Below are 115,343 nucleotides of genomic sequence, written 5' to 3' on the forward strand. Positions count from 1 at the left end.
TAATCATAAAACATAAAAACAAATTAAAAATAGTTGAAAATGAGCAAAACAGTAGTAATAGTAGATGAGCATCTTTTTAATAAGCTGATGGGTAAAATTGATCACTTGAATGATAAGATAGAAAGTATTAGTGTGTCAAAGAATGATGGTTTTAAAGATCGTTGGTATGTTACCGAGGAGGTGTGTAAACTGTTAAATGTAAGTAGGCGTACTTTGCAAAATATGCCCGATAATAAAGTGATAGCGTATAAAAAAACCGGGCGTAAGATTTATTATAAAGCTTCGGATATAGAGACCTATCTCGAAAGTATTGATGCGTAAGTTTCTTCTTGTATTAGTATGTAAAAAGTAATTTTATGAATTCAAATAAAGAAGATAACACAGAGCTAGGGAAAGCACATCTTACTTATGGTAAACTCTCTATAGATCAGGCGAACATCCGATTAAAACAAGAAGGGGAATCAGAGTTTCCTTTGGGAGTTTTTTCTAAGTTTATTCAGGATACCATACTTGAATTGTATGATAATGGAAATTATAACATCGATTACACTTCGGTAAGTGTTTTAACAGCCCTGGCAGGTATAATCGGAAATTCATTTCATCTGCGTAAGCATATTGAATGGTGCGAGAATCCATCCATGTGGGTGGTATTGGTCGGTAAATCAGGACAAAATAAAAGTGCTCCTTTAAAAACAGCATTTAAAGCTGTGAAGAATCAGCAAAAGCAGTTTGATAAGGAATACGAATCAGCGATAGCTAATTTTGATCCGGATGCTGGGCAAAAAAAGCCCACAAAAAGAAAACTATATTCCACCGACCCCACATTTGAGGCGCTGATAAATATGCACAAACAAAATCCCAATGGATTAATTCTCATGCCCGATGAATTTAAGAGTTTCATTCTTAATTTAATTGGATATAGTGGAGGCTCAAAGCAAAGTCAGTTTTTATCTATTTGGGATGGCGCTCCAATATCCTTGGATAGAAAAGAGGCAGAGAGCTCTTCCATTAGTATGCCCTGTGTTTCAATTATAGGCAGCATTCAGGATGATGTTATTGCTTCCTTTAAGGCAAAGGATATTAAGGATGGTTTTTTCGAACGCATATTATTTGCTATTCCTTTAAAGATGGAAAAGAAATACATCAAAAGAACCAATCCAAACGATTATATAATTGAGCAATTCCATGCCCAAATGAAATCTTTCTTAGATACTGTATCCGATAATGAAAGTACCAAGGAGTTAATGCTTTCAGAGGGTGCAGAGAAATTGTTTATTACCGAAATAAATAAACATGTAAAGCCTTCCAATAAGGACTCTACTATCTCGGGTATCTTATCAAAGTTAGATCGCTATTTGTTACGATTTGCTTTGGTTTTGGAAGTGTCGAATTGTTTTTTCGCCAATAAAGCCATTGATAAAGTAAGTCGCGATTCCATGAAAAGTGCCATTATGCTTAAGGATTACTTTTATGCGAATGCCCTAAAGTTGAATCATATGGTTTTAAATGTTTATGAGGATAATTCGAAAGAAGGAAAGGTCCTTCGTGCCATTAAAAAGATTGGAAAAAAGGAATTCACCAATAAAGAATTTATTCAGGTGGCTGATCAAATGGGAATAGCAAAAGAATCATATGCTTATCAGTTATTGAGCAATACAAAGTTAGCACACAAAATACAAAAAGGCTTATACGAAACTGATATTCTTAATTAGTATTTTCTAATACAAAAACATCTTATCTGCTAGTTTACTTAAGGAAAATAAACATACAACTCTGTAGAGTTTGTGGAGTTGTGGAGTTTTGTTGATACACAGTACTTTAGCTGTGTAGTTTGAGTGTAGTATGTGTGTAGTAGCGGAGTAAGCGGTTTTTTTCTGTGTAGTGAGTGGAGTTGCGTGGAGTATTAAGTGTTTGATAAACAGTCGTTCTACACAACTCCACAAACTCCACAAAAACGACCTAACTATTTAATCTATCAACTTATGCGTTATTCATTAGAGAAGTATAAAGGTCGATCAACTCGCCATGATTGTCCAAGATGTCGACTAAGGGTATTTACCCGTTATGTGGATCATAAAACGAACAACTATTTATCTGATCATGTGGGGCGATGTAACCGGGTAGAGAAATGTGCCTACCATTTTACACCTAAAATGTACTTTGAGCAAAAGGGATATATGGTAGATGATTCCGATCTATTTGTGCCCGTAGTAAAACCAATTAGCAAACCACCATCATGTATCGACAGAAAGCTTTTATTTGCCTCGTTAAGTCAATATCATAAAAACAATTTTGCCGTTGGTCTGAGTCGATATTCTCCACAAGCTTTGGCTATAGAGGTGTTACAAAAATATTATGTGGGCACAGCCAAAGGGAATAAAACTATCTTCTGGCAAGTGAACCAACAGGGGCAAGTGGGCACAGGTAAAGTGATGCAGTATAATGCTGCAACTTTAAAGCGTGTGGGTTATATAAATTGGGCGCATCATATTGTGAAGCAAAAAGACTTTAATTTGAAACAGGTTTTCTTTGGGGCTCATTTATTGGCTGATGAATCAACACCCGTTGCCATAGCCGAGGGCGAAAAGAATGCCATTTTCGGAGCCTTATATTATCCGCAATACAATTGGATCGCAGTAGGATCGATTGAAATGCTGAACCTACAAAAGCTAAATGCGCTCAATGGTTACGAGGTCACTTTATTTCCTGATAAAGGCAAAGCATTTCAAAAGTGGAGCACTATTGCTCATAAGGCAAGTTTTGATGTAAGTGTTAATAGCATTTTAGAAGATACCGATTTAAGTGAAGGTGATGATATAGCAGATCTAGTTATCCATTTATTTACATAATGTTAAGTCTAATTGAGTATGAAATGTTGCTAATTGAAATTAGTGTCTTCGGTCGTTATATGGCTAGTCTGAGTTAATTGGAATGTAATGAAGTTTTTTTTATGAAAAATAATAATTATGTTTGCATGAAATTTTAAACTCTCACTTGAAATTTAGTGTGATTTAGTGAGTTCTTTTATATGATCGAACTATTGTTGAAAATTAATCAACTATGTCCTTTTTTATTAGGGAGTCTATTGTAATTCTATATTTAATGAAGCTTTTTAGAGACTTCTTTGTGTTCAATTATTAATATGCAGATGGTAATTTTAGTACTTCACTACTTTATGCTATATACTATAAAGTTATTGACTCATGAAAAAAACAAAATACTCTCAAATTAAAGCACGTACTGTGATTAATATTTCAGTACGTGCTTTATCTTTTACTACTGCAATTTCAACAAAACCTTATGTATTTACATCTTAATAAGTATGATAGAAGAGTATTCTATGTGCATGGATTTTAAGTCTTGTTAAACATATATAATAAGAGTGTAAAGAATGGAAAGGTATTTATTTTTAAGAAAGACATTTTATTTTCTAGAATTGTGTGATAAACAATCTACTGGTTCGAGAAGGGAGTTAGTAAGTAGGCTTGGTATGTCAGAAAGCTCTGTTAAGAGGATGATTAGTGATCTTCGAGATGCTGGCATTGAAATAGATTATTGTAATTCTAACAAATCGTATAGGTTGGTTAGTGAATCTATATTTTATAAGAAATATAAATAATGTATGGTAGGGTCATGAGGTGACCCATAGGTTGTAATATACTTGCATCGATAAATTATAATTTTATGAATAGATGCTAAAAATACACAATGTTATTTTTTTTGTTGCTTGTTTAGTTATTGCATTAGGGTGTGTTAGATTTGCCTCAGCTAATGAATATGAAAAATTTATTAGAAATAAGAATAATGGGCTTTGTAAGAGGTTTATATTGGAGGAAATCATTATTGAGGTATATTATGTGCCGACGGAATTGAGGCTTTTAAGGCAAGAGATTATAAATTCTCTAGATAAGCAGACGATATCTGATAAGATGGCTCTTTTAACAGAGTCAATGGAGTTCTTGTTATCGATAAAACCAACTAAAAGTTGTAGAGTTGCTGATTTAAATTATTTTGAAGTGGAGAATGAGAAAGAGTTTAAAGACCGTCAATCGTTTCTAAATTTTAATTTTGGTTCATGTATTAATCTTAAGTTAAATGAGAAAGAGTTTAATCCAAGTTTGTGTCATTGGGTTAGAAATAATGGACTAGGGAATAGATATGATTTTTCGATAATATTCACTCCAAATATCAAACAAGAAATCTCGGATTTTAAGATAGTTGATTCTGTTGAGTTTGTGTTTGATGATTGCGTTTTTGGTACAGGCATTACAACATTTTCTATAGATATAAGAGATATTAAAGACGTACCAAAACTGAAGTATTAAATTATTCGATGTTGCATTTATACAACTAGTGTAGGCAATAGTTTATATGTATTAAATAGAATATTACTTTCTGCGATTTTCTTTGTAGTGCAGTAAGTATGTAGTTAAAACCTAAACTTATGAAAAATATTGATTCGTCAACCTATAAGGTTGTTGCCTTATATGTGCTGATTAATTTCTTAGCCACAATTTTTGCTCCATCAATAGCTCTAGCACTTACTTCTGGTCCTAGTTCCCCAGAGTTTTCGAGTTTTAGCCCTGTATCTTCTAGTGATATGGTTAATGTATTTTCTGGAGATTTTAAGTATAACCTACCAGTTGTGGAAGTTCCAGGTCCGCATGGTAGTGGATATTCAATGTCTTTAAACTATAATCCAGGAGGAGGAATGGAGGATGAGGCTTCATGGGTTGGATTTGGGTGGAGTTTAAATCCTGGGAGTATTAATAGAACACTGAGGGGGTTTCCTGATGAATATGATGGGCAAGAGATAAATTATTATAATAAAACACGTCCTAACTGGACTGCGACTTCTTCTATATCAGCAGGAATGGAGCTGTTCTCTTCCGATTTATCTATTGGCCTAAATGCAGGTTCAATTCATCGTATGAATAATTATACCGGTTATCAGAAGGTAAGTACGTGGGGAATGAATGTGTGGGGTGCTGTGGGTGTTAATGCTACTAATTCTGTAAACGGAACGACTTATGATGGATTTATTTCTCCAATTGGCATTATACGAGCTATAACTAGTTTAAAAGAGCAGCAGAAAGATGATGGAGATTTTTTTAGGAAGAGTCCTGGTTTGGATGGAGAGAGAGAGTATACAGATGATCAACTTAAAGATAATGCAAAAGCAGCTAGAAAGAAACAACTAGGTGGAGCTGTTAAGGGAGGTATAGCAAGTAATTATGCCGTTAGGCCTCAAAATACGACTGCTGCACCATTTATCTCACAGAAGTACAATGGATTTACAAGTAATTGGTCAACTTCGATGCAGATGAATCCAGGGACTGTGCCAATTGGAGTGGAAAGAGGTAACGCGGGTACGTTTAGTTTTAAGGTAAATGAGCCATCACGCATAGTTAAGGCTTATGGTTACCCTAATACAAAACTGGATAAGAGTTATGATGGAAATTGGGCCGAGGATTATCACGTAGAAAAAGATAAAGCTTACCAAACAGTTGATAATTATACAGGGATTCCTTTTGGTAATTATGATGTTTTTAATGTGACAGGAGAGGGTGTTGTTGGTAGTTATAGAACTTATTTGCCTGAACTTGGTAATTTTTCTTTAAAAGAAACTAAGAGTGAGTTGAGTAATCTTAATGTAGGTTTTGAGGTAATGATTGGAACCAATATTGGGGTAGGGCTAGATTTCGGAATAGGTCAGCAAGAAACGACAGTTGGTGAGTGGCTTACAAATACAGAAAAAAGTAACCAAGAATTAAATATTCTACGATTCAATAATGATTTAGGTGGAGAAGTTGTTTATGATGAAGGAAATACATTAATAGATGAAATAGGGAGTACATTCTCAGGTTTCTATACAGCACCCTATTCTGAGTGTAAACATACGGGTAGCTCATCGTATATTGACGAAGCTAAATCAAGTGGAGTTTTAAATGGTGCATCAGTTATTAATAAGTCTGGAGTTAAGTTCAATTATAACGAACCCTTGTTAATTAGAAATGCATCCTCCATAATGGTAGATGTAAATGCTAATGATTATGAGATAAAAAATAAGTTTTTGGCGTTCGGACCCTTAAAACTTAATAAAAGTGGAAGTAAATACGGATTCGCAGAACAAGGTGGCGAATTATATGAACCTGAGCATATGAGTATATTAGGACAAATAAATACAAATGAATATAGCTCTAGTCTTTTGCTTACCGAGATATTGCAACCAGGTTATGTTGATTTTGATAATATAGAAGGGGCTTCTGATGGTGACTTAGGTGGTTGGACCAAATTCCACTATAGAGAGGTTTTTGGTAAAAGTAATTCTAATTGGTACCGATATAGAATGCCATTTAAAGGTATGTTATACAGCCAAAATTCCATCTCCGATCCCAAAGATGATATGGGAACAGTAGAGACAGGAGAAAAAGAGGTTAAATATTTGCAAAAGATTGAGACTAAAACTCATATTGCTTACTTTATAACAAATAAAACAAATTTAGATAACCCATATTTGAAAGGTAGTCAAATCGGAGAATCTAATAAAGGTCGTTATGATGGAATTGGTGCCGATGAGTTAACTAATTCAGAAGACCCTGCTGCTAAGTCGGGTGATATGACTGACTTTAGCGGGGCCTCAAGATTGGAGTATTTGGAGAAAATTGTTTTATTTGCGAAGAATCCAAATAATTCGAATCCAGGTCTCCATGGCGATCAAAAACCTATAAAAACTGTTAGATTTGAGTATGATTATAGCTTAGTTCCCAATGTAGCTAATAATGCCAATAGTAGTTATAGTTATTCTGATATATTAAATACCAATAGTTCTAATTCCGGTAAGTTAACGCTTAGAAAGGTGTGGTTTGAGTATGAAGGAATTGTTTCTGCTAGGATTAGTCCATATATTTTCAACTATAAATATCCAAACCCAAAACAAGGTTCTAAGTTAGCAACCTTGTTTCAAAGCCAGGAATATCAAAATATTCTAAATGGAGGTGATATTCAAAATGCTCCTTACGCCCCATATGCTTTAAATGGTTGGGGTACGGTAACTCCTAATAGTACAAAAAGAAGAGCAAGTAGTATTTCATGGATTGATCAATCAGTATTTTTAGATAAAGAAATAGAGTATGATCCAGCTGCTTATCATTTAAAGTCTATAAAACTTCCATCGGGAGGAACTATTCATATTCAATATGAGAAGAAGGACTATGCTTATGTGCAAGATCGAGAGGTTATGGCTATGGCAAAAGTTTCATTGTGCAAACAGATTAATTCTGGAGATAGTAACACGCTCCCAATATATGAAGTTAATAATGGAGCATCGCCTTCATACGGAGGAAATGATGAGTATTTAATTCATGTTGAGAGTTTAGGAGTTAGTTCTGATGATGAAGAAGGTATTGATTACTTGGTAAACAGAATTTATAAATATTTTAATCCTGAATCTGATATTGAAAACACAGAAGAGGACTCCGAGGAATTGAAAAAAGAAAGAAAGGTTTATTATAAGTTTCTTTTTGGTTTAACAGATAAGTCACCATCATTAGATAATTACCAATCAGAGTATATTACAGGATATGCAGGATTTCAATCAGTAGAAAAAGTACGTGTTAGTGAGGCTGATAAAAATCAATTTGGTATTAAACTTGTATTAAAGGGGAAATCGAAGTTTAAGAAAGATGAAGAAATTGAAATAACACCACGTAAAGCTTGTTGGGACTTTGTTGCTAATTATAGGCAAGGAAAAATTAATGGGTCAGATGGTATAGATCCTTCAATTGAAAAAAGGTTTGACGAGCAGATTATTAGAATTGCAAATGGAAAATATGTTGACTATAAAGGTCAACTCCTAACAGGTGTTGTAACTCCTGCAATTCTTTCTTTAGTAACTGGATTAACAGGTAATGGGTTAAATAATAAATTTGTTGGGAACATTAAAGAAAAAGATCCTCGTATTGCCACACAAATACATGCTGATCTTTCATTTATAAAGTTACCGATGTTACGTAATAAGGTTGCAGGAGGGGCTAGAGTAAAGAGGATTCTTTTACATGATAATGGAATAGAAGATGGGGATGAAGTACTAATTGGTACTGAATATCATTATGTGCTAGAAGATGGTGTAACAAGCAGCGGAGTAGCAACAAACGAACCTGCCTCGTTGAGAGAAGAAAACCCATTAGTAACATTCTTACCAAATAAAGGTCAAAGTACATGGGATAGATTAATTACAGGGCAGAATCTTACTCAAAATGAGGGACCTATAGGTGAAAGTTTATTGCCTGGTCCATCAATTGGTTATTCAAGGGTTGTTATGGAAAATATTCATAAAGGAGCAACCGGAAATGGCTTTTCTATAGACAAATATTTTACAGCAAAGGATTTCCCATTTGACAAGGTTTACCCTCGGGGTAATAATAATGAGTTTGATATTTCAGGTAAGGCAGCAGACCATACTAAATTGCAGAAGCACCATGATGAATTTGATATAAATGGAGGTCTATTTATGTATGCAACTGCGATGCAGAGAGTTTCCCAGGGGTATCGTTTTATCCAAACTAATATGCATGGTTTGCCACATAGTATGCTAACCTATGCAGGAAACTATAGTGATTATTTGTTTAGGTCACAACATGACTCATCAACAAAATATACAGGCAAAAACTATATTGTTACCGGTGAGGAGTTTGAGTATTATCAACCAGGGGAAAAGGTGAAGATGGTGAGTTACGAAGATAAAATAATAACTCAAGAGCTCACTCCAGGAAAAGAGATGGATATTGCACGTGAAAGCAAAAAGGTTTCGGATGTATCGGTTAATTTAAGTGTTGAAGTAGATGTGAGTTTTTCAATGCCAGGAATGCCCGCTATATTTGTTTCTGCAATGCCTTCTTTTACTTATACTGAAAACCATTTGTATTCTCATACAACGTCTAAAGTAATTAGTTACCCTACCATTTTAAAGTCCACAATAAAAACTATTGAAGGTATAAGCTCAAAATCAGAAAACTTGGCTTTTGATAAAAATACAGGAGACCCTATATTAGTTAGAACAAGTGACTCTTACGCAAATATTAATGTTGGAGATAATAAGGGTAATAATAACTATTATTCTTTCTCAATTCCAGCATGTTGGGTCAATGATGAGATGGGACAAAAAGCCCTAAGTGATAACAATGCAAGTTTATCTAAAACAAATCAGTTAGATGCTCAGATGGCACAATTTCTTGTGTTAGATGATAATCCATTGGATAACGAAGATTGGATGAATAAACCTGAAGAATTGATAGCAGCATCTATTTCAACATTTAAAAATGGATGGGGTACCAAAATAGAATCTAATGACAAAATATTAGCTGAGTATGGTATAAATAAAAGTGACATAACTTACGATAAAAAGCGAGCTCTTGATGCGATATGGTTGCCACATTGTTCCTACACATATAAAACTATTCAGGACGAAAAAAATGAAGCTTATTCCAAAGGAACATTTAAGATTAGTGAACCAATTAACTGGTTAGACATTGTAAGCGATAAGAATTGGATAAAAGCTTCAGAGATAACTAAGTACTCTCCTCACTTAGATGCTATAGAAGAAAGAAATGCGCTTGATATAAAAAGTGCGGTACTTTATGGTTCGGCTTATTTAAATAGTGTACCTACAATGGTATGTAATAATTCTGATTACGAATCTATATACTTTAATAGTTACGAGAACCATGAATACGGAATAATTGATTCGCATTCGGGTAAGTATTCTATTAAATTAAGAGATATGGACAATATGTTCGATGGTTTTAAGCTGAGTAACCAAGTCAAAACTGAGGGTAGTATTGTTAAGTTTTGGTTAAATAAGGCTATAGATGATTTAAGTTTGCAGTTAAATGGTTCATCAACAAATACAGTGAAAATGAACCTAGTGTCTTCTATTAATGGGTGGACACTGTATGAAGGGTTCATTAAAGCTGATGAAAATTTAAGTGCTATTAATATAGGTGCTAGTTTTAGTGGTGTACTGAATATAAGTGATGATACATTAATAGACGATGTTCGATTACAACCATCAAATTCATCATCTAATTGTTTTGTTTATGATTGTGAAAACCTTCGATTATTAGCCCAGTTCGATGATCAGCACTTTGGTACTTTCTATCAGTATAATCAAGAGGGGCAGCTCATAAGTAAATTGATTGAAACGGAATCAGGATTAATGACATTACAAGAAACCAATTATAATACAAGCTCTAAATTACGTTATTAATAAAATATGTGTAATAAAATTATAGTATTATTATTTATGAGCTGCATCTATTATGATGCAGATTCTCAAGTAGAATCAAATCCTAAGTCTATTCTATTAGGCGCTATAGAAGAACTTAATAGAAATTCGCAACCCAAAGGGGATTCATTGTACTATATGAATACAGAAATTAAGACAATAGTCGCCAATAATTTATCGGAGCCTACGATTATTAACATTGAAGCAGTATATAGTTCAAACTTAAAAGTGTATAAAACAGATTTAGTTAGCGTTTTTCAGGACACAACTGTTTGTTATGTTTTGAGTAAAAAAAATAGAACAATATATATTCATGATAATAAGGATGCGAACATGGCGACCCATAATAAACTTATAAATCAGCAGAAGGAGTTTATTAATCTATCTGAGTTCATAAGTGAGAAGCAATATGTAGAAAATGGAATAAAATATTCAGATTATAGCTTTAAGCCGAGCGAAGCTTTAAAGAATAATAAAGGATACGAGTTAATAATTTACAAGTTTAATCATAGTGAGAGGCGTATTTCGGGTTTAAGAGTTAGGTTTAAAAAGGATTATCGCATAGTATCTCAGTTTATTAATTATAAAAATATAGATTTTAATTATGATCGTAGTGTTTATACAGGTCCGGCACGTTATCTAATTTTTAATAGTAAGGGTAGATTAAAAAAACAATACGAGAACTATAAAGTGATAGATACACGAGTTTAAGTCTATTCATACATTAAACTGTTAATACAAATACCATATACAACTTTATACCTAAATAAATACTAATGAAAAATATAGGTAAATATATACTTGTGTTTATTATGTTGTTTATCAGCATAAATTCCAAGGGTCAATTAGTCGAAAAAACGAATCACTCAGGTTCACTTAATTTAGAAATAGGAGAACAAAAGGTTACGTTACCAGATTTGAACTTCACTATAAATCGAAGTTTTAAATCAGCAAACTTCTGGCTTTCCTTAGATTTTGATAAGGCAGTAGATGTTCAGTCTAATATGCCAACGAGCGGAAAAGTTATTGTAAAATTGAAGTTAAAGGCTAGTAAAGGATCAGCTGAGGTTCCCAATATTTTTACATCTGACGAAATTATCCTGACTTTAGATAATGCTAATATACAAGCTAGTTATATGCTAGATATTTTGAAGGATTTTTCACCTATCGGAGAATGTGTATACTCAGATATACTTGTAAATATTATGGATGTTCAATTTGTAGATATCCCAAGAGTATTAATAGAAAGTCTAGAATTAACTTATCATTTAGAGCAATCTTTTGCAGCAGACCCTACAAATATTGAAGCTAGCGAAATATTTGTAGATAACATTGAGTGGGGCGAAAGTAGTTATGAATTTAAGTGGTTAAATAGTAATAACTATCCTTACCAATATTATCAATTGCAGTTGCTTCGTTTATATAATGAAATAGACCAAGCGGAGTATTTAAAAACTACACAGAAGATTAAGGCCACAGTAGATTGGAATAAAGCTGGTACATATATTATAAAAGGACAGTCGGATGAGAATAATCAGATATCAGCTGAGCCTTTTACGATACCTCAAGGTACAGGATTCTATATTTGGAGGGTTCGACCGGTTAGTGGCTACCATAAGGGTGAACTGGCTAATATTGATAATTATGGAGTATGGAGTAATAAAAGCATCCAACAAGGTAAAGTTTTAGATTTAGATTTAAGTAAACCAGATTTAATACCATTAAGTTGTTTTTATTTTTCAGATCCCAATCAAGAGATTAACTACAATTATAGCCGAATATTTACTGAGAATGGTAAATCAAAAGAATTAGTTACCTATGCCAATGGTCTAAATCAGGTTAAGCAAACAAGTACCTACCTCAAATCAGAGAATGTATCTGTTACCACTCAAACTATATTGGATCATACAGGTCGTCCAGCATTGGTTACGATGCCCGTACCAGTAGATGGAAAAAATATTGATTATACAGAAGAACTTGTGAGAAGTGCAGTAACCGGTGAATTATATACGGCAGATAATTTTGATACGGAGCAGAATTTTCAGAATCCTGAAGCTATTAAAGAAGATAAAGAGTTTTTGTATTATAATAATAGTCATAATAATGTTGCTGCTGCAGAAGGGTATGCCTATACTCGTACAATTTTTAATAGCGATGGAACAGGACGAATTAAAGAGCAAAGTGGTGTTGGTAAAGCTCATAGTATTAATACTATTGACGAAGAGAAACATACTACTAGGTATTTTTACGAGAGTGCTACCAAAGATGAATTATTAGCTTTATTTGGGGATGAAGCTCCTAATTACGAATTTGTTTTTAAAACAATTACAGTTGATCCAAATCAAGTTGCCACAGTTACTTTTACAAATAAAGAAGGACAAACTATTGCTACAGGTCTTAATTTTAGAGATGATGATGGTTTAAATCAAATAAGAAGCGGAGCAAATAGTTATCAATACGAGGCTGAAATTAAACATAGGCTCAAACATAATATTAAAACAAAAGATGGTTTTATAAGTAGTAAACGTATCTATATACCTGATCTAGAAGATAAAGAGAGCTATCCTCTTACAATAAATTATAGTATAGATCAAAAAACCTTAGATAAAAATTGTGTTAGCGTAGAGTTTGATTGTGATTACGAATTAACAATAGAAGTGCTTAAGGTAAATGATGATAATACCTTAAGTGTTCCTGAATCTGATGATGCTAATAATACTTCACAAAATTTCGTAAGATCGTTTGATATAAATCAGGTTGAGTTGGTAAATGGTGAGTACCGTCAAATAGAACCCTACACACTTAACTTACCTGAAGGTGGAACATATATAATTAATAAAACTCTTATACCAAGAGGTTTAAAAGTAAATACTTCTAATAATGAAGGAAAAATCAGAGCTCAGGTTAAAGGTATTACTGAGCTTATATTATATAAGTTATCTGAGGTTGAGGAATATGCTGACCTCCCAAGCTTTACAAATGATTTATTAGATATTAGCCACCACTTTATTAATAAAACTTACGATCAGTTATTTATAGATTATGATGCTAATATATCAGACAAACAATTCTTTGCAGAGCAATGGGTAAATGAATATTATACAGATGATGAACAGAAGCTTGCTTACTCTTTAGAAGTAACCATTCCTGAAGGTTCTAATATTGCCACAAAATGTATATTAAATACGTCTTGTTGTTCAAATGTTAATATACCTATAGATTGGGTTCCTCCCTTTGATTGCGATAGAGCAGCTGAGGATGATGAAGGCGCCATTATAAACCCAATAGAGGTTACACCAGATGGTGATCGTAGCTTGGCAGGAAGACGTAACTTGGATAATGACCATAAGTTTAATATTAATGATGCGCCAGATTATGAAAAACAAATGGTAATGATGCTCTTTAACTGCATGGAGAAGGTTAAAAATGGCGATGTAGTTGACTGGAATACCACTGTAACTAATTTCTATCAAAGATATATGTATGGATGGGATTATAACTTATCAAACATTGATATTGATGTAGAAAATGGTTTACCTAAGATAAATAAGCTTCCGGGTGTTTTTAATGAGATGGTATACCATATGGCATACGATGAATATAAGGATTCGGAAGATGATGACCCTGAGTTACATTATACTTGCCAAGAAATGTATGATTGTTGGAAGGGTGTGGTATCTAAACTAAAAACAGAATTACCCAACTGCGAATATATAGCTTACTCAATGGATGGTAGAAATGTATCCAATGCTTATGATGATGAAAAGCCTGATGAAGATACGGATGATGGCACATATAAAGATCATAACCCTCATTTTGATGATGGTTTAAAGGGCTCTTTTTTTATTATTCGTTGGATTGCCAAACGGAAGATATCAAAACGAATGAGAGACCTTAATATAGGTGCTGAAAATACAGAACCAGACCTTTCGACCAAGCAACCCGAATCTAATTTAGTATTAGAATTCTTAGAATGCACAGGTTATAATTTTGCTAAAATACTAACGCCTTATGATGCATGTCCTCTAGAAGACGATAAGCCTATTAAAGATTATAAATATGCTGTTGAAGATTATTCATCAAAGCGTTGGCCTATACCTCTTAATTTTAATAAACAGAATTCCTCATTATATTTTGCTGATACAGATGATAATTTTAAAAAGCAAGATGGTAGTATGGCCTACATTCCATTAAATAATAATCTAGAAGAAGTTTGGTACCCTAAGGCTCCTGGTAAAGTATTGGAAGATGATACAATAGGAGAACCTATAGAAGATAAGCGTTTTAGGTATGTTTTTAATCCTTACTATGCTTTTAAGTATTTTCACTACGATGCCACAAATTTGTATGTTAGTGATGATAAGATAGACCATAGCATTGCCCACGATAAAGATTTTGATGCCTTAGAAACTGGTATCTGTTTTAGCGATCCAAATGATTGCTTTTTATCCTATGAGCGTATGGACGAAGATGGTGTATCTCGCACGTTTTATAGTTTAGATGATAATAAGCAACGTATAATAGGACCCTGCTGTGCCGAAAATTTTCAAAGCTACCATAGTATAGATATCGATGTAGTGGATAATAACTGTCCGTTTTGTTATAAAGCAGAAAATTATGGTAAAAATAATGAAACTAAACTATTAGTGCGCGACTTTGCTGGCTTAGGCCGTATTAATTGCCCTTATACTTATCAATCGTGGAATATGAGTCAACGATATTCTTTTTTACAACGCATCAAGAATTTTGTACCACCATCTAGCTTATCAAATATTGCTGGTGGTGATTGGTTAGATGGTTTTGAAAAATCAGAAGAGACACCAGCAGATAAATACGAAATGGGAACCGAGTTTGTAAAACATTATACAGAACCTCATAAATGGTATTATACTGCTAAAAGTGATGGATCAATCGATGTAATAGATGTGCCTTATGTAACGTATGAATTTTTAAATGCTAATGGTATTGACCCTGAAACAGAAGGTTATGATAAAATAGAACCGGACAGTGAACTAATATTAGATGAAACATTTGTTTTTGTTGAAAAAGATATGTTTGAGCTCACTAAAGAGTGTGAAACAAATTGCAGAAGAAGAGAGACGGAGTTTAGGACTGCATTTTATCAAATGCTGAACGATAGGTGTTATGTAATAGGCGATTGCCGCACCAACGATCCTGCCACACATAATATTATACCTTACGATGATGTGGAAATATTAATAACAGCACTAATAGACAATTGCAGCCAACAGTGCGAAATTACTACTTATGCCATTGACGAACTTATGACACGCAGGATTACTAAAAGCCGTACAGAAGGAGGTGCTGATGGTTCGGAGTATAAAATGCATTATGGAGTTGCAGGTATGAGCGCCAATCAGATAGCCATTGAAGGGGGTACCTACCAGGACAATAATGCAAGTTATTACGAAACACAAACCTATAATTTGGATAAAGAGTACCGCCGATACAACTTTGATATTGATGGCGATATGTACCCCGATGATTTAATTCTATCGTGGTTACAGTACACCTTGCAAACACAAGCACTCGATTGGGATTTTGACTTATCACTACCCGATAAGTGCAACGATACTAGTAACACCACCAACGATTATCTTGAATCTGATTATAAAGAAAATACCTTTATTGATAAAGGCACTTACGAGGTAAACCCAAATATAATTACCGATACCAATAAAGCAAATGAGCCAGTTAGCTCCGCACCTATATTAATTGAAAAGTGCTTGGGTAAAAATTGTGGTGAAGATTGTAAAACCATACAGTAAGAGAAATTTATATAGTAATTTTAATATTAATAAAATGAGAAAGAATTTTTTAATGTTGTTTATGTTTAGTTTATGTATTCACGCATCAATGAAAAGTCAAGTACTAGAGGTGAATTACTTCGGGGAGGGTTATATAGAAAAGCCTAATTATACTAATATTTATAATCGATGGGAGTATTATTATCATGCAGAAATTGTTATAACAGAGGGCATTGATAATTTGAGTGATTTTACAATTAATTTTAAAGAAGGCTCTGATAAGTTTGTTTGTGAAGTAAGTATTACGAATCAAGGAGGCGACTATTATTATAGTTTCAATGGACATGTTCAGAGAAGAGTTAAAATGGGTAAAATGTTACTTGATCTAGGGCCGTATGAGTCTTCCGGAAGAATAGTTAGCCCTTCCATGTCATATGATGGAGTTACAGGTCCCTCAAATGTGAATATGACTTATCTTAATTTCTGATTTAATATTATCTAAACATTCATATTTTTTTAAATTAAATGTATACTCATTCCTATCATCAAGTCTTTTTAGTTTTACTTATTGTTACTCTTAATGTGTTTAGTATAAAAGCTAATCCTGTGTTTAAAGAACAAGCAGAAACAAAAGTTGCTAATCATTCAGTGTATCAATATTATTTTTCTGCAAGTACTGAAAGTGACAACAATAATATAGAGTATTTAATATTCAACAAACCGTCATGGCTCAGTATAGAAGTATACAACGATGGTACAGGTTATTTATATGGTACACCTCAAGATGAGCACTGTGGTGATTATACTTTTTATTTAGATGCACGTGAAGGTGATACTTATACTAGGCAAACCATTCGCTTAGAGGTCACCAATGAAAACCCTGTTTTTGAAACAGAACATGAGGTAACAGCAATAAGTTATATTGATTACAGCTATGCATTTAGTGTTAGCGATGAAGATAAGGACGATATAATTTCATTTGTGGCTTTTAACCTACCACCTTGGCTTCAACTTGTAGATAATGGCGATGGTACTGGTGTACTCGTTGGCAAGCCAACAAGGGATGACTATGGTGATTATACATTTTATTTAGATGCTAGAGATGGCGTAGGTTATGCTCGCCAAGCTATACGCTTGGAAGTTGTAAATAACCTTAATCCAATATTTAATAATAGTGCACCAGCCCAAGTTGCTAATCACTCAATGTATCAATATGAATTCTCTGCACGTCTTGAAAGTGGCGACGATATTAATGAATATCTAATATTCAACAAGCCATCTTGGCTCAAATTAGATTTATATAGCGATGGTACAGGATATTTATATGGTACACCCCAAGATGGACACTATGGTGATTATATCTTTTATTTAGATGCAAGAGATGGTGATATTTATACCAGACAAACTATTCGCTTAGAGGTCACCAATGAAAACCCTGTTTTTGAAACAGAGCCTGATGTATCGGTAATGATTGATAATGAATATAGTTATACCTTTAGTGCTAGCGATGAAGATAAGGACGATATAATTTCAATTAAGTATTTTAACTTACCGGCTTGGCTTCAATTTATAGATAACCAGGATGGCACAGGTATGTTATATGGTAAACCCACTAAGGATGATCATGGTGATTATACATTCTATTTAGATGCAAGAGATGGTGTAGGTTATACTCGCCAAACTATACGTTTAGAAGTGGTTCTTAATTGCTCAATACCTAGCAAAGAAATAGATATTCTTCTAGAACTCCGCGATCAATGCGGTGGCACTCTAACTACAGAATGGTATTTAGAAACCAACCCAAATGTCTGCGACTGGCCCGGTATTACAACCAATGAAACTGGAACTCACGTAACCGGTATAGAACTCCCTAACGATGGTTTAACAGGTCAGATACCTGAATCAGTATGTGATTTACCTGAGCTTACTAGTATCGATTTCACTGGCAATGAGGTAACTCTACCTGCAGGGTTTTGTTATTGCCAACTCGATGGAACACCTTTACCTACAATAAACGTTAGTAAGGCTACTCCTGGCGCCCAATGCGTCGAAGATAAAATACGCTTAGAAGCAAATTTTGACGGTATAGCTGATGAAAGCTATACTTATATTTGGAGAAATAGTGGAGGAACGATATTGTATGAAGGACTTAATTCTTGGTTAGAATATAATAACATTGCCGATACCTACACCGTAGAAGTAGTAGGAGATATTTGCAATGGTAGTGGAGAATATATACTTACCTCTGATTTAATTTACCACGTACCTAGCACAAGCCTAGTAGGCGGGCAAGCATACACTACCTGTTTAAGTAGTAGCGATGCCTCACAAAGCTTCAAATTTGTTACCAACCAAGCTAATGATGATTTACTAAGGGAATACAAAATATATAAACTATCATCAGATGGTACTCGTAGTGGCGAAGCCATTGATGTACTTAGCAATCCTGCCTTAAATACTAATTATACCATTGATAATTTAGGAGTAGGGAGTTACGAAATAGAAGCCAGTACAGCTGCAGGTTGCCTCAGTAACCAAACTTTTACTGTAGAAAATGGAGTTCCTGAATTTAGTAATATTTGCGTTGATGCAATGCCATATAATGATTATGACCCTGGACCACTTAAAGTAGCAAGGGCTTACCCTCTTTATTTTACCGTTACAATGAAAGGAAAGAATAATGGAGTGTTTAATTATACTTTGTATGATTCTAAAGGTAATGTTATCAAAGCTAATTCTGGTGACTATGGTGTAGGAGTCGAAGTTCATCTTGATTATGAGGATAATCAATTCTCTTACCTTACTCTGGAAATTGAAGATTTATTGGGACAATGTACTATCGAAAAAAGAATCAGCCTACCAAAACCTCAAGTAAAGGTTAGTATGCCAGATTTTTATCGCCGTTGCTTTCCGAGTCAAAATTTAGAAATTGGTGGTTCAGTAGCTGTAAATATGTCATCCTGCAGTAGTAACGATTTTACCTATAGCGGTGTATTAGAGCATAACAAGGTAACTACTCCTATAACTATTGGAGGTGATGGTAGTTACGATATAAGTAGCCTATGCCAAGCAGCAGGTAACTATAAACTAAGTATTACTGCTTCATCAGCCCGTTATGGTAGTAAGAAAGTAACACAAAGTTTCACCGTCGAAGAATCAGAACTATTAGAAATAAGTGTAAGTACAACCGAGGAAGAGTGCCCAGGAGCAAATGACGGTTGGGCTATGGCCAAGGTAAAAGGTGGGCGTGCGCCATTTAATTACTATTGGTATTTTAATGGTACACAGTTTGCTACCGGCTCGCGCGTGTATAATTTATCCCCTGGCGATTACGAGTTAAGAGTAGTTGATAGCAACGGTTGCGACTCCGAAGAAGCCAAAACCAGGTTTAGCATTAAAGCATCAGAAAAAGCATGGGGCGATATAACATTGGACTTACCAAATAGTGAAGCTACAACATGTGGTGCTACAGCTACCTTAAGCAGTGCGCAAGCCGGTATGCGATATACCTTTAAGTGGATTGGTAGGCATACAGAGAAAACTGAACTTTTAGAACCTTATACAGTAACTCTTAGTGATGGTAGCGTGCAAACGCGTTATCGTTTTAGCTTTAATGGCACAAGAGAACGTGAGAAGACCGATTGGTTTGAAACCGTAGAAGTAGCAGAAGGATCAAACGAAGCCATATCGGTAAGTGGAGACCGTGTTTTAACTAAAAATGTGCCTTACTATATTGTAGTTACCGATGAAGATGGCTGCGAGTACAGTACCTTAAATCAGAGTACAGCCCTCACAGATATCCCACAGACTTATTATAAACACTTTGAAATACCCGAATTTGACGTATGCCGCAAGTACAATTTAAGCTTTGCATGGAAAACTAAAACTATCGAGGAAGAACCATCTAAGCCTCGTAACGATAATAGTAGAGATAACGGTTTTAACGGTGCCAACGATTCAAGTGATGAAGATATTTGGAAGTGTGCCGAAATAATAGGAGCTGAAATAGAAGGCGACTTTAAAAACCTATGTTTATCTACCGATAATTTAAACGATGAGTTAAGCGTATCGTTTCCCAATGCCAGTTACCACTACACTCTATATTATTACGATAGAGCAGGTAACCTAATATCAACGGTGCCGCCCGAGGGTGTCGTATTCTGCGAAGATTTAAGCACATGGAGTGGGCATAAAATGGTAACAAGCTACCAATATAATACCTTAGGTCAGTTAACCAGCCAACAAACACCCGATGCAGGAGTAAGTAATTTTATTTATAATAACGAGGGTCAGTTGCGCTTTTCGCAAAATGCCCAACAGGCCAATGATAAAACCTTCTCTTATACCAAGTACGATAAGCTTGGTCGTATACGCGAAGTAGGACAGGGCCAACTTAATAGCACCGGTATACCATATGCCAACTGGACAGAATTGGAAAGTGCAGCCGACGGTATTTTTAATACCGAAAAAAGCTTAAGTTACGAAGAGCGTTTTCCTGCCATTGCTGTGGCAGGGTCTTCATTATCGCAACGTACGCTCACTTATTATGGTAAACAGAGCGATGTGATGTTTAATGGCACAAGCCAGCGTTACCTATTAAACCGTGTAAGCCATACTGTACATACCAATCCCGATGGAACAGATGTGATTACCTATTATAGTTACGATCCGCATGGAAATGTGGAGTGGATGGTTCAAAACCTGCCATGGGTGGGGCAAAAAAGTATCTCGTATCAATACAATTTAATAAGCGGTAATGTAACACAAGTAGCCTATAACAAGGGAGAAAGCGATCAGTTTTACCACCGCTACCAGTACGATGAAGATAACCGAATTGCACAAGTAGAAACATCGAGTAACGGAATAATTTGGGAAACCGATGCCAGTTATAGTTACTATAAACATGGTCCATTAAAGCGTACAGTATTGGGAGCTAATAAAGTGCAAGGGCTCGATTACGTATATACCTTGCAAGGATGGTTAAAAGCCATTAACCACCCAACGCTTAATAGTACAAACGATCCAGGGCAAGATGGAGGCGCGGGTAATGCAGCTACCGATGTGTTTGGTATGATGCTCACCTATTTCTCGGGCGACTTTAAAAACAATACCTCGGTATTTGATCAAAGTGTGGCCCAAAGCACAGGCGTTATTGGCGAAATGTTACCCAAACAAAATACCGATTTATACAATGGTAACATTGCAGCATGGACCTATAACCAACCGGTAGTAGCCGAAAATGGTACCGATTTTACCACTACAAACCCAATGGCGAGCCAGTATACCTACGATAAATTAAACCGCATAAAGAGTAGCAACTTTATTACACATAATGGCACAGCATGGGGTACCGAAAGTGGCGATTACAACACCGAGTATAACTATTACGGTAACGGTAATTTGCAATCGCTCAAGCGTAATAGTAGCAATGGTGTGTTGATGGATAATTTAACTTATAACTACATAACCACCAACGCAGGCGAGCTTACCAATAAATTGAGCCATGTTAATGATGGTGTTGCTAGCAATTTATTTGCCGATGATGTTGATGATCAGTTGGCCGATAATTACACCTACGATGCCATAGGTAACTTGGTGGGCGATGTGGCCGAAGAGATAAAAGAAATTACTTGGACAGCTTACGGAAAAGTAGCCTCAATAGAAAAAGAGGATGGATCTAACACAAGTTTTATTTACGATGCCGCAGGTAACCGCGTAATAAAAACCACCACCAATGCAGCAGGCTTGGCAAGTAGTACTTATTATGTACGCGATGCACAAGGTAACGTAATGGCCACCTATAAAAGTACCGACCAAGCCGCCACCGAAGGCCGCAGTGGTACCGATAGAGCCATAAAACTATTTGAGCAGCCAGTATATGGTAGTAGCCGTATAGGGCTAAAACTAGGCGCAGGCCTTGAGGTAGCGCGCTACAATATACCAAGCCAAGGAGCCATACCACAACGCATACCATTAGAGAATACTGGCACTAGCAGTGGCTTAAGTAGCGATATGGAAAGCCTGGCAAGTGTTTACATAAACCAAGGTAGTGCCTATGTGCAGCAAATGCGTACATATCCGGGTATTGCCTTAAGCCTAAGGGCCGAAGACGCCACAACATATAGTTTAAATGTAACTGTTGATAAAAACCAATACGCAGGCGAGGTAGCCTATAGTTTGGTAAACGAAACCGAAGAGCTATGGCAAGGTTATGCAAACCAAGAAGGTATACACACCTACAGCTACCAAATAGTTGATGATGGCACAGCAAACCAAAAGCTCGATTTTGCCATGAGCCAGCAAAGCACTACCTTTAACCCGTATTATGCACGTGCCTTAAACCACAAGCAATACGAGTTAACAGACCACCTCGGAAACGTTCGGGTGGTGGTAAGCTCCGACTTAAACAAGCAAAGCACCAGCCCCGTGGCCAATATATTAGCCACCAACTACTACTACCCATTTGGTAGTAGCATCAGCCCACTATCGCATAACAGCGAAAAGTATAGGTACGGGTTTAATGGTAAGGAGAAAGATGACCAAGGCGAATGGGGCATGACCCATTACGATTATGGGTTTAGGATTTATAATCCTGGGATTGCGAAGTTTTTGAGTGTGGATCCGTTGACGAAATCCTATCCTTGGTATACGCCTTACCAGTTTGCGGGGAATAAGCCAATTTGGGCTGTTGATTTGGATGGGCTAGAAGAGTATAAGTTTCAGCTGATGGAAGCTGTTCGTGTAGCTCCAAAGTTAGGAGTAGCACCGGATGATTATTTGAGAAAAACGAATGAAGTAACAAATAGGTTAGTACATACAGGTGTTGTTGGTACGGGTAAGCTACTATATGGATCATTAGAAGGTATCGGACAGAATATTACTAATTCATCACCTGGTGGTTTATTTGGAGGAGTTGACCAATGGCTATCGTTTCCAAGTGATGTCTATAGTACCTATTCTAATACATATCATCAATATGAGAATTTCTCAAGCTATGACGGTCCCGAACAGGTTGCTATTCTAGAAGGAACCATACTAACTGTTGTGGGGCTTTATCAAGGTGGGAAGTTAAGCTTTAAGTTGGCTTCTGAAATTATGGATGACTTGCCTAGATTACAAGTTTCTAAGTCTAAAATGCCTGAAATTTCAAAAAATATTGAAGCAGCTTTAGAGAAAGGATATCCGAAAGTTTTAACAAAAGAAGGTAGTAAAAGTCAGATCAGAGCGAATAGAAGGGCTGCATTAAAAGATAAATCTAGTTTAAGGGAAGTAGGTAAATCTTTAGATGAATACCCTTTTGCTTCGACAAAAGAAGGGGGTAAAGGTTCTCATGTCATGGCAGTTCCTGTTAAGGAGCAAAATGTCCAAGGAGGTACTATGTCCTCATTTTTTAAGAAAAACGACATTAAAGATGGAGACATGTTCACCATAGAGATAACAGAATAAAGTATTGACGAATGATTGAATATTTAGATGGAATATATAGGTGGTTTTCTAAGAATAGAAGACCTGTTGCTAAATTGTTACAAGAAGGTGTTACGTCGGAATATTTTGAGAAAGTAACAGGAATATTAGAATTAAAATTGCCTATAGAATTAAAAGAATTATACATGTGGCGAAATGGTACAGCCAACCAAAAGGGATTTACGTTTGGGGATATTGAATTTATGCCAGGGTTCTTTTTTCTTCCTATAGAAGAGGCTGTTGATAATTACAATAGTTTTAAGAAAGATAAGAAATGGAATGAAAGTTGGTTTCCATTTATGGCTAATGGAGGAGGGGATTTTTTTGTAGTTAATTGCAAAGATGATAATATGGCAAGAGAGTCGTCTATTATTGGTTTTATGTTGAATGAAGAGAGTCATGATGTAGAGTATTTAAATCTGAAATCAATGATAAATACCATTTATGAATGTTATGAGAGAGGTATATACTTTCTTGATACAGATGGATATGTTGAAGTGAATTTAGTAAAAGAAGCCATTGTAGCTAATGTAATTAATCCAGGATTAGAAAGATGGGAGTCGGAAATTCAGTAGGGAATACAGTAGCCCTAAGCTGGCCCCAAGCTGGCGCGAGTTTTTAACTCGTGCTCTTAAAATCACACCTTAACGTAAGCTTGTATTTATTTTTTAGTCACGAGTTACAAACTCGCGCTAGCAGTTTAGCCTAGCGGCTTTATAGCTTGCCTTGAGGTTCCTTCGTACCCCAGCTCACCGTAGCAACTAAATAACGCAAAACGCTCGGCGTATGGCTCTGCCTACGTCGTATAACATAAGGCCTCTGGCCGTAAAAAGAATTAGCCTTGCAGCAATAATGTTGCAGGGCTTTTTTGTATAAGCAAATTATGTAATACCCCAAGCTAGCGCGAGTTTTCAACTCGTGCTCTTAAAATCACACCTTAACGTAAGCTTGTATTTATTTTTTAGTCACGAGTTACAAACTCGCGCTAGCAGTTTAGCCTAGCGGCTTTACAGCTTGCCTTAAGGTTTCTTCGCTCCTCCGAATAACACGGCACAAAGTGTATGCATTATTGCAATACGGTATTGCGTCATCGCGATAAAAGAAGCGATCTCAAGGCCCCGCTATCGCACGTGTCCTCACGTGTGATAAATAAAGTAAAACCACGGCAGCAGAGTGATTGGAGGCACTGAATTGTACACAGTGCAATAGGCAAGCATTAAACACAATAGCTGCTATTGTTATAACTTACTTTTATAAGGGTCGTTAAGCGACCCACTCTATCCTTAGGTTTGCAGAAACAAAAAACAATAAATATGAAAATGAATAAATTAAGTTATTTCGCATTGTTATGGGTGCTATGCCTAACAGTTAGTTGCGAAAAGGAGAATTCCGATTCGGAAAAGGAACAACAAGAGCAAGAATCAGAAAATGAAACAGAAAAAGCAGTGATTGATGAAAACGGTAATTATACCGACCCTAGAGATGGGCATGTATACAAAACTGTTAAAATTGGTAACCAAGTATGGTTAGCCGAAAACCTGGCCTATATACCAAGTCTTAACAAAGTAGATGATCACTCGTATACCGAACCAATGTATTACATTTATTACGATGAAACAGGCAATTTAGAACAAGCCAAACTAAGCGATAGTTTTACTACCTATGGAGTACATTACAACTATGATGCAGCCAAGGAGGCTTGCCCAGCCGGATGGCACTTACCTACAAAAGAAGAGTGGATTGAGTTGGCTAATTTTGTAAGTAAAGATAAAGGTCCGTATGCTCAAGGTGATAATAAATGGGAACACGTAGGCGGTCATTTAAAATCATATCCGCCAGAAGGCCAAGAAACCTTATGGAGGGGTTTTGAATGTGAAGCCGGAACCGATGATTATGGCTTTAGAGCATTACCTGCAGGCAGAGTTAAGTTAGATACCTACGAAACCACGGGATCAAAAGCATATTGGTGGACAGCTAACGTTGTAGATGAAAATTATGCTGATGCGGCATACATTGGTGGCGCTCTAGATTTTTATATATCTGATACGATGGCACGTTATTTTGCTTATAGCGTTAGGTGTGTATTAAATGACTAAGCCAGCACGCCGTAGCACTAATTAACGGAAAACGCTAGGCGTATGGCTCTGCCTACGTCGCATTTATAAGGCCTCTGGCCTTATAAAATATAAAACCCTTGCAAGGGTTTATTCATCAGACATATAAACTAATCATGTGAATCAAGGATTGAAAAGCTTTTAATTAGCAGCCTTGAATTATTGCTGTAAGCGAAAGCAGTATCAAGTTCACTTGAATAATGCTGAGTGTGGCAATAATCTTGAAAAAGTTTCTTTGCCTGCCTTTGCCGGCAGGTTACTTTCTTTGATCAAGCAAAGAAAAGTAAGTCAGGGTTTAAGGGATGAATTAATAATCTATGTTATACAAAAGAATAGAATAATTTAATAACAAAAAATCCCTTAGTGTTTACTAATATACTCAACTCTTGATTCGCATTAATCATTAAATCTTAATAAAAATGAAACTGGCATGGCCAGAGCAAATAATTGGGCACACATGAGCATGATTATAATTTGCACTGACTATTAAGGTTTTGATAAATTATAAACATGAAACGAACATGTAAATTATAATCTTAAAATTACACACAGGGTAAAGATTAAAATTTCTTGAGAGTTCCATATTGCAAATAAAAATAAATTATAATCATATGAAATATCTAATATGCACAACGCTTTTAAGCTTTATGGCTTTAGTGGGTTACTCGCAAATAATTAAAATACAAGGAAGCCATGGGCAGGGTGAATTATTGCAAGAGGATTATGTAGATAATCTCGAAATTCAATACAATATAGATACAACTAAGCCAGGTAACATAAATTTAAGCATAGACTATAATACTGAAGCCGATTATGATTTCATTAGAATATATGAGTGTGATGATAGTTTTGGTAACCTAATAGAAACAGCATTTTATCACGGAAAGGGATCGGCAGAATATGTTAGTTCAAATTTACACGGTAAATTGGTAATAAAATTCATTTCGGATGGAGGGTATAATGGAGCAGATGGTGTAACTGGTTATTCGTTTACTTATAATATTGGAGATGCAATAGTGAGTACTTTACCTACTAGCAATACCTTATCAGAAAATTCGGGTGTTATAGTGGGGCCGTATAGCGATACTCCTAATATCCATATTATGGATGAGCACGCTAAAACCCTTGGTACAAGTGTTGCTGGTGTTGCTGATTGGAATAAATCTATGTTATTGCTTGAGTCTGATTATGGCCATAAACTTGCTTTAAATAATAATCAAATTTTTTCGAGTACCTTTTTAAATGTTGGTGCACAATCTTTGGCTTTTGAATCTTTAAACGGACTAAAGTTTAAATCTAACACCGTTTCATATTCAGTTAATAAGCATGAGGATGTTTTTAAAATTAACCATTGGGGTAATGTAATACTTAGGGGGTCTAACGATTATGGGGCAGCTATTAGTAGTAGCATAAAGGGAACCCAATGGGAGAGTTTGATCAAGTTTGCAGATTTAGAGCATAAATATTATGTGGGCTTAGGCAATGGAGGCGGAAATGTTGGTAAAGGTTGGTTTCCTATTTTAAGTGGTAAAACCTCAGATAATACTTGTGCATTATATTTATTAGGTGACTTACATGGTGAAAATACTGGAGACAGAGGAGTTGTTATATTAGATGGTAGATGGAAAGGGAGTAAAGCACCTGCTGATGAAAAAGTTTTTTGTTTTCAAAGTGCATGGGGAAATCGCCTTGCTTATATTAAGGGTGATGGAAGTTTAACAACTAAAGGGGATATTGTATCAGAAACAAAAATAGAGGCAAAAGAAGTTGTGGTAACTAATTTGCAAGCTTCTAATGCTAAGCTAACAGGGGAGCTGGTAGCTGATCAGGTAACCGTGAGTATTAAGGGATATACTGCTGATTTTGTGTTTGAAGAGGATTATGAATTAAGAAACTTAGAAGATGTAGAAGAATTTATAAAAAGCAATAGGCATTTGCCCGATGTTCCTAGTGCTGATAGTATGGAAGCAGAAGGTGTTAACCTAGCAGAGATGAATAAGCTTTTGCTGCAAAAAATAGAAGAGCTTACTTTATACGCTATTGATAAAGAAAAACGTGTTTCTGAACTTGAATCAATTGTAACTAATCAGAATAAGCAGTTATCTGAACTTAAGCAAGTTAGTTCTCGGCTAAAAGATATAGAGCAATTGTTGCAAAAAAAGTAAGCAAAACAATATAAACTGCTTGCCATATAAAATACCGAGTACCTGCTTTCCTACTTCAGCTAGCAAATTTCCTATCTGAAGTAGCAATAATGCCTCTTTTTGCATCGGCTTTGTATAAAAACTACTCGGGCAAGCTTCTTTTATTGCGGAAGTCCTGTATTCAGTTATTACGCAGGTACTAAAAAGAGGCGATGTTGCTATGTTGGGTAAGCAATGTTGCTAGTTTAAACTTTGGTGTTGCTTAAAATAGAGTAGGCTTAGTATTAAAATTACTCAAGACCGAGTCTTTTAATAAGGATGCCGAAAGTAAAATGAAGCAGCTTGTGTTATGCATCATCAAATTAGAGTATTAAAACAGCAGAAAGGTCCTGTTGAAGATATTTTATCTAATTGTTTATAATCTTTAGTTATAATATAACTGCTAGCTGGCTAATAAAAAAGGGATTGCCAATAGCAATCCCCCTTATTTAAAATGCAGAACGTAGGTATTTAATTAATCTACACTTCTGCGGTTTTTTTGCTTTTACGGCCAGGGAACCTAACCTTTAAATCGTTATAAATTACCTCGGTTCCTGGTACACCTGCTTTTACAGCCCCCTTAATATAAGTGTAAAAAGCCAATGCAGCCGTGTATGCTTCGCTGCCGGCAATTATCATGCTATCATTAATCATAGCTGAAATTTGGTTGATAGGAGTCATAACTTTTCTTAAATCATTAACAGCATTTAAATCTAAGCGAGCTTCGTCCACATTTAAGTACTGAGGTGTTAACTCCGGATTTTCTTCCATATGTACAATGCACTTGCTTACAAAAGCTAGTGTTTTGTCGCCCATTTTAGGCATCATTAATTTTTGTTCTGGCGATAAATCAACCAGTTTAGGTAGTAGTATTGTGTTTAATACGCCCAAAGCATCGTTAATTTGCGTAGCTTCTTCGGCGCTTAACTGCATTTCAAAATCATTTTTCATATAATACAAATTATTAGTAATAATTAATAATAGTCTGCGTTCGATACCAAATTTTAGTATACAATTATTAATCGAACTCAGGTTAATACGTTCTGCTATTTTGTTTGTAGTATATGTGTTGTAGTTACCCTGGTTAATGGGCTTTTAAGCTTGTTGTTTTAAAATTTTGTATGGTTTTTAGAGCTATTTAGTAAAGCCTCTATTTTGGCTAATCGTTGCTCTAATTGATTTTGTTTATTATGTTCGTTATTTTCAATGTTTTTTAGGTGTTGTTTTAATTGGGTTATTTCGTTATCCTTATCAATAATATATAAGGTTAACTCTTCAACTTTTTGTAGCAAAATTTTATTCATTTCAGCAATATTAACACCCTCTTCTTCCATTTCTGATGCACTAGGAACATCGGGCAGATGTTTGTTTTGCTCAATAAATGCGTTTACCTCGTTTAGTGAGCGAAGGTTGTAGTCTTCTTCAAAAACAAAATCGGCAGTGTTTCCATTGGTATTTAAAGTTATTTTATTAGCAGCAATGTTACCAGAAAGATTCAAGTTTGAGCCAACAATATTTACAACTTTCAATTCATTTGTAAGTAGGGTACCAAAAATAGATGCATTCCCATTAACTTCTAATGCCTCAGTAGGCGTATCTGTTGAGCTTATAGCACCAATCTTTATCCCATTTGAGGCGATAATATGTTTATCCGTTCCTTCAAATCTGAAATTTATTGAGCCAATTCCTTTTTGCTCAATATTTGCATATGGATGGTCAGCTCTAGATGTAAACCATAAATAATTATTGGCAAATCGACCATTAAACCCGTAACTATCCACCTCTATATAACTGTTAGCAGTTAATCCTTGTTTGGCAATCACCCTATTATCAAAACTCCAATTCGCTCTTATGCTATGGTCTACATTCAATTTAGCTAAATCGCTACCTTCTATTCCGTCAATTTTATCTGCATTTAGCCCTGATAAATGACCATCATTTCCAGAATGCCATATAGTATCTCCTCTCCAAGTAAGTCCATTAGTGCCCGTACCAATTGATAATATTGACCCATCAGTGCGATTGACTAATCTAAAATCATTCTCTGTTTGGCTGTAACCAATATATGCAGCAGGTAATTCTCCATTCCAGAAATGGATATTTACAGTTTTTCCTATAACTCCTTTCCCAATATATAATTGGTCATGCCAGTTAGGGTTTGCAATATTTGGAGTTGCTGTAAATAACCATTGACCAGAAATAGACTCATTTTTTGTTTTCTCGGCATATTCTTGCCCATAGATAGAAGACATTACAAGTAAGCCAATAAGGCTTAATACTAATTTATTCATAATTACTTTTTATTAGGAGTTCTTTTATTTCTGAAACCTCTCTTTTTAAGAGGTTTAATTCTTTATTTTTAGATATACTTTCTTTGTTTTGTTGTATAATGTAAAGCGTTAACTCTTCAACCTTTTGCAGCAAAATTTTATTCATTTCAGCAATATTAACACCCTCTTCTTCCATTTTTGAGGCGCTAGGTACATCGGGTAGATGTTTGTTTTGCTCAATAAATGCGTTTACCTCGTTTAGTGAGCGAAGGTTGTAGTCTTCTTCAAAAACAAAATCGGCAGTTTGGGCCGTAACTTTTATTTCGGTGGCGCTAATGGTTCCTCCCGATTCTATATCCCCCTTCGCATAAAACTTTCCATTGCCATAAAATGAGAAATAGCTCTGCTTATTTCCATTCCATATATCAAATAACTTTGTTTCGGCAGAGACTTCTTTATCTGAGGCAAATGTGAAAATGCCAAAATCACTTTGCATGGGTCCTGAATGCGAAACTTTAAAAATCATGCCTGGACCAGATTCTGAACTTGGAACAGTGCATGAGAACTCTGGAGCCCATTTATCGTTAAAGTAGGTGTAGTTTGATAGTTTAAATCTATGAGAAAAGTTTTTTGTAGTAAACCATAAAAGCAAATTATCTGGATTCCCATCTATTAGAGTCGTAATATATGCGGCGGAGTTTGGAGCATCACCAATTAGTATTTTTCCAGTGTTAGATATTCTTACCCCATCAATAGCACCAGGTGTGCTAAAATTATAGTTATTTGCATAAAGAGAAATATTACCTTCCGAAGCTATACCAAAGTTGCTATTTGTTGAAATTTTATTGTAGCTGAGTCCTAATTTAGATCCATAATTTGATTCTAACAGAAGCATTGCTTTGTTATAATCTGTGCTAGGTTTAACATTATCATTTAAGTTTTTAGTATAACTATCTAAAATCTTAATATTTGAGTTGTTTATAACCTCACCAATTAAAATTTGATCGGTATTATTGATAGTATGTCTTTCGGGTATAGTTGTTTCCTCTGCTATGCTCCAATTTATCTGAAAACCAGCATCAGGGCCAATGTTATCCCCGTTATACCCCCCGTCAGAGTCAAAAATAATGACAACTTTTCCATTGGGAGTACTGGTTTTTAAGGTACTTGTATTATTGCCATCAAAGGCAGCAACCTTGTTAAGGTTACTAAATGTATCATCACATTCGTATACATAAATAAAATCGTAACTAGCTTCAATATTATATTTTATAGTGAGTAATATTGGTGCGTTAACAGTTACATTAATGTTATATTGTCGTTTAATATTGTTTCTATATTCAGGGCTTGTAAAAATCTGCTCACCACTCGCTTCGTTATGTGTTGATGTTTGGGCTGAAAGTGTATAATTAATTGTTAATAAACAGATTGTTATAATTGCTGTTTTATTCATGGTTTTTATTTAATAGGTTTTCTAATTGGCTCAATCGTTTTTCCATATCAGATTTTGTGTTTGCTTGGTTCATCTTATTGTGTTTAAGTTCTTGTCTTAATTCAGAAATCTCGTTATCCTTATCAATAATATATAAGGTTAACTCTTCAACCTTTTGCAGCAAAATTTTATTCATTTCAGCAATATTAACACCCTCTTCTTCCATTTCTGATGCACTAGGTACATCGGGTAGATGTTTGTTTTGCTCAATAAATGCGTTTACCTCGTTTAGTGAGCGAAGGTTGTAGTCTTCTTCAAAAACAAAATCGGCAGTTTGGGCCGTAACTTTTATTTCTGTGGCGCTAATGGTTCCTTTCACATCTAGAGCATAGGCAGGGTTGCTATTATTTATACCTACGCGACCATCGTTTTCGTTGTTAACTGATAAAATTTCTCTTCCGTTATAATCGCCGTACCTAATAGCCCATTGCCATTTGTTATTTTTCACATCACCTTTTAGTCTTACTGTTTGAGAGCCCAAAAAATCTTTACCAGAAGTATTACCTTCAGCAGTCCATTCGTGTGAATAAATAAACGAACTTGCTTTTGCGTTGGTAGGCTCTAACTTACTGCCACCATGCTTGATAGATCTGCGCATATCCCTCAAATAAATTGTATTATCATATATTTTAACCCATTGGTCACAGGCCGAATAAAAATGGTTTTTTGCGATATTACTTTCAAGTTGTAAGTCTTGATTAAAAGTAATTGCATCGCTAATAACTACAGCCTCATTATGTTTAGGAGTTGCTATGCATATTTTATCACTGAAAAAAGTCTGTGATGGAGATTTAAATAGCAAAGCAACGTCTGCATTTATTTCAAGCAACTTATTACTGGCTATTTTATTATAAGCTAAGGCTAGTTTGTCGCTGTATTCCGATTCTAGTAAAAGCATTGACTTAGTAAAGTCATTATTTATGTATCCTCCAAGGTTTTTGTTTGCTTTATCAATAATATGTAGGTTCGGAAGTCCTGCTTCCTCCCCAATCACAACAGTAGAAGTATTAGATATTGTATTGTCAGTAGGGATTTTATTGGCTACTGGAGTGTACGATGAATAGTTTACTGTATATCCAGCATAGCCGTTATCTGGTCCGTTGGTATTGGTATCTGTTTTAAATTTTATTACTAGTTTCCCGTTTGTATTAATTGATGTAAATAAGGTTCCTTGGTTTGTAGTAAATGCATCAGATTGCATTAAGTTAGTAAAATTCTCGTCGCACTCGTAAACAACTAACTTATCGCAGCACTCTTCCGTATCAATGGTTATTTCTAACTGCACATAGCTAGAGGTCTGTGTGTCTATATTGTATTGTAGGTTAAGGTTGTCAACATATTCGGCTGTGCTTAATGAGAATGTGCCTCTGGGGCCTGTTAGGTTGGTAATTTCTTGCGAAAAAGTGTTATTTACTGCAAGTAGTAAAAGAGTAATTAATAGTATTTGTTTCATTTTATAGTTTGTTGAAAGTTTAAATATAAACTGCTTATTCTTTAGGGTTATCCTTATAAAGGAACTAAGGTATATGCAACTTGATAGTATTAAATTTTAAGTTTTCAAAAATACAAGCCAACAGGGTCATGCAATGACCCTGTTGGCTTGTATTTTTGCACCTAAATTATATTTCTTAGAAATTCAATATTTTTTAAACTGGCATGCAAGAAAGTCATTCAAGCAAGGATTACTTTTTTATTAGAAAATCACAACTTTCAGAAAAGTATATTTTAGCGATGGGCGTTTACTTATAGCCAGTAAATAATAAACTTACGATATGCCAAAATTTTTATTGATACCTATTCTTCTATTTGTAATGGTATGCGTTAACGCTGCTACTAAGATAATACCAGTTAATGGTAGTTCTGGTTCTTTCGGAATTAAAGGAGCTGAATATGTTGATTATATGGATACTGAATTTCATATAAATATAGGAGCAGATAAGCCTGTTCAGCTCGACTTTTCTATTGATGTTGAATCGTGCTGTGATATAATTACTATATATGAAACCAATAGTGATTTTACCTTTAAAGAAATAGTGGCTAAACCGCAAGATAAGGCTTCATTTAGTTATACTTCAATGAATGCAAACGGGCGGTTAATTGTTAAGTTTACGAGTGATACAAATACTAATAATGATAGTGGTTTTGAAGGTTTTGAAGTAGCTTATAGTGTAGGTGTAATTGAAGGTAATTATACCTTACCTTTAAATGGAGAGGAAAATTTATTAATAGATGCACCTTCGAAGATATTGTTGAATAGTGATTATTTTAAAGTGAAAACAAATTCGGCTTATTTTAACTCATCTGATGGTTTTATTTTTAGTACGTCACAAAATACAGATGCTTTTAAGATACGTAAAGATGGATCAATAAAAATAAACGAACCCGTTATTGGTGCAGTTAAAGGTACTCAATGGGAAACTTTAATGATGTTTAATCATCCTGAATCTAACTATCTTATGCGTTTAGGCAATGGAGGTGGTGCTGTGGGTAAAAGTTGGTTTTCTTTACTTGAAGGCCATACTAGTGATAATACCTGTGCTTTATATATTTTAGGAGATATGCATGGAGATGATACAGGAGACCGTGGGGTTGTGATTTTTGATGGAAGGTGGGATGGAGGTAAGGCGCCTGAAGACGAACTTGTATTCGTTTTTCAAAGCGCATGGGGAAATAAACTTCTAACAATAAAAGGTGATGGTAGTTTACATGCAAAAGGAGATATTGAGACAGGAAGTACACTTATTGCTAAATCAGTAGTTGTAGATGGAATTGTTAGTGCTACAGAAATAAAAGTAACAGCACAAACGGCTGATTTTGTTTTTGCAGATGATTATGAGCTAAAGGAATTAAACGACGTTGAACAGTTTATAGTTGAAAATAAACATTTACCAGAAATACCAAGTGCAGCCCAAATGGATAAGGAGGGAGTTAATTTAGCAGAAATGAATAAGTTGCTATTGCAAAAGATTGAAGAACTTACATTATATACTATACAGCAGCAGAAAATACTTGGAGAGCGAAAAGATAAGATAGTTAGTTTGGAATCGAGATTAGAGCGTATCGAAAAAATATTAGACAAGTAAAAACTTTTTAATAATTGATATTTTAAAACAAGCATAGCAGGGTCGTAACACGACCCTGCTATGCTTGTATATTTGTGGTCTATTCAGTAGTAACTACTGAATAACGTGAGAAATAAGTCTTAATATTTTCATGAAAGTTCATGAATAAGTTTGGGTAAAAAATCTACAATTATAAGTTAATCAAGTTGTTAATGAAGCTATGTGTGTTCTTATTGTTACATTTATGTTGCAGCCTAGTATTACTATCGCAAAAGAAGTTTATACCAGAGTATAATGATGGAAGTAAGATCTTTATAGTAGCAGGGGATTCTTTAATTCAAATTTCGGTTATTAGAAATACAGACGATATTAAATTATATCCCAATCGATTTTATCATTATTATAAAAATAATAACATACATAAGGCAAAGGGAGGCTATATAGGTAAATTATTGGATAGTCAGTATTTACTTAGTACCCGTAATGGTCAATTAATAGAACGCGGCAATTATAAGAAGGGTTTAAAGCACGGTGAATGGGTAAAGTGGCACATTAATGGTGAACTGAGTTCTGTTTGTACTTGGAAAAAGGGAAAGGGTAAAGGGAAGCAATATAATTACAATATAAATGCAGAGCTCTTATCCATCTATAAATGGAGTAAAGGTAACTGGATTTTAACTCGTAAATATAGATTAAATTTAAAGCGAGAAAATAAACGTATTGCAAAGGAACGTAAACGCCAAGCAAAGAACCAAGAGCGAACGTTAAAGAAAGAACAGAAAAAAAACATTTCTTCAGGTACTTCTAAATTTCAACTATTCAGAAACAAAAAGAAAAATGATTCAAAAGAAATTGTACCATTCAATACAAATACAACGAATAAGGCAAAACGAAAAAGTAAGAAAGATCAAAAGAAATTAAACGAAAATACAAATAAGATAGGCCTACTATTTAAAAGAAAACTGAAGGATGAAAAGGAAGAAAAATAAATTTAACCCCAAATTAAAAGCTTTTACCTTACCAGAACTATTAGTGGTACTAGTAATTATAGGAATATTAATATTATTAGCATTACCCGAATTAATGCCTTTAGTAACAAGAGCGCATAGTTTAGAAGCAAAAAATGCTTTGAAGATGGTGCATACACTCGAAAAAACACATTTTTACGAATATTCTAAATATTCAGACGATTTAGAAGCAATAGGTTTTGAGGCCCAAAAATTAGTTGGTGAGCAGGGGGGAAGTGCAAAGTACGAAATAGAGATAATTGAGTATTCTGTTAATTCATTTAAAGCCCGTGCCACTTCTATTGTTGATTTTGATGGGGATGGACAGTTTAATGTATGGGAAGTTGATCAGGATGGTAATATACTTGAGGTAGTTAAGGACTAAAAATAAATGGACTTCAATATTTTTATAGACATATCCATATTAATAGTTCTGTTGGTAATATTTATACAAGATATACTATACCGAGAAGTGTCCTTAAGTATATTTGTTCTTGCCTTTTTGCTTTTAGGTTTTAACTTTTATAGCAAAAATACCGATTTCAAATATATATTGATAAATGCTAGTTTTATTGCATTACAAATGGGAGTAGTGCTATTCTATTCGTGGTTTAAATTTAAAAAGATCAATGTATTTGAAGAACTTTTTGGTTTAGGTGATTTAATATTTTGGGGTTTATTACTTGTTGGATTTTCCCCTTTTAATTTTGTTGTTTTCTTCATTATTAGTCTTTCCTTATCCTTACTATATGTGCCATTTATAAAATACAGTAAGCATGCAACAGTTCCTCTAGCAGGCTTACAGTCAGTTTTATATGCCATTGTTATAGGTTTGGATCGTTTGTACTCCTCAATAGACTTGTTTAGTGATAATTATTGGATTCAACTATTACCATAATGAGTGTGCCAAAACATAATATTAGTTCAGAGCTTCGGCAAACTATTTCAACAGAATTAGCATGGCAATATTCTGTAATTCCTTTTAAAAAAAGTAAAGATCAGTTATTTGTTTATTTAATAGAGTCGAGTGATATTGAATCTACTATTAATGAGTTGCAAATTATTTTAGGAGTAAGCCTTACCTATGAAACTCTTAAATCTTCAGTCATTAATGAATTATTGGCAAGATTTTATCCTCGGTCTAAAGCTAATACAGGAGTAAAAGTTACGAATGTTGAAGATAACAGATTTGTAGAATCTTTGATTAGCGAATCTCAACAATTAGGTAGTTCAGATATACATTTAGAACCATTTGAAAAGAGATCTATTGTTCGGGTTCGTATAGACGGAAAGTTAATTGAACGTTATCATATACCAAAATCAGAATACTCGGCTGTTGTAAATAAAATAAAGATTCTTTCAAATCTTGATATATCAGAAAAGCGTCTGCCACAAGACGGTCGTATGTCAATTAATAATCAAGCTCAAAAATTTGATGTTCGTGTTTCGATACTTCCAATTTTACATGGAGAGAAAGTTGTTATGCGTATTTTAAGTAATGATGCGAATAACTTAAATATGGACATGTTGGGCTTTAATAGCTATTGCAATAATTTGTATCGCGAAGCTATAAAGAAACCTAATGGTATTATTTTAATTAGTGGTCCTACAGGCTCAGGAAAAACTACAACCTTATATGCAACTCTAAAAGAGATTAATAAACCAACTCATAATATACTTACAGTAGAAGATCCGATAGAATATACCCTAGAAGGTATTAATCAAGTTCAGTTAAAGGAAGATATCGGGCTTGATTTTGCGGCTACAATGCGAACCTTTCTTCGTCAGGATCCTGATATTATTATGGTGGGAGAAATTAGAGATGTTGCTACAGCTCAAATGGCTGTTAGGGCAGCTTTAACGGGGCACCTTGTTTTTTCAACAATCCACACTAGTTCAGCGTTGGGTATAATTTCTAGATTGGTTGATATGGGCATACCGTCTTTTATGGTAGCAAATACGTTAAATCTTGCCGTAGCGCAAAGGTTGGTGCGTTTACTCTGCCCTTTATGTAAAGAAAAGAAATCATTTCATTCCAGTTCGCTGCCTTCGTCATTTAATATTACAGAAGAAATTACCCAGCATTACGTTCCTGTAGGTTGCGACTCTTGTTATTATACAGGATACAAGGGGCGTAGAGCTATTTACGAAATGATTAGTGTTGATAAGGAATTACAAATAAGTATGAAAGAAACCAACGTATCCATTGAAGACTATATTGAAGATCATAAAATCCCACTTTTAGCGCATAGTGCCTTTAAGTTAATTTTAGATGGAGATACATCTATAGAGGAAGCCTATCCAATTTTATTCCAAAACTAACATGAAATACCTAAGATGCCTAGTTTTAAGCCTGCTGTGTTTAACTTCCTTTTTTGAAGGATTTTCTCAGCAAACATTTGAGCAGCGACTTGTTGAGATAAAACAAGAGCTTGCTGAAAAATCTGACTCATTGGTTCCTGGATTAAATGAGGTGGCACAATTCTCAGTTGTTCATGCCCCCATACAGGATTTGATTAGAGGAGTATCTGAAGCACATCAATTAAATGTGAGCGTAGCACCAGATATTAAAGTTACTATTACAAACAACTTTACCAATGTAGTAATCAAAGATTTAATTCTATTTATATGCCGCAAATATCATTTAAATGTTGAATTTGTAAATAACATTTTGTCATTTTCACAGTTTATAGATCCAGTTATTACTATTGAAATTAAAAAACCAAAAATCCCATATGTTGTATATCAAGCAAAAAACGACCTGTTAACAGTTGATTTAGAAAATGATTCACTATCTATTTTTGTAAAAGAGGTAACAAAAAAAACAGGGAAGAATGTAATTGTAGGACCTAATGTTTCTGATCGACTATTACAAGGGATGATATCCTTAATGCCCTTTAATCAATGTATTGAAAAGATCGCTTTAACAAATAACTTACAGTTGTATATCGATTCCATTGGGCCTTTCTATATCTTAGATGATTTAGCAAATACTAAGGATGTAGATAATCATTTGTCAAAACAAAAAACAAGGTCAGCCAAGAATAGGTATTCAAAAAAAGAAGTAATCGAGAACGAAGATCTTATTATTGAAAAACTAGGATATAATCGTTTAAATATAAGAGCTATAAATGTACCAATATCTGAAATAATTAGAGAGGCAGCTAATGAGTCAAAGATGAGTTTTATCTTTTTATCTAAGCCAGAGGGCAATACATATATAAATATTAATAACATTAGTTTTGAGAATTTACTTAGGTATTTATTAGAAGGTACAGATCATACTTTTATTGTTGAAGACAAAGTTCATATTATCGGAAATAGAATAAATGAAGGTTTTAGAAAAACTAAAATTGTACGTATGCAATATCGAACTGCATTCGAAATAGAAAAGTCTATACCTGAGTTTCTCATGAAAAACCTAGAGGTAATACCCTTTGAAGAGTTAAATGCCTTAATATTGAGTGGTAGTGCAAAAAGAGTTGAAGAAGTAGCTCTTTTCTTAAAAGAAATAGATCAGCCTGTCCCTAATATATCAATAGATGTAATGGTTATTGATGTTAGGAAATCAAAAACGATTGAGACCGGAATAAATGCATTCATTGGAGATTCGGCTGTGGTAACTCAGGGTAAGGTTTATCCAGGAGTAGACTTAACCATGGGCAGTAATTCAATTAATTCATTACTGCAAAAATTTGAAACGGTTAGCTCTGTTAACTTAGGAAGAGTTACGCCATCATTTTATATGACACTTAAGGCTCTTGAACAAAATGGTAATATTAAAATTAAATCTACTCCTAAATTATCTACACTGAATGGTCATGAGGCAGAATTAACAATTGGGCAGTCAGTATATTATCAAGAAAAAACGCAAAATGTCACTGGTGGAGTCAATCCAATTATTACGACAACTCCTCGTTTTAGTAAGGTTGATGCAAACCTAACTATTAAAATAAAACCAATGGTGTCAGGGGATGAGAATGTAACTTTAAATATCGAAGCAGAGTTTTCTGATTTTTTGGCACCAACCATAGAGGGTGCACCACCAGGAAATACAACTCGTAAATTTGTTTCACAGGTAAGAATACAAAATCAGGAACTGGTTTTGTTAGGTGGTTTAGAAGAATCATCAAAGGATGAAAGTGGTTCTGGTATACCTGTATTATCACGAATTCCTATAATAAAATGGCTATTTAGCTCGCGTAAAAAAAGCTCAGCAGAGAATAAGCTTTTAGTATTAATTAAACCTCAAATATTGTATTAATGATGAAGATAATTGATACATATATTAGAAAAGTTTTCCTCGGAAGAAAGAAGTGGGGAGTAAATATACGTGTGGATAAGGATGGTAATATTCATGGTTATGCAGTGTTATTAGTTAAAGAAAAGCAAAAGGTAAATATATCTAAGCATATCGAAATTTCGAGTGTGGATGTTTTTAAAGACCCTAAATTTAAAGGAGTTCCTATTTATTTAAGTATTGAAAGCAATCTCATATTAGAACGAGAAGTAGAGGAGTACAATGAAAATACCATGGCAGATAAGTTCCATATTTTTGATAGTAGCAACTTCTATATCCAAGTGGCAACTTTTGAAGCATTCTCACATATTCAACTAATAAGAAAAGGTGATCTAGACAGTGTAATAAATGTATTAAGGTCATTTGAATTACAGTTAGTTTCGGTTGTTCTAGGGCCTGTTAATTTTACCTCTTGTATTGACTACATATCTGATGAATCCAGAAAAACTGAATATGAGCTTAGCCAATATAAAATTGTAGTGGATGAACATGAAACAACAAACATTTCGAGAGTTGAAAAAGGACTTGGAAATAGTAATATTATTATTGGAGACGAGTCAATTGAAAATGAGTTAATTATTCCTTATGGTAATGCCTTTGCAGGTTTTATTTATGAAAATATTCCTGATTATATTAATCTCTCATTATTGAAAATTGGGAATGTTGATTATGCTTATTCTCGTTTCTTAAAGTATTTGTTGCCATCTAGTTTATCTATGCTTTTAATGGTTTTGTTGGGGAATTTTTTATTGTTACAATCTTTTTCTCAGAAACAGGCAGATCTGCAAATACAGTATGCTCAGTATCAACAACTGTACTCAAAGCTTAATAAACTTGAAGAGCAATTAAAGGATCATACTAAAATTTTTGGTTCTAATTCTAATATCGGACAACAAAGGTTCACTTCTTATGCAGATAGGTTAGGCAGTATAGTAAAAGGACGGATAGTAATGTCCAGTTTAATCATCAATCCCTTGAGTATTGTTCACTCAAACCTAACGAAAGTAACAAGTATTGGAGAGAATAGAATAGAGGTAAGTGGGATATGTGAATCGCCATTATTATTAAATGCATGGTTGCAAGATGTTTTAAAAGAATCATTCGTTGTAAGTATTACTGAACAGCAATTTATTACAGATGATTATACAAATGTTAACAAGTTCTCATTAGTAATAACAACCAGAAATTAGTTTTAAGAAATAAGAAAGATGAAGTGGGCTGAGTTATCTTACAAAAGGAGAAGTGCAATTGTAATTTTTAGTACTCTTGTAGTTCTTTTTTTAGCAATTTCATTTCCAATAAAAAGAACATTGGGAACAATTAATTCTTGTAATAAGCTTGTTGATAAAATTAATAAAGCAAAAGATGCCCCTAGAGATATTGAGTATCTTGAGATGAAATTGAATAGTAGGACTAAGAATATTATTATAGCAGATATAGGTGTTGACCAGATACAGATAAAGATTCTTGAGAATGTAGCAAAGTCATGTAATTTGAATGAAGTTGAGTTGAAAAAATTATATCTATTTAATGAAAATAAACAAGATGAATTCTCAATACTAGATTTTGAACTTTTATTAGAATCTAATTATTCACATTTATTAAAAGTTCTGCATTATCTAGAATATGAGCTAAAGTATGGTCGTGTTGTGTCAGTTAATTTTTTTAAATCCAAGCTAAAAAGAAAGAAAAATGAAGTTTTACAAGTTCAAATTTATCTACGATGTGTTTGCAAAAAATAAAGTAATCGCAGTAATAATTTCAATAACTTTAGTTTCATGTGTAGATTTATTTGAAGAAAATATATCAGATGCTTCTATTGATATTGTTAGCCCTTCAGACTCTAGTGTTCTTAATAATCAGAATGTAACTTTATTATGGAATGAGGTATTTGGTGTTTCTAAATATCAGATACAAATGGTAACACCAGATTTTAAAAGTGCCGATGCTGTTATATTTGATACTCTAATTGATGACACAAGTTTAAAGGTGGAATTATATCAAGGTAATTTTCAGTGGAGATTAAAAGGAACTAATAGTGCTTATCAAAGCGATTTTCAAACCTATTCTTTTAGTATTGATACAATTAGTGATAATAAAATATAATGATTATTTACTTATGAAATTGAAATCAAATACTAAGACAACATATTTATTGTTGAGTTTAGTGATTATATTATGGTCAATTATAGTAATAAGGATATTTTCATTTAAAAGTGAAAATGATAATGTTGTTTCAATTAAAAAAGCAAAAGAAAAAAAGCTAATAGTATCGAAAAATGAAAATGCATATATATTAAACCAACAATACCCCGATCCATTTTTTAGGAAGGTTAATAATGTTAAAAAAGTAAATTCTATTCGGCCAAAAAGTGACACGTTTAAGATTTCTAAAACAAGAATGCTTTATAACAAAAATAAAGATAATGTTTCAGGGTCTAAGAATATTCCTTCTATAGTATATATAGGGGAATATTCAAATACGAGTAAAAACACTAAAGTAGCAATTGTTTCTATAAATGAGGCGCGACATATTGTAGGTGTTGGAGCTAGTATTAATGAGTTCACAATATCTGAAATTTTTACTGATTCAATAAAGCTTTTAAATAAGAAGGATACGATTATTGTTGTAAAAGTTATTGATACTAATTTATGAAGTTTAAAGCAGGTATATTACCATTTGTTATAGCAATCAGTATGATTGTGGCATTAATTTGTAGTGCTTTCTTTTTGGTAGTTTATTATTCTAATATTAGAACCGTACAGTATAAAAGAGATTTAAATGTAATTAATAATTTAAATTCTTTAGAAAATCTAGTGCTGTCTGAAGGAGGATTATATAGTTATGATATAACTTCTAATTTTGATTTATGGGGTAGAGGTTCTGATTCGGTATCAGTATTAAGAGAACGGTGGGGAGGTTTTGAATTATTTAAATTATGTGCTTATACAAATAGTTCAATTACAAGATCATCCTTATTGGTAGCTAATAAAACTACCGTATATAATGGCAAAGCCCTTTTTGTTTCAAATAGATCTGGACAGTCTTTATCATTGGTAGGCAATACAGAAGTTATAGGAGATGTTCTAATTCCACGTCAAGGGCTTGTTAGTGGTTTTATTAATGGAAGAAGTTTTATAGGGAACACATTTGTAAAAGGGAATATAGACTATAGTAATGGAACAATACCTACAGTATCCCAAGAAGTGGTGGATTATTTTAAGAGGCTAAGACTAATTTCAACAGATGTTGAAATAATCAATTATAATCAAATTAATACCAGAAGTATAAGTAACCCTTTTATAGGTAAAACAGAGTACTATTATAGTATGGACCCTATTGTGATAGATAAAAAGATAATGGGGAATATAATTATTATATCCGACTCGGAAATAATTCTAACTTCTTATGCCAATACTGATAATGTAATCTTTGTAGCACCACAAATAAGAGTAAAATCAAATTTTAGGGGTAATTTTCAAGCTTTTTCTACGCACCAAATTATAATTGAAAATGATGTAATATTAGATTACCCAACGCTATTATTTTGTAATGCAATAGAAGGTTCTCAAGTGCGTATAGGATATAATACAGTATTGAAGGGTGGCATATATCAACAAGATTTCATGGGTGAACAGAATGATGTATCTGCGAGTATTATAATAGATCAGGCGACGATAATGGGTCAAGTTCTTACTTCAGGTAGTGCAGAAGTATATGGCAATATTTACGGTCAATTGATATGTGAGAAAGTAGTGTATAAAGATAGTAATGAAAAGTTTTATGAAAATTATTTAGTGGATTGTGAGATTAATAGAACTTTGTTATCGGATGATTTCCTTTTTCCAATTGTATTAATGGATCAATCTAAGGATACTCAATTATTAAGAAGGGTATTCTAACGATTTGTTAAGCTAAATATTTTATTAATTTGTTATTAGTTTAATAATGGATAAATCACTAAAGTGTTCCACTCTAATTGAAACTATTGTAGCCATGTTAATAGCATCAATAGTATTTACCATGGCATTTGCAACGTTATTGAATTTATTTTCTTCATCAAAGTTGTATACGCAGGCCTATTACGAACTAAATGCATTTAGTCGTATGGACGCACTTAAAAATAATTTAGTTCATGGAGAAGTAGAGTTATTGAAAGAGTATGATTTCTTTATACTAAAAGAAAATGTTAGCTATCATAGTGATGATTTGATGCTTTTAGAAGTTTTTATTTATGATAGATGTGAAGTTTTAAAGGCAGAAGTAAAATCATATATGCCTCGACCTATCATTAAGTAAACTATTAAATGTATAAGGTGTCAAGTAAACTGAAATCTTTCACTGTCTTGGAGGTAGTGATTGTTGTTTTAATATCATCATTATTAACTTTATTTGTAACAGCTGGTTATCAATTTTTAATAATGCGGTATGTCTCGTTTGTTGATTATAATAATGCTTACGATGATTTAATGATTGTTGATAGGCAATTGCGGTATGATTTTATGAATGCAGATATTGTAACTTTTGATAATGGTAATATCATAAATGTCACAAAGGAAAATTTCAACAGTATTTCCTATATATTTCAGGAAAATGTAATAATACGAAAGCAGGGAATTCGTATTGATTATTTTAAGTTAGATGTACTTGAGAAACAAATAAGATATCTGACTTTTCGTGAAAAAAAAACACATCTAGTAGATAGATTTCACCTTCATGTTACTATCATGTCAAAACCAATTTTACTTAGTTATGCTATTAATTATGATCCGTATTTTTTAATGAAACAATATGAGTGATAAAACAAATGGAGTGATATTAAAAAAGACTACCAAGATTAGTGATAATAAAATAAATTCAACTAATCAAATACCCTTCACTATAAGAAAAACTAAATTATCAGATAAAGATAAAGAGTTATTTTATTTGGAATTATTTTCAATGCTTGAGGCAGGTATTGACATAAAGCGATGCTTAGATATTCTAATGACACAACAAACAAAAGTTGCTGATAAAGAAATCTACAAACAGCTCCAAATTCTTATTTTAAAAGGTAATTCCTTATCCTCTAGTATGAAGAGCGTTAAGGTGTTTTCATCATACGAGTATTATTGTGTCCAAATAGGAGAGGAGAGTGGTCAACTATTAAAGGTTCTTGTTGAATTGTCAGGGTTTTACACTGCTAAGTTGCGCTTACGTAAACAGCTAGTGAAGAGTCTTTCATACCCATTTGTTATTGTAATGGCTTCTATAGGTGCAGTTGCATTTATGTTAACTTTTATAGTCCCAATGTTCAGTGATATTTTCAAACGATTTGATGGTAATTTACCCTATTTGACTAAAATTTTCATCAATTTGTCTTCTACAATTGGGAATAATATTATTGCTATATTATTAGTTATGTTTATTGGTGTAATTGGTATTATTTACGGTTTTAAAAATAAAAAAATAACTAAAAAAATGCAGATATTATATTTAAAGATACCATACGTAGGCCAATTAATATCGGGGATTTATTTGTCAAGGTTTTTTTCCTCAATGTCATTACTCCTATCATCTAAAGTCCCCTTGGTAGATTCCTTAGATTTAGTAGGTAAGATGGTTGAATTTTATCCATTACAAATCATTCTAGTTAAAGCAAAAGCAGATATTCATAAAGGAAGTAGCTTATGTAGTTCATTGAAAGGTCATAAACTGTTTGATGCAAAAGTTATAGCTATGGTAAATATTGGTGAGGATATAAATAAGTTGCCTGAGTTTTTTGCTAAATTAAATAGTCGTTACACAGAAGAGTTAGAGGTAAAATCAGCTGCGTTAAATACTTTTCTTGAACCAATAATTATTATGGGTTTGGGTATAGTTATTGGCTTAATTCTCGTATCAATGTATCTACCTATGTTTAAACTATCAACATCGATGGGGCTTTAGTATTTAATAGAGTTGAATATTAACTTATAGATTAGGAAGTCTTAAAAAGTTGAATTTCCCCTTTTTGGGGGAAATTCAGATCATCATATCGATTAGTACAAATTCTTAATCTTCTCCATGTTCTTTTGAATTAAAGCTTCCGTTGTTCGTGCATAACGCTGCGTCATTTTAGTGCTTGAATGACCCAATGTTTTTGAAACAACCTCCAACGGTATATTATTTTCCAAAGTAACGGTAGTTGCAAAAGTATGCCGTGCTGTGTGTGTCGATATGGGTTTATCAATCCCACATATCATACCAATCTCTTTGAGGTATGCATTCATTTTTTGGTTGCTTAAAACAGGGAGTACTGCATCCTTTTCAATTAGTTCTGGAACATCTTTATATTTTGCCATCAGCTTTTTAGCCGCATCAATTACAAATATGGTACTCATCTGTTTTGTTTTCATCCTCTTTTTATGAATCCAAGTACTACCATTTCCATCTGTAGTAATATGCTCACGTTTTAGTGTTTTAACATCAGAGAATGCCAATCCTGTAAAACAACAAAATACAAAAACATCTCGCACCTGCACTATTCTTTCAATGCTAATATCTTTAAATATAATTGTATAAAGTTCTTCTTTACTAAGGTAGATTGCATCAACAGGCTTAAGTTTAAATTTAATTGTGGAAAATGGGTCTTTCTTCATCCAACCATTGGCTATGGCTATTCGAACTATCTTCTTAAAGTTCTTTAGATATTTAATGGTAGTGTTGTGTGCACATTTACGCTCTGTTTTTAAGTATAGCTCATAATTACGCACAAACTGATGGTTTAGGTCTTCTAGTGCTAGGTCTTCGCGTTTATACTGCCATTTAATGAATTCTTTAGTATGCATGTAAGAGGTTTCGTAACGCTGAACCGTATCAGGGGCAAAGTCAATACCAATTAACTTCTTGGCATTATTGTTATGTTCCCGAAATACTTTTAAGATGGTTCTTCGTGTTTCTTTTTTGCCAACTAGTTTTTCTTGAATAATGCGAGCAGTAACAGTTTGGTTATCTAAACGCATAAAGTCTATATAGGATAATATTTTCTTGTTGTATTGATCAATAAACTCATTGATCTCAATAGCAAATTGAGTTTTGCCTTTTGCTCTTTCCTTTTTGTCATCCCATAATTTGGGAGGGATGTGCTTTTTTAACGAGAACTCAGTTCTTTCTTTATTAATAGTAATTCTTACGAATATTGTTGCATCACCCTTTTGGGTAAGTTTTGTTCTTTTTATAAAGAACAAGGTTTTGACATTTTTTAGTCCACTCATAACGATAATTTTTAATGTTAAAATTATTTTTACAAGCTCATTATGTAACGATCTAAAACCAAGCAATACAGTGCAATGTAGAGTTTTTCAGTATATCAATCGAGGACTTGAAGAGGAGCATATTAAGTCCTCGATAAGTCCGCTCTAAAACTGCCTTTTCCTGCTATTTATTGCACACTTTTGCGCATAAAAAAACCCTGTAAGTGTGACTTACAGGGTTTTACTTTAAATTGCTTTCGCACTCAGCGGAGAGAGGGGGATTCGAACCCCCGGTACCGGTAAAGGTACATACGCTTTCCAAGCGCACACGATCGGCCACTCTGTCACCTCTCCTTATTTCAGTTCGGCAAATATATAAAAAGGAATCGGATTTACTGTAGTAATACTAGTGAGCAAATTATGTTTTCTGAAATGGTGAGATTTCATTTACCCATTGGTAATTTGAACAGAAGATTCTCTAATATTTAATTTACCGTTAAGAACTATGCTTTGCGGAACAAATATACCCTTGTTATTAATCTGTTCTACCAATAATTCGGCAGCAGCCTTTCCAATTTCGTAAGTTGGCTGTTTTACCGAAGTTAGGCTAGGACATACATGCTCTGCTAATTTCGATTCTGAGAAACCTACAATAGCCACATCTTCGGGTATCTTATAACCATTGTTCTTAAGTGTCTTCATAAAGCCGATGGCACTTTGGTCACTTGCTGCAAAAATAGCACGAGGTACAGTATCTTCTTCCACCATTTGTTGTGCTAATTCTTCACCCTCACGCATGCTAAATCCACAGCTGATTATATGGCCAGGAGTTAATTTATACTTTCGGTGTGCATCATTAAAACCTCTACTTCGTTCTTTACTAAGTAATAAATTTTTAGGACCAGCAATATGGGCAATGTCAGTATAACCCTGAACAATTAGGTGTTCAGTCGCAAAAAAAGCCCATTTATAATCATCAAAAACCACTTTACTAGTATTTAAATTCTCAGCTACTCTATTGAAGAAAACGATAGGCATGTTTCGTTTCAATAATTTCTCATAAAAAGAATTGTTATTGTTTTCTGAAGTGAGCGAAACAAGTAGTCCATCTACCATATTATCCACTAATGTTTCTACATTCTTCAGCTCTGTTTCTTCCGATTCGTTCGACTGCATAATTAATACCTGATAGCCTTTTTCGTGCAAAACTTCTTGTGCACCCAGTAAAACCTCTGGGAAAAAACTATTTACAAACTCGGGCACTACTATGCCAACATTAAAAGATCGTTGCTGAATTAGTTTTCTGGCAATGGGGTTGGGGCGATAGCCCATTTCTTCTGCAGTTTTTAAAATCAACTCTCTAGTTTCGGGTTTAATATCGTACTTATCATTAAATGCTCGCGATATTGTTGATACTGCCAGATTTAATTCTTTTGCGACATCCTTTATGGTAATATGTTTCATATATATTGCTGGATTTTGTGCGGCTAATTTCGGAAACGTTTCCGAAAAATAAAAACGTTTTCAGAAACGTTTCCGAAAAATATTGCGATTATTTGTTAGTTCAAGCTAATTGAATTAGCTTATTTAGCATCAAACAAAAAATAAACATGGGAGCAATTGATTTAACAGTAATCTTAGTATTTACACTTTTAGTTTTTATCTGCGGTATGAGTTTTTCTCGCTCGGGCAAAAACATGAAATCCTTTTTTGCAGCCGGAGGTGCTTTACCCTGGTGGATGAGTGGGCTATCATTATTCATGAGTTTCTTCTCTGCAGGTACATTTGTTGTTTGGGGTTCCATTGCCTATCAAAGTGGATGGGTGGCTATTGCTATTCAGTGGACCATGTGTATTGCAGGTATTATAATTGGTTTATTTATTGCACCCCGTTGGCAAAAAACGGGCGCATTAACAGCAGCCGAATATATAACAGACCGTTTGGGGTATAAAACACAAAAGGTTTATACTTACTTGTTTTTATTGATCTCGGTATTTACAACGGGCGCATTTTTATATCCCGTTGCAAAAATTGTTGAAGTATCTACCGGTATTCCTATTTATGCGAGTATAGTATTTTTGGGCGTATTAATATTAATATATACCACAGTTGGTGGACTTTGGGCGGTAATTGTTACTGATGTGCTGCAATTTGTTGTATTAACAGCAGCAGTGCTTATTGTAGTACCAATGTCCTTTGATAAAATTGGTGGAATAAGTGAATTCGTAAATAATGCACCTGATCATTTCTTCGATTTTGTGAATGATGAATACTCGCCGTTATTTATGGTTGCCTTCGGATTGTATAATCTCTTTTTTATTGCAGGAAACTGGGCCTATGTACAGCGTTATACCTCGGTAGGTAGCCCAAAGGACGCTAAAAAAGTAGGCTTGCTGTTTGGTGGTCTTTACGTTTTTAGTCCACTTATTTGGATGTTGCCACCAATGATTTATCGTGTTTTAAATCCCGATTTAGGTGGCTTGGCCGATGAAGGTGCTTATCTTTTAATGTGTAAAGAAGTATTACCAGTTGGTATGCTTGGTTTAATGTTAGGCGGAATGGTATTTGCAACATCAAGTTCGGTAAATACTACCCTAAATATATCAGCAGGTGTTTTAGCTAATGATGTATATAAAAACCTAAAACCCAATGCCAGCGATGAACAGTTAGTAAAGGTAGGTAAAATTGCTACAATTTCTTTAGGTGTCATCACCATCATTGTTGCCCTACTAGTGCCTATGTTAGGTGGTATAGTTGAGGTGGTTATGAGTTTAGCTGCTTTAACAGGAGGTGCAATGTTTTTACCGCCATTATGGTCCTTGTTTTCTAAAAATATAACAGGTAAATCAGCCTTAACAGTTACTGTTATTTCATTAATTGTAAATGCATTTTTTAAATTTTTAGCCCCATCGCTTATAAACGTTGAGTTAGGAAGAGCCGCAGAAATGATGCTTGGGGTAGGGTTACCTATTGTTTTATTATTGATATCGGAATTTATTCTAAGTGGCTCACCATCTAAGGGTACTGAATATGAAATGTATCAAACAAAAATTAATGCAAAAGTTAAGCTAGAGGAAGACGAAACTGCAGGAAATAAGAAAGGAGCCAGAGTAATTGGTATAGGTGTTGGAGCAACGGGCTCGTTAATTTTAGGCCTATCTTTTATAGCCGAAAATGGCGCTACCTTAGTTGGTAGTATGGGGCTTATTGTATTAATAGTTGGAGCAATAATAGTATATAAAAACAAGTAATATTCGTTCTTTAACCACTTGTATATATGGGTGTTTCAAGGTTCTCGCGAGACTTAGATTATCCAATCTCATCCATTTTGTGTGGTTTAAATAAGAGCATATAATTTGATGACTAGCTAAAGGCATCAAATAAACGATTCAAAAGAAATTGAAAAATGATTCAAGAGAATTTCTCAACAAAAAAGCGCGATAATAATACCGTGCACATGCAAGCCGATTTTGTAGTAGTCGGAGGAGGATTATCGGGTGTTTGTGCGGCAATAACAGCAGCACGTAAAGGAACTAAAACCATCTTAGTTCAGGATAGACCTGTATTGGGAGGGAATGCATCGTCAGAGGTTCGCTTATGGGCTTTGGGGGCAACTTCGCATATGGGAAACAATAACCGCTGGTCTCGCGAAGGCGGAGTTATTGATGAGATATTGGTAGAAAACTTATATCGCAATAAAGAAGGTAATCCAGTTATTTTTGATACCATTTTATTGGATAAGGTAGTTAGCGAGAGCAATATCATATTACTTTTAAATACTTCAGTTTCTGAGGTAGAAAAGAAGAATGATAGAAATATAAAAAGTATAATAGGTTTTAATAGTCAGAATTCAACTGAATACAAAATTAGTGCGCCATTGTTCTGTGATTCAACAGGTGATGGTTTGGTTGCTTTTCAGGCGGGTGCGAGTTTCAGAATTGGCGCAGAATCTAAAGAAGAATTCGGAGAACTTTTTGCTCCAGATAAATCTTATGGGGAGTTATTAGGACATTCTATGTTCTTCTATAGTAAGCCAAGCGATAAGCCCGTTAAATATGTGGCGCCATCCTATGCATTAAAAGATATTAGTGCCATTCCTCGCTATAAAATCATCCGTAAAGATCAAACGGGGTGTAATTTCTGGTGGTTTGAGTATGGAGGCCGTTTAGATACAATACATGAAACCGAAGATATTAAATGGGAGTTGTGGAAAGTAATATACGGCGTTTGGGATTACATTAAAAATTCTGGTGAATTCGAAGGCGTAGAAAACCTCTCTTTAGAATGGGTTGCCAATGTTCCGGGTAAACGCGAAAGTCGCAGGTTCGAAGGTTTATATATGATGAAGCAACAAGATGTATTAGGCCAACAGAAATTCGATGATGCGGTTGCATTTGGGGGATGGGCTGTCGATTTACATCCTGCAGATGGTGTTTATAGCGAATTATCAAGTTGTACACAATGGCATTCAAAAGGTGTGTACGATATTCCTTATCGCAGTTTTGTAAGTAAGGATATCGACAATTTATTCCTTTCAGGTCGTAATATTAGTGCTTCTCATATTGCATTTGGTTCTACGCGGGTAATGCTTACCTGTGGTTTTGGTGCTCAGGCAGTAGGGATGGCAGCTGCTATTTGTAATGAGGATAACTTGTTGCCAGCGCAAATTCTGGAGAACGGTAAAATAAAACATCTTCAAAACGAATTGAATAAAACAGGGCAAAGTATTTTAAATAAACCAATTGAAAGAAGTGAGAATTTAGTTAACGATGCAGAACTTACAGCTTCTTCATCTTTACAATTAACAACGCTGCCAAATAGTGGCGAATGGTTAAAGTTAGGTGTTTCTGCAGCGCAAATGTTACCATTAAAGGCCAATCAGAAATATGCATTTAGCGTGCAGTTAAAAGCTGATGCCGATACCGAATTTGAAGTGCAATTGCGAAGATCAGAATTGGCGAGTAACTATGCACCCGAACTAATTTTGGAAAGTAAAACAATCACCATCAGTAAAGGAATACAAGATGTTAATTTTGAATTTGATACTACAGTTGATGAAGATTTGTATGGATTTATAACTTTCATGGCAAATGAGCACTTAAGCATTGCTGAAAGTAATACACTAGTAAGTGGTGTAATGACCGTCTTTAATGGGGTAAACGAAAAGGTATCTAATAATGGTAAACAAACGCCACCTGATGGAATTGGAGTTGATGAGTTTGAGTTTTGGATTCCAAATCGTCGTCCAGAAGGTAAAAATATAGCCATGCAAATAAGTCCGGCCATTTCATCCTTTGATGTAAATAATATTGGAAATGGCTATGTGCGTCCTTGGTTGCAAGCCAATGCTTGGGTTGCTGACATTAACGATAGTCATCCAACATTAAAAATTGAGTGGAATACAGAAAAAGAACTCTCTTCTATACGTTTATTTTTCGATACAGATTATGATCATGCTATGGAAACAGTTCAGTATGGACATCCAGAGGACGTAGTTCCATTTTGTGTTCGCAATTTTACAATTAAAACACTCGATGGAGTTGTAATTAAGGAAGTAAGAGGGAATTATCAGACCATGAATTATATACAAATTGATGAAGCAATTAAAACCAAAGGTTTAATCATAGAAGTGGAGCACCCATCAAAAGATGTGCCTGCTTCAATCTTTGAAGTTATCTGTTAAAGCACTTTGTATTATCCGAAGTACTTAGCATTTAAGGCTTCGGATAGTTAGGTTTTTAATTGAAATGGAGTTTAGCTAAAAATAGCCCTAGATAAAATAAAATATGGATTTGAGTACTAACTATTATTTTCTATGATTAAAAACTATTTACTCTATATACCAATTCTAGTATTAACTATTGTATCGTGTGCTAAAGAAACGAAGCCTGTTAATATTTTATATATCATGTCTGATGATCATACCACACAGGGCATTGGTGTATATGGAAGTAGACTTGCAAAATTAAATCCAACGCCAAATATTGATGCCTTGGCGGCGGATGGAATTGTATTCGATAATGTATTTTGTAACAATGCTATTTGTACGCCTAGCCGGGCTAGTATTCTTACTGGGCAATATCCACAAACCAATGGAGTACTCGATTTGCACGCTGCCCTACCAATTGAGAAACAGTATCTGCCGCAGGAAATGAAAAAGCTTGGTTATCAAACTGCAGTTATAGGAAAGTGGCATTTGAAAAATGAACCCAGTAATTTTGATTATTACGAAGTGCTTCCTCTGCAAGGAAAATACCATAATCCAGATTTAATATGCCGAGATGGAAGTATTACTAGAACCATCAACTTTGGAAATGGGCATAAGCGTGAGCTTAAGGTTAATTCATACAAAGGTCATTCCTCAGACATTATTACTGATCGATCGCTAAATTGGCTTAAAAATAAGCGCGATAAATCTAAACCATTTATGCTGCTGCATCAGTTTAAGGCACCTCATGATATGTTTGAGTATGCCGAGCGATACAGTACTTACCTTGAGGATACTTATATTCCAGAACCAGCTAGTTTATATCAATCGGGAAACCATGGTTCCATAGCGACTAGGGGAGAAAATGATGCTCTAATACACGATATTGGTTCTTCTGTAGGAATGCGTAATACCATTAGAGGGATGGGGCGTACTTTAAAAATGGGATTAGATTCTAATGATCCACAGCATAAACACAAGGCTTATCAAGAGTATTTGAAGCGTTATTTGCGTTGTGTAAAGGGAGTTGACGATAATATTAAACGTCTTTTAGATTATCTTGAGGAAACGGGTGAGTTAGACAATACCATTATTATTTATACAGCTGATCAAGGTTTTATGCTAGGGGAGCATGATTATACTGACAAACGCTGGATGTATGAAGAATCAATGCGCATGCCTTTCATTGTGCGTTATCCAAAAGCATTTGAAAGAGGGATACATAGTGATATGCTAATTAATAATACTGATTTTGCTCCTTCAATTATTGAAATGGCAGGAGGGATTGTACCAAAGTATATGCAAGGTTCTAGTTTTAAAAGTTATTTAGATACAGGAGTAGAGCCCGCTGATTGGCGCACATCAACTTATTACAGATATTGGATGCATATGGGCAGTCGACATGCAAACCCAGCACATTTTGGTATTAGAACTAAAGTTTATAAATTAATTTTCTTTTATGGCAGATATTATAAACCAGGAACAAAGTCAGATACCTGGGGGAGGTACGATTTTGATACTCCTGTAGCTTGGGAGTTTTATAATTTAAGGCAAGATCCCGAAGAAATGCAAAATGAGTATAACAATCCAAAATATGCCGATGTAATTGCTAATATGAAAGAAGATCTTTTAAAAAAGCGAGCAGATTTAAACGAAGAAGATGAAGATTATCCTCACATTCAGGAAGTGATCACAAAACATTGGAACGACTAATATAGCTTTAAACACCTTCATAAACAGATAAGAAATACTACCATGACAAATAAACTTATAATTCGCAAAGCATGGCAATTTTGCCTTTTTATTGCAATAATATTTTCAACCAATAGCTATGCCCAAACAGGCGAAGAACAACTCTCTTTAAATGGCGATTGGAAATTCTATGCGATCGATGGCGAAGGTTCAAACTATATGAATATACAAGCATCGGAGGCAGATATAATTATTGATAATAGAGATGCAAGTGTTGAAAGAAAGGGGAGTTGGAAGTCATCAAAATTAGGGGCTAGAGAAACTAAATTTTATGGCATTGATTACGAAAAACATAGTTATTCATTAACAGATTTAAAAGGTGGTAATAAAACAGATGATTCTTATATTAGGTTTTATCCTAATTTCAAAAAATCAGCTTATTATGAGGTTTTTACCATTTATCCATTTTCATCTCACCTAACGGCTAAGTATAATGTAAAACATGCCCAGGGAATTACAACTCAATTTGTAAGTCAAAGAACACGTTGTAATGAATGGATAAGCTTGGGGATTTATGACTTTAATAGTGCGGATAATAACTATATAGAATTGTCAGCGATTGTTAGTGGTGTTGTGGCTGCTGATGCGGTAATGTTCAGAGAGATATCTAAGGAACAATATCAACAAGCAAAAAAATTGCCTTCTCAAGTATACTTAACCAATTTCAACGATTCAGAGTGGCATAACCTAAAAGTACCTGGCCATTGGGGAATGATTAATGAATTTTCGAATTACACGGGTAAAGCGTGGTACCGTAAAGAAATACAAATTCCACAAACTTGGACGAAAGAGTCGGATGAAAGGTATTATTTGAAATTTGCTGGCGTTTATCATCTTTCGCGGGTTTATCTAAACGGAAAGTTTATCGGAAAGAATAGGGGAGGGTTTACTCCTTTTGAGTTTGATGTAACAGATGCTTTGAATTTTGATGGAAAAAACCTTATTGCAATTGAAGCTGATAATAGTGCTATTGTTGGAGCCACATGGAATTGGGGAGGGATTATTCGTGATGTTATGCTCACAAAGAATAAAGATGTTAGGATTGATTATCAATACATTCATGCAGAACCTAATTTAGAAAAAGGTACAGCCCAATTAAAGCTTAAACTTAGAATTGAGAATAATTCATCAACGGAAAGATCCATTAAAATAAATAGTAATATAATCGATGGTTCTAAAATAGCCACTTTAAATGGCACAGTAAAGGTTGGGCCAAATGGTGCAGAAGATGTTTATTTAGAAAGTAGTTTGAAATCGAAGGATGTTGAATTATGGCATTTTGATAACCCAAAGTTATATCAGATACAAACCAGCATCTCGGAAGGGAAAACAGTATTAAATAGAAAGGATGATCATTTCGGAATACGTAAAGTTGAACTAACGAATTCTAAAATGCTATTAAATGGAGAGCCTGTCCGTTTGGCCGGGTTTAACAGGGTAAGTGAGCACCGTTACTGGGGATCTTCTGAACCATTGGAGGTGCTTGAAAAGGATGTTGACTTGATGAAAGAAGCAGGGGCTAATTTTATGCGCATTATGCATGGCACTCAGAATGAAAAGTTAATGGATTTATGCGATAAAAAGGGAATCTTAATATTTGAGGAGATTAATGTAAGAGATTTGGATAATGATGAATTTAGGGCAAACTATTATCCGCTTGCTAAGCTTGAAAAGGAAAAAGGAATTAAGCTTAATCCTGAAGAAGAAGAAATCTTAATGCTTGATGAACCTTACGTGATGCTAACTAAAAAGCATGGCATCGAAGTTTCAGAGAAGAACTACTTTTTAGCAAAATATTGGTTAAAAGGTATGATTGAGCGCGATATGAATCATCCAAGTATTATTGGTTGGAGTGTAGGAAACGAGCTGAACAACCATTACGAATATGGTCGCGATGTAATGGATTACGTAAGAACGGAGCTCGACCCTTATCGTTTGCTTACTTGTGTTAGTAATTCCGGACAAAAGAAAGATTATACACCCGAAACTGACCCGAATACTTTTGTAGATATTATCATGCATAATATGTACCGCTGGCAGGGTAAACCTCAAGAAATATTAGATGCCTTACGCACCAAATGGCCTGATAAACCAATTTTTATATCCGAGTTTGGTTTCGATCCTTTCCCATCTACGGCTTTAGATTCTGATAAAGAAATATTCTCCGAGTGGACCAATAACTTCCGACACAAAAACGAGTTTGTAATTGGAACTTCCATGTGGACATTTAATGATTATCGCAGTGGCTATGCAGCTACAACGGCTGAGGAAAATAGAGTTTGGGGTGTAATAACATCGTGGCGACAAAAAAGACGATTGTTTGATCGTATAAAAAAAGAGCATGCTCCGGTAACTGATATCGAAATTAGTAATATCGATTTTAACAGTAATACAGCAAATATCCGAATGCCTATTCGCAGCGCAAGTGATTACCCTAGCCATGCCATGTATAACTATACATTGGCTTATAAATTTAGGAATAATAAGGGCGAAATTATTTCGAAAAATAGCATAGAGTTGCCAGATTTAAAACCTACTGATGAAGAATGGAAAGGTACTATCTCATGGAAGGCTCTACCTTCTGATATTTTAGATTTAACTGTTAGTTTGGTAACACCAACCAATTATTCAAGGTTAGATAAAACCATTTCATTTCAGAATGCTATTACACCAGAAATATCAGAAATAATTCCTGGAAAGAATGCTGTAAGAATCATGTTTGATAAGGTTCCGAATGCAACAGAATACTTTGTAAAGTATACCGGAACAGATGGTGTTGAATACGAATCTTATAAAACAATAACTGACCGTATTGATATTGATAGTTTAGAAAGTGGTATAAAATATACTTTTAAACTGTATGCACTTAACGATAAAGGATTAAGTAAGCCATCTGCAGTAAAAGAGGAAACAACAAATAGCAAAATACTGCCTCCTGTTATTTGGGATTCGTTTATAGCTGATAATAAGTTGGTAATTGGCTATTCAAGTGATTTTGAAGATGGCGATTATACCTTTAAATATGGAAAGTCTAAAAATAATTTAGACAAAGAGTTTACTTCAAATGTGAGAGGTATGGTTTCTATTGATTTAGAGGATGAGGAAACGTTTTATTTTAAAATGAAAAGAGCAGTTAATTCAGAAGACAGTAATTGGTCGCAAATAGGCAAAGTGACTAAAAAGTAAATCTAAAAAAATCTACACAAATGAAATATTTGAAATTAATTGTACTAATTATTACTCTGGGTTTAACCCAACTCAGTGTTTCGCAATCATCACAACAATTACCAAAAGGGACCAAAGAAAATTATACTAAGTATATAGATTATAGTATCTCTGATGAGTTTAATGGTAAAGGTTTGGATCTTACTAAATGGGGACGACGCAATACAGGAGGCTATATGGTTGAAAGATACCATGCAGATAGTACATTGGTTGTAATGGAACAGGATGGCGATGCAAAATATGTATCTATAAAAGCAAGTGCTAAAGATGGTCCTATTAGAACTGCTGGTATTGTTTCTCGTGCATCAGGATATTATGGCTTTTATGTGGTGAAGTTTCGTTACCGAGGTTTCGATTCTGATGATGTTAGAACAAACAAATCAATATGGCACCCTTCAGTTTGGTCGGGTTGTCAGGATAATATAGATGGCGTAAAGCGTACAACAGTAAAAGGGAAAAGTCCTTGGTTAGAGATTGATTTTATGGAGTGGGAAACAGGTCCAAATGGATGGAGTTGTGATGCACCTGCTCGTTTTACAGATAGTAAGGGGAAGAAACGTAAAGTTATTACCAAAGGTCCAGGTTTAGAGAAAGCAATCTTAAATGAACCCGTTAATATTATGGACGACAGATGGCAAACAATTGGTTTGGAGTATTCTCCTGATCATCTTAAAATTTGGGCTTGGGATGGTAATAATTGGAATCATATTGGTGAGAGAGTCGCCACATTTGTAGATGTAGATGAGGCTGCTCCCGAGAAAAGTTATACCATTAGTACTATTGGAAAACCAGCACGTACACCTATGTTTTGGTTATTAGGTAATGTAGTTTCGCGTTATTTGTATCCTAAAATTGAAGATGGAACATCAAAGTATAATAAGGATGATTTGGCAGTGGATTTTGATTATTTCAGATACTATCGACATGCCTCAGCTGAAAAATTAGATTGGAGTTGGGAGAATGAGCTACCCAATGGAGGTGGAAAAATTCAGAAACAAAAATGTCCGGTAAAATAAAAAATAACTATATGAAAAACCTATTAATAATAGCAACATTAACGCTTTTGATAGTATCGTGCCATCATAATAAAACACAAAATACTGCTTTAAACCTTAAGTTTGGTACGGTAGCGCGTCAATCTATATTTAGTGGTGGCGATACCTTAACGCATTGGGGTGCTTCCATTGTTAAGGGAGAAGATGGTTTATACCATATGTATTATTCGCGTTGGAAGAAAGATTTAAATTGGGCATGGGTAACACATTCAGAGATTGCTCATGCCGTTGCCAAATCACCCTTTGGACCCTTTGAGCATAAGAATGTAACACTACCAGTCCGTGGAGCTGAGTATTGGGATGGCCTTTGTACACACAATCCAACAGTGCATAAATTTGAAGGAAAATACTATTTGTATTATATGGGAAATACCGGTAATGGCAAAAACCTTTGTATCCCAGGTAAAATCATCTACAATTGGGAACATAGAAATAACCAGCGTATTGGTGTGGCTGTTGCCGATGATCCTAATGGACCATGGAAACGTATGGATACTCCCTTAATTGATGTGAGTAAAGATAGTACTGCTATGGATGCCTTATTGGTTAGTAACCCATCCATAACCCAAGGGCCTGATGGAAATTACCTGATGGTATATAAGGCTGTTGGTAAAAAGAAAAAGAGAATTTCTGGCGGCCCAGTGGTGCATTGTGTGGCAACATCTGATAGCCCAACTGGTCCTTTTAAGAAATATGATTTTCCAGTTTTTACTGCCGATGGGCACGATTTTCCTGCTGAAGATCCATCAATTTGGTATCAGAATGGTAAATACCGAGCAATAGTTAAAGACATGCATGGTGCCTTCACCAGCGAAGGACAAGCTTTAGTCTACTTTGAGTCAAAGGATGGTTTTGATTGGAAATTGGCCCCAAAACCCCTAGCATCAAAACTTCAGATTAAGTTAAAAGATGGAAATGTTATGAAACTAAACCATCTTGAACGTCCGCAAATGTATTTGGAGGATGGAAAAGCCATAGCCATTGTTTGTGCTGCCGACACTATCGACTCCGATGGTGTGATTCATTCATGGAATGTCCAAATTCCTATAATTACTGAGGAATAATAGTTTAGATTATACAATAATTTAAGGATGGTATTGGTTTATGGTGTTTGATTATATTTCTACCTTGTGAAATTTTATAGTTTTTCAATTTACTAGATCCACGAGCATGAAAAATATACTTTTAAGTGCACTCAATTTGCTCATCTTATTATCGTGTTCAAATGGCAGAGGTAAAGAGCTTAGTAGACATAGGCATTTTACTTCAGATACTATTCTAGGCACAAGGCAAATAACAGATGAGTTGGCAGGTTCAACTTATCGTAAAAGAGCAAATGTTTATTTCACTATTATTAAATCTGACACTTCGGAATATAAGCCGGTTTTTTATGAGTTAAAAGAAGATGGGAGGATAGTTATAGATCAAAACCTTGATTATTCAACGCGGTCAAGTACATATGCGAAAAGCCTTCAAGAATTGCAACTTATTCTGCCTAAAGCGGCTGAAGATTATAACTTCGATTCATTAAAATATATGTATTATGGACGATTAATACAATCGGGAGATTTGGCTATAACAATTACAAATGAATACAAAAACAGATTTGGAGAAAGTGAAATAATCAGGACAAGTGACTATTCTAAGATTTCTAACTTCTTAATGGAATCTACCTTAGTGAGGGATTTGAATCAGTTATTTAGTCATCATTCAAAGTATATTGAGAAGCTTGGAATTGAGAAAGCTTTCTTCACAGATAATGTAGAAGTTATTAAACAAAGCCTTCCTGAAGGAGACAGCACAAAAGTTCCTGATAAAGTGATTGATTTTATGATTTGGCTCGAGTTTAATGACGATTAATTTTATTAAAGTCTCAGGCTACTATTTTTTACCAAAAGCACCAAAATAGAATTATAAGCAAAATATAAACTATTAACATCACTTACAATCCAATACATTTGACACTGATAGAGTGATCTATTAGCCGAATATGAATACGCTTATAATTACTAAGAATTAATATTCAATCAGAATAGAGTAGGGGGGATTCAAATTCGAATTCCCTCTTTGTATATTACAACAATTTAAATATTTTTCAAACCACAAGAATTTCCAAATTATATTCAACTCGTTTAATTAAGCTTTCCACATCTCAGTTAAATTCATAACTTTGCGGCTTCAATAATAAAACAATAAAATAAAATGGCTCAAAAACCAAGTATACCAAAGGGAACAAGAGATTTTTCGCCTGTTGAAATGGCAAAGCGTAACTATATTTTCGATACAATTAAATCGGTATTTTTAAAATATGGATATCAGCCTATTGAAACTCCGGCAATGGAAAACCTCAGTACTTTAATGGGTAAGTATGGTGAAGAAGGCGATAAACTTTTATTTAAAATATTGAATTCAGGCGATTATTTAGCTAAGGCTGATGAGAGTTTATTGGCACAAAAGAATTCTGTTAAAACAACCACTCAAATCTCTGAAAAAGGCTTGCGTTACGATTTAACTGTACCTTTCGCACGATTTGTTGTGCAGCATCAAAACGAGATTACATTTCCATTTAAGCGTTATCAAATTCAACCAGTTTGGAGAGCTGATCGTCCACAAAAAGGGCGTTATCGCGAGTTCTTTCAATGCGATGTTGATGTGGTGGGTTCAAATTCATTATTTAACGAAGTTGAATTAATTCAGATTGTTGATGATGTATACAAAGCACTAAATATTAATGTGCTTGTAAAAATGAATAACCGTAAAATTTTAACAGGAATAGCTGAAATTATCGGTGAGGCTGATAAAATTATAGATATTACTGTAGCCATTGATAAGCTTGATAAAATTGGTTTAGATAAGGTAAACGAAGAGTTAGCTGCAAAAGGACTAAACACTGAGGCCATAGATAAGCTACAACCTATTATCAATTTAGGAGGTACAAACGCCGAGAAAATTGAAACTCTTAAAACCGTATTGGCTTCGTCGGAAGTTGGTTTAAAGGGAGTTGAGGAGATTGAGAAAGTATTAAATTATATTGAAGGAGTTGGTGTAAAAACAGAGGTTGAACTAGACCTTACTTTAGCTCGAGGACTTAATTATTATACCGGAGCAATTTTTGAAGTGAAAGCTTTAGATATGGAAATTGGTAGCATTACTGGAGGTGGACGTTATGATGACTTAACGGGTATCTTTGGTTTAAAAGATGTATCAGGAGTTGGTATTTCATTTGGAGCTGATAGAATATACGATGTAATGAATCAATTAGATTTATATCCTAAAGATTCTATTGTATCTACTCGTTTATTATTTATCAATTTTGGAGAACAAGAAGCACTTTATTCATTAAATGCCTTACAAGAAATTAGAGAAGCTGGTATTAATGCAGAGTTATTTCCTGACGCAGCAAAAATGAAAAAGCAAATGAATTACGCCAATAAAAAAGAAATTGCATTTGTAGCATTGGTGGGAGAAAATGAAATGAAGGAAGGAAAAATCACTCTAAAAAATATGAACTCTGGTGAGCAAAATCTTCTTACCGTAAAAGAGTTAATTGAAGCGGTTAGATAAATAACACTTCATTATAAGATTAACCCGAACTCTACTTGTAGAGTTCGGGTTTTTTGTTTAAATATATAATTTAATGTTAATAAGTGTTTAAGGATTGTTTTGTTGGCCAAATATTTTTGAGTTCCCCCCCCTATTTAGATCCTTTTTACCTGTATTTCTGAGAATCATTAATTAGTTTTGAGCATTCCCAATAACGAAATATTTTTTAATCTATGTTTAAAAACAAAAACACTGCTAGCATGGTGTCGTATATACAAGCCTTTGCTATATGTGGCATGCTATTAACGCTTTCTTGCCAATCAAAACATACTAAGTTAGTTCGCGGAAACTTCCAATCAGTCACAGTTGATAAGGGAAATATTGAAGTACTCGAACCTGCTGAGGGAACCGCACAACCTTCAAGTAAAGTTATTTTGCTTAGTCCTGCGCCTAGCATAGTAAAAAAGATTTACAAAGAACCAGGACAAAGAGTAAAGCAAGGAGACGCAATTATCATGTTAGATACCAAGGGTGTTGAAAGTTCAATAGAACAGATTAACGACCAACTTGCGGTAAAATATAACAACCTTGAGAAAACAAGATTAAGTGCTCGTGCTACAAAAGCCGATCTGGCATATAATTCCGAAACTAAAAAACTAAAAATAGCATCCATAAAATCAACCATTGAAGATCAGAAACAATTGTTAGATGTGGGTGGTATCTCTCAAGCAAAGTTTGATAAAACGCAACAAGAATTGGTTTTAGCTCAGAAGGATCTAAAGCTCGTTCAAGAAAAAAACGTTATTAAATTGGCTCAACTTGCCACGGAAGAGAAAGGTTTGTTGTTGCAAATTTCAATGCAAGAAAAGGACCTAGCTTTAAAGAAGGAGTTATTACAGAAGATGATAGTAAAAGCCCCTTCTGATGGTATAATTTTAAGTGTAGAAGCCAAAGCAGGAGAGAAGATTCAAGGAGAGAAGGTATTGGTAAACATGTCTGATTTGAGTAGACTAAAAATTGCGGCATCTGTAGAAAGTAAGCGCAAACGGATGATTAAAACGGGTAAGCGCGCCTATGTAATTGTTGATGGAGAGCGTTTTCCAGGTCGTATTGGTTCAGTAATGCCGCAAATAGAGAATGGTAAATTACGTTTCTCAATTCATTTATCAGATGATTTAGATGTAAAATTAATTCCCAATCAACGTGTAGATGTTGAAATAGTTAGAATTGGTAAATATAAAGTAAACCGTTTAAAGGTTGGTGGTTCAATTACCGATAAAAACGATAATGAGTTATTGGTTGTTAAAGGGGATAGTGCCATCCTGAAAACAGTTAAACTTGGTTTAGTTACCGATCAATACATAGAAGTAAAGGAAGGGTTAGAAGAAGGAGATGAGGTAATTATATCTTCAGATTTTCAACTTCAAAAATTGCCTGCATATTATATCGAGAATAATTAAAAACAGATCCAATGAGAGCATTTATAGTATTCCTATTTCTGTCGGGTTTTATTGGTGCGTTTGCAATAAAACCTCCAAAAGAAGAAAGAGTAAGAAAGACCATTCCTCTAAGTTTGCAGAATGTTGTAGATTTGGCAATTAGTCAGTCATCTTCAGTGAAATATGCGCAAAATAGATATGAAAATTATTATTGGAGATGGAAGAATTTCCAAGCGCAATTTATGCCACAGTTAGTTTTACGTGGTAATTTACCCGAGTATGTTGAAGGTACTGAACCCGTAAAGCAAAATGATGGTAGTATTGAGTTTAAAGAAGTGGGTCGTTTTCAAAATACAGCATCTTTATCAGTAAATCAATCAATACCACAAACCGGTACACGTATTTACGCCAGTAGTTCTATATTTAGAAATGAAGATTTAATAAAAGACGATATTAATTTCTCAGGAGATCCATTTTTGGTAGGTTTTACGCAACCCATATTTGCCTACAATTGGATGAAATGGTCAAAGAAAACAGAACCCTTAATTTATACAGAGGCACAAAAACAGTATATACAATCCATTGAGCAAATATCAAGGACAGCAACATCGCGTTTTTTTAGATATATGCGAGTGCAAACCAATTACAAGTTGGCCGAAAATAATTTAGCTAACAGTGAAGATAATTTGCGTATTGCTAAAGTAAAAATGCAGCTAGGAACCATAAGTGCAAACGATTTTTCGCGTATTCGTTTATCAGTTTTAACAGCTCGTAAAGCATTAACGCAGGCCAATATGGATCTTAAAAATGCCGATTTTGAGTTGAAATCTTATATCGGCCTAGAACAGGCTACTGCAATTGAGTTATCAATGCCTCTTAATATGACTTTATTTAAGGTAGATGCAGAGAAAGCCTTAGAAGAGGCAAATAATAATCGTAAGGAAAAGGAGCAGTACGAACGTAGGTTAATTGAAGCAGATAGAGACTTGACCAAAGCAAAGCGAAATAATGGCTTGGCTGCTACTTTGCACGGAAGTTATGGTACTTCAAACATTTCGCCTGATTTAGCTGGGGTATATGATGATCCTGCCAACCAAAAAGCGGTGCGTCTATCCGTTGCAATTCCTATTTTAGATTGGGGTAAATCGAGCTCAAACGTAAAATTAGCTGAGAGTAAGCGAGATTTAGTTTTATTCGATGTACAGCAGGATAGAGAAAATTTTGAGCGTACCGTAGTTGTGCAAGTAGAGCAATTTGGTTTGTTAAAAGAGCAATTAGAAATTGCCAAGGAAGCCGATAAAGTTGCAGGTAATGGATACGAAATTGCCATTAAGAAATTTCAGAATGGAGAAATAAGTATTACCGATTTAAATATTTCTTTATCAGATAGAGAAAAAGCAAAACGCGATTATATTTCGTCGCTTGAATCTTATTGGGTAGCTTATTATCGTTTACGCGAACTTACCTTATACGATTTTGTAGCTGATAGCAAAATATACTACGAAAATCCGTTATTGGTTAATGTGAAAAAATAAAAATATCCATGCCTTCTATTGAATTAATAAGGAGGCATGGATATTTCTTCATATTTTTAGTTGAAACCTGCTTTTTAGTATTGTAACTACCTATTCTGTTTGGCTCTTCCAGCTAACATCACAAGCCTCGTTTAATATTTCAAATACCTCAAACTCATCCAAATTTGTTTGTTTGAGTAAGGTGTCCTTAAAATTATCGGCAAACATATTCATGTAGCTAAAATCACCACCCGAGTTCAATAACTCTTTCGCATACGGCGCAAAAAGCTTAACCAATTCTGTAATTATATCTTCTCTACTGCTTGTTGAATTTACCTTATCTATATTATTCATGTGAATTTTTATTTTACGCTGTAAAAATAGAAATATTAGAATAATACTTGATATATTTTAAAAATTGCTCTTGTTCAATCAGTAAAAATGAGTTCGATGTTATAAGTTTCAGTTATTAAAAAAATAACTTGTAGCTTATAATTATTAATCAGGACATACTTTGTTAATAAATAGATAAACTGCCTATTATTTATCCAACATCGAACTTTATAATTATCAGTATTATTTTATTATGATGGTTTCAGTAACATAACTATCATCATTGTAACGAATAGTTACAAAGTAAATTCCGGTAGAAAATTTTTCAAGATTAACTTTATACGTATTCATTCCGGCCACGTTAGCATTATACAATAACTCTCCCTTGCTGCTGGTTACTTTGATATAGTTAGCATCTACAATTCCATCAACAGTAAAAATTCCATTCGATGGATTTGGGAAAATAGATAAAGTTGAATTGTTTGTAACCGTTTTCATACCAGTAGAGCTCTTAGTCATTCCAAATATTTCAACATGTGACCATGCAAAAGAAGCTTTGTACGAAATATAATAATTGCCATCTATTTTAGCAGGCATTTCATCAGCCCAAGTATTGGTAAAATCAGTTCCGTTAATAAGCAATGAATCTAAATTCCATGAACTAACATATGAAATATCCTCATCTGTAACCCAACAATAATCACCTGCACCATCTTGCTTGTAAGTTAAGCTTATCGATGTAGGATTAGTGCATCCGTTACTAAGTATTGTAAATACTGCATTAATTACTTTGTTGGTATTCATTACTACCTCAGTCGGATTTTCATTTGAACTAACATCACCTGTCCATTCTTTAAATGTATAACCAGACTCAGCCGTAGCAGTTAAACTCACAATAGTACCATCAGTAAACGTATTTCCTGCTGGTATATGGCTTACTGTACCCATGCCGCTAGTAGTATTTGTTAATGTATAAGTAATAGCATCTGTTACAGTAATATTACTGGTTGCCGTAAAATCGCCATCATTTGTAATAGCACTTATTGTGGCATTACCAATAGATACTGCAGTAATTTCACCCAAACTATTTACAGTAGCTACAGTTTCATTACTACTTTTCCAAGTTACATTTTTATTACTTGCATTACTCGGAGATATATTTGCAGTTATTTGTGTATTTTGGCCAACATTTAGAGTTGTACTATCAGGGTTAACACTTATGCCATCTACTGGTATAACCACGCTAGTTTGGCAATTTGGTATCTCGCTTACTAAATAAGGGCGCAGTTTGTCCATTTTCCAATCCACAACGTTTTGCCACTGATCATCTAACAACCCACCTGTATCACCTGAATTTGGATTCCAACACCAAAATGTCCAATGATGTCCTTTTTCTCCCATGAAAGCCACAAACTTATCAAACCAAACTTCATCTTGGCCACCTTCATCCTTAATACCAAATTCACCAAAAAATAGTGGCGAAGTATTTAAAGTATGTAAATAATTAAAGTTCTCTTCCCATATGCCGGGCATATTATCCGGAAAATCTGGGCTCGAAAACCAATCTTGCATATGCACTGTTGGTCCATATTCATGTGGCGAATAAACTAATTTTTCAGGATGCGTTAATTCAACAGGATAATCCCTTGCACCTTGCAAATTGCCACCCCACCAATAACTAGTTTCTTCAAACTCCTCCGTTCCTTCAACCATAATTAGCACATCAGGGTTAACCTCTAAAATTGCATTACCACATTCTTGTGCAGCCAATCTCCAATCATTCTTAATATCACCAGTTCCCCATCTCGATCCACCACCGTATGCACCATGTGGTTCGTTATTAATATCCATTGCAATAACCGCATCATATTCTTTGTATCGCTCGGTTATAAAAATCCAATCTTCAATCCATTTTGCATGACTTACCTTCTCGGTATACCACAATTCTTCTGTCATATAGCCATCAGGTTCTCGAGAGTGATTATCTAATATCACCTTCATATTATTTTCTTGACACCATTGTATAGCAATATCCAATATTTCTAACGATTTGGTTTTGGTGGCTTCAATTTCATTCATAGGTGAAACACCCGAGTATGGGTCAGTTCCATATGCATTTATGTCACCACTAATATCCTGTGTTAATATGGCATTATTCCAAGGTATCCGGATACAATTAAACCCTAAATCCTTTATTTGTTGCAACATGCTTTTATGGTCACGTGCCCAAATGCCATGAAAATACCCCATCTGAGTTTCAAAGCCAAACCAATTTACGCCACGTAAAAAAACCTCCTTACCATCAGCATCAAATAACTGATTACCCTGAGCTGTTAAATAGTTTTTTTTGCAAGTTTCTGCATTCATGCACAAACTAATTAGCAATAGGCATGCAAATATGAGCAACTGTTTTATTTTTTTCATAATTTCAGTTTTAATTGATTAATCAATTCTTCTTTATTATTGGAGCTTTCCTTCGCCTCAAAAGCTCAGGCCGGGCTATACACTATATCTTTGTTTCGCCATAATGGGCTCACAAAGGATGCCGTTCCTATCCTTGAGCCAATTGGGTTCGGTGTGTATATAAATTATAAGTGTAATGTATTATCAATAAGTTAGCTTTATTAAGCTAAAATAAGCTAGGTAGCATACTACAGAATTGCTACCTAGCGCACTTTTTTATTTAATAACTATCTTTTTTGTATTAACGGAACCATCCACATATTGTAGTTTTACAAAGTATGATCCGGTTGAATATGCAGATACAGGAATCTCAATAGAATTACAATCGGCTATTTCCTTAAATGCTACTTTTGTACCAGTTGCATTTAATATAGTATAAGAACTTACATTGATTGTATTTTTAATATTAACAACATCGCTACTTGGGTTAGGATATATTATAATATCTGTAGAATTGCTTATTGCATCATGCGAAATTGATTTTAGATCGCTACTAATAACTTCAATATGCGACCAATCATATGATCCTTTATAATAGATATTGTATAAACCATCAATTTTATCAGGAAAGCTATTGGTATACGTGTTGGTAATATCAACACCATTAATCTCAATTATATCTGTATTCCATGAGTTGATGTAGCTTAAATCAGCAGAGGTTTGCCAGCAGAATTCTCCTTCACCATCAACTTTATGAGGTAATACAATGCTACTAGGATTGGCACATGCAGGTTCTCTTTTTATTACCGTAACCACACAGCTGTCGATAAAGCTACCATCATTTGTTGTAACTGTAATAATAGTTTCACCTTCTAAAATTGCAGTGATTGTTCCACTACTTATAGTAGCAACAGTTGGTACTGATGATTCCCAGGTAACTCTTTTATCAGAAGCGTTACTAGGTATTAGGCTAGCAGTGAGTTTAATTGATTTGCTCTCTTCAATAATTACAGAATCATCAGAAAGTGTTACTCCAGTAGCAGGCACTAATACAGAACCTATCGGATAGATTAAGTTAGGATGATTGTTGTAAAAATTATTAGTTGCTTCGGCTATATTCTCAAAGGTACCATGTCCGTCATTCTGTGGTGTTTTCCAAGCGCATACGCCATCAAAACCATTTGTATAGGCACTTTCGTACATTTCAGAAACTGTTTGACAAACATATTTATCGCAAACATCATTTCCTTCTGATTCTCCTACAATAACAGGTCTGTCATCAACGTCGTATTCGGCGGTGGTCATTGTAAAAGGTGAACTCATCCATTCTGATTGCCAAGGGTACCAGTGGTATTGATAGAAATCAAGAAATGCATTAGGGTTATTGATAGCTGCAGATAGCGCTTCATCAGAAAACATATTACCTTCATAATCACCCCAATCATCATAAATAGGCGAATTCCATTTTGGTGCAGCAGAACCAGTTGTTACAAACTTTGTTGAGTTTTCATGAATTGCAGCAGCTAGCATAGCATGCATTTTTTGAACGTCGTTGAACTCTTGCGGACCATGTTCTGAATTTTCAAACATCCACTCAGGCTCATTACAAATTTCCCAAGCCAATAAGTAGGTTCTGTTATCATAGCGCTCAAGCATTGGTATTAAAACATTATCGATATAACTTTGAATATTTGCTTCGCTTTGAATCCACTTTCTCCATTCAGCAGTTGTTGCATATCCATCTTTAGTTATATCAAACGAGAAAAGTGCTGGCATAACATAAACTTCATTTTCTTCGGATACATTCATTAAATGATCCATATGATCCCAAAAAATATCATTTGTGCCGTCAACAAAGCCTGTAGCATCAATGTTAGGGCTAAATTCTCCCGACATGTGTACCCAAACTCTTGCTAGGTTAATATTGTTTTGTTTGTATTTTTCAAATTCGTTAGACCACCATTCAGGCTCAAAGTCATGACGGCCAAAATCGCCAAATAAATGCCAAGGGGTGTTAATTCCATTGAACCATATTTCACTATTATCTACAGTAAATTTATTACCACTAATCTTTACATTTTGTGCAACCATTGTACCTATAGTACTCAATATTGCGAGTATTAATATTATTTTTTTCATTGTTGTAGTTTTGTTTCTTCTTGGATTAGAGTTTGTAAAGTAGTTTTATGATGTTTGTAAAATTCAGAAGTGACTTACAATTTTTCAGTACTACTTTAAATAACTTTATATAAAAAAACCGATGCAGAATATTCTGCATCGGTTAACCAAGAAAATTATTTAATTATTAGTTTTTTAGAATCTGTACTACCATCCGTTCTTGTTACGGTTACAAAGTAAAGTCCTTTAGCAAAACCATTAGTGTTAACTAACACTGATTTTTCACCATTTAGCTCTTGACTATAAACTGTACGAGTCGAATTTCCTGTAATTACAATACGTATAGCTTTATCAATTCCACGAATAGTTACTTTTTCTCTCGCCGGATTAGGATAAATACTTAATGGTTCACTTAAACTTGATTTTTCTGATATGTCAGTAGCGCTTTTATTAGCACTGAATATCTCAGCATGACCCCAATCAACAGATGATTTATACTCAATACAATACTTGCCGTCTATTTTATCAGGCATAGTATTTGACCATCTATTGGTAAAATCTGTTCCGTTAATAATAAGCTCATCTAAATTCCATGAGTTAACATATCCTATTTCGTCAGTTGTAGTCCATAAGTAAGTACCTGCGCCATCTTGTTTATGTGTTAAAGTAATTGGCGTTGCATTAGGACAAGTACTAGATACTTCTGTAAATACTGCTGTTACGTTTTTATCAGCATCCATTACAATATCAACTGGGTTTGTGGAGCCTGTAATATCTCCTAACCATTCTGTAAATACAAAACCTTCTGCTGCAGTTGCAGTTAATGTAACAATTGTACCTTCAGTATAAGTTCCGCCTATAGGCAATAACGCTATGCTACCCGAACCTGAAACTGCAGTAGTTAATGTGTAAGTAGGAATTGTTGAAACCGTAATTATTGCAGAAGAAGTAAATCCACCTTCTTCAGTAGTTGCTGTAATTGTAGCTTCACCAAGTGCGATTGCTGTAACTTTACCATCACTATCAACTGTAGCAATAAATTCGTCACTTGACGACCATGTTACTGTTTTGTTGGTGGCATTATATGGCAATACTTTCGCAGTTAATTCTACAGTTTGGTCAATAGATAATGTAACAGAGTCAGGACTAACTTCAACACCAGTTACATCAGCAGGAGTATTAACACCAAAGAATCTACCAAACTCTGCATTTGCAAGTGCGATATCTGCTTGTCCCCAATAACGGTGATAAGCTGTTTTGTAATTTTCACCTGCATTATAAGCAGCCTCTAATTTTGCAAATTCAGGATCATTTTTATAATCAGAACGAATATCGATAAACTTAACACCGGATTTGATTTCATCTCCGTTTGCCATTGTACCGCTATAGTCAGAAGGAACATATACTTCTTGCTCAAAGAAACGTTTATAATCTTCGCGTTCTTCAATTATTGTAATACCTAAACCATCAGCTTCATAATAGTTATCCCACATTCTATCAAGAATTTCTTTTGCTAAATCACGAGCTTCAGTATCAAGAGTTTCATATTTTTCTGTTGCTGCAGCATAGTATGTAATTGCTTTAGCAAGACAAGCAGCAATACCTGGATCTTGTGAGTAATCACTAACGTTTACGTGTAAGTTAGTGTTAGCTTGAGGGTTTGAAGGATCCCAAGTATTAGGTTGTCCAGTCCATTCAAGAGTAGCAGGAATCTCATAGCTACCATCATCCGTAAGTTTAACTTCACTTTTAACCCAAGGAATCCAATTTTCAAGAAGATTCTTAGCCATTTCATTGTTAGAGATATAATACAACTCTGCAATTCTTTCCATTGACCAAGCTTGCATACCAAACCATTGGTTACTGCCTGGATCATGATATACAGGGTGCTCAGTATAAGCCATGTCATAAAAAGTTGCAGTACCTGCTGGGTAGGTATCATAGCTACCATTCCAAGAGTTTGTTGCACCTCCAGCAATTGCACCTTCGGCAGACTGTAACCATGTATAAAATTCTAACTGGCGTTGCATACTTTTACCCCAATCTGTAGCACCATTGGCTGTAATTGGTTTAAGTTCTTCTGTTTGACTTAATGCATATGCAGCAACAGGGTTTTGGTAACCAAAGTGATTATGGCTACAACCAATACGCCATGACCAGCTTGATGTTTCAATAGGTCCACCCCATGCAAAATACCACGACATTAAATAATGAGCACTATTGTAACCAGTAGCACCTTCGCCATCTTTATCTTGAACTCCCATTGGTTTAAAGTACTTATCAAACATAGAAAGGCGAACAAAGTCACCCATTTTACTAGCTTTAGCAGTAGGTACCGTAGTTTGAGGATCTAAGCCTTGCTCTTTAGCAAATTGAACAGCCCAATACATTGCTTGTACTGCACGCGCATCAGCATCAGGAGCATTTGTATATCTCCATTGCTTAGTAGGGTTTGGATCCTCAATAAATAATGGAAGGAATCCTCCATTTTCACCAGCTCCCCAAGTAAAGTCTTCCCATGATGGATGTGGAACAGTTTCCCATACCGACTCTTGTTCACCACGTTGGAATGTGTTAATATAACTAGGTGTGCTTACACCATCACCAAAATTACCATAACCATAAAAGTTATCACAATCAAATAGCCAATGCATAGCATATACATTAGAACCATAGGCACTATTTAATTCATTAGAAATAGGGTCTTGTCCAACAGGAACAGAACTTTCTATAGCTGATGGGTAGTAATCTGGTAATGGGTGCTCTCCTGCATAATCAGCTGGGTCAGAAGGGTCGTAATTACTAATATTTGGCTGCATTTCGGTAGTTGGAATAGCTTTTTCTTCCATTTTAGTCCAAGCATTATTAAGTGAAGACCAATCTCCTGTAATTCCACCATACATCGTTTCCATCCAGATCCAGTAAGAATAAGCTTCAGAGGTAGTCTCATGACCATGATCCGGAGCTTCTGCCATTAGTGTTTCTACTGAATGGTATGGTACACCATCTTTACTGAAATACCCATTATCAGGATCATTCATTTTTTCTCGTAATTCAAGGAAACGGTTAGTGTACTCATTGTTCCCGCCCATTAGAGATTCCTTAACGGTTACAATGCAAGTATCAGTTAAGCCTCCACCTGCAGTTGTTACAGTTATAGTAGCAGTACCAACAGAAACACCTGTTACAATTCCATCAGCATCTACTGTTGCAATAGCTTCATCATCAGAACTCCATATTACCTCTTTATCAGTTGCATTTACTGGAGTAATTACAGCAGATAGTTGTGAAGTAGTTCCAACTGTGATAGTAAGAGTTTTGGGTTGTATTGTTATACCTGTAACATACACAGTATCTTGTTCACCAAAAAACCTTCCATACTCTGCGTTAGCAAGAGCGATATCTGCTTGTCCCCAATAACGGTGGTAAGCAGTTTTGTAACTTTCACCAGCATTATATGCAGCTTCAAGTTTTGCAAATTCAGGATCATTTTTATAATCAGAACGAATATCGATAAATTTAACACCGGATTTAATTTCATCTCCGTTTGCCATTGTACCACTATAATCAGAAGGAACATATACTTCTTGTTCAAAGAAACGTTTGTAATCTTTGCGTTCTTCTTCAACCGTTATACCTAGGCCATCAGCTTCGTAATAGTTATCCCACATTCTATCAAGGATTTCTTTTGCTAAATCGCGAGCTTCAGTATCAAGGGAATCATATTTTTCGGTTGCTGCAGCATAATACGTAATGGCTTTTGCAAGACAAGCAGCAATACCAGGATCTTGAGAGTAATCACTAACAGTTACGTGTAGGTTAGTGTTAGCTTGAGGATTTGAAGGATCCCATGTATTAGGTTGTCCAGTCCATTCAAGAGTAGCAGGAATTTCATAGCTACCATCATCAGTAAGTTTAACTTCACTTTTAACCCAAGGAATCCATTTTTCAAGAAGACTCTTGGCCATTTCGTTGTTAGAAATATAATACAGCTCGGCAATTCTTTCCATTGACCAAGCTTGCATACCAAACCATTGGTTACTACCTGGATCGTGATAAACAGGGTGTTCTTGATATTCCATTCCATAAAACGTAGATACGCCAGCTGGGTATTCATCATATCTTCCATTATGAGAGTTTGATACTCCACCAGCAATAGCCCCTTCAGCTGATTGTAACCAAGTATATAATTCTAACTGACGTTGCATACTCTTTTCCCAATCAGAAGCTCCATTTGCTGTTATTGGTTTAAGTTCTTCTGTTTGACTTAAAGCATAAGCAGCAACTGGGTTTTGGTATCCAAAATGTGAGTGGCTACAACCAATCCTCCAAGCCCAATTATTTGATTCAAGAGGACCACCCCATGAGAAGTACCAAGACATTAGATAATGTGCACTTTCGTAACCTGAGGCACCAGGACCATGAAGATCTTCCGAGCCAATAGGCTTAAAATATTTATCAAACATTGCTAAACGAACAAAATCTCCCATTTTACTTGCTTTCGCAGTAGGAATAGTTGATTTAGGATCTAAACCTTGCTCTTTAGCAAATTGAACAGCCCAATACATTGCTTGTACTGCACGTGCATCTGCATCAGGAGCATTTGTATATCTCCATTGTTTGGCAGGATTACCTTCCTCAATATACAATGGTAAGAATCCTCCGTTTTCGACAGCACCCCAAGTAAAGTCTTCCCATGATGGATGTGGAACAGTTTCCCATACCGACTCTTGTTGACCACGTTGGAATGTGTTAATATAACTAGGAGTGCTAACACCATCACCTAAATTACCGTAACCATAAAAGTTATCACAATCAAATAACCAGTGCATGGCATATATGTCAGAACCATAAGCGCTTGTTAATTCGTCTGATATCGGATCTTTTCCTACAGGAACATCTGTCCATAAAGAAGATGGATATTGATCCGGAGTTTCCCATTCAGCTGCGAAAGTAGCAGGAGCTCCAGAGTCATAATCGCCAGAAGTAGGTTGCATCGCAGATGTTGGAATAGCCGTTTCTTCCATTTTTTGCCATGCGTTATTTAGGTAGGTCCAATCACCAGTAATACCACCATACATAGTTTCCATCCAAATCCAATAAGAATAGGCTTCACTAGTAGTTTCATGGCCATGATCAGGCGCCTCAGCCATTAGTGTTTCAACAGAATGATAGGGTACCCCATCTTTGCTAAAGTATCCGTTGTTCGGATCATTCATTTTTTCTCGTAAATCGAGAAAGCGTTGTGTGTACTCATTTTGAGCATTAGTACTACTTGTGGCAAATAAAATTGCCATAAGAAATACTGAAAAACAGAATTTTTGTTTCATAATGTTGTGTTTATTGATAGTTAATACCGACTGTTGTATAGATTACAACAGTCGGTTAGAAAAGAATTATCGTTTTATGATGATATAGTCCTTCAGTTGAACATCATTATTTTGGAATTTGATAATATATGAGCCAGCTTTATATTGTGATAAATCTAAGCGATGTGTTGGTTTTGCATTCACATTTTCTTCAAACAATTTATTCCCACTAACATCAAATATGAGAATTGATGTAGCATCAGGTAAGTTTGAGATTGTAACTGCATCAGAAGTTGGATTAGGGAAGATGGTGATATCTGTATTCAAATCTATTTTCTGAGTTTTAGTAGCTCCTTTAAGAGTACCTAATTTAACTTCAAGATGTGACCATGGAAGAGAAGAAACATAGTGAATTATATATTCTCCATTTATCTTGTCGGGCATATTATTGGCCCATTTATTAGTATAATCAGTTCCATTAATTTCAACTTTATCCATGTTCCAAGAGTTAACAAAGTTAATTTCGTCACTTGTAACCCAACAGAATTCACCAACATCATTTTGCTCAAATGGAAGGGTTATTGGAATAGGAGATGAACATCCGGTACTTTGTGGCGTAAATTCGGCTGTAATACTTTTGTTAGTATTCATTGTTACAGTAATGTCAATATCATTACTAATAACATCACCACTCCAACCGCTAAACATATAGCCACTAGCTGCAACTGCAGATAAACTTACTATTGTTCCTTCATCGTATATTCCTCCTATTGGAGATATTACAATACTTCCTTGACCAAGGGTGTCTGTGGTTAGTGTATATTGAGGTAATGGAATATCCGTAACAGTAATTACACTGCTGGCTGTAAATCCACCATCTTCAGTTATAGAGCTTACGGTTGCAATACCCTCAGCAATAGCGGTTACTACTCCATCTGTATTTACAGTTGCGATAGTAGCATCACTAGTATACCATGTAACATTCTTGTTACTTGCATTACTTGGAGATACTGTTGCAGTTAAGGCGCCTGTTAATCCTTTATTTATTGTTATGGTTTCAGGACTTATGCTTATTCCCGTAACATCAATTACTTCTATCGGACCAGGTTCGTTACCAAATACTAGAACACCATCTGCATACATTGGTATATTTGTAACTTCGGTTAAATCTGCACCAACACCAACGGCTGACCAATCATTTGAAGGGTCCCAAGCTGTATCAGGGGCATCATATGGTAAACGGATTCTTACCTGTGATTCTCGTCTGGTTTCACTCTGACCACCAGGGTAAATAATCTCATCGCTATTAAATTCGACTTCAACATAATATATCTCATTTTCTGCATCAGCAGGTAGAAGAGATGAGATTGTTGCGTTATTAGTGTTTGCTGAAATGATATAGTCAGATGCAGAATAGCCCGCACTAACCCCTTCACTAATATCAACGAATAATCTAAATTTAAAGCTTGGTACACGTGCAGGCCAAGCAGTTCTGTTGTGTACCCATACAGCATATTCTGAATGAGTTGTTCCGGTAGAATTCATTTTGGCTTCTACTAAAAATTCGCCATTAGGCGTTTCCTCTTGAGGAAAATCGGACAAGGGTTCTCCACCAAAGTCGGAATATAAACGAGCGACAACTCCAGTAAAAAGAGAATTGTAATCGCAAGCTACTTCATTCCAATAGTAGTCGTGCCTGCTATCAACCCAATCAAAATCATCAGCAGTTTTATGACCGCCAACAAGTGCACCATAAAGCGTGTGACGAGTTTCTTCAGGAATACTTTCATCTCTATTCCAAGGGCCATGTGCAGTTCTATGGTGAGGGTATAACGGGAATTTATTACCATAACCAATTACATAACTTGTTTCTTGAGGATTATCACCTAACAAGTAATCAGTTATTTCTTTGGCTCGATCTCTATATTGTTGTTTCTTAGAGGCATTAGTCATGTTATCGCTTTGTTCTAACATTAAGAAAGCGGTGTTGGCAGCATACCTAAAAGAACCCCAAGTATCTAGAATAGGAAAGCCCGATGGGGTAAAATCAGGACCTTTACCATTTGAATTTGGTGCAAACCACTGATCTAAGAAGCGTTCTGCATCATCGTTATATTCTTGTTCCCCAGTTAAGGATGCCATTAATATGTAGCAACCATATTTTTTATCATCCCAAGCTAATGTCCAACCATAACTTTTAACATCTTCACGCTCTTCATTTGATAATAAACTATATTCTTCTTTCGCTTTTTCGAGATAACTATTATCACCAGTTGCTTTATACAACCATATAGCACCCCAACATAGTTCATCTTGATAACCACTCCAAGATTTATAAAAACTACCAACAGGAATTACATCTGAATATTTACCTCTATAATTATCCGCAAAAGTATACAGCTCTTTTGCGTGGCTTAATAATGTAGCACTATAAGTAGGATTAGAGTCATTAAATATCAAACTTGCAGCTGCTAGAGCAGCTGCTGTTTCACCAGCTAAATCAGTACCAGGATTAGCAGCGTCAATTTTGTATGATGAGCGTTTTGAGCTAATATGAATAACTTCGGCCGGAACCCAATAGTTATGATCTTCGTCGCCATCACCAACCTGAGCATAGAATTCGTTAGGGGAGGTGTGACATTTTAAAAGATAATCAGTAGTGTGCTTAACATTTTCTAAAAAAATAGCTTCTTGATTGCTTGCAACATACGCCGCTTTGTTTTCGAGGTATCCCCAGCATAATGTTGTAACAGAATATGCCATGGGGAAGTTAAACTTAACGTGGTCTCCAGCATCAAACCAACCACCAGTTAAATCAATACTAGCGTCGTTTCCATCTTCCATAGCTGCATTAGCTCTCCAGCCAACTCGGTTATTTGGGCTCAGGCTACCTGCTTGTTGTGCCTCGTAGAAGAACATAGATTTTTGGAGAATTTCTCCGTATTTATGCTGTCCGTTTACGGAAGTACCTGCGAAGAGGCAGCACATAATAATCAAAAGAATAATTGAACTTTTCATAAACTTTAATAATTAGAATAAGACATACAATTTTTGATTTCAAGTAAATATTATCATAAAAAAGGCATAGCAATGGTGGGAGTTAATGGTGGTAAACTCAGTTTTTGAAGCCAATTAAAATAGTACCCTCCTCTAAGTAAAGAAGAGGAGAGTACATCCCAAAAATGAAACTACTTGATATATAATGATTTTGTTAATTTACTGCCATCACTCAATGTTACCACAACTATATAGGCTCCAGGGCTTAAGTGATTAATATTAAGTTTTAGTGATTTTACATCATGTGACTTTTGTTTAAGAACAGTTTGCCCTAGCATATTTATAAACTCGATATGCTTAGAGTTATTTAGGCCATCAATAGTAAGCTCTGACCTAACAGGGTTGGGATACATATTAAACACAGGAGTATTATTGGATAAATATGCTGATTTTAGGCATGGATCAGAAGCAGAATTGCTGAAGTATAGTGTATAACTATTTGATTTTTCAACTAAAACGAAGTTGTCGCCATCCAATGTAGCCCAATATGTACCATCAAGCCCTGTGAATCCGCTGCCTGCAATTGTAATTGATGGACTGACAGAATTAAAGTTCTGAGTAGATCCTGATAAATTGTTATACCAATCAGGAGATCCATCTGTTGTGCTTATTGATAGTTGCCATAGTCCATTATTTGCTAAATCCCAGTTGATGGTTAAATTAGATACATTGCTTAAATCAGGACCATTTCCAATAACATGTATGTTATTATAAGCATTATTTATTGATGGTAACGGTGTTGTTAATGGTGCGTCAAAATCACAACCTGGTGTAGTTGATTCGGAAGTAAATGTTGCTGTTACCGTTTTATTAGCATCCATAATTAAAACAGTACTAGCATTTGTACTACTAATGTCACCACTCCATGAGGTAAATATATAACCATCAGCAGGTGTTGCCACTAAACTTACTTCGGTACCAGCTTCATAACTAGGACTAGTTGGTATTGATTCTACAGTTCCCATACCTACTGTATTTACATTAAGTGTATAAGTATTAGGAGTGCTTTCAGTAACTGTTACCTGACAAGTACTTTTTATAAGTGGGTCAGATGAGGTTGCAGTTATTGTTGCAGAGCCAATAGCAAGGGCATTTACTATACCTGCATCAGATACTGTTACAACATTTGTATTACTAGAACTCCAAGTCACCGATTTATTACTAGCATTACTAGGTAATACTGATGCTGACAGAGTGCTAGTTTGATCAGTACTTAAACTTAATGTGCTTGGTGTAACCTCAATACTTGTAACCGGAATTATGGTTCCACCACCTTCGAAGGAAAACTTGCTAAAGTTAAAATCTCCGGCATCAATATACATTCTCATGACTTGGATACCGGCCTCAAGAGCTATGCCGGTAACAGTTAATTCTTGGTAATTACCCCAGCTGCCAGAGCTTGGCACATCAATAAGCCCGGTTTTATCAACTTCATCAAATTCGAGATGAAATTTGCCACCGCCAGGCTCTGATCCGAAACGAAGTACCATTGAATAGGTATCAGTACTTGCAACGTTCACAGTATATTCTAACCATTCTCCTGTTATAACATACCCTATGTTCCCAACTCCGTCGCCACCTTCGGTATCAACACCTTCGTCAGGTCTGATACCACCAACTCCTTTATTAGTGGCATCATCGTCATGATAAGCAATTCCTTCACCGCCATCATCGTAATTTACTGCAGATATAGCACCAGGTATGCTAGCTGGAGTATTTTTATCAGGGTAAGGGTCTTGAATAATTTGGGTAACAATATTGGTTGTTACTTTTAGCGAACTATTTGTTGCGTTTGCATCATCGGTAACAACCGAATGAATTGTATAGGTATTTGCTGTACTTGGCGACCAAGTGATAGAGTAGGGAGCTGTAGTATCTTCTCCAACTTTTACATCGTTGGCATAAAATTCAACTTTAGAAACAGAGCCGTCTGTATCACTTGCTGTTGCAGATATATTTATATTGTCACCCACTTCGTAATAACTATTATTGTCAGGTTTTGTAATGCTAGTTACTGGTGGTATATTGCCACCAGAATTCGCCCAAGAATCAGCTGGTGATAGTATCTTACCTTTTATATATTCCCCTGAGGTACTTGTATTGTTCCAGTCAGAACCACATGACCCCGGTTTTAACGCCGCTGAAATTTCATCCTTTGCAGAATAACTCCAATTACACCAGCTTATCTTATTGTCGGCCATAAAGTTCATCCAAAGGTCAGATTCATCCAAGTATGGACCTCCGTCACCGCTAGCTTGGCTTGTCCCAAATTCGGTTACAAATAAAGCAATTCCTTTGTTCATGGCAGTGGTAGCTTTATCACGTAGCCAGGAAAGGTGTGTTCCTGAGTAAAAATGTAAAGCATACATTATATTATCTCCTATTATAGGTGAGTCGGCTGCTGTATCTACATCTTGAGACCAATTTGGTGTACCTACAATTATTATGGTGTTAGGGTCATTGGCACGTATAATTGGTATTATTACATCTGCGTATTCTTTAACGCGTGGCCATTCAACACCATTCGGTTCGTTACATATTTCGTAAATTACATGCTCTTTGCCAGCATGTTTTTTCGACATGTAATCCCAGAATACCTTAGCATCTTCAATATTTGCATTCGGATCTCCAGGAGTAAGTACGTGCCAATCAATAAGGCAATATACACCAAACTGTTCGCATAGGTCTACCATATCATCAATCCAACCGCGCCAATATTCAGGAGCAGTAACATAGCCATTTTCTTCTATATACATAGCTAGCCTCATAATATCAATACCCCATTCATTGGTTAGTGCATTCATACTATCAAAGTTGTAGCATTCTCCAAACCATTGTGGTCCGTGCGAACTCATCCCTCGAAGTTGAATAGGTGTTCCTTGTTGGTTCACCATTGATGAACCAGAAACACTTAGTTTTCCATTTGCACCTACTGGTGATTGTGCTGTTAACGCTGCAGAACTAATAAGGGCTAGTATTAAGAAAATAGAAATTCGTATCGATAAGCTTAGTACATGTTTTTTTAAGAAACTCGAGTAGATTTTTTTCATGGCTATACATAATTAATGAATTTAACATAGATAAAGATTGCGTTTATCATTGATTATTGCACGTTTATCACTACGACATAGCTACGACATTGAGTTTTTCGATGAGACAAAACTACGACATGATTTTTTAATAGTACATAGCTTTATATACTAAAAGCTATATGTCAGATATATATCGTCCTATGTTTATTTCGGAGTTAAGTTCAAGTTTTTTTCTTAATCGAGATCGGGATTTTTCAACTCCTCTTTGAGAAATATTTAATAAGGATGCGATTTCTTTTGTTGACAAATCTAGTTTTAAATAAATGCATAGCTTTAAGTATGTTTGGGAGAGGTCGGGATACTTTTGTTTTAAACGTTTGATAAAATCTTTGTGAACATTATTAAAATGCTCTTCAAAGCGATTCCAATCTTCTTCTACTTTAAATTCATTATTTATTTCACTAATGAGTGATTTAAAATCTTTTTTTAAGACAGGGTCATTTGTTTCCTTCGAGAAGCTAATAATTTTCTTTTTTACATAATTCATCTTCTCATTTTTATGAGTAAGAAGTGTTGTTGTAGATATTAGTTGTGCATTTTTATAATTTAGTTCGTCAGCTCTAAATTGCTCTTTTGCAGTTTCTATTCTAGCATGTAAATTTCTGCGTTCTTTTTCCGATTCCTCAATTTCGATATTAAATTGTCTTTTAATGGTATCGCGTTGTTGTTCAATTGTTTTAATGCGTGAACGCATCACAAATATGCCAACCGTAGCAATGGTTAATATATATAATAGCTTAAACCACCAAGTTTCATAAAATGGAGGAAGGATAATTAAGGTAAGTTCTTTAATGTTGCTGTTAAGTCCTAAATTAGATACTCTAACCTGAAAGGTGTACGAGCCTGCTTTTAAATTGGTATAGGTAACCGATTTGTTTTGTGCATTGCTTACCCACGAATCTGAAAATCCTAGAAGGCGATATTCATATTTAATTTTGTCGCTATATGCATATGAAAGGGCAGAATAACTTATAGTAATAACATTTTCTGCTTTTAATAACTTAATATTTTTTGTGTAATTAATAGTTTGATCCAAGATCACTCGGTTATCAAACCTTTCATTAACCGCTATTGATTTATTGAAAATTTTAAAGTCAGTAAGTATTATTGGTATATTATATTGATAACTTTTAATCTCTGAAGGTTTAAAAAAGCTTAATCCAGAAATTGAACCAAAATACAAATAGCCATTTTGCGCTTTGAATGAACTCCTATTAATAAAGGTATTAGAAACTAAGCCATCAGTTTTGTTGTAATTGGTAAAAGATTCGGATTTACTATTAAATAAAGAAATACCGTTATTTGTACTTAACCATAAGTTATTGTTATTTGTTGCAATTATATCGCTAATAATATTATTAGGTAAGCCATCTGTAGTTGTATATGTGGTAAATGTGTCGGTAGACCTGTCATATTTATTTAGTCCGGAGCTAGTGCCAATCCATAATTCTTTACTTTTGTCTTCAGTTATTGCGAAGATTACATTTCCGGATATTGTTTTTTTATTGTTTGTATCGTATAAATATTGCCTAATGGTATTGTTTACACGGTCGTAAACATTCAAGCCATAGGTTGTACCTATCCATATAAAACCTAGTTTGTCTTCGTAAATTACTCTTATCCAATCTAAGCTAAGCGTCGATTTTGGTTTATCAAGGTTGTGTTTAAGTTGTGATACTTGAGTTCGATCTGTATTAATTATACTGATCCCTCCTCCATTGGTTCCAATCCAAATATTACCTAATCGGTCCTCAGTTATGCATCGAATATCTTTATTCTCAATTTTTAAATTTGGATAAACCTGTTCTAAAGGTTTAATATTATTTGTAAGTGGATTATATATATAAATACCCTCTAAGTATGAGCCAATCCAAATATTATTAGAGTTATCTCTGAATAAACATAATATTTTGTTTGGGCAATATCCGGTTAGTAATTGGTTCAGATTTTTATTTAGGTGATTATAAATTATTCCATTTTTTATAATATTAATACTTCCACCATCAGTTCCAACCCATATGTTGTTATTATTATCGTCGCAAATAGCACTGACTAAAGAATAACTTAATGAGTTGTTACTAAGCGGTGTTTTATATATATTATTGAATGCATTTTTTTTGCGATGGAGACTGATACCTCCATGAAAGTGGCCCAACCATAAGTTTGTTTCTGAATCAATAAAAATTTTACGTACAACATTATTACTTATGGTACTTGAGTAGCTACCTGAATTTATATATACTTCCTGATGTTTGGTCTTTGGATAATATTTAATCAAACCTTCACCATCTGTGCCTAGAAGTAAGTAGTCTTGGTCTTTAATAATATCAAACAGTTGTAAATTATTAGTGGAATTTCTGGTAAGAATTTGAATTTTATTGATATCAAGGCTGTTTGAGTTTATTTCTATTAGTCCACGATCGTAGGTTGCAATTAATAAGTTTTCAGAATCAGATTTTATAATCTTTCTTATCTCAGATTGCGTAAATACAGATCTTAAATATCCTTCAGTATAAACAAAAAGCCCTTTGTCTAAAGTCCCAATCCAGACTCTATCCTCGTTATCAATATGAATGGCAGAAATTCGTAATCCAATTTTACTTAAATGTTTATTAGGCAAAAAGTGAGATTGTTTTTTTGTAATCATATTAAAACTTCTAAGTCCCCCTCCATCAGTTCCAATTAGCAAGATGCTGTCATTTAGCTGTTTAATTTCAATAACATTTACTCTGTCTTGATGAGGTAGATTGGGTAAAAAGTAATGTTGAAAACTATCAGTAATTGGATCATAAAGCTCTAGCGAAAACTTAGTGCCGATCCATAGCTTGTCATTATTATCCATAAATAATTTAAGAACCTGATTATTACTTATTGAATTATGATTGTTTTTATCGTGCTTAAATTTTTTAAATCTATAGTTGTCATAAAAGGCGGCACCATCGTCTGTAGCAATCCATATTTGTCCATTTTTATCTTGTAATAGATCATTTATTGTACTGTGAGGGATGCCATCTTCTATGGTAAAGTGATCAAAATCAATACTTGTTTCCTGTGCACATATATTCGCTTGGAATAAGAGAATAATGTACATGATAATACTTATATATTTCATAGGTTTATTAATCTATTACGAGATTGTATTTAGTAGTAATATTAGGGTTCAATAGGCATACAACGATTCTAACTCCTAACAGATAGATAGAAATAGTGTAATTAGTCTATTGTTTTTGACCGCTTACTTAGTTCGTAATGATATAGTAAATGAAAATTTGAGAGTTATTTAGTAGTACGAAGTTCTTGCGTATGTAACTTCTATTATGGGGGTTGCATGTTAATGCATCGTACCTTGGGTCGATTTTAGTATTCATAACTATTATTTTGAGGTTTAGACTCAAAATATACTCAAAATATAATCAACAATTGCCTGAAGCTTGAATAAAAAAGAATATTTGAGTCTCATTCTTAATTAACATATTTCTAAAAAGTGTAGCTTTACAGTATCCACTTAATGTTATAATTTATGTTTAGTAATATTGCTCTTGATGTAGCCATTGGGCTATTTTTTATTTATGCTTTGTATAGTTTATTAGCAACAACAATTACCGAGTTAATTGCATCCATTTTTAATGAGCGAGGAAAATATCTTCGTAAAGGTATTCAGCGAATGCTCGATTCGGACACTGAAGAAACCAATACAAAAGAGAATTTTAGTGAGGAATTCTTTAAATTACCCCAAATAAAATATCTAGGTAGAAAGTTAAAAAGCGGAAAAGTTAGATACCCATCCTATATTAAACCGGTAACATTTGCAAAAGGATTTTTGAATACCTTGGGATATATAAAATCAGAAGCATCGAGTCTTAGTGAATTAAAAGCAAAACTTAATTCGGATAATGAAACGCATCAAATGATAATTCATTTAATTGATGAGGCAGAAGGTAGTGTAAGTAAATTTCAAAACTTGCTTGAAGAATGGTTTAATGAAACAATGGACAGAGCGGCAGGTTGGTATAAACGAAGAATTCAAACCATAACTTTTTTTGTAGGGCTAATAATTGCCTTAGGACTAAATTTGAATACCATAGAAATTAGTAAGAAACTAGGTACTGACCCTCAAATGAGATTGGCTATGGTGGAAGCAGCTTCTGAATATACCAAAAATTCTCAAGAGAAACTAAATGTTGAGCTATCTAAGAAAGTACATGATCTATTTGAAGAATCTCAAGAGGTAACTTCAATAATGGAAATTAAATATCCATCAGTTGCCAGTGATGCGACATGGGAATCATGGTTTAGTTATTTGTTTGGATGTTTAATTACTGCTATTGCATTATCGTTAGGAGCACCATTTTGGTTCGATTTATTGAATAGATTAATTAAATTGAGAGGATCAGGATCTCAAGAAAGAACAGATACTCCAACTAAATAAGTTTACTAATTATATTTTAAATAGTATGGATCTAAAAAGCATTTTACCCTTGCCCAAAGGGAATGATAAGAAGTTAGGGGAGGCTGATTTGAATCTTTATAACGAAGTAAGTTTTTCGGATAATATAAAGAAGGAGATACCAGCTATTGATTCAAAATTGAATCTGAATATAGAATCCTCCAGTAAATTAAATTCGTACATCATTAATGGTATTGATGATATTGAAGCTGCCAATTTAGAGAATTTTTACTTGTCGGAAGAGGAACTGTCTAAGGTGATTGAGCGTAAGGTAATTGTAATACATTCTCTCAACGGAAGGTTAAATGCTACAGGGGGAATTCCTATTAAGGAGATTTTACAATTTGATTTGGGTATGCGAAAAGAGATTCAATTGAATTGGTATAAACCGTATGAAAATCACTTAACTGTAAAAGAAGCATTACTTGATGATTTAAGCAATTTTAAATCTCTAGTTACCAATGGGAACGAAATCGGTTTTTGGGAGTCGATGGAAATTAATGAGGCCTTCTCATATATTTATGATGGAGAAATAGATTTTAGTGTTGAGGTAAATTTAGTTCAACTATTGAGTGTTGTTTTTGCACCAGTGTTTTCATTGTGCAAGTCAGGAGTTAAAATACCATTAGAAATAAATCCTTCCTTATCAGTAAAAGTAGAAGCCTCAAAAAAAGATGTATTTGAATGTTTGATTCAAAAGAAGAATGTTGATGATTTCCGTATTAGAATTAATAAAAAGAAGATTGCATCTAATCAGCTTTCCTTAGGCGGCAGTTTATCAATTAGTTTACTTCAATCAGATAAGGAAATGCTCACTGACCTTATTGATCAATATTTTGAAGATTATTTGGGTAATACAATCTCGGGTATTGATGCTATTTTAAACAAGTATGAGAGTTACAAAGAGGATAACTTTATTTTAAAACTGGTTGAGAAAATTAAATATGTAGGTGATTCGATTGAGGGATTAAAATCGCATTATCAGGAGTATAAATTAAAAGTAGAATCGGCAAAAGAAGCTGTATTAAAGCTTGTTCAACAAACGGTTAAAATAGGTTTAGATTGTAGTTTTAAAAAAGTAGTAGAGACAGGAACCTTTTTGGATGCCGATATCTCCTTAAACTTATTGAAGAAACATTTAAAGGAGATTTTGATATTGGATATGCGACCTTTAATTGAAATGGCGAAAAGCGGTGGTGAGGATATTTCTGTAAATTCATATTTTAATGAGAAATCAATCACATTTGAACGTAACTTTTCATTTGGACTTGCTGTAGGCAACTGGGCATTGCAATCTTCAAAGGAAGAAGTTTATTCTATCGATAAAAAGTTTCACGATTTTAATGATAAACGTACTGTTTCAATTGCCTACTTATTCAATAAAGAAATAACTAATGGAAAGGAGAAACTAAAGTATGAAGTTTCTATGGCGAGTGAGAGTAATGTGCCAGACGATGATATTACATACGATGAATTGGATAATTCACTTTCGTTAATTGCCACAAAATTTGATAATAAAGTACGAAAACATGAGGTTAAGGATTTAAAGGCTTTCATAACTACAGCAGTATGTTGGGGAATAATTGATGGAAATGCAGGTGCAGACTATACAGATAAATTGTGGGAAAAGGTATTTAAAACGGGCGAGGTAAGCTATGAAACTAAAATCAGTATTTCAAATGCACTTTTTGCAAATGTACTCTCTGCCTTAGATGATTATATGAATGAAGAGACGATTGCTAGAGCAATGGCAATAGCTATTCTACCTACAAAAAAGATAGAGGAAAGTAATAATATGTCGGATCGAATTAATTTCTATTCGAAAATAATTTTAAATAGTTTTAGACATATAGGAACCCTTGAAAGCATTACATCAGGTGCATACCCCTCAAGTTATAAGCGCTGGGCACACAAATTATCCGATGATATTCATGATGAGAAGAGTAGGTTTATTGCTGGCGTTACAATACCTACAATGAAAGAAGTTCAGAGTTTAGTTTCGGCAGTAAAAGTGTTCAATAATTATATAACAGAAGGTAAGACTTTAGAGAATCATCAAGATAGGAAATCGCGTACTGCCATAAATCTGTTTTTTAAAGAATTAAGAAATATTTCTAAGGATAGAACAGGTTTTAGTCAGCGTTGGTTCGGGCAATTGCTTGTGGCTTCAGTTAAGGAGAGCGAAGCTGAATTATTAGATGAAATTAGCAAAACTTTTTCAGTAAGGTATCAAGAAAAAGGAGTTGAAAAAGTAATGCTATTTGGAGCTTGAAAAATTGGGGAGAACATGTTTATGTTCTCCTTATGTTTTACTTTTTGTCGGCACTTATCATCCAATTAATTCCGAATTTGTCAGTACACATCCCAAAATACGATTCCCAAAAAGTATCAGCCATTGGCATACCTATTTTACCCTCAGTTGATAGTTGATTAAAAAAAGCATCGGCTTCTTCTTTTGAGTCTACGGATAGAGAAATAGCAAAGTTATCCCCAACGGTTACTTCTGTTGACCATCCGCCGCCAACATCGCTACCCATTAAAACAGTTTCTTTACTAATAGATAATGAAACATGCATAATTTTATCTTTTTCATCATCGCTAATAACAACTCCATCCATCGGTGGCATTTCACCAAATGTACTAATCATTTCAAAATCTTTGTTAAACACGGTTTTGTAAAAAGTAAAAGCCTCGCGACAGTTGCCGTTAAAAGTTAGATAAACATTAATAGTTGCCATAGTATTTTATTTTTATCGATTCTAAATAAAGGTAAGGCACTTTTATTATAATCTCAATAGGAGAGATAATTTACAGTTTTTGAAGATATCTTCTATGTCTTTATGGATTACTCAAAAGTCTTCTTGGTCTATAATTGGAGCTCAGTATATATGACTTTTATGAGATACAATAAACACTTATAAAAATTAAAGTTATGCGAAAAATTCAAATTGTATTAATAGTAGGTACATTGTTTTTAACTAGCTGTAATCTAAAGCAAAGCCAACAAACTAGCAATGATTCCATACGTCATTTTGCCGATGAGGTTGAGCATATTAGGTCAAGCATAAAGAGTGTAGAAGACATCAGCGCTATGCTAAAGTTGTCGGGGGTTGATTATAAACCAGAGCTCAGTCACGATCCTAATCTTTGGGTTCAATACCAGGGCAGCGAAATGCAAATGGCTGCTAATATGGGTTTATACATTGTTGATGGACTATATGAAGCCGCATATAGTGAAAATAGAAATGGTTACTTAAGCTTTATGGCAGGTAAATCAATTGCTGAAAAGATTCATGCTGAAGATGCCTTTGAGGATATGGTAATTAATACCCTAAATCAAGGTGTAGCACCTTCTGATGAAGTACTTGATAAATTAAAGGAGGTGGTTTTCAATTGTGAAGATGTATTGACAGAACAAGATGCCATGCGTGTTTTCAGTGCTATGTTAGCTGGAGCTTACATTGAGAAGCAGTTTATCCTTTTTAACAGCATAACGGAACTGCCGGAGGAATTATCTCCTAACGAGAAGTTAGCCTTATCCTCAAGGTTGGTTATAGTGACAAAGGAGCAGTTAAAGCAGCTACCACATTTATTAAATTTAATTGATTTGTATAAAGCCACTAATGAAAATGATGTTATTTATAACGATTTTGTTGTGCTCAACGATATGTGCGAATCTTTAAACTTAAATGAGTTTACAGGGATGGACTCAGCAGATGCCTTTGTTAATGATAAAAGGATAAAGGAGATTAATGATAAAGTTATTAAGATGAGAGCCTTTGTAGTGGGAGCTTAATTCTTAAGATATAGAAAGAGCGACGTTCTAACACAGATCGTCGCTCTTTAATTGGAAATATATAGTACTTATTTAAGGTCGTTCTTCAATATTTATCCATGAGAAACTATCCATGTACCACTCTTGATGGCCTTCGAAGTTTCCGGCTTTCGGATTGATTCGCAGTTTTACCTTATCACTAACCAAATCACTAGGTATAACTACATCTTCTGTAATTTTAACCCAAGTGTCTCTTGGTACTATTGATTCGCTAACATCAATAAAAGTTAAGTTAGAGTTAGGGTTGGCTGTTTGTATTTGCAATTCATTCATACCAGAACCCTGCTTTATATATATCATGAATGATAAACGGTAGCTGCCAGCAGGCATTTTATCCATATCCAAGAATGTATAATCAATTCTACAGTTTCCTGAAGGGTAGGTGCCTTTTACACGCATAGAAGCTTCACCAATAATTTGACTAAATTCATCAGATTCAACTCGTTTAAAAATCCACGATTGACCATCAATATCAATGTTTGAGCCATTCATCCACCAACCCTGTGCTGAGGCTGACATTGCGTTTGCACTTGGGTTAAGTATTTCAAAACCTCCGAATTCAAGATCAATTCCTTCAAAGTAAAATGGTTTAACCTTAATATTGTCGAATTGGCTTAACATTCTATAATCAGTTGATTCAATTCCATTACCGGTATAGCTCACAGTAACCACATCAGAGTTATATATTCTTGAATCAAGTTCCAGATCAATTACGCTATTGTCTTTCTTGCTGACTTGAGCACTTTTTACTTCTATAAAATCATCAAATCCGCTTGCAGCATTGGTAACGTACACCTTAAATTCACCTTCTTCATTGCTAAATGGATTGAGTAGGCCATTTACTTTAAAGCTGATTGAACCATCTAGGTTTTGCAAAATATCACCATCAATAATTAATGGTTTTGTGGATGGCACTACATTTACATGCAAAGGAATTTGTTTGCTTACGTTAGATCTAGGAATGTGCTCATCTCCTTCGCGTTCAGAGCGCATAGTTCCTAGTAGTTGAGGAAGAGGACCAACATTAAGGTAATTTACAATGGCTACAGAATCTGTAATGGTTTCAAAACTATTACTGTTGTGTATACGCCATGTTCTGCCTTCTGGTCGGTCTATAGTGGTTAAATCTACAAATTTAAGCGACTCACCTGCTTCAATATCCAATACTGGCCAATTGATAGAATCTGTAGTTTCAGGATTATCACTAGCTAATACTTCTAACACTTCTTCCCAATCAGTAATATTACCTTCTTCGTTTAATATGCTTTTATAAATTTTAAAAGCAGGTTCCATATCGCCATATACATCCACAAAAAATGTAGTATCAATAACCCAAATGCCATCTTTCTCAATGGCAGTTAAAGTATCATTACCATTAAATGTAACCTCCTCGCTAAAAGTATTGTATAGTCTTACTTTTTGTATACCAATACTATCGAATAACACATGTATGATTTCATCATTGGTTGATAAACCCATTTCAGGTAAGATAAAATCATATAGGTTGGTATCTTGACGACTAAAATCATCAGACATAAAATAATTACCATCAGAGATGGCCCATTCATGACTTAATGCGCCTTGTGATAAATCCATGAATGAAGCAAAATCACCTTTTTCAACAATGGCATGACTTGTTAAAGTATTAGTCCAGGTAACATCTGAAAAATCACCGCCAATAGATTCGTCTTTACATGAAACAAATCCTATTGCAATTATTAGTGCCGTTATATATAATTTGATATTCATAACTTCCAATTTTCTTATTTCTTATTGAATATGTTAGGGTTATTCAATATCTCGCTTAAAGGAATAGGTAAATAGTCGTGTACTTCGTTGATGTAGTTTTGTGAAGCCGCCTCGAAATCATCAAGAATAATTGACCCATTACCTGGATCATAATCCACGATCATGCTTCTCCAGTTATTTTTGTCCTTACCATCCAAGTCGGTAAACGTGAAAGTATCTACCCAATATTTACGCTTATACAAATCCTCAAAATTTTGTTTGGCAATACCCCATCGTCGTAAGTCAATATTTCTGATAGAATGTCCCTCTGAGGATAACTCTAATGGTTTATCGATGTGCATTAATTGCTTCATTAACGATGTTTGATCATATTCTACGTTATTATAGTCGTGATTAGCACCGTGTTTTGAACCTGATTCAGTGCCTAATAATTCTAAGCCCCAACGCACTCTAACATCATTCATTAAATCAAGTGCTTCTTGAATCTCATTTTTTTGAATATGACATTCAGCCATTAATAACACTACTTCAGCCAAGCGGTTTACGGTTACATTTTTTCCTGATCGGTTTTGACCTTCAGATAAATTTCGCTCACTATCAGTAATATCATGATTCGTATATTTTTTGTAATAAGCAAATTCGTAGTTTGAAAAAGTGGCTACCTGCGGAACATTACCTATTATGTAATATTTAGTATCAATATCATTAACCAAGGCTACCATTGAAGAGGCTCGTAATGGAACGTTACGCATGCGCTGCATGCCATCGTCATTATTTACCCAGTTACGTTGGTCTTGACTATCCATTTTTTCGTGGCTATACTCATAAGCTAACCATGCAGTTGGCAACCATTTACGTCCGCCACCAATTGTTCCACCAGGAGCAGAGCGGCCTAAACGATTGGTTAAACTAGCTTCGTCGAAGTGATTTAACTCAGGACGAAGACCTAAAGCATAAACAATTTCGAATATCGATTCTTTATTTAATTCCCCAGCCGATGTAAATAATAAATCCATATCATCAACCAATTCGTATGCATATTCTGGGTTATTGATTACATCATCAAAATAAAACATTGCTGAATCAATGCTCTCTGTATTATTTATAGCAATACCATCTTTATACTCAACATCGTAAATATGACTCAGGCCAAGTATTGTTGCTGCTGCACCTTTGGTTACCTTTCCCTTATTGCGAGCTAGGTTTGGATATTGACTAGGTAGATTTTCATAGGCATAGTAAAGGTCGTTTCTTACAAAATTTACCACCTCTTCGCGATCAGAAACTGGAATGTTGAAATCATCTAAACCATTTTCTAAAGATGGAACAAAATCGCGTATGATTACTTCGCCGTTGTTAAATGAAGTATAGGCGTAAAAGTGATATAGTGCCCTAAAGAATTTAGATTGACCCATTAATTCCGACCATCTATCTAAGTCGATATTCTCGTTGTTTTCTTTTAGATGCTCAAGGCCCTCAATTACTTGATTACTTCTGAATACACCCTCATAAATGGCTTCCCATTTTTTAGATACAGATACCGTTCCGTTATTGTAGGTTTGATAGTACCATACAGCATTTGGATCAGTTGGACTTGGGCGATTAAACCCTGGGTATCCACAATCAGAACGTAAAGCTTCTTCTTCTATGTTCAGTATGTAATGGTTCAGCATTGTACCATATACAGTAACTAAGGTTGCTTCAGCTTCATCAAGTGTTTTATAATAATCTTCTTTTGGTTTAAAGTTGGGGTTGGTTTCCGTTAGATAATCACTGCAGGATGTTAAAGCGCACACTGCAAGAGTTATAAAAAGGTATTTTATATTATTGATCTTCATTTCTGCGTTGTTTTAGATTCGTTAAAAGTCAAGAACAATTCCCATGATATATTGCGCAGCTACCGGATAATTTCCCTTATCAAGTCCACGACTAGTAAGACCGTTACCGCCTACCTCAGGGTCGAAACCTGTGTAGTTAGTGAAGGTTAATGGATTTTGAGCGGTAACATAAGCTCTAAATTTTCCCATCCCCATTTTTTCGGCCAATGGCTTAGGGAAAGTGTAGCCAAATGTAATGGCACGTAAACGTAAAAAAGAACCATCCTCTAACCACATATCAGTATACCCGCGGTAGTTATCATGTGCTTTACTATCGCCTCTGTAAACAGGTAGAGGAGCGTTAGGGTTAGCATATGACCAGGTATGAATTTGATCGGCATGGCGTCCGTAGCTATATGCTGCGGCTTTGCTACCATTCATTACGTCGTTACCAACAGACGCATACCATTGCATCATAAAATCGAAGCCTTTATATTCAAGATTGGTATTGAAGCCAATTTCAAAATCAGGAAGACCACTTCCCATATATTCACGATCATCGGCAGTAATTTCTCCATCACCATTGGTGTCAACATATCTTAAGTCACCCATTTGTGCACTAGGTACTAATTGGCGATATTGCCTCAGTTCGTCTTCAGTTCTGATAACGCCATCGGTTCTATGTAAGAAAAAAGCCCCTGCTTCATATCCCTCTGCAAGTACTGTAATTTTTGAGTTAGGATCACCACTAATAAGCCCACTATCGGTTGAGTATATTGGGCCTGATCCTGTCATGTTTGTAATTTGATTGGTGTTTTTAGTAAACGTTGTACTAACGCCCCAATTTACTTTTCCGGTTTGAGTTCTCCATCCAGCAGCAAACTCAAAACCTTGGTTTACCATATCTCCAACATTTAAAGTAACCCTGCTTTCAGCTCCTGTTCCAACACCAGCAGACGAGGGTAATTGAACTGGAAATAACATATCATTTTTACGTGTGTCGTAATAATCGGCAGAAAAGGTTAAACGGTTTTTGAATAAACCTAAGTCTATACCAACGTTGGCTTGGATTGAAGTTTCCCATTTAACCAATTCGTTGGCATATTGGGTTTGGGCTGCACCGTTTGCCAATAACTCCATACCATATTCTCCGAAAGGATAGAAAATACCTTGTGTGATGTTGTTATAAAAACTATACGAAGCAAAATTTTGATTTCCGGTAGTACCGTAACTAGCTCTAAACTTAAAATTGTTCGCTACGTCAGCAAGTGGTTGCCAGAAAGCTTCGTCAGAAATATTCCAAGCTGCCGAAACAGAAGGGAACATACCCCATCGGTACTCCTCGGCAAAGCGTGATGATCCATCGTATCTAACACTTGCACTTATTAAATAGCGGCTTTTATAATCGTACTGTGCACGTGCTATAGTACCCACTAATTTATCCGCCTTATCGCGCCCGTTAGAGTATATGTAAGGGTTAAGAATAGCACCATCAATTACTTTTATGTCATTATCTACAACGCCTCTTTTTCCACCATAGAAACTTTCAAAAGTATAGGCCTCTAAACTCATGGCTCCTGTAGCTGTAAATTTATGATCTTTAATCTTTTTTGTGTAGTTAACACTACCATCCCAACTTACTGCAGTATTTCTACTACTAGTCATTTCAACATAACTATCAAGTGGGTTATTAATTTGAACACCATCGTTATTCACAATTTTAAATTGAGGAGAAAAACGGTGTCTTCTGTCGTTACGTACATTGGCTCCAAAATTGGTGGTGAAACTTAATTCTTTGCTTGCCTGATAGGTGGCACTTACGTTACCAAAAAGTTTATCTCGGGTGTTGTTGTCTTCTGTTTGAAGTGCTCTTAGGGCAGAATTTAAAGCTGTTGCTTGAGGTCCACCGGCAACACCATCGGTTTCAAAAACATCACCACCATCACTTGGTAAATATTGGTATGGCATCATTCTTATGTTTTGAGTAAGGATGTTACCTGCGGCTTTGTCATTTTCTTCAACCGTGAAACCAACGCCTGCTTTAACACGCCATTTACCTTTTTTATACATGGTATTGGCACGTGCGTTATATCTTTCAAAAGCTGAGTTAGTTACAATACCATCCTGGTTATAATATCCAAACACCACGTTGTACGATAAATCTTTACTACCCCCAGTAATGTTGATGTTATAATTTTGAACAGCAGCATTGTCGTTGTGCACCAAAGGAGATAGGCTATTATCGTTAACGTAATTGTATTTATTACGGTTGATTAATATATTTCCTTCATCATCGTTATTCCCATTAACATTTCGTTCAAAAAGGATATCAAAGTAGGTTTGTTCTTGCGCATTCATTAATGGAGTGCCCGATGTAATTTTTTGGATACCATAACTAGCATCCGCTTTAATTTTAATCTGTCCACTTTCTCCTTGTTTGGTGGTGATAAGGATAACTCCTGCAGAACCTCTAGTACCATAAATAGCACACGATGCAGCATCCTTAAGTATGTCGATAGTTTCAATTTCGTTATTACTTAGTCTAGGGTCGCCGTCTTGTGGAATACCATCCACAACGTACAAAGGTAAATTTGATCCAGTAACGGATGAAATACCCCTAATTTGAATATTTGAAGATGCTCCTGGAGCACCAGAACTTGCAGTGACATTAACCCCTGCAATTTGCCCTTGTAGCGCTGTTCCTAAATCAGAGGTTACAATTTTCTGAATATCTTCACCCTTAACATGAGCTACCGAACCGGTTAACTCTTTCTTTTTAACAGATCCGTATCCAATAGCTACTACCTCGCCTAAGTCGATAGTTTCAGGAGCTAATGATACATTAAGTGTTTTATCTTTAACTTTCTTTTCGCTTGTTTGGAGCCCTATAAATGAAAAGACTAAAATATCACCTTCATTTGCTTTAATACTATACTTACCGTTAAAGTCAGTAATAGTGCCAGTAGATGTTCCCTTAATCATAACACTTACCCCGGGAACAGGTAAGTTATCTTCATGCGAAATAATAACACCAGTAACGGCAATATTATTTGATTGAGCTTGCGATTCAATGCAAACAGCAAGCAATAAAACCCAAAGTAGATATCCCTTGCGTTTTAAAATCTCATGTAGTTGTTTCATTCTCGTTTGTATGTTGTAGTTAGTAGTGTGTTTTTTTTCACAAACTAGAGAATGATGTAAGTTTTGTTCCTTATTATGTTATAAAAATTAATTAATAGTTTATCTCAGGTCGATGTAATTTTGCATAGGAGAGTTTTTATACGAAGAGAGGTTAATGGTGTTTGGTTTATAGGTGTTAAAATACGAATGCAAATATTTAACAATTTAAACTAATAATGTTCTCATAAGTTTAATTAATGTGCTTTTGGGTTATAATACTATTTAAAGCTTGTTGTGTAAGTGGTTAATGCCTTTGTTTATTGTAACTTACAGAAATGTGTGTTTTGATTTTAATTTTTAACACTTATCTAATGTAATTAAATTTTATATGTGATTTTAAAGAAAAGAACCACCATAGAAGGCACGATTCCCTTGGTTATATTTCTAATTTTGGTTAAAAACCATAAAGAAAGGTATAATGGGTAGATGGTTTTTGAAAAATTGAACTATTATTGAGAATATTGTAAAAAAAACAAAATATATCGAATGTCAAAAAATGTAGCATTAGTTCTTTCAAGTGGAGGAGCACGAGGAATTTCTCATATTGGGGTTATAGAAAAGATTATAGAATTGGGTTATAATATAACTTCAATATCGGGTACCTCAATTGGTGCGTTAATCGGTGGACTTTATGTAGCCGGACATATGGATGATTATAAAAAATGGGTTTGCTCATTGGGGAAAGGGGATGTTTTTTCGTTAATGGATTTTCAGTTAAAATCAGAAGGGATTATTAAAGGTAATAAAGTTTTCAATCACATGGAGCAGTGGTTGAATAAGTACAATATTGAAGATCTGGATATTCCTTTTTCTGCTGTTGCCAGTGATATATTAAATAGAGAAGAAATTGTATTTACCTCAGGCAATCTATCTGATGCCATAAGAGCCTCAGTTGCAGTGCCTGGATTTTTAGCACCATTTAAACGTAATGACCAATGGTTATTTGATGGGGGCGTAATTAATCCAATTCCTCTTAATAGGGTAGAAAGGAGAGAGGGAGATATGCTAGTAGCCGTAGATTTGAATGCTTTTGTTCCCAATAGAACCGATTTAGTTGAAAAAGAGGATGAAAATCCAAGCTTATTTCAATCGCCAAGACTTACAGAAATGATGAATTGGTTCAATCAGCGTATAAGAGGGGGAAAGGATGGTGAAAAGCTTGATATATCCTATGTAAACTTAATGACACAAATGTTTGATATGATGCAAGAACAAATTTCTAAAACCAGTATTGCAGCTATTAAGCCAGATGTATTAATAAAAATACCGCGAGATATTTGCAGTACTTTTGAGTTTCATAAATCTAAAGAAATGATAAAATTAGGTTATGAAACCGCAACAGAAGCTTTTAGCAAGATTGATTATTAATACCTTTTGCCTGTTCTTGCTCAATGTCAAAATCAAGTACTGAATTGTAAATTTTACGATGAACATTCTCCTTCAGTGTTTCTGGATCGCTATTTTTTTCAGGTTCCATAACACAGAGTTTTACTAAGGTTTCTTTTTTGCCCATCTGTTTAAAAAAGTGTTTAATAAACAATTCATCACCAATCCAAGCATCAGCTTTATCCATGTACCATAGAGCAATAGGAGTTATAGGTGTATTTAGTTTGGCAGCTATATGAAAACTTCCATTTTTAAATTTCCCGGGTATATGGCTATCGTTAATTTTTCCTTCAGGAAACAGAATTACGTTTTTGCCATTATCAAGGCGCTCCTTAATCTGACGCATGGTTTGAACCATTGAATGCAGATGACCACGCTTTACTAATATTATATCTCCTAACTCAATGGCATGCTTAATACCAGGCCATTGTCCAATCTCATGCTTGGCAACAATTGATGACGGATATATGGATAAGAGAATAAAAATATCAAGATAACTGCGATGGTTACTCATAATTAAACCTTCGGGTTTACCACTGCCTTTAATAGAAGCCGTTACTTTTACATTAAGTGTTTTAATGCATGCGCGACTCCATTTTTTAGCGACAGACTGCCTTACTTGGTCTTTATCATAGGCAAGTTTATATTGGATAATACCAATAACAACATAGTATAATGTGATTGCACATATTGCTAAAAAGCGAAATAGAGCTCTAATAAAAATCATTGTAGTATGTAATATTTAATGCTCTTTTATCAATTATTATACCATTAATTTTAAGTAATAAAAAATTGCAGTATTCAGGGTTGTATCTATGATCCATGATTTTAGAAAAATATATATCAAGTACTGTATTTGGTATATAGACAACTTTGTTGTAAGTTGGATTTATGCTTAAAATAAATTATTCTATGGATCTTCAAAAAGATTTTACATCTGAAATTATTGAACTAAGGGCAGATAACGAAGGAGAGGTTATTGCTGTTCTCTTAAGTTCAAAATTTAATGTAGGTAAGCGTAAGTCAGTATTATATATTCATGGCTATGTAGATTACTTTTTTCATCCCCATCTTTGCGAAGAATTCCATAAGAATGAATTTGACTTTTACGCATTAGATTTGCGTAAGTATGGAAGGTCTTTATTACCACATCAAACGCCTAATTATTGCGAGAATATTGAAGAATATTATGAAGAGTTGGATTTGGCAATTGACTTAATCAGTAAACAAAGCGCTTCGGTATATCTTTTGGGGCACTCAACAGGTGGTTTGTTAACGGCTTCTTATATGAATAATGGTACCTTAAAAGATAAGATATCAGGACTCATATTGAATTCTCCATTTTTAGATATGACGCATCCATCTTTTCAAACCAAATTAGCGTATAAAGCATCAAAGGTGATAACCTTGTTTAAACCGAATGCTAAAATTGAAGGTGTATTATCGCCTATTTATGCCAAAAGCGTGCATAAGGATTTTTATGGCGAATGGGATTTTAATTTAGATTGGAAACCAATTAGTGGATTTAGTACTTACCTAAAATGGTATAGAGCTATTGTTAATGCTCAAAATGCTTTGCGTAAATCGAACATCCAGGTGCCGGTATTATTACTCCACTCAAATGAATCTTTTGAACCGAAAAGTTATACTGAAAAAGTAAAGCAGGCAGATACGGTGCTAAATGTTAATGATATGATTCGGATTGGGCCAAGTTTAGGGAACAGTGTTACTTTAATTGGAATAAAAGGTGGAATGCATGATTTATTTCTTTCGGCCTTAGAGGTTCGTAAAACTGTTTTTAGAGAACTTTTTGTTTGGATAGATATTATTAATAAGTAATTCTATAAACTACATTTCTTCCAGAATCAAGTTTCATTTATATTTGCACTCTATGGGTGAGCAGTGTTTTATTCCTTTTACTGGTAGGATCGATTATGAATTAATACCATCAGAATTAAATAACCCCTTTGTATTAATTACTCCTGAAATTTGCAAGATAGCAGCAAAGCAATTGCAAGACTATTTGTTGAATAATCAATTAAAGTGGAAACATAACTTTGGTTTTAGCGAGCACAAAAACAACCTTGTTAAAGGTAAAATGTTTGGTGTTTTAGTAGTTCAATCTAAACAAGGAGAGCTAGGTTTTTTGGCTACGTTTTCAGGTAAAATTCAAGATGATCCACATCCTAAAATATTTGTTTCTTCTGTATTTGATGTGTCATCAGATGATTTCTTTATTAATAAAGGGATGACGGCTATTACTGAAATAGGCGTGCTTATTAAGGCATTAAAAGAGGAAGGGTCAAAAGAATCATTAATTGAAGCAAAGCGTTTGAAGGAAGTACGTAGGCAGAATTCCGTAAGTTTACAGAAGCAGTTATTTGACAACTATAAGTTTCAAAATAGGGAAGGGACAGTGAAAAATCTGTGTGATATTTTTACTGAATATGACGGTAGAAACCCTGCTGCTGGGGCGGGAGAGTGCGCAGCTCCAAAATTGTTGCAATACGCATTTGAACATGAGATGAAACCTTTGGCAATTGCAGAATTTTGGTGGGGGAAGTCAACCAAATCGGAGGATAGAAAGCATAAAGAATTTTATCCGGCTTGTAATGATAAATGCCGTCCAATTTTATCATTTATGTTGGGCCAACGTTTTTAAATTCTGAGGAATTCTGCATTTACACTAATAACCTGCGTTCGATATCAATTATGGCCTCATATCTGTGAGGGTTTTAATTTTATCAAACCCAGGTATATTATCTATAAATTTTAATTACTAATTGTATTTTTATATTTATTAGTTTCTTCCTCTCAGATATGAACGAACAGGTTCGTCAATCCACTTCATGATACAATAGGCAAATAAAACGCTTACTAACATTAACACAAAGGCAATAGAAAATTTCTGAATTATTGAGAATGTGTTTTGTGAAATGTATTCGCTATACAAAAACATAAATGAAATATGAGTGGTGTATAGGGGGTATGATAAGCGCCCTAGGAAATTGCAAACAGTTGCTAATTTGGTATTAGCTTTTAGTTCGCACCCAGCACCTATACTTACAACTAATGGAAGAACAGCACCTATTAATATTATTTCAGTAATCCAATCATTGTCCTTATGCGGAAAGGTAAATGCAATAATCATAATTAATAGTGGTAACCAAATTGAGAATTTGTGCTTAATTATCATATTAAAACGAAATATTAGCATACCACTAATAAAGGTCATGCAAACTCTAGGGAAGCCACCCCACATGGTTTTAAAATCCCAACCTAAGTTTATCCATCCTGCCTGATAGGCTGTGTAGCTGAACCACGCAATGCAAGCAACTCCAACAAAGGCTAAAGATTTCTTTCCAATTCGGCATAAAAATATTGCATATATTATACTAATAAAGTATTCAGATAAAAGTGACCATTGCGGCGAATTAAACGGAAATATTGAACCCCAACAATAAGGTAAATCAACTGAGGGTAACATTAACACTCCACCAATTGTGGCAATAGTTATATTACCTGCCCCTGCTTCTAATAATGTATTGTGATATGGATTTAATAAATAAAAAGCCAGACCTACCAGTGTACCAATTATAACCATTGGGTGGAGCCTTATTAATCGGTTAATGAAAAACCGTTTCATTCCAATTTGTTTCATTCTATGGTCGTAAGCATACGCCACAACAAAACCTGATAGTATAAAAAAGAAGTCAACTGCCATGAAGCCATGGCCAATAAAATTGGTTTCATAATCTTCGCCATATATGGCTTCGGTATAATGAAAGAATAGTACCACGAGGGCTGCTATTCCACGTAAACCATCTAAAACGGTTAAATGGGGTTTCGATTGTAATGATGAATTTGTCATGATTGTCAGATTAATAATTTTTAGTTTGTAATTATTTCTGATAAAGGTAAGCTCGGATAAATGAGCTTAAGTAGAAGGATTATTATTGAAATAAGGGGGAAATTCCGCTTAAAAATCTAAATGGAGCCTATTATGTTGTGGATGTGTTACTTTGCTGTATACTAGTAGGTTGTGGTTTTTCTTGAGTAAAGATTGTTATTACCCGACAATTAGAATTTTATTACCCCATCTCACTTTGAGTTAACGTGTTAAAAATGAATAATAAAGATTGTTTGTCAATTCGGATATCACATAATCAGGCTGTTGATTGAATAATAACAGCCTGATATAGTGTAATTACGTTTTAATAGTTTTTTATTATAAAATTATATGCGTTGTCCGATAAAATCAGATCGACCAATTCTTCAACCGGTTTTCCCATAGAAAGCCTTTTAAATTTTCTCATTTGGGGCATGTATTTAATCAGGCATTCTCTTAAACTAGGGAACTCATCGCTTGTAATAAAACTATCTACAGGGTTAATCATACCATCAAAATCGGTTCCTAAGCTTAATACTGTCCATGCATTGTTTTTTTCATCTTCACTAAGAAGGTCTGAATCAACAATGGCTCCAATTATTCCTAAAATATTATCGGCTACACGTTCTGTCCAGAATTGCTTTACTTCCTCGGTGTTCTTTTTAATATCTCTATTGCTGAATAGCTCTTTTTCCTCTTCTATTCTATCGTTACCAGATAGTACTCTTTGATCTAAGTTGAGTCCTATAATCCCTTTTGATTGGTATATTTCAACAATCTCCTGATCAGATAAATTGATGCTCCATGGGTTAAAATTACTTGAGTTATCATATTTATTTGAAACATTATCCGGAATAATGATAGAATCACTCATGGTTTTATGGTTACCATAACCCATATGACTGGCAATAATAGGAATGGTATCTTCATTACTTTCGTTATAGCGTCTTATTTTTTCGTGATATTGCAAGCGTGAAGCAATACTCATATGTTTGGTATCTATTAAAATACGTTTTGTGTGGTGTGCATAATTATTGATACCCAATAATGCATCAATCAATTGCATTCCCATATCGTTTATTGGCACATTTAAACCCACTTGTTGCGATAATACTTTAGCAGCAATACCCGGAATACTCTTGCAATGCCCACAGAATCCATTATAGAAGTGATGCGCAAATGTAATGTACAGCGGATGTGCCGACCAACTTTTTAGTTTCTCAACATTGGCAATAACCTCGGTCATATTTATGGCTCCATTTAATATCTGATGATTATTACCAGATATTAAGGAATGTGCTCCTTCAACACTTGGAATCATTACAATTGTTTTGTCATCGCTCAAGGCTTTTTCTACTTCATAGGCAGTGTTTGGTAACACATACTTCCATCCGGGTAATGTTTCTTTTTCAATGCCTTGGTTTTTCTCAAGGAATTCGAATTCTTTTTCTAGATATTCGAAATAATTAAATCTGGAATTTTGAACTACATTAATATAGCTGGTAGGTAAATCTACAACAAACTGTTTGGCCAATATATCTGTTAAGGAGCCTGTTCCAATTAATGCTGGATTGAACCATTTTTGTTCAATTGGATATAGAACTGCCACCACCAATTTAACATTGCCTTTTACCAAAGCGGGCATATTGCACTGAAAAAACTCAGGGAACTCACTGTTGCGTTGTATATCTTTTGGCGGATTATCCCACCATAAATCGTCTTTGCGTTTCTTACCAACATTATAAAAAGTAAATTGATGTAGGGTAGGATGGCAGTGAATATCAGCTATAGCTTTCATATTTTAATGGGTTAAGAAATTATAGATCATACTTCAATTTAAGCAATATTTTTGGGGCATGCTTTAATTAGAGTCTTTTTTCTTTGATAATCATAATGTTTACCCAATTATAATTAAATGCAGTAAGTGGTCAAAAGTTTACTCATCTTCAATTGATATTAAATGAAGCAAAACCTCATAAGCATCATCATTCATAATTTTTGCCTTTAGCCAAGCATAGTATACCGATGCATGTAAATCTTCTTGCTCAATGGGAATCCAGTTAAAACTGTTTTCCACTGTATCATAAAAAGCACTTGTTTCAGCAATGTCAGGCTCTTCAACAACTTTACTAAGTAGCTGTAAAAACACTTTCACTCTATCGAGTTGCGGGAGATTACCAAACCACTCTTTGCGTCTTAGAAGTGCCCTAATTCTATTGGAAGCTATGTCGAAGTTACCCAGTTCAAACTGAATGAAAATATCCAGAATATCCTTCTTAATTACCCATTCAATACCGGCAATTTTGGCACACCAAGCATTGCTATGTGCTATTGACGACAGTACTTTGATGGCTTCTTTAAAGTTCTTTTTAAATAAGAGGTATATGGCTTTGTTCAGCTTAAGGTTTAGCGTTTCATTTGGTTGGAATTTAATATCGCTGGTAAGGCTAATAGTATCAATTGCATCATCTATTTTACCTGTGAAGAATAAAAGCGCGCATTGCAATTGCGTAACTTTTGGTAAAAGCTTTGTGTATTCCGTTTTTACCAGCAATTGCATTTGCTCCTTTAGTATATCCACATATTCTGTGGCTTGTTTAAACTGTTTGTTTCTAAACAAGGTGTGTGCAATCATATATTGTATGCGCGCCAAGTATATCTTATCTCGCTCAGTAGGTTTGTCTGAAACAATAATTTTAGAATAATATTTTAGCAATATGGGTTCAAAACTGTAGTAATCCTTGCTTGAGGTAGCTGCACTGCGTGTGATAGAAAGCAAGCGATATACCACAGACGGACGTTGAGCCAGGGCCTCATTTAAATTATATTGATTTAAAGTATCGTCGATAATACTTTGCATATCGGGTGTGTGCACCGATGATTTTGATTTACGGAGGTAGTATTGAATAATCTTATAAGCCGTATCAATCTTGTCGTCCTCAATGGCCAGGTTTAAGTATTTCTCTTTACGCTCTAAAATAGGCGTAATGTCTTGCTTAACTTCATGCAAAGGAATCTCTAAAAACAAACGCATGATTTGATTGGCTAAGGAGAATAACTCAGAAGAAACAGCCATTTGCTCGGCTTTTTTAAGGTATTTCCAGGCCAAGTTGTAGATGCTATGTTCTTTTAAATATCGTGTTAAACTAATGTATGCTGTAACTTGAGTTTCTGCAGTATCATCTTCGCGTAACTGTTTAAACAGGATGAAATCACTCAAGTGTTTGAGCAATTTCTTTCTGAGTGCATGGTAGGCTACAACATTTTTGGTTTCGTATAAGAGCGGTACAATTTCGTTTTGCTGTAGTGCTGTATTCTTATGAAGCAGGAGAAATAACTCCAGATCCTTCCGGTTTTCTTTGCGCTTTTGCCTATTGATAAATGAACTAAATTCAATAACATCGGATTTGCTAAAAGCTTTAATTATTGAAGTTAATGCATCCATTTGTGTGTTTTTAAAAGTCTGTTTTGATATATGTATATCCCAAATATAGTATAATAATTTAGGTTATTGGGGTTTGTTTTAAAAGTCTGTTATTCGGTAAAGTTGGTTTGTGCTTAGCCTTGATTACAGTGTATGTTTGTATCGAAATAATAAACATTCAAAACCGAAATTTTAATATTATGAACGAGTTAATTAAGAAACACTGGATTACAGCATTGGGAATTTTATTCTTATTCTCATCTTTTGCTTATTTCTTAAAAATGGCCTTCGATAATGGATGGTTTCCACCAGAAATTAGAATTTTAGCAGGCTTTGCAATGGGAACAACACTCTTGTTTTTTGGCTATCACTTTTATCATAAAAAGAACTTATACCTAAGTCAGATTTTATCGGGTACAGGTATGAGCGCTATTTATGCCACCTTCTCCTATGTGGCTTTTGCCGATGGCATTCACTGGCCTTACAATATTACCTTTATTTCAATATTGGCATTAACCGTATCAACCACATATGTAAGCTACTACTATAACTTAAGAGGCTTAATGTTTATAAGTATGATGGGCGGCTTGTTATCGCCAATATTTATGAAGGCTCAAGCCAATAACGATTTATTGTTGTTTGCTTATGTGTTTATTTTAAATGTAGGTGCGCTTTATATGAGTATCTCAAAAAAGTGGCCCGAGTTACGCGCCATGTCATTTGTATTAACGGTAGCCATTTATACCAGTTATTACATCTGTTTTGATCCTGATTTTTGGATGCGTCCATTTTTTTACGCGGCAACTTTATTTGTGAGTTATATGGTGGGTTCTATTTATGCATCGTACCGCGAAAAGGATTGTTTTAGTGGTTGGAATTTATATCTAAGCCTAATTAACGCCATGTTATTTATATTCTGGTCCATTTATATTTTAGATAGTTTTAGTATTTCGTTCACTGTGCCTTTAATGGTTGTGGGTTTCACATTTTTATTGGTTGCTGCTGTTATATTTTATTTAACTGAAAAACGAATATTTCCATCGGCTTTATACGTGGGTTTTTGTTTAATACTATTTGCCATGTCTGCCTCAAACATAAAGCCCTTTGGTTTTCAGGGATTAGAATATGTAATAGCCACACTACTTTGGTTATTAATTACTGTAGCTACTTATACTGTGGCCATTTATACCAAAACTAAGTCTTTAGTAAAGGTAAGTTACGGAGCTTGGTTTTTATTAATTGCGTATTGGGTTAGCAATGCATGGGATGTGCAATGGATAGAATTATTCGGCATTAAATACCTACCGTTTTTAAATGCAGGTGCACTTACGTGGATGTTGTTAGCAGCTTTTGGATTTTACATCAGCAAAAAGGAGCAAGCTAAGGATAAAAGCTTGAGCGTGATTTTGGCTATTATTTCTAATGTAATTGTGGGCGGATTGTTTGCGGTTCAGATTAATAATTTATGGTTGGCCTACGATATTGCATCGCTAAGTAAATCTATTGTATTATCGTGTACCTACATTGTTTATGCACTGTTTATTTTTCTTTGGGGATCTTATATTAAAGAAATTGCTTACAGAATAATGGGATCCATTGTAATTATAGCAACCTCGGTAAAAGTGTTTTTCTGGGATTTATCTGGCGAAGCTAATATTAGTAAGATGCTATTTTTAATGTTAATAGGAGTGCTTACTTTGGGTATTGCCTATATCAATAATCAATGGTTCAATAAACAATCGCGCAATATTGCAGTTAACACTGAGGATGCTGACGGTGATGTAATAGAATAAACAAAAAGTAGGATTCGTTATGTCAACCCCATAAATCACATATATTTGCAAAGCTCCCCATTAAAAAAGTTATTGGGGAGTGTATAAAATAGAAGGTTATGAAAACAAGAAAAACATTTTGGCTCCCTTTATTTATTACCAATTTTTTAGGAGTTCTAAACGATAATTATCTCAAGTACTTGGTGTTTTTCATCAGTACCACATGGATAATGAAAGATAGTGAGTCGATTGTTATTATGTTGGCCTCGGCACTATTTGTAATTCCGTATATATTGTTTTCGCCCATTGCGGGTAAGCTGGCGCGCGATTATTCTAAAGCCAAAATAATACAACGTGCCAAGCTGGCTGAAATTCCTATTATGGTAATTGCCTCGGCGGGTTTTATATTCGAAAGCATTATCGTAACCATGTTTGCCATATTTTTAATGGGACTGCAAAGTGCCTTATTTTCACCTGCAAAGTACGGTATCATACGCGATATTGGGGGTAAAGAAGGAATATCGTACGGAACGGGCGCCATGGAAATGCTCACTTTTATGGGTGTTTTAATTGGAACATATGTAGCCGGTGTTTCTTCAGATATTAGCAAGAGCGAAAGTTTGGGTACTTATCAATTACCAATAGTTTGCAGTGCTTTAATTGGCTTTGCTGTAATAGGATGGTTGTTGAGTTTAAAAATTCATCCTCAAGAGAGCACTCCAGAAGAGGAAGACGATACTTCGTTAAATCCGATAATATTTCTGGTGCGTTCATACAAATGGAGCAAGCAGGTAAAAGGTTTAAATGTGGTAATCATGTCCTTGGCTACATTTTGGGCCATAGGTTCATTGTTGCAAATGAATATTACAGTGCATTGTCGTAATGTATTAGAGTTATCAGATACCGCAACAAGTTCTATAATGGCTTCGGTAGCAATTGGAATAGGTTTAGGGTGTTATCTCACTGGCGTGATTATGAACAAAGGCATCAAGATGTACTTGGTTCCCATTGGAGGCTTGGGTATGCTCATTTGCGTATCCCTAATATTTGTATTGAATCCTTCTACCACACTTTTTACCATACTAATTATACTCACGGCTTTTTTTGCCGGAGTTTTTAAAATTCCGCTAAATGCCTTTATACAGGATAGGGTAAAAGGACGAATGCTAGGCTTAATATTGGCCTATAATAACCTAATGCTATTCACATTTATTTTGTTATCGGCAGGTATTTTTGGCGTGGTAGAAACCGCAGCAAGTTCAATAGGGGTTTTTGCCGCAGTGGCCATAATAACCTTAATAGCAACACTGGCAGCTTGGATAAGAATACCAGGCGCCATGAAATCAAAACAATTGTAAATTTTAATATTGGTTATGAAACAACATCATCCTATAGTTATAAAGTTTGCTCAGTTATTTTCTGTATTGGTTCGTTTTATTCTCAGTGCGCGTTACCGAGTAAGCATTAAAAATGCATCCTTACTAAAAGGGAGAATAGCAAGGGTTATATTGCCCAATCATCAGGCTATAATGGACCCCGTTATTTTGTTTGCCAATTTGTACAAATATACCTCGGCAGTGCCGGTGGTTACCTCGTCGTATTACGATATGCCGGTGGTAAAATCAATATTTAAAACTTGGGGAGCGGTGCGAGTGAGCGATTTAGAATCGGGCAGCAGAAATACAAAGGTGCTCGATCAAATTACCGATGGCATCAATAAGAGTTTAGATTTAAATAATAATGTGGTTCTTTATCCTGCCGGACAGTTAGCCGGACAAGGGTACGAGCGTATTTTAAATAAACAAAGTGCTTTTAAAGTAATTGGCAACATGCCCGATGATGCACAAGTATTAGCGGTTCGCATATCTGGTTTATGGGGTAGTCGTTGGTCGAAGGCATGGACAGGTAAATCGCCTAATTTTGGTAGTATGCTATTAAAGTGCTTGGGCCTGCTATTGGCTAGTTTGTTGTTCTTTTTACCAAGGCGTAAAGTCAGTATTGAGATTATTGATGTTACAAAAGAGGCTAAGGCAAAGAGTAAATTAGATAAAAAAGCTTTTAATGAATACCTAGAAAGCGTTTATAACCAAAATGGCGAAGAGCAGGTAAAGTATGTGAAGTATCATTGCTTGGCTCCTAAGCTTAAAAAACAATTGCCCGATACTATTGTAGGCTCGGTAAAGTTTGCCAAGCAAGAGATGGTAAGCGGTAAGCACGATATACCCGACGAAGTATTTAAAAAAGTACAGCACATATTACATCAGATATTAGAAGGGCTTACTGAGATTAAGAAGAGTGACTTTCTTCAAATAGATTTAGGGGCCGATTCCTTAAATATTGTGGAAATTATTGATGCCATTGAAAATGAGTTTGAGAGTTTTTCACCTCCTCAAATTATTGAGGTAAAAACGGTAAGCGATTTATGCTTGGTGGCCATGGGACAGTTTAAAACCGATACGGATTTAAAGCCCACCAAATTGTACCACAATGTAAGTGAGGTAAAGAGATTGGCAATTAATGAAGATCAGAATATATTACAACAGTTCATCAAATCGTTTACCACCCATAAAAAAGATCCGTTTTGTTACGATGCCATGTTGGGTTCAACAGATAAAAAGACCTTCTTTTTAAAGACCTGTGTGGTATCTGAATTACTAAAAAAGGAAGTAAAAGAGCAGCATGTGGGCATAATGCTACCTGCTTTGCAAAGTACCACAATGCTTATTGCTGCTTGTTATTTGGCCGGTAAAATTCCGGTAATGCTTAACTGGACGGTGGGCAAAAAAATACTACAACATTGTATTGATACGGCAGGTGTAAAAACCATATTATCGGCAGGTGCTTTTATTAGCAAAATAGAAGAGCAGTTGCCTGATGATTTAAAGGAGAAGATTATCCTGCTTGAGAAAAAAGTACCCGAATTAAGTACGATCACTAAATTAAAAGGAGCCTTAAAGGCTACCTTTCCTGGGGTATTTATATCGGCAAAGCGCATACCCGATGAAGCGGTTATTTTATTTACTTCGGGTAGCGATGCCTTACCCAAAGCAGTTCCCTTAACGCACCGTAATATTGTAAGTGATTTGGCCAGTGTGTTTAAAATTATAAACCTCGATAACAATCAAAGTTTCCTGTCGTTTTTACCGCCATTTCATAGTTTCGGATTCTCAGTATTGAGTATTTTACCCCTCTTAACAGGAGCTAAAGTGGCTTATACGCCTAACCCAACAGACTCAAGGGAGGTATTGCGAATAATGAAGCATGTTAAAGCCAATATATTGGTGGGCACGCCAAGCTTTTTAAAACTATTATTATCCGAAGGATCGGCATACGAATTTAAATCGGTACAATATGCCGTGTCGGGAGCCGAGGCCATGCCCGAAAGTTTAAAACTTCAGTTTGAAGCCCTCACACAAAATGGTATTATACTCGAAGGTTATGGAATTACCGAGTGTGCGCCAGTGCTAACTATTAATCCGCAGAGTAAACAAAAACTGAATAGTGTGGGCAAATTTTTGCCCGATGTTACCGGATTGGTGCTTGATGTAGAAACGCATGAGCCACTAAAAGCAAACGAGGCAGGAATGATTTATGCCAAGGGCCCCAATGTATTTGATGGCTATTTAAATCAGCCCGAACTAAAGCCCTTTGAAGAAATAAATGGCGAGCGCTATTATAAAACGGGCGATTTAGGTTATATAGATGAGGAGGGTTATTTGTTTATCACCGGAAGGTTAAAGCGATTTATAAAAATTGCTGGCGAAATGATTAGTCTGCCTTTTATTGAGAAAATATTATTACAGAAATACGGTAGCAGCGATGCACAAGTTTTAGCCGTTGAAGGAAGCGACAAAGTTAAACCGGCCCGCATTGCCTTGTTCGCAAAAAATGATATCGATTTAAACGAAGCCAATGCCTATCTGCTACAAAATGGAGTAGCGCCCATTGCTAAACTCAAAGAGCTAATTGCCATTGACGAAATACCTGTGTTAGGAACAGGCAAAACCGATTATAAAGTATTGAAGGCTATTCTAGAGAAGGATTTAGTCAACTAAAAAACCGCTGTATCCCGCTAGGGGACTGCACAAAACCCTAGGGGACGATGAAAAACTCTAGGGGAGCAGCTCAATAAGCTAGGTGGCAGAATAATCTTCTAGTAGCTTTGCGTAATTGTTTTCGGGGGCGACCCAAACCTTTAGTAGTTTGTTGTCATTTGCCTGGGGGACTGCATATAACTCTCGCTGACGATATGAATACGCTAGGGGAGCAGTTGAATATATTAGGGGACGCTAAAAACTTCCAGTAGCTTGGTATCATCCACTTAGAGGATGGCTTAAACCTGTAGTAGTTTGGTGTTGATTATCTGGGGGAAGTATCAGAAAAATTATCAGAACAAAGTTATTGGATAGTTAACACTTGATAGCTGCTTATGCGCAGCACAGTGAGTTGATGTGAGAATGCGAATAATTGGATAAAACTTTTTTAATGCAGCCTGCTTGAAGCTTCCGAAACTTTGTTCTATATTCGTTCGCGAGTTCCGTAAATTACACTTAATCTGAAGGAGATACATGCTGTATGGCGTTGCCAATTGCATTCAAAGTTTAATTGAGAAATAAGTAGAACTAAGTTACAAAAGGATAAAAAATATTAGCCAACCGTAAGTTCGTCAGTCAGCATATAGCATAAGACCGCAACCTTCAATGTTCGCTAACACCCTAATATATCTAAACATTAAAATAAACTTAAACATGAGATCGAAATTAACACTATTGCTACTATCAATTTTTATTGTAATCGTAAACTTGAATGTACATGGCAAGGCCGAAACAGACGACAATGCCGAACTATTGGGATTGCCAGGAGATAACCTAGACCTCTATGCCACGCTCGACTTATTTCAAGAATCTAAAACTATTGAGGAGTTTGAAGCATCGTTAAACGAAGAAAAAACAGGAATTAATAATTTGGATTTAAATCTGGATGGAAATGTGGACTTTATAAAAGTAGTTACACAACAAGAAGGAGATGATTTTGTATTTGTACTTCAGGTGGATATTCTTGAGGAAGAAGTACAGGATGTTGCCGTAATTTTGGTTTCAAAAGACAAAGAAGAAAAGGTGTCTATTCAAATGGTGGGCGATGAGGAACTCTATGGCAAGGATTATATTATAGAACCTAAGCTAGAAGCTCCTGCAATTACTGCTAATCCGGCCTACTCAGGGCCTGACACTGTTGTGGTAAAAAGTGAACCAGCTACCGTTGTGGTTGTTGAATCAGAACCTATTATACATTACGTATATTCTCCAATGTATAGCCCATATTATTGTCCTTATTACTATGGGTACTATCCGCCATATTATCATCCATACCCAGTAATTTCTATCAATATTTACTTTGGTAGAAATCGTCATCACCGAAACCATTACTATGGAGGACACCGCGGAGGTAATACAGTGGTGATTAATAATAACAATACCTACAATAATTATAGCAAAACCAGAAAGACATCCAATACGGTTAATAATAATAAGAAGGAAGGGAATTATAATCGAAATGATGTATCTAAAAAGGCACCTTCAAATGTTGAGAACAATAATAAGGTAAACAACCAAATATCTACCCCCAACACTAAAGAAAATATTCAGAAGAGTAATGTAAAGGAGAACAAGACTAAGGTACCAACCAATAAGTCTAATGCTGTGCCAACTTCAATGCCCGCGAGTAAACCGAGTGCAAAACCAGCATCTGTACCAAAAGGTAAGGGAAAAGTAAGAAGGAGATAGAAAAGTGTTGCAGTTACAATGCATTATAGAATTTGCTGGGCGGATTCGATTTGAAGTTCAATGACTGCCAAATCATTTCCGCCACGGCTTTTAGTCATGATTTATTAGGCACGCGGAATGAAAGTGAATTAAGGCGGATAATTAAAACGGCTGAAGCTGATCAATAAAAATGATATTACAATCATTATTGTAGATAGTAACTTATCGCTGCTCTTGATATTTTAACCTTAACAAACAATTATAGAAATGAATTTTTCAAATGTTACAAATGGCATTCTACAGTATATTGATACTTGGGAACAAAAATTAATTGATTTACCAGTTGATACGATTTCAAATAAGAGAAATACACAAAACAGAACTATCAAACAGATTCTTGGACATCTGATTGATTCTGCTTCAAACAATCATCAGCGCATGGTTCGTTTACAGTATATCGATAAACTAGAATTTCCAGATTATCAGCAGGATAATGACTTATGGATTGCCATACAAGATTATCAAAATGCAGATTGGAACACAACAATTCAGATGTGGAAGTATTATAATTTGCACATTATTCAGGTGATAAAATCCGTAGATCAAACAAAACTGAATAGTTCGTGGCAAAGCTTTGAGGATTTTACTGTAACGCTTCGTCAAATGATTGAGGGATACTTAGGACATATTGAGCTGCATTTCAATGAGATTCAGGATTTGATTGATAAGTAGACCCACCCTTCAGAACACTCCCTTGTACAACAAAGCCCCGATAGCAAACTATCGAGGCTTTGTAATGCATTATTAAGCAGGTGCGAAAATCCAATCTGAATTATTCTACTAGTTCAGCATCCGACGGATACCATTCGCCATCAAACCATGCTTCTAGCGGACCGTAAAGTCTGAATATCGTATTCCAACCCTTGTTAGGGTTTGTTTGTATCCAATTATTTTTCATTCCTTTCGGAGCCTTAGGACCAATAAAAATATCCCACGATCCATCTTTGTTTTGTTTCAAACCTTTTTTGTTGTTATCAATACCAGGGAACTGCTGATCTGTTTGTAACATCGATCTGGTTTGGTTATCGTATATGGTAAACGACCAAAAATCTTTCATCGGGGGATTAGCCGGAATATGAAATTTGTAGGTTTTACTACCATCAAAGGTATTTCCCTCTTTATCAGAGTAGGCAATTGCATATTGCGAGCCCTTTCCAATTATCTTCATCGACATTGCAGGCGTTATTCCCGTAGCGTAAAAGTGAAAAGCACTTCGGGCATCCAATAATTTGGCTCCACCATGTTCAAACAAATAACTTTTATAAGCCAGCGGATTGAGCCATTGCGTACCCTCAAACTTATATAAGTATTCACTTCGTGGTTTAGCCATTTGTGTTCTAACAATGGCGCTACCAATTTTAGCCGCTTCGTCTAAAATGTTTTGCATACGTGCATCAGGCTTAAACTCTTGTCCTTTTACAATACCAATAGCAGCAAGCGTTCCTAAAATTTCAGAACTTTCGCCAAAGCTAGGTTCCGACTGAATAACCGCATTTATTTCGTTATAAATCTCGCTATCCATTCTATGAATGGTATTGAATTCTTTTCCCGATACATTTACAAAATTCATCTCCGGAGGATTGTTCTTTTTTGATAGTGGATAAATCTTAAAAGTCTCTTTGGTTGCGTTAACAGCTGGCATTGGGTCGCCATCCTTCTGAAAGCCTCTCCAAATAACCCAGTGTCCATAGGTATTTGCTTGCTTCACAAAATAACCATCCGGCACCTCACCTTTGTAGTTTGGAGGTAGTATTAAAAACTTACCCCCCTTAGCTTTATCCGGTCCCAAACGACCGAAATCGGCAACATATTTAAAATAATGATCATCAATAATTCCTAATACATCAGGCGGAGTTTCAATCACCATTGGTTCGTCGCCAAGCTCTAACCACGATGTCATGTATACCGAAGTAGTGTTGGCCGTTAGAAACAGAGTTTTTGAATCCATCAGCTCCTCAAATATCAATGCAGTTTCATTGGCTTTACCCATCGAAAGAATCCCACGTTTCATAGCCTCCATCGATGCAATATGAATCCCTTTAGTATAGGCATCTACCGCATTTATTAAATCAATATAATCATAAACTTTTTCAGTAGTTTCAGGCAGCGGAACCCCATCCGTAAATTTTAATTCACCAAGATGTTCTGATTCAATCGTGTTCGCATTCTCAATACCAACAGGTATTGTTGTGGACATTTTCATTTTCTGCGCATAAGCATTGTAGCCTATGCCAACACACAATAACAAAAGTGCAATTGCTTTATTTCTCATGGATTTTAATAATTGAAGGTTAATACTCTATACATAACACTCC

At 34.9% G+C, this 115,343-nt stretch carries 69 protein-coding genes and 1 tRNA gene; 47 read left to right on the forward strand and 23 right to left on the reverse strand.

Annotation, left to right across the window (positions count from 1 at the left end; translation table 11 throughout):
• Positions 1-39: 39 nt before the first annotated feature.
• The 12 genes from A8B35_RS12955 (at position 40) to A8B35_RS13015 (ending at position 27,796) form a co-directional block, all read left to right on the forward strand.
• On the forward strand, positions 40-321 hold the full coding sequence (locus A8B35_RS12955; RefSeq protein WP_068473193.1) for a helix-turn-helix domain-containing protein: 282 nt from the start codon (positions 40-42) through the stop codon (positions 319-321).
• Between the two features lie 35 nt (positions 322-356).
• On the forward strand, positions 357-1,712 hold the full coding sequence (locus A8B35_RS12960) for a DUF3987 domain-containing protein (protein WP_068473196.1): 1,356 nt from the start codon (positions 357-359) through the stop codon (positions 1,710-1,712).
• Between the two features lie 270 nt (positions 1,713-1,982).
• A complete protein-coding gene (locus A8B35_RS12965; RefSeq protein ID WP_139314891.1) occupies positions 1,983-2,849 on the forward strand; it encodes a DUF6371 domain-containing protein in 867 nt (288 codons plus the stop codon).
• Between the two features lie 1,080 nt (positions 2,850-3,929).
• Positions 3,930-4,325: a hypothetical protein gene (locus tag A8B35_RS23170; RefSeq protein ID WP_139314892.1), complete on the forward strand. Its 396-nt coding sequence runs from the start codon at positions 3,930-3,932 to the stop codon at positions 4,323-4,325.
• Between the two features lie 119 nt (positions 4,326-4,444).
• A complete protein-coding gene (locus tag A8B35_RS12980) occupies positions 4,445-10,267 on the forward strand; it encodes a hypothetical protein (protein ID WP_068473205.1) in 5,823 nt (1,940 codons plus the stop codon).
• 6 nt (positions 10,268-10,273) lie between these two features.
• Positions 10,274-10,996 carry a hypothetical protein gene (locus A8B35_RS12985; protein WP_068473207.1) on the forward strand — a complete coding sequence of 241 codons (723 nt, stop codon included), beginning with the start codon at positions 10,274-10,276 and terminating at the stop codon, positions 10,994-10,996.
• 65 nt (positions 10,997-11,061) lie between these two features.
• Positions 11,062-16,074 carry a hypothetical protein gene (locus A8B35_RS12990; protein WP_068473210.1) on the forward strand — a complete coding sequence of 1,671 codons (5,013 nt, stop codon included), beginning with the start codon at positions 11,062-11,064 and terminating at the stop codon, positions 16,072-16,074.
• 34 nt (positions 16,075-16,108) lie between these two features.
• On the forward strand, positions 16,109-16,540 hold the full coding sequence (locus A8B35_RS12995; protein WP_068473213.1) for a hypothetical protein: 432 nt from the start codon (positions 16,109-16,111) through the stop codon (positions 16,538-16,540).
• A 119-nt stretch (positions 16,541-16,659) separates the two neighbouring features.
• A complete protein-coding gene (locus tag A8B35_RS13000; protein ID WP_171973209.1) occupies positions 16,660-23,499 on the forward strand; it encodes a NucA/NucB deoxyribonuclease domain-containing protein in 6,840 nt (2,279 codons plus the stop codon).
• A gap of 11 nt (positions 23,500-23,510) precedes the next feature.
• Positions 23,511-24,092 carry an SMI1/KNR4 family protein gene (locus tag A8B35_RS13005; RefSeq protein WP_068473218.1) on the forward strand — a complete coding sequence of 194 codons (582 nt, stop codon included), beginning with the start codon at positions 23,511-23,513 and terminating at the stop codon, positions 24,090-24,092.
• 738 nt (positions 24,093-24,830) lie between these two features.
• Positions 24,831-25,613, forward strand: coding sequence for an FISUMP domain-containing protein (locus A8B35_RS13010; protein WP_068473221.1), 783 nt, complete (start codon positions 24,831-24,833; stop codon positions 25,611-25,613).
• Between the two features lie 629 nt (positions 25,614-26,242).
• A complete protein-coding gene (locus tag A8B35_RS13015; protein WP_139314893.1) occupies positions 26,243-27,796 on the forward strand; it encodes a CUB domain-containing protein in 1,554 nt (517 codons plus the stop codon).
• A gap of 498 nt (positions 27,797-28,294) precedes the next feature.
• Here the strand turns inward: A8B35_RS13015 and A8B35_RS13020 are convergent, their stop codons facing one another.
• From A8B35_RS13020 to A8B35_RS13035, 4 genes are all read right to left on the reverse strand, one after another.
• Entirely contained in the window at positions 28,295-28,765 is a 471-nt protein-coding gene (locus A8B35_RS13020) for a hypothetical protein (protein ID WP_068473227.1), read from the reverse strand.
• 158 nt (positions 28,766-28,923) lie between these two features.
• Positions 28,924-30,105 (reverse strand): hypothetical protein, encoded by a 1,182-nt coding sequence (locus A8B35_RS13025; RefSeq protein ID WP_068473230.1) that lies wholly within the window; start codon positions 30,103-30,105, stop codon positions 28,924-28,926.
• Positions 30,098-31,537, reverse strand: coding sequence for a hypothetical protein (locus A8B35_RS13030; RefSeq protein ID WP_068473232.1), 1,440 nt, complete (start codon positions 31,535-31,537; stop codon positions 30,098-30,100). Before A8B35_RS13030 ends, A8B35_RS13025 begins: the two co-directional genes overlap by 8 nt.
• Positions 31,530-33,029, reverse strand: a complete 1,500-nt coding sequence (locus A8B35_RS13035) for a hypothetical protein (protein ID WP_068473235.1) — start codon at positions 33,027-33,029, stop codon at positions 31,530-31,532. The genes A8B35_RS13030 and A8B35_RS13035 overlap by 8 nt, the downstream gene beginning before the upstream one ends.
• Positions 33,030-33,348: 319 nt before the next feature.
• On the opposite strand from A8B35_RS13035, the gene A8B35_RS13040 reads away from it, so the two are divergent.
• The 14 genes from A8B35_RS13040 (at position 33,349) to A8B35_RS13105 (ending at position 45,874) form a co-directional block, all read left to right on the forward strand.
• Positions 33,349-34,659, forward strand: a complete 1,311-nt coding sequence (locus A8B35_RS13040) for a hypothetical protein (protein WP_068473238.1) — start codon at positions 33,349-33,351, stop codon at positions 34,657-34,659.
• 191 nt (positions 34,660-34,850) lie between these two features.
• Positions 34,851-35,627: a toxin-antitoxin system YwqK family antitoxin gene (locus tag A8B35_RS13045; RefSeq protein ID WP_068473241.1), complete on the forward strand. Its 777-nt coding sequence runs from the start codon at positions 34,851-34,853 to the stop codon at positions 35,625-35,627.
• On the forward strand, positions 35,608-36,030 hold the full coding sequence (locus A8B35_RS13050) for a prepilin-type N-terminal cleavage/methylation domain-containing protein (protein WP_068473242.1): 423 nt from the start codon (positions 35,608-35,610) through the stop codon (positions 36,028-36,030). The genes A8B35_RS13045 and A8B35_RS13050 overlap by 20 nt, the downstream gene beginning before the upstream one ends.
• 6 nt (positions 36,031-36,036) lie before the next feature.
• Positions 36,037-36,543 carry a hypothetical protein gene (locus tag A8B35_RS13055; protein WP_075603171.1) on the forward strand — a complete coding sequence of 169 codons (507 nt, stop codon included), beginning with the start codon at positions 36,037-36,039 and terminating at the stop codon, positions 36,541-36,543.
• Positions 36,543-37,967: a GspE/PulE family protein gene (locus A8B35_RS13060; RefSeq protein WP_068473249.1), complete on the forward strand. Its 1,425-nt coding sequence runs from the start codon at positions 36,543-36,545 to the stop codon at positions 37,965-37,967. The genes A8B35_RS13055 and A8B35_RS13060 overlap by 1 nt, the downstream gene beginning before the upstream one ends.
• A 1-nt stretch (position 37,968) precedes the next feature.
• Positions 37,969-39,909 (forward strand): type II secretion system protein GspD, encoded by a 1,941-nt coding sequence (locus A8B35_RS13065; protein ID WP_068473252.1) that lies wholly within the window; start codon positions 37,969-37,971, stop codon positions 39,907-39,909.
• Positions 39,909-41,135, forward strand: coding sequence for a hypothetical protein (locus A8B35_RS13070; protein ID WP_068473254.1), 1,227 nt, complete (start codon positions 39,909-39,911; stop codon positions 41,133-41,135). The genes A8B35_RS13065 and A8B35_RS13070 overlap by 1 nt, the downstream gene beginning before the upstream one ends.
• 18 nt (positions 41,136-41,153) lie before the next feature.
• Complete coding sequence (locus tag A8B35_RS13075; protein WP_068473257.1) at positions 41,154-41,687, forward strand: hypothetical protein; 534 nt, start codon at positions 41,154-41,156, stop codon at positions 41,685-41,687.
• Positions 41,638-42,051 (forward strand): hypothetical protein, encoded by a 414-nt coding sequence (locus A8B35_RS13080; RefSeq protein WP_075603172.1) that lies wholly within the window; start codon positions 41,638-41,640, stop codon positions 42,049-42,051. Before A8B35_RS13075 ends, A8B35_RS13080 begins: the two co-directional genes overlap by 50 nt.
• A 13-nt stretch (positions 42,052-42,064) precedes the next feature.
• Positions 42,065-42,601 (forward strand): hypothetical protein, encoded by a 537-nt coding sequence (locus tag A8B35_RS13085; protein WP_139314894.1) that lies wholly within the window; start codon positions 42,065-42,067, stop codon positions 42,599-42,601.
• Positions 42,598-43,848, forward strand: coding sequence for a hypothetical protein (locus A8B35_RS13090; protein WP_068473265.1), 1,251 nt, complete (start codon positions 42,598-42,600; stop codon positions 43,846-43,848). The genes A8B35_RS13085 and A8B35_RS13090 overlap by 4 nt, the downstream gene beginning before the upstream one ends.
• A gap of 46 nt (positions 43,849-43,894) precedes the next feature.
• Entirely contained in the window at positions 43,895-44,245 is a 351-nt protein-coding gene (locus tag A8B35_RS13095; protein WP_068473268.1) for a type IV pilus modification PilV family protein, read from the forward strand.
• 122 nt (positions 44,246-44,367) lie between these two features.
• Complete coding sequence (locus A8B35_RS13100) at positions 44,368-44,745, forward strand: hypothetical protein (protein WP_068473271.1); 378 nt, start codon at positions 44,368-44,370, stop codon at positions 44,743-44,745.
• On the forward strand, positions 44,738-45,874 hold the full coding sequence (locus tag A8B35_RS13105) for a type II secretion system F family protein (protein WP_068473274.1): 1,137 nt from the start codon (positions 44,738-44,740) through the stop codon (positions 45,872-45,874). Before A8B35_RS13100 ends, A8B35_RS13105 begins: the two co-directional genes overlap by 8 nt.
• Positions 45,875-45,966: 92 nt before the next feature.
• Here the strand turns inward: A8B35_RS13105 and A8B35_RS13110 are convergent, their stop codons facing one another.
• The 3 genes from A8B35_RS13110 to A8B35_RS13120 all read right to left on the reverse strand — a co-directional run bounded on the left by A8B35_RS13110 (position 45,967) and on the right by A8B35_RS13120 (position 48,624).
• Positions 45,967-47,181 (reverse strand): site-specific integrase, encoded by a 1,215-nt coding sequence (locus A8B35_RS13110; protein WP_068473277.1) that lies wholly within the window; start codon positions 47,179-47,181, stop codon positions 45,967-45,969.
• A 246-nt stretch (positions 47,182-47,427) separates the two neighbouring features.
• Positions 47,428-47,514, reverse strand: a tRNA-Ser gene (locus A8B35_RS13115).
• A 93-nt stretch (positions 47,515-47,607) separates the two neighbouring features.
• The gene (locus A8B35_RS13120) at positions 47,608-48,624 is read right to left on the reverse strand and encodes a LacI family DNA-binding transcriptional regulator (RefSeq protein ID WP_068473280.1); all 1,017 of its coding nucleotides are present in this window, start codon (positions 48,622-48,624) and stop codon (positions 47,608-47,610) included.
• 146 nt (positions 48,625-48,770) lie between these two features.
• On the opposite strand from A8B35_RS13120, the gene A8B35_RS13125 reads away from it, so the two are divergent.
• From A8B35_RS13125 to A8B35_RS13170, 10 genes are all read left to right on the forward strand, one after another.
• Complete coding sequence (locus A8B35_RS13125) at positions 48,771-50,411, forward strand: sodium:solute symporter family protein (RefSeq protein ID WP_068473283.1); 1,641 nt, start codon at positions 48,771-48,773, stop codon at positions 50,409-50,411.
• Between the two features lie 155 nt (positions 50,412-50,566).
• The gene (locus tag A8B35_RS13130; protein ID WP_068473286.1) at positions 50,567-52,843 is read left to right on the forward strand and encodes an FAD-dependent oxidoreductase; all 2,277 of its coding nucleotides are present in this window, start codon (positions 50,567-50,569) and stop codon (positions 52,841-52,843) included.
• 132 nt (positions 52,844-52,975) lie between these two features.
• Positions 52,976-54,580 carry a sulfatase family protein gene (locus A8B35_RS13135; RefSeq protein ID WP_068473288.1) on the forward strand — a complete coding sequence of 535 codons (1,605 nt, stop codon included), beginning with the start codon at positions 52,976-52,978 and terminating at the stop codon, positions 54,578-54,580.
• A gap of 42 nt (positions 54,581-54,622) precedes the next feature.
• The gene (locus A8B35_RS13140) at positions 54,623-57,805 is read left to right on the forward strand and encodes a glycoside hydrolase family 2 (protein WP_068473290.1); all 3,183 of its coding nucleotides are present in this window, start codon (positions 54,623-54,625) and stop codon (positions 57,803-57,805) included.
• Between the two features lie 20 nt (positions 57,806-57,825).
• Positions 57,826-58,860, forward strand: a complete 1,035-nt coding sequence (locus tag A8B35_RS13145) for a hypothetical protein (protein WP_068473293.1) — start codon at positions 57,826-57,828, stop codon at positions 58,858-58,860.
• Between the two features lie 11 nt (positions 58,861-58,871).
• Positions 58,872-59,963: a glycoside hydrolase family protein gene (locus tag A8B35_RS13150; RefSeq protein WP_068473729.1), complete on the forward strand. Its 1,092-nt coding sequence runs from the start codon at positions 58,872-58,874 to the stop codon at positions 59,961-59,963.
• A gap of 106 nt (positions 59,964-60,069) precedes the next feature.
• Positions 60,070-60,759, forward strand: coding sequence for a hypothetical protein (locus A8B35_RS13155; RefSeq protein WP_068473296.1), 690 nt, complete (start codon positions 60,070-60,072; stop codon positions 60,757-60,759).
• Positions 60,760-61,101: 342 nt separating this feature from the next.
• Entirely contained in the window at positions 61,102-62,463 is a 1,362-nt protein-coding gene (gene hisS, locus A8B35_RS13160) for a histidine--tRNA ligase (protein ID WP_068473298.1), read from the forward strand.
• Between the two features lie 212 nt (positions 62,464-62,675).
• Positions 62,676-63,902, forward strand: a complete 1,227-nt coding sequence (locus A8B35_RS13165) for an efflux RND transporter periplasmic adaptor subunit (RefSeq protein WP_068473301.1) — start codon at positions 62,676-62,678, stop codon at positions 63,900-63,902.
• An 11-nt stretch (positions 63,903-63,913) separates the two neighbouring features.
• Positions 63,914-65,416 carry a TolC family protein gene (locus tag A8B35_RS13170; protein ID WP_083634443.1) on the forward strand — a complete coding sequence of 501 codons (1,503 nt, stop codon included), beginning with the start codon at positions 63,914-63,916 and terminating at the stop codon, positions 65,414-65,416.
• Between the two features lie 90 nt (positions 65,417-65,506).
• On the opposite strand, the gene A8B35_RS13175 is transcribed toward A8B35_RS13170, so the two are convergent.
• The 7 genes from A8B35_RS13175 to A8B35_RS13205 all read right to left on the reverse strand — a co-directional run bounded on the left by A8B35_RS13175 (position 65,507) and on the right by A8B35_RS13205 (position 84,819).
• The gene (locus A8B35_RS13175) at positions 65,507-65,749 is read right to left on the reverse strand and encodes a hypothetical protein (protein WP_068473304.1); all 243 of its coding nucleotides are present in this window, start codon (positions 65,747-65,749) and stop codon (positions 65,507-65,509) included.
• Between the two features lie 222 nt (positions 65,750-65,971).
• Positions 65,972-68,152: a cellulase family glycosylhydrolase gene (locus A8B35_RS13180; protein ID WP_083634444.1), complete on the reverse strand. Its 2,181-nt coding sequence runs from the start codon at positions 68,150-68,152 to the stop codon at positions 65,972-65,974.
• A 255-nt stretch (positions 68,153-68,407) separates the two neighbouring features.
• Positions 68,408-70,270 carry an Ig-like domain-containing protein gene (locus A8B35_RS13185; RefSeq protein ID WP_068473310.1) on the reverse strand — a complete coding sequence of 621 codons (1,863 nt, stop codon included), beginning with the start codon at positions 70,268-70,270 and terminating at the stop codon, positions 68,408-68,410.
• A 155-nt stretch (positions 70,271-70,425) separates the two neighbouring features.
• Positions 70,426-75,579: a glycoside hydrolase family 48 protein gene (locus A8B35_RS23595; protein ID WP_075603174.1), complete on the reverse strand. Its 5,154-nt coding sequence runs from the start codon at positions 75,577-75,579 to the stop codon at positions 70,426-70,428.
• A gap of 66 nt (positions 75,580-75,645) precedes the next feature.
• Positions 75,646-78,576: a glycoside hydrolase family 9 protein gene (locus A8B35_RS13195; RefSeq protein WP_068473317.1), complete on the reverse strand. Its 2,931-nt coding sequence runs from the start codon at positions 78,574-78,576 to the stop codon at positions 75,646-75,648.
• 170 nt (positions 78,577-78,746) lie between these two features.
• Complete coding sequence (locus A8B35_RS13200; protein WP_068473320.1) at positions 78,747-81,665, reverse strand: cellulase family glycosylhydrolase; 2,919 nt, start codon at positions 81,663-81,665, stop codon at positions 78,747-78,749.
• Between the two features lie 157 nt (positions 81,666-81,822).
• A complete protein-coding gene (locus tag A8B35_RS13205) occupies positions 81,823-84,819 on the reverse strand; it encodes a ligand-binding sensor domain-containing protein (RefSeq protein ID WP_083634445.1) in 2,997 nt (998 codons plus the stop codon).
• A gap of 408 nt (positions 84,820-85,227) precedes the next feature.
• Here A8B35_RS13205 and A8B35_RS13210 point away from each other — a divergent pair, with 408 nt between their 5' ends.
• Together A8B35_RS13210 and A8B35_RS13215 are read left to right on the forward strand one after the other, a co-directional pair.
• Positions 85,228-86,136 (forward strand): hypothetical protein, encoded by a 909-nt coding sequence (locus tag A8B35_RS13210; protein ID WP_068473325.1) that lies wholly within the window; start codon positions 85,228-85,230, stop codon positions 86,134-86,136.
• Between the two features lie 25 nt (positions 86,137-86,161).
• Positions 86,162-88,426 (forward strand): hypothetical protein, encoded by a 2,265-nt coding sequence (locus A8B35_RS13215; protein WP_068473328.1) that lies wholly within the window; start codon positions 86,162-86,164, stop codon positions 88,424-88,426.
• A 37-nt stretch (positions 88,427-88,463) separates the two neighbouring features.
• On the opposite strand, the gene A8B35_RS13220 is transcribed toward A8B35_RS13215, so the two are convergent.
• A complete protein-coding gene (locus A8B35_RS13220) occupies positions 88,464-88,892 on the reverse strand; it encodes a VOC family protein (protein WP_068473331.1) in 429 nt (142 codons plus the stop codon).
• A gap of 194 nt (positions 88,893-89,086) precedes the next feature.
• Between A8B35_RS13220 and A8B35_RS13225 the strand changes: the two genes are divergently transcribed.
• Positions 89,087-89,950: a hypothetical protein gene (locus tag A8B35_RS13225; protein ID WP_068473333.1), complete on the forward strand. Its 864-nt coding sequence runs from the start codon at positions 89,087-89,089 to the stop codon at positions 89,948-89,950.
• Between the two features lie 72 nt (positions 89,951-90,022).
• Here A8B35_RS13225 and A8B35_RS13230 read toward each other — a convergent pair whose 3' ends face one another.
• From A8B35_RS13230 to A8B35_RS13240, 3 genes are read right to left on the reverse strand one after another with little or no spacing between them, the layout of a single operon-like run.
• Positions 90,023-91,738: a hypothetical protein gene (locus tag A8B35_RS13230; protein WP_068473335.1), complete on the reverse strand. Its 1,716-nt coding sequence runs from the start codon at positions 91,736-91,738 to the stop codon at positions 90,023-90,025.
• Positions 91,739-91,752: 14 nt separating this feature from the next.
• Positions 91,753-93,576, reverse strand: a complete 1,824-nt coding sequence (locus tag A8B35_RS13235; protein WP_068473338.1) for a RagB/SusD family nutrient uptake outer membrane protein — start codon at positions 93,574-93,576, stop codon at positions 91,753-91,755.
• A 21-nt stretch (positions 93,577-93,597) separates the two neighbouring features.
• Positions 93,598-96,696, reverse strand: a complete 3,099-nt coding sequence (locus A8B35_RS13240; protein WP_068473341.1) for a SusC/RagA family TonB-linked outer membrane protein — start codon at positions 96,694-96,696, stop codon at positions 93,598-93,600.
• A 525-nt stretch (positions 96,697-97,221) separates the two neighbouring features.
• Between A8B35_RS13240 and A8B35_RS13245 the strand changes: the two genes are divergently transcribed.
• The gene (locus tag A8B35_RS13245; RefSeq protein ID WP_068473344.1) at positions 97,222-98,103 is read left to right on the forward strand and encodes a patatin-like phospholipase family protein; all 882 of its coding nucleotides are present in this window, start codon (positions 97,222-97,224) and stop codon (positions 98,101-98,103) included.
• Here the strand turns inward: A8B35_RS13245 and A8B35_RS13250 are convergent.
• Complete coding sequence (locus A8B35_RS13250; RefSeq protein ID WP_068473347.1) at positions 98,084-98,848, reverse strand: lysophospholipid acyltransferase family protein; 765 nt, start codon at positions 98,846-98,848, stop codon at positions 98,084-98,086. The two genes, A8B35_RS13245 and A8B35_RS13250, sit on opposite strands and share 20 nt — an antisense overlap.
• Positions 98,849-99,033: 185 nt before the next feature.
• On the opposite strand from A8B35_RS13250, the gene A8B35_RS13255 reads away from it, so the two are divergent.
• Entirely contained in the window at positions 99,034-99,960 is a 927-nt protein-coding gene (locus tag A8B35_RS13255) for an alpha/beta hydrolase (protein WP_068473349.1), read from the forward strand.
• A 52-nt stretch (positions 99,961-100,012) separates the two neighbouring features.
• Positions 100,013-100,783: a hypothetical protein gene (locus A8B35_RS13260; protein WP_068473352.1), complete on the forward strand. Its 771-nt coding sequence runs from the start codon at positions 100,013-100,015 to the stop codon at positions 100,781-100,783.
• Between the two features lie 138 nt (positions 100,784-100,921).
• Here A8B35_RS13260 and A8B35_RS13265 read toward each other — a convergent pair whose 3' ends face one another.
• The 3 genes from A8B35_RS13265 to A8B35_RS13275 all read right to left on the reverse strand — a co-directional run bounded on the left by A8B35_RS13265 (position 100,922) and on the right by A8B35_RS13275 (position 105,455).
• Positions 100,922-101,992 (reverse strand): acyltransferase family protein, encoded by a 1,071-nt coding sequence (locus A8B35_RS13265; RefSeq protein WP_068473355.1) that lies wholly within the window; start codon positions 101,990-101,992, stop codon positions 100,922-100,924.
• A gap of 343 nt (positions 101,993-102,335) precedes the next feature.
• Positions 102,336-103,808 carry a hypothetical protein gene (locus tag A8B35_RS13270; RefSeq protein WP_068473356.1) on the reverse strand — a complete coding sequence of 491 codons (1,473 nt, stop codon included), beginning with the start codon at positions 103,806-103,808 and terminating at the stop codon, positions 102,336-102,338.
• A 138-nt stretch (positions 103,809-103,946) separates the two neighbouring features.
• Positions 103,947-105,455: a hypothetical protein gene (locus A8B35_RS13275; protein ID WP_068473359.1), complete on the reverse strand. Its 1,509-nt coding sequence runs from the start codon at positions 105,453-105,455 to the stop codon at positions 103,947-103,949.
• 179 nt (positions 105,456-105,634) lie between these two features.
• Between A8B35_RS13275 and A8B35_RS13280 the strand changes: the two genes are divergently transcribed.
• From A8B35_RS13280 to A8B35_RS13300, 5 genes are all read left to right on the forward strand, one after another.
• Positions 105,635-107,227 carry a DUF2339 domain-containing protein gene (locus A8B35_RS13280; protein WP_068473362.1) on the forward strand — a complete coding sequence of 531 codons (1,593 nt, stop codon included), beginning with the start codon at positions 105,635-105,637 and terminating at the stop codon, positions 107,225-107,227.
• A 98-nt stretch (positions 107,228-107,325) separates the two neighbouring features.
• Complete coding sequence (locus A8B35_RS13285) at positions 107,326-108,564, forward strand: MFS transporter (protein ID WP_068473365.1); 1,239 nt, start codon at positions 107,326-107,328, stop codon at positions 108,562-108,564.
• Positions 108,565-108,579: 15 nt separating this feature from the next.
• A complete protein-coding gene (locus tag A8B35_RS13290) occupies positions 108,580-111,261 on the forward strand; it encodes an AMP-binding protein (RefSeq protein ID WP_068473368.1) in 2,682 nt (893 codons plus the stop codon).
• A gap of 693 nt (positions 111,262-111,954) precedes the next feature.
• On the forward strand, positions 111,955-112,989 hold the full coding sequence (locus A8B35_RS13295; RefSeq protein ID WP_068473371.1) for a hypothetical protein: 1,035 nt from the start codon (positions 111,955-111,957) through the stop codon (positions 112,987-112,989).
• A gap of 246 nt (positions 112,990-113,235) precedes the next feature.
• The gene (locus A8B35_RS13300) at positions 113,236-113,700 is read left to right on the forward strand and encodes a hypothetical protein (RefSeq protein ID WP_068473374.1); all 465 of its coding nucleotides are present in this window, start codon (positions 113,236-113,238) and stop codon (positions 113,698-113,700) included.
• Positions 113,701-113,800: 100 nt separating this feature from the next.
• Here A8B35_RS13300 and A8B35_RS13305 read toward each other — a convergent pair whose 3' ends face one another.
• A complete protein-coding gene (locus A8B35_RS13305) occupies positions 113,801-115,300 on the reverse strand; it encodes a DUF1254 domain-containing protein (protein WP_068473377.1) in 1,500 nt (499 codons plus the stop codon).
• Positions 115,301-115,343: the final 43 nt, after the last annotated feature.

Origin of the sequence: Saccharicrinis aurantiacus, assembly GCF_001660705.2 — a bacterium.
In the GTDB taxonomy this organism is placed as follows: Bacteria; Bacteroidota; Bacteroidia; order Bacteroidales; family Marinilabiliaceae; genus Saccharicrinis; species Saccharicrinis aurantiacus.

Excerpts from the sequence above, each read along its gene's own strand:
- A8B35_RS12955 (WP_068473193.1), top strand. The coding sequence starts at position 40 with ATGAGCAAAACAGTAGTAATAGTAGATGAGCATCTTTTTAATAAGCTG.
- A8B35_RS12960 (WP_068473196.1), top strand. The coding sequence starts at position 357 with ATGAATTCAAATAAAGAAGATAACACAGAGCTAGGGAAAGCACATCTT.
- A8B35_RS12965 (WP_139314891.1), top strand. The coding sequence starts at position 1,983 with ATGCGTTATTCATTAGAGAAGTATAAAGGTCGATCAACTCGCCATGAT.
- A8B35_RS23170 (WP_139314892.1), top strand. The coding sequence starts at position 3,930 with ATGGCTCTTTTAACAGAGTCAATGGAGTTCTTGTTATCGATAAAACCA.
- A8B35_RS12980 (WP_068473205.1), top strand. The coding sequence starts at position 4,445 with ATGAAAAATATTGATTCGTCAACCTATAAGGTTGTTGCCTTATATGTG.
- A8B35_RS12985 (WP_068473207.1), top strand. The coding sequence starts at position 10,274 with ATGTGTAATAAAATTATAGTATTATTATTTATGAGCTGCATCTATTAT.
- A8B35_RS12990 (WP_068473210.1), top strand. The coding sequence starts at position 11,062 with ATGAAAAATATAGGTAAATATATACTTGTGTTTATTATGTTGTTTATC.
- A8B35_RS12995 (WP_068473213.1), top strand. The coding sequence starts at position 16,109 with ATGAGAAAGAATTTTTTAATGTTGTTTATGTTTAGTTTATGTATTCAC.
- A8B35_RS13005 (WP_068473218.1), top strand. The coding sequence starts at position 23,511 with ATGATTGAATATTTAGATGGAATATATAGGTGGTTTTCTAAGAATAGA.
- A8B35_RS13010 (WP_068473221.1), top strand. The coding sequence starts at position 24,831 with ATGAAAATGAATAAATTAAGTTATTTCGCATTGTTATGGGTGCTATGC.
- A8B35_RS13015 (WP_139314893.1), top strand. The coding sequence starts at position 26,243 with ATGAAATATCTAATATGCACAACGCTTTTAAGCTTTATGGCTTTAGTG.
- A8B35_RS13020 (WP_068473227.1), bottom strand. The coding sequence starts at position 28,765 with ATGAAAAATGATTTTGAAATGCAGTTAAGCGCCGAAGAAGCTACGCAA.
- A8B35_RS13025 (WP_068473230.1), bottom strand. The coding sequence starts at position 30,105 with ATGAATAAATTAGTATTAAGCCTTATTGGCTTACTTGTAATGTCTTCT.
- A8B35_RS13030 (WP_068473232.1), bottom strand. The coding sequence starts at position 31,537 with ATGAATAAAACAGCAATTATAACAATCTGTTTATTAACAATTAATTAT.
- A8B35_RS13035 (WP_068473235.1), bottom strand. The coding sequence starts at position 33,029 with ATGAAACAAATACTATTAATTACTCTTTTACTACTTGCAGTAAATAAC.
- A8B35_RS13040 (WP_068473238.1), top strand. The coding sequence starts at position 33,349 with ATGCCAAAATTTTTATTGATACCTATTCTTCTATTTGTAATGGTATGC.
- A8B35_RS13045 (WP_068473241.1), top strand. The coding sequence starts at position 34,851 with ATGAAGCTATGTGTGTTCTTATTGTTACATTTATGTTGCAGCCTAGTA.
- A8B35_RS13050 (WP_068473242.1), top strand. The coding sequence starts at position 35,608 with ATGAAAAGGAAGAAAAATAAATTTAACCCCAAATTAAAAGCTTTTACC.
- A8B35_RS13055 (WP_075603171.1), top strand. The coding sequence starts at position 36,037 with ATGGACTTCAATATTTTTATAGACATATCCATATTAATAGTTCTGTTG.
- A8B35_RS13060 (WP_068473249.1), top strand. The coding sequence starts at position 36,543 with ATGAGTGTGCCAAAACATAATATTAGTTCAGAGCTTCGGCAAACTATT.
- A8B35_RS13065 (WP_068473252.1), top strand. The coding sequence starts at position 37,969 with ATGAAATACCTAAGATGCCTAGTTTTAAGCCTGCTGTGTTTAACTTCC.
- A8B35_RS13070 (WP_068473254.1), top strand. The coding sequence starts at position 39,909 with ATGATGAAGATAATTGATACATATATTAGAAAAGTTTTCCTCGGAAGA.
- A8B35_RS13075 (WP_068473257.1), top strand. The coding sequence starts at position 41,154 with ATGAAGTGGGCTGAGTTATCTTACAAAAGGAGAAGTGCAATTGTAATT.
- A8B35_RS13080 (WP_075603172.1), top strand. The coding sequence starts at position 41,638 with ATGAAGTTTTACAAGTTCAAATTTATCTACGATGTGTTTGCAAAAAAT.
- A8B35_RS13085 (WP_139314894.1), top strand. The coding sequence starts at position 42,065 with ATGAAATTGAAATCAAATACTAAGACAACATATTTATTGTTGAGTTTA.
- A8B35_RS13090 (WP_068473265.1), top strand. The coding sequence starts at position 42,598 with ATGAAGTTTAAAGCAGGTATATTACCATTTGTTATAGCAATCAGTATG.
- A8B35_RS13095 (WP_068473268.1), top strand. The coding sequence starts at position 43,895 with ATGGATAAATCACTAAAGTGTTCCACTCTAATTGAAACTATTGTAGCC.
- A8B35_RS13100 (WP_068473271.1), top strand. The coding sequence starts at position 44,368 with ATGCGGTATGTCTCGTTTGTTGATTATAATAATGCTTACGATGATTTA.
- A8B35_RS13105 (WP_068473274.1), top strand. The coding sequence starts at position 44,738 with ATGAGTGATAAAACAAATGGAGTGATATTAAAAAAGACTACCAAGATT.
- A8B35_RS13110 (WP_068473277.1), bottom strand. The coding sequence starts at position 47,181 with ATGAGTGGACTAAAAAATGTCAAAACCTTGTTCTTTATAAAAAGAACA.
- A8B35_RS13120 (WP_068473280.1), bottom strand. The coding sequence starts at position 48,624 with ATGAAACATATTACCATAAAGGATGTCGCAAAAGAATTAAATCTGGCA.
- A8B35_RS13125 (WP_068473283.1), top strand. The coding sequence starts at position 48,771 with ATGGGAGCAATTGATTTAACAGTAATCTTAGTATTTACACTTTTAGTT.
- A8B35_RS13130 (WP_068473286.1), top strand. The coding sequence starts at position 50,567 with ATGATTCAAGAGAATTTCTCAACAAAAAAGCGCGATAATAATACCGTG.
- A8B35_RS13135 (WP_068473288.1), top strand. The coding sequence starts at position 52,976 with ATGATTAAAAACTATTTACTCTATATACCAATTCTAGTATTAACTATT.
- A8B35_RS13140 (WP_068473290.1), top strand. The coding sequence starts at position 54,623 with ATGACAAATAAACTTATAATTCGCAAAGCATGGCAATTTTGCCTTTTT.
- A8B35_RS13145 (WP_068473293.1), top strand. The coding sequence starts at position 57,826 with ATGAAATATTTGAAATTAATTGTACTAATTATTACTCTGGGTTTAACC.
- A8B35_RS13150 (WP_068473729.1), top strand. The coding sequence starts at position 58,872 with ATGAAAAACCTATTAATAATAGCAACATTAACGCTTTTGATAGTATCG.
- A8B35_RS13155 (WP_068473296.1), top strand. The coding sequence starts at position 60,070 with ATGAAAAATATACTTTTAAGTGCACTCAATTTGCTCATCTTATTATCG.
- hisS (WP_068473298.1), top strand. The coding sequence starts at position 61,102 with ATGGCTCAAAAACCAAGTATACCAAAGGGAACAAGAGATTTTTCGCCT.
- A8B35_RS13165 (WP_068473301.1), top strand. The coding sequence starts at position 62,676 with ATGTTTAAAAACAAAAACACTGCTAGCATGGTGTCGTATATACAAGCC.
- A8B35_RS13170 (WP_083634443.1), top strand. The coding sequence starts at position 63,914 with ATGAGAGCATTTATAGTATTCCTATTTCTGTCGGGTTTTATTGGTGCG.
- A8B35_RS13175 (WP_068473304.1), bottom strand. The coding sequence starts at position 65,749 with ATGAATAATATAGATAAGGTAAATTCAACAAGCAGTAGAGAAGATATA.
- A8B35_RS13180 (WP_083634444.1), bottom strand. The coding sequence starts at position 68,152 with ATGAAAAAAATAAAACAGTTGCTCATATTTGCATGCCTATTGCTAATT.
- A8B35_RS13185 (WP_068473310.1), bottom strand. The coding sequence starts at position 70,270 with ATGAAAAAAATAATATTAATACTCGCAATATTGAGTACTATAGGTACA.
- A8B35_RS23595 (WP_075603174.1), bottom strand. The coding sequence starts at position 75,579 with ATGAAACAAAAATTCTGTTTTTCAGTATTTCTTATGGCAATTTTATTT.
- A8B35_RS13195 (WP_068473317.1), bottom strand. The coding sequence starts at position 78,576 with ATGAAAAGTTCAATTATTCTTTTGATTATTATGTGCTGCCTCTTCGCA.
- A8B35_RS13200 (WP_068473320.1), bottom strand. The coding sequence starts at position 81,665 with ATGAAAAAAATCTACTCGAGTTTCTTAAAAAAACATGTACTAAGCTTA.
- A8B35_RS13205 (WP_083634445.1), bottom strand. The coding sequence starts at position 84,819 with ATGAAATATATAAGTATTATCATGTACATTATTCTCTTATTCCAAGCG.
- A8B35_RS13210 (WP_068473325.1), top strand. The coding sequence starts at position 85,228 with ATGTTTAGTAATATTGCTCTTGATGTAGCCATTGGGCTATTTTTTATT.
- A8B35_RS13215 (WP_068473328.1), top strand. The coding sequence starts at position 86,162 with ATGGATCTAAAAAGCATTTTACCCTTGCCCAAAGGGAATGATAAGAAG.
- A8B35_RS13220 (WP_068473331.1), bottom strand. The coding sequence starts at position 88,892 with ATGGCAACTATTAATGTTTATCTAACTTTTAACGGCAACTGTCGCGAG.
- A8B35_RS13225 (WP_068473333.1), top strand. The coding sequence starts at position 89,087 with ATGCGAAAAATTCAAATTGTATTAATAGTAGGTACATTGTTTTTAACT.
- A8B35_RS13230 (WP_068473335.1), bottom strand. The coding sequence starts at position 91,738 with ATGAATATCAAATTATATATAACGGCACTAATAATTGCAATAGGATTT.
- A8B35_RS13235 (WP_068473338.1), bottom strand. The coding sequence starts at position 93,576 with ATGAAGATCAATAATATAAAATACCTTTTTATAACTCTTGCAGTGTGC.
- A8B35_RS13240 (WP_068473341.1), bottom strand. The coding sequence starts at position 96,696 with ATGAAACAACTACATGAGATTTTAAAACGCAAGGGATATCTACTTTGG.
- A8B35_RS13245 (WP_068473344.1), top strand. The coding sequence starts at position 97,222 with ATGTCAAAAAATGTAGCATTAGTTCTTTCAAGTGGAGGAGCACGAGGA.
- A8B35_RS13250 (WP_068473347.1), bottom strand. The coding sequence starts at position 98,848 with ATGATTTTTATTAGAGCTCTATTTCGCTTTTTAGCAATATGTGCAATC.
- A8B35_RS13255 (WP_068473349.1), top strand. The coding sequence starts at position 99,034 with ATGGATCTTCAAAAAGATTTTACATCTGAAATTATTGAACTAAGGGCA.
- A8B35_RS13260 (WP_068473352.1), top strand. The coding sequence starts at position 100,013 with ATGGGTGAGCAGTGTTTTATTCCTTTTACTGGTAGGATCGATTATGAA.
- A8B35_RS13265 (WP_068473355.1), bottom strand. The coding sequence starts at position 101,992 with ATGACAAATTCATCATTACAATCGAAACCCCATTTAACCGTTTTAGAT.
- A8B35_RS13270 (WP_068473356.1), bottom strand. The coding sequence starts at position 103,808 with ATGAAAGCTATAGCTGATATTCACTGCCATCCTACCCTACATCAATTT.
- A8B35_RS13275 (WP_068473359.1), bottom strand. The coding sequence starts at position 105,455 with ATGGATGCATTAACTTCAATAATTAAAGCTTTTAGCAAATCCGATGTT.
- A8B35_RS13280 (WP_068473362.1), top strand. The coding sequence starts at position 105,635 with ATGAACGAGTTAATTAAGAAACACTGGATTACAGCATTGGGAATTTTA.
- A8B35_RS13285 (WP_068473365.1), top strand. The coding sequence starts at position 107,326 with ATGAAAACAAGAAAAACATTTTGGCTCCCTTTATTTATTACCAATTTT.
- A8B35_RS13290 (WP_068473368.1), top strand. The coding sequence starts at position 108,580 with ATGAAACAACATCATCCTATAGTTATAAAGTTTGCTCAGTTATTTTCT.
- A8B35_RS13295 (WP_068473371.1), top strand. The coding sequence starts at position 111,955 with ATGAGATCGAAATTAACACTATTGCTACTATCAATTTTTATTGTAATC.
- A8B35_RS13300 (WP_068473374.1), top strand. The coding sequence starts at position 113,236 with ATGAATTTTTCAAATGTTACAAATGGCATTCTACAGTATATTGATACT.
- A8B35_RS13305 (WP_068473377.1), bottom strand. The coding sequence starts at position 115,300 with ATGAGAAATAAAGCAATTGCACTTTTGTTATTGTGTGTTGGCATAGGC.